Annotated in this window: 109 protein-coding genes, 4 pseudogenes and 3 riboswitches (1 of these 116 only partly in view); of the genes and pseudogenes, 34 read left to right on the forward strand and 79 right to left on the reverse strand. The window is 44.9% G+C overall.

Annotated elements, in window-relative coordinates:
• Positions 1 to 260: 260 nt before the first annotated feature.
• From ACQCVH_RS19425 to ACQCVH_RS19450, 6 genes are all read right to left on the reverse strand, one after another.
• Positions 261 to 1,901: a DUF6119 family protein gene (locus ACQCVH_RS19425; protein ID WP_426837254.1), complete on the reverse strand. Its 1,641-nt coding sequence runs from the start codon at positions 1,899 to 1,901 to the stop codon at positions 261 to 263.
• Between the two features lie 75 nt (positions 1,902 to 1,976).
• Entirely contained in the window at positions 1,977 to 2,489 is a 513-nt protein-coding gene (locus ACQCVH_RS19430) for a hypothetical protein (protein WP_426837255.1), read from the reverse strand.
• Between the two features lie 171 nt (positions 2,490 to 2,660).
• The gene (locus ACQCVH_RS19435; protein ID WP_426837256.1) at positions 2,661 to 5,546 is read right to left on the reverse strand and encodes a DEAD/DEAH box helicase; all 2,886 of its coding nucleotides are present in this window, start codon (positions 5,544 to 5,546) and stop codon (positions 2,661 to 2,663) included.
• Positions 5,547 to 5,659: 113 nt separating this feature from the next.
• Entirely contained in the window at positions 5,660 to 6,055 is a 396-nt protein-coding gene (locus ACQCVH_RS19440) for a (deoxy)nucleoside triphosphate pyrophosphohydrolase (protein ID WP_426837257.1), read from the reverse strand.
• A 105-nt stretch (positions 6,056 to 6,160) separates the two neighbouring features.
• Complete coding sequence (locus ACQCVH_RS19445) at positions 6,161 to 8,584, reverse strand: DEAD/DEAH box helicase family protein (protein WP_426837258.1); 2,424 nt, start codon at positions 8,582 to 8,584, stop codon at positions 6,161 to 6,163.
• Positions 8,577 to 8,903 carry a nucleoside triphosphate pyrophosphohydrolase gene (locus ACQCVH_RS19450; protein ID WP_426837259.1) on the reverse strand — a complete coding sequence of 109 codons (327 nt, stop codon included), beginning with the start codon at positions 8,901 to 8,903 and terminating at the stop codon, positions 8,577 to 8,579. The genes ACQCVH_RS19445 and ACQCVH_RS19450 overlap by 8 nt, the downstream gene beginning before the upstream one ends.
• Before the next feature lie 369 nt (positions 8,904 to 9,272).
• Here ACQCVH_RS19450 and ACQCVH_RS19455 point away from each other — a divergent pair, with 369 nt between their 5' ends.
• The 5 genes from ACQCVH_RS19455 to ACQCVH_RS19475 all read left to right on the forward strand — a co-directional run bounded on the left by ACQCVH_RS19455 (position 9,273) and on the right by ACQCVH_RS19475 (position 13,168).
• The gene (locus ACQCVH_RS19455; RefSeq protein ID WP_426837260.1) at positions 9,273 to 10,193 is read left to right on the forward strand and encodes a DNA/RNA non-specific endonuclease; all 921 of its coding nucleotides are present in this window, start codon (positions 9,273 to 9,275) and stop codon (positions 10,191 to 10,193) included.
• Positions 10,194 to 10,563: 370 nt separating this feature from the next.
• Positions 10,564 to 10,809, forward strand: a complete 246-nt coding sequence (locus ACQCVH_RS19460; protein ID WP_426837261.1) for a helix-turn-helix domain-containing protein — start codon at positions 10,564 to 10,566, stop codon at positions 10,807 to 10,809.
• 36 nt (positions 10,810 to 10,845) lie between these two features.
• On the forward strand, positions 10,846 to 11,151 hold the full coding sequence (locus tag ACQCVH_RS19465) for a hypothetical protein (protein ID WP_426837262.1): 306 nt from the start codon (positions 10,846 to 10,848) through the stop codon (positions 11,149 to 11,151).
• 410 nt (positions 11,152 to 11,561) lie between these two features.
• Complete coding sequence (locus ACQCVH_RS19470) at positions 11,562 to 11,906, forward strand: PadR family transcriptional regulator (RefSeq protein ID WP_426837263.1); 345 nt, start codon at positions 11,562 to 11,564, stop codon at positions 11,904 to 11,906.
• Positions 11,897 to 13,168, forward strand: a complete 1,272-nt coding sequence (locus ACQCVH_RS19475) for an FtsW/RodA/SpoVE family cell cycle protein (RefSeq protein ID WP_426837264.1) — start codon at positions 11,897 to 11,899, stop codon at positions 13,166 to 13,168. The genes ACQCVH_RS19470 and ACQCVH_RS19475 overlap by 10 nt, the downstream gene beginning before the upstream one ends.
• A gap of 141 nt (positions 13,169 to 13,309) precedes the next feature.
• Here the strand turns inward: ACQCVH_RS19475 and ACQCVH_RS19480 are convergent, their stop codons facing one another.
• From ACQCVH_RS19480 to ACQCVH_RS19500, 5 genes are all read right to left on the reverse strand, one after another.
• Positions 13,310 to 13,603: a nucleotide pyrophosphohydrolase gene (locus ACQCVH_RS19480; RefSeq protein ID WP_426837265.1), complete on the reverse strand. Its 294-nt coding sequence runs from the start codon at positions 13,601 to 13,603 to the stop codon at positions 13,310 to 13,312.
• A 9-nt stretch (positions 13,604 to 13,612) separates the two neighbouring features.
• A complete protein-coding gene (locus ACQCVH_RS19485; protein ID WP_426837266.1) occupies positions 13,613 to 15,556 on the reverse strand; it encodes a DNA/RNA helicase domain-containing protein in 1,944 nt (647 codons plus the stop codon).
• A 707-nt stretch (positions 15,557 to 16,263) separates the two neighbouring features.
• Positions 16,264 to 18,150 carry a hypothetical protein gene (locus ACQCVH_RS19490; protein ID WP_426837267.1) on the reverse strand — a complete coding sequence of 629 codons (1,887 nt, stop codon included), beginning with the start codon at positions 18,148 to 18,150 and terminating at the stop codon, positions 16,264 to 16,266.
• Positions 18,134 to 20,203: an McrB family protein gene (locus ACQCVH_RS19495; RefSeq protein WP_426837268.1), complete on the reverse strand. Its 2,070-nt coding sequence runs from the start codon at positions 20,201 to 20,203 to the stop codon at positions 18,134 to 18,136. The genes ACQCVH_RS19490 and ACQCVH_RS19495 overlap by 17 nt, the downstream gene beginning before the upstream one ends.
• The gene (locus ACQCVH_RS19500; RefSeq protein WP_426837269.1) at positions 20,187 to 21,491 is read right to left on the reverse strand and encodes a hypothetical protein; all 1,305 of its coding nucleotides are present in this window, start codon (positions 21,489 to 21,491) and stop codon (positions 20,187 to 20,189) included. The genes ACQCVH_RS19495 and ACQCVH_RS19500 overlap by 17 nt, the downstream gene beginning before the upstream one ends.
• A gap of 1,044 nt (positions 21,492 to 22,535) precedes the next feature.
• Between ACQCVH_RS19500 and ACQCVH_RS19505 the strand changes: the two genes are divergently transcribed.
• Complete coding sequence (locus tag ACQCVH_RS19505) at positions 22,536 to 24,089, forward strand: ABC-F family ATP-binding cassette domain-containing protein (RefSeq protein WP_094769308.1); 1,554 nt, start codon at positions 22,536 to 22,538, stop codon at positions 24,087 to 24,089.
• A gap of 384 nt (positions 24,090 to 24,473) precedes the next feature.
• Positions 24,474 to 25,301 carry a hypothetical protein gene (locus tag ACQCVH_RS19510; protein WP_426837270.1) on the forward strand — a complete coding sequence of 276 codons (828 nt, stop codon included), beginning with the start codon at positions 24,474 to 24,476 and terminating at the stop codon, positions 25,299 to 25,301.
• A 134-nt stretch (positions 25,302 to 25,435) separates the two neighbouring features.
• On the opposite strand, the gene ACQCVH_RS19515 is transcribed toward ACQCVH_RS19510, so the two are convergent.
• The 19 genes and pseudogenes from ACQCVH_RS19515 to ACQCVH_RS19605 all read right to left on the reverse strand — a co-directional run bounded on the left by ACQCVH_RS19515 (position 25,436) and on the right by ACQCVH_RS19605 (position 42,337).
• On the reverse strand, positions 25,436 to 25,831 hold the full coding sequence (locus tag ACQCVH_RS19515; protein WP_426837271.1) for a YhfM domain-containing protein: 396 nt from the start codon (positions 25,829 to 25,831) through the stop codon (positions 25,436 to 25,438).
• Positions 25,832 to 25,995: 164 nt separating this feature from the next.
• Positions 25,996 to 26,175 (reverse strand): annotated as a pseudogene (locus tag ACQCVH_RS19520) (23S rRNA (uracil(1939)-C(5))-methyltransferase RlmD); the annotation flags it as partial.
• Positions 26,176 to 26,243: 68 nt separating this feature from the next.
• On the reverse strand, positions 26,244 to 27,263 hold the full coding sequence (locus ACQCVH_RS19525; protein ID WP_426837272.1) for an ABC transporter permease: 1,020 nt from the start codon (positions 27,261 to 27,263) through the stop codon (positions 26,244 to 26,246).
• Complete coding sequence (locus ACQCVH_RS19530; protein WP_426837273.1) at positions 27,232 to 28,770, reverse strand: sugar ABC transporter ATP-binding protein; 1,539 nt, start codon at positions 28,768 to 28,770, stop codon at positions 27,232 to 27,234. Before ACQCVH_RS19530 ends, ACQCVH_RS19525 begins: the two co-directional genes overlap by 32 nt.
• A 66-nt stretch (positions 28,771 to 28,836) precedes the next feature.
• On the reverse strand, positions 28,837 to 29,919 hold the full coding sequence (locus ACQCVH_RS19535; RefSeq protein WP_426837274.1) for a sugar ABC transporter substrate-binding protein: 1,083 nt from the start codon (positions 29,917 to 29,919) through the stop codon (positions 28,837 to 28,839).
• Positions 29,920 to 30,061: 142 nt separating this feature from the next.
• Positions 30,062 to 30,227: riboswitch (SAM riboswitch) on the reverse strand.
• A 162-nt stretch (positions 30,228 to 30,389) separates the two neighbouring features.
• A pseudogene (locus ACQCVH_RS19540) lies at positions 30,390 to 30,500 on the reverse strand (hypothetical protein); the annotation flags it as partial.
• A gap of 462 nt (positions 30,501 to 30,962) precedes the next feature.
• The gene (locus ACQCVH_RS19545; RefSeq protein ID WP_426837275.1) at positions 30,963 to 31,391 is read right to left on the reverse strand and encodes a hypothetical protein; all 429 of its coding nucleotides are present in this window, start codon (positions 31,389 to 31,391) and stop codon (positions 30,963 to 30,965) included.
• A gap of 91 nt (positions 31,392 to 31,482) precedes the next feature.
• Positions 31,483 to 31,920, reverse strand: a complete 438-nt coding sequence (locus tag ACQCVH_RS19550) for a GIY-YIG nuclease family protein (protein WP_426837276.1) — start codon at positions 31,918 to 31,920, stop codon at positions 31,483 to 31,485.
• 80 nt (positions 31,921 to 32,000) lie between these two features.
• Complete coding sequence (locus tag ACQCVH_RS19555) at positions 32,001 to 32,279, reverse strand: hypothetical protein (protein WP_426837278.1); 279 nt, start codon at positions 32,277 to 32,279, stop codon at positions 32,001 to 32,003.
• 35 nt (positions 32,280 to 32,314) lie between these two features.
• On the reverse strand, positions 32,315 to 32,728 hold the full coding sequence (locus tag ACQCVH_RS19560) for a hypothetical protein (protein ID WP_426837279.1): 414 nt from the start codon (positions 32,726 to 32,728) through the stop codon (positions 32,315 to 32,317).
• 320 nt (positions 32,729 to 33,048) lie between these two features.
• Positions 33,049 to 33,369, reverse strand: a complete 321-nt coding sequence (locus tag ACQCVH_RS19565; protein WP_426837280.1) for a hypothetical protein — start codon at positions 33,367 to 33,369, stop codon at positions 33,049 to 33,051.
• A 438-nt stretch (positions 33,370 to 33,807) separates the two neighbouring features.
• Complete coding sequence (locus ACQCVH_RS19570) at positions 33,808 to 34,599, reverse strand: toll/interleukin-1 receptor domain-containing protein (protein ID WP_426837281.1); 792 nt, start codon at positions 34,597 to 34,599, stop codon at positions 33,808 to 33,810.
• The gene (locus ACQCVH_RS19575) at positions 34,571 to 35,266 is read right to left on the reverse strand and encodes a hypothetical protein (protein WP_426837282.1); all 696 of its coding nucleotides are present in this window, start codon (positions 35,264 to 35,266) and stop codon (positions 34,571 to 34,573) included. The genes ACQCVH_RS19570 and ACQCVH_RS19575 overlap by 29 nt, the downstream gene beginning before the upstream one ends.
• Before the next feature lies 1 nt (position 35,267).
• Positions 35,268 to 36,473, reverse strand: a complete 1,206-nt coding sequence (locus ACQCVH_RS19580; protein WP_426837283.1) for a hypothetical protein — start codon at positions 36,471 to 36,473, stop codon at positions 35,268 to 35,270.
• Positions 36,474 to 36,905: 432 nt separating this feature from the next.
• A complete protein-coding gene (rlmD, locus tag ACQCVH_RS19585; RefSeq protein ID WP_426837284.1) occupies positions 36,906 to 38,300 on the reverse strand; it encodes a 23S rRNA (uracil(1939)-C(5))-methyltransferase RlmD in 1,395 nt (464 codons plus the stop codon).
• 18 nt (positions 38,301 to 38,318) lie between these two features.
• Positions 38,319 to 39,164, reverse strand: a complete 846-nt coding sequence (locus ACQCVH_RS19590; protein ID WP_426837374.1) for a DNA-3-methyladenine glycosylase family protein — start codon at positions 39,162 to 39,164, stop codon at positions 38,319 to 38,321.
• A 113-nt stretch (positions 39,165 to 39,277) separates the two neighbouring features.
• On the reverse strand, positions 39,278 to 40,075 hold the full coding sequence (gene pdaA / locus ACQCVH_RS19595; RefSeq protein ID WP_426837285.1) for a delta-lactam-biosynthetic de-N-acetylase: 798 nt from the start codon (positions 40,073 to 40,075) through the stop codon (positions 39,278 to 39,280).
• 112 nt (positions 40,076 to 40,187) lie between these two features.
• The gene (locus ACQCVH_RS19600) at positions 40,188 to 41,711 is read right to left on the reverse strand and encodes a fumarate hydratase (RefSeq protein WP_426837375.1); all 1,524 of its coding nucleotides are present in this window, start codon (positions 41,709 to 41,711) and stop codon (positions 40,188 to 40,190) included.
• Between the two features lie 440 nt (positions 41,712 to 42,151).
• Positions 42,152 to 42,337 carry an SE1561 family protein gene (locus ACQCVH_RS19605; protein ID WP_224902908.1) on the reverse strand — a complete coding sequence of 62 codons (186 nt, stop codon included), beginning with the start codon at positions 42,335 to 42,337 and terminating at the stop codon, positions 42,152 to 42,154.
• A 179-nt stretch (positions 42,338 to 42,516) separates the two neighbouring features.
• Here ACQCVH_RS19605 and ACQCVH_RS19610 point away from each other — a divergent pair, with 179 nt between their 5' ends.
• Positions 42,517 to 43,026 (forward strand): DUF421 domain-containing protein, encoded by a 510-nt coding sequence (locus ACQCVH_RS19610; RefSeq protein WP_426837376.1) that lies wholly within the window; start codon positions 42,517 to 42,519, stop codon positions 43,024 to 43,026.
• A 39-nt stretch (positions 43,027 to 43,065) separates the two neighbouring features.
• On the opposite strand, the gene ggt is transcribed toward ACQCVH_RS19610, so the two are convergent.
• Both ggt and ACQCVH_RS19620 read right to left on the reverse strand, forming a co-directional pair.
• Entirely contained in the window at positions 43,066 to 44,754 is a 1,689-nt protein-coding gene (gene ggt, locus ACQCVH_RS19615; protein ID WP_426837286.1) for a gamma-glutamyltransferase, read from the reverse strand.
• A 175-nt stretch (positions 44,755 to 44,929) separates the two neighbouring features.
• A complete protein-coding gene (locus ACQCVH_RS19620) occupies positions 44,930 to 45,775 on the reverse strand; it encodes a hypothetical protein (RefSeq protein WP_426837287.1) in 846 nt (281 codons plus the stop codon).
• Positions 45,776 to 45,931: 156 nt separating this feature from the next.
• Between ACQCVH_RS19620 and yfkAB the strand changes: the two genes are divergently transcribed.
• Complete coding sequence (yfkAB, locus tag ACQCVH_RS19625) at positions 45,932 to 47,047, forward strand: radical SAM/CxCxxxxC motif protein YfkAB (RefSeq protein ID WP_426837288.1); 1,116 nt, start codon at positions 45,932 to 45,934, stop codon at positions 47,045 to 47,047.
• 67 nt (positions 47,048 to 47,114) lie between these two features.
• On the forward strand, positions 47,115 to 47,417 hold the full coding sequence (locus tag ACQCVH_RS19630) for a hypothetical protein (RefSeq protein ID WP_426837289.1): 303 nt from the start codon (positions 47,115 to 47,117) through the stop codon (positions 47,415 to 47,417).
• A gap of 50 nt (positions 47,418 to 47,467) precedes the next feature.
• Here the strand turns inward: ACQCVH_RS19630 and ACQCVH_RS19635 are convergent, their stop codons facing one another.
• A complete protein-coding gene (locus ACQCVH_RS19635; protein WP_426837290.1) occupies positions 47,468 to 47,866 on the reverse strand; it encodes a hypothetical protein in 399 nt (132 codons plus the stop codon).
• A 123-nt stretch (positions 47,867 to 47,989) separates the two neighbouring features.
• Complete coding sequence (locus tag ACQCVH_RS19640; RefSeq protein ID WP_426837291.1) at positions 47,990 to 48,742, reverse strand: 2-phosphosulfolactate phosphatase; 753 nt, start codon at positions 48,740 to 48,742, stop codon at positions 47,990 to 47,992.
• 191 nt (positions 48,743 to 48,933) lie between these two features.
• On the opposite strand from ACQCVH_RS19640, the gene ACQCVH_RS19645 reads away from it, so the two are divergent.
• Entirely contained in the window at positions 48,934 to 49,269 is a 336-nt protein-coding gene (locus tag ACQCVH_RS19645) for a hypothetical protein (RefSeq protein ID WP_426837292.1), read from the forward strand.
• 11 nt (positions 49,270 to 49,280) lie between these two features.
• Here the strand turns inward: ACQCVH_RS19645 and ACQCVH_RS19650 are convergent, their stop codons facing one another.
• A complete protein-coding gene (locus ACQCVH_RS19650) occupies positions 49,281 to 49,853 on the reverse strand; it encodes an NUDIX hydrolase (RefSeq protein ID WP_426837293.1) in 573 nt (190 codons plus the stop codon).
• A gap of 42 nt (positions 49,854 to 49,895) precedes the next feature.
• Positions 49,896 to 50,883, reverse strand: a pseudogene (locus ACQCVH_RS19655) (NAD(P)-dependent alcohol dehydrogenase).
• 174 nt (positions 50,884 to 51,057) lie between these two features.
• Here ACQCVH_RS19655 and ACQCVH_RS19660 point away from each other — a divergent pair.
• A complete protein-coding gene (locus tag ACQCVH_RS19660; protein WP_426837294.1) occupies positions 51,058 to 51,513 on the forward strand; it encodes an AraC family transcriptional regulator in 456 nt (151 codons plus the stop codon).
• A 42-nt stretch (positions 51,514 to 51,555) separates the two neighbouring features.
• Here ACQCVH_RS19660 and ACQCVH_RS19665 read toward each other — a convergent pair whose 3' ends face one another.
• The 6 genes from ACQCVH_RS19665 to cax form a co-directional block, all read right to left on the reverse strand.
• The gene (locus tag ACQCVH_RS19665) at positions 51,556 to 52,098 is read right to left on the reverse strand and encodes an HAD-IIIA family hydrolase (RefSeq protein ID WP_426837295.1); all 543 of its coding nucleotides are present in this window, start codon (positions 52,096 to 52,098) and stop codon (positions 51,556 to 51,558) included.
• The gene (locus ACQCVH_RS19670) at positions 52,095 to 52,580 is read right to left on the reverse strand and encodes a GNAT family N-acetyltransferase (RefSeq protein ID WP_426837296.1); all 486 of its coding nucleotides are present in this window, start codon (positions 52,578 to 52,580) and stop codon (positions 52,095 to 52,097) included. The genes ACQCVH_RS19665 and ACQCVH_RS19670 overlap by 4 nt, the downstream gene beginning before the upstream one ends.
• A 162-nt stretch (positions 52,581 to 52,742) precedes the next feature.
• Positions 52,743 to 53,720, reverse strand: coding sequence for a ring-cleaving dioxygenase (locus ACQCVH_RS19675; RefSeq protein ID WP_426837297.1), 978 nt, complete (start codon positions 53,718 to 53,720; stop codon positions 52,743 to 52,745).
• Positions 53,721 to 53,879: 159 nt separating this feature from the next.
• Positions 53,880 to 54,701, reverse strand: coding sequence for a YfkD famly protein (locus ACQCVH_RS19680; protein ID WP_426837298.1), 822 nt, complete (start codon positions 54,699 to 54,701; stop codon positions 53,880 to 53,882).
• A gap of 65 nt (positions 54,702 to 54,766) precedes the next feature.
• Positions 54,767 to 55,378, reverse strand: a complete 612-nt coding sequence (locus ACQCVH_RS19685) for a YczE/YyaS/YitT family protein (RefSeq protein WP_426837299.1) — start codon at positions 55,376 to 55,378, stop codon at positions 54,767 to 54,769.
• 333 nt (positions 55,379 to 55,711) lie between these two features.
• On the reverse strand, positions 55,712 to 56,776 hold the full coding sequence (gene cax, locus ACQCVH_RS19690) for a calcium/proton exchanger (protein WP_224902950.1): 1,065 nt from the start codon (positions 56,774 to 56,776) through the stop codon (positions 55,712 to 55,714).
• 245 nt (positions 56,777 to 57,021) lie between these two features.
• Between cax and ACQCVH_RS19695 the strand changes: the two genes are divergently transcribed.
• Positions 57,022 to 57,438 (forward strand): pyridoxamine 5'-phosphate oxidase family protein, encoded by a 417-nt coding sequence (locus tag ACQCVH_RS19695; protein ID WP_426837300.1) that lies wholly within the window; start codon positions 57,022 to 57,024, stop codon positions 57,436 to 57,438.
• Positions 57,439 to 57,484: 46 nt separating this feature from the next.
• On the opposite strand, the gene ACQCVH_RS19700 is transcribed toward ACQCVH_RS19695, so the two are convergent.
• Complete coding sequence (locus ACQCVH_RS19700) at positions 57,485 to 57,871, reverse strand: OsmC family protein (protein WP_426837301.1); 387 nt, start codon at positions 57,869 to 57,871, stop codon at positions 57,485 to 57,487.
• A gap of 150 nt (positions 57,872 to 58,021) precedes the next feature.
• Here ACQCVH_RS19700 and ACQCVH_RS19705 point away from each other — a divergent pair, with 150 nt between their 5' ends.
• Positions 58,022 to 59,206: an MFS transporter gene (locus ACQCVH_RS19705; RefSeq protein ID WP_426837302.1), complete on the forward strand. Its 1,185-nt coding sequence runs from the start codon at positions 58,022 to 58,024 to the stop codon at positions 59,204 to 59,206.
• Between the two features lie 242 nt (positions 59,207 to 59,448).
• The gene (locus tag ACQCVH_RS19710) at positions 59,449 to 61,368 is read left to right on the forward strand and encodes a heavy metal translocating P-type ATPase (protein ID WP_426837303.1); all 1,920 of its coding nucleotides are present in this window, start codon (positions 59,449 to 59,451) and stop codon (positions 61,366 to 61,368) included.
• A gap of 33 nt (positions 61,369 to 61,401) precedes the next feature.
• On the opposite strand, the gene ACQCVH_RS19715 is transcribed toward ACQCVH_RS19710, so the two are convergent.
• The 4 genes from ACQCVH_RS19715 to ACQCVH_RS19730 all read right to left on the reverse strand — a co-directional run bounded on the left by ACQCVH_RS19715 (position 61,402) and on the right by ACQCVH_RS19730 (position 64,718).
• Positions 61,402 to 62,394, reverse strand: a complete 993-nt coding sequence (locus ACQCVH_RS19715; RefSeq protein WP_426837304.1) for a DUF3231 family protein — start codon at positions 62,392 to 62,394, stop codon at positions 61,402 to 61,404.
• Between the two features lie 617 nt (positions 62,395 to 63,011).
• Positions 63,012 to 63,824 carry a YihY/virulence factor BrkB family protein gene (locus ACQCVH_RS19720; RefSeq protein ID WP_426837305.1) on the reverse strand — a complete coding sequence of 271 codons (813 nt, stop codon included), beginning with the start codon at positions 63,822 to 63,824 and terminating at the stop codon, positions 63,012 to 63,014.
• 17 nt (positions 63,825 to 63,841) lie between these two features.
• On the reverse strand, positions 63,842 to 64,225 hold the full coding sequence (locus tag ACQCVH_RS19725; RefSeq protein ID WP_426837306.1) for a YtxH domain-containing protein: 384 nt from the start codon (positions 64,223 to 64,225) through the stop codon (positions 63,842 to 63,844).
• Between the two features lie 25 nt (positions 64,226 to 64,250).
• Entirely contained in the window at positions 64,251 to 64,718 is a 468-nt protein-coding gene (locus ACQCVH_RS19730) for a low molecular weight protein-tyrosine-phosphatase (RefSeq protein WP_426837307.1), read from the reverse strand.
• A gap of 170 nt (positions 64,719 to 64,888) precedes the next feature.
• On the opposite strand from ACQCVH_RS19730, the gene ACQCVH_RS19735 reads away from it, so the two are divergent.
• Positions 64,889 to 65,113, forward strand: coding sequence for a DUF1128 domain-containing protein (locus ACQCVH_RS19735; RefSeq protein ID WP_224902975.1), 225 nt, complete (start codon positions 64,889 to 64,891; stop codon positions 65,111 to 65,113).
• A gap of 71 nt (positions 65,114 to 65,184) precedes the next feature.
• A complete protein-coding gene (locus ACQCVH_RS19740) occupies positions 65,185 to 66,006 on the forward strand; it encodes an MBL fold metallo-hydrolase (RefSeq protein ID WP_426837308.1) in 822 nt (273 codons plus the stop codon).
• A 263-nt stretch (positions 66,007 to 66,269) separates the two neighbouring features.
• Here ACQCVH_RS19740 and map read toward each other — a convergent pair whose 3' ends face one another.
• From map to treR, 4 genes are all read right to left on the reverse strand, one after another.
• On the reverse strand, positions 66,270 to 67,019 hold the full coding sequence (map, locus tag ACQCVH_RS19745) for a type I methionyl aminopeptidase (protein WP_426837309.1): 750 nt from the start codon (positions 67,017 to 67,019) through the stop codon (positions 66,270 to 66,272).
• Positions 67,020 to 67,400: 381 nt separating this feature from the next.
• Positions 67,401 to 67,925 (reverse strand): type 1 glutamine amidotransferase domain-containing protein, encoded by a 525-nt coding sequence (locus tag ACQCVH_RS19750; RefSeq protein ID WP_426837310.1) that lies wholly within the window; start codon positions 67,923 to 67,925, stop codon positions 67,401 to 67,403.
• A 61-nt stretch (positions 67,926 to 67,986) separates the two neighbouring features.
• A complete protein-coding gene (locus ACQCVH_RS19755; protein ID WP_426837311.1) occupies positions 67,987 to 69,306 on the reverse strand; it encodes a lysine N(6)-hydroxylase/L-ornithine N(5)-oxygenase family protein in 1,320 nt (439 codons plus the stop codon).
• A gap of 108 nt (positions 69,307 to 69,414) precedes the next feature.
• Positions 69,415 to 70,140: a trehalose operon repressor gene (treR, locus tag ACQCVH_RS19760; protein WP_426837312.1), complete on the reverse strand. Its 726-nt coding sequence runs from the start codon at positions 70,138 to 70,140 to the stop codon at positions 69,415 to 69,417.
• 114 nt (positions 70,141 to 70,254) lie between these two features.
• A riboswitch (cyclic di-GMP riboswitch) is annotated at positions 70,255 to 70,337 on the forward strand.
• A gap of 50 nt (positions 70,338 to 70,387) precedes the next feature.
• Here treR and ACQCVH_RS19765 point away from each other — a divergent pair.
• From ACQCVH_RS19765 to ACQCVH_RS19775, 3 genes and pseudogenes are all read left to right on the forward strand, one after another.
• Positions 70,388 to 71,551 carry a PAS domain-containing protein gene (locus ACQCVH_RS19765; RefSeq protein ID WP_426837313.1) on the forward strand — a complete coding sequence of 388 codons (1,164 nt, stop codon included), beginning with the start codon at positions 70,388 to 70,390 and terminating at the stop codon, positions 71,549 to 71,551.
• 24 nt (positions 71,552 to 71,575) lie between these two features.
• Positions 71,576 to 71,929 (forward strand): annotated as a pseudogene (locus tag ACQCVH_RS19770) (PAS domain-containing protein); the annotation flags it as partial.
• A 12-nt stretch (positions 71,930 to 71,941) separates the two neighbouring features.
• On the forward strand, positions 71,942 to 73,684 hold the full coding sequence (locus ACQCVH_RS19775) for an EAL domain-containing protein (RefSeq protein WP_426837377.1): 1,743 nt from the start codon (positions 71,942 to 71,944) through the stop codon (positions 73,682 to 73,684).
• A gap of 50 nt (positions 73,685 to 73,734) precedes the next feature.
• Here the strand turns inward: ACQCVH_RS19775 and ACQCVH_RS19780 are convergent, their stop codons facing one another.
• The 5 genes from ACQCVH_RS19780 to ACQCVH_RS19800 form a co-directional block, all read right to left on the reverse strand.
• Complete coding sequence (locus tag ACQCVH_RS19780) at positions 73,735 to 74,724, reverse strand: class I SAM-dependent methyltransferase (protein WP_426837314.1); 990 nt, start codon at positions 74,722 to 74,724, stop codon at positions 73,735 to 73,737.
• Complete coding sequence (locus tag ACQCVH_RS19785) at positions 74,721 to 76,040, reverse strand: FAD-dependent oxidoreductase (protein ID WP_248138799.1); 1,320 nt, start codon at positions 76,038 to 76,040, stop codon at positions 74,721 to 74,723. Before ACQCVH_RS19785 ends, ACQCVH_RS19780 begins: the two co-directional genes overlap by 4 nt.
• 682 nt (positions 76,041 to 76,722) lie before the next feature.
• Positions 76,723 to 78,396 (reverse strand): acyl-CoA dehydrogenase family protein, encoded by a 1,674-nt coding sequence (locus tag ACQCVH_RS19790; RefSeq protein WP_426837316.1) that lies wholly within the window; start codon positions 78,394 to 78,396, stop codon positions 76,723 to 76,725.
• A gap of 12 nt (positions 78,397 to 78,408) precedes the next feature.
• Positions 78,409 to 79,926, reverse strand: coding sequence for a class I adenylate-forming enzyme family protein (locus ACQCVH_RS19795; protein ID WP_426837317.1), 1,518 nt, complete (start codon positions 79,924 to 79,926; stop codon positions 78,409 to 78,411).
• The gene (locus ACQCVH_RS19800; protein WP_426837318.1) at positions 79,923 to 80,306 is read right to left on the reverse strand and encodes a MerR family transcriptional regulator; all 384 of its coding nucleotides are present in this window, start codon (positions 80,304 to 80,306) and stop codon (positions 79,923 to 79,925) included. The genes ACQCVH_RS19795 and ACQCVH_RS19800 overlap by 4 nt, the downstream gene beginning before the upstream one ends.
• 231 nt (positions 80,307 to 80,537) lie before the next feature.
• On the opposite strand from ACQCVH_RS19800, the gene ACQCVH_RS19805 reads away from it, so the two are divergent.
• On the forward strand, positions 80,538 to 80,861 hold the full coding sequence (locus ACQCVH_RS19805) for a helix-turn-helix domain-containing protein (protein WP_009792142.1): 324 nt from the start codon (positions 80,538 to 80,540) through the stop codon (positions 80,859 to 80,861).
• 140 nt (positions 80,862 to 81,001) lie between these two features.
• Here ACQCVH_RS19805 and ACQCVH_RS19810 read toward each other — a convergent pair whose 3' ends face one another.
• The 5 genes from ACQCVH_RS19810 to sipW form a co-directional block, all read right to left on the reverse strand.
• Positions 81,002 to 81,142, reverse strand: coding sequence for an anti-repressor SinI family protein (locus ACQCVH_RS19810; protein WP_426837319.1), 141 nt, complete (start codon positions 81,140 to 81,142; stop codon positions 81,002 to 81,004).
• Between the two features lie 35 nt (positions 81,143 to 81,177).
• Positions 81,178 to 81,284: riboswitch (cyclic di-GMP riboswitch) on the reverse strand.
• Between the two features lie 243 nt (positions 81,285 to 81,527).
• Positions 81,528 to 81,725 carry a hypothetical protein gene (locus ACQCVH_RS19815; RefSeq protein WP_426837320.1) on the reverse strand — a complete coding sequence of 66 codons (198 nt, stop codon included), beginning with the start codon at positions 81,723 to 81,725 and terminating at the stop codon, positions 81,528 to 81,530.
• 49 nt (positions 81,726 to 81,774) lie between these two features.
• Positions 81,775 to 82,680, reverse strand: a complete 906-nt coding sequence (locus ACQCVH_RS19820) for an LPXTG cell wall anchor domain-containing protein (RefSeq protein WP_426837321.1) — start codon at positions 82,678 to 82,680, stop codon at positions 81,775 to 81,777.
• 73 nt (positions 82,681 to 82,753) lie between these two features.
• Positions 82,754 to 83,347: a CalY family protein gene (locus tag ACQCVH_RS19825; protein WP_318060480.1), complete on the reverse strand. Its 594-nt coding sequence runs from the start codon at positions 83,345 to 83,347 to the stop codon at positions 82,754 to 82,756.
• Positions 83,348 to 83,428: 81 nt separating this feature from the next.
• Positions 83,429 to 84,022, reverse strand: coding sequence for a signal peptidase I SipW (gene sipW / locus ACQCVH_RS19830; protein ID WP_426837322.1), 594 nt, complete (start codon positions 84,020 to 84,022; stop codon positions 83,429 to 83,431).
• Positions 84,023 to 84,293: 271 nt separating this feature from the next.
• Here sipW and ACQCVH_RS19835 point away from each other — a divergent pair, with 271 nt between their 5' ends.
• A complete protein-coding gene (locus ACQCVH_RS19835; RefSeq protein WP_426837323.1) occupies positions 84,294 to 84,641 on the forward strand; it encodes a helix-turn-helix domain-containing protein in 348 nt (115 codons plus the stop codon).
• Positions 84,638 to 85,258, forward strand: a complete 621-nt coding sequence (locus ACQCVH_RS19840) for a class D sortase (RefSeq protein ID WP_426837324.1) — start codon at positions 84,638 to 84,640, stop codon at positions 85,256 to 85,258. The genes ACQCVH_RS19835 and ACQCVH_RS19840 overlap by 4 nt, the downstream gene beginning before the upstream one ends.
• Before the next feature lie 56 nt (positions 85,259 to 85,314).
• On the opposite strand, the gene ACQCVH_RS19845 is transcribed toward ACQCVH_RS19840, so the two are convergent.
• The 3 genes from ACQCVH_RS19845 to ACQCVH_RS19855 all read right to left on the reverse strand — a co-directional run bounded on the left by ACQCVH_RS19845 (position 85,315) and on the right by ACQCVH_RS19855 (position 88,884).
• Positions 85,315 to 86,226, reverse strand: a complete 912-nt coding sequence (locus ACQCVH_RS19845; protein WP_426837325.1) for a pseudouridine-5'-phosphate glycosidase — start codon at positions 86,224 to 86,226, stop codon at positions 85,315 to 85,317.
• 17 nt (positions 86,227 to 86,243) lie between these two features.
• Positions 86,244 to 87,341 (reverse strand): carbohydrate kinase, encoded by a 1,098-nt coding sequence (locus tag ACQCVH_RS19850; RefSeq protein WP_426837326.1) that lies wholly within the window; start codon positions 87,339 to 87,341, stop codon positions 86,244 to 86,246.
• 157 nt (positions 87,342 to 87,498) lie between these two features.
• Positions 87,499 to 88,884 carry an alanine/glycine:cation symporter family protein gene (locus ACQCVH_RS19855; RefSeq protein ID WP_426837327.1) on the reverse strand — a complete coding sequence of 462 codons (1,386 nt, stop codon included), beginning with the start codon at positions 88,882 to 88,884 and terminating at the stop codon, positions 87,499 to 87,501.
• A gap of 155 nt (positions 88,885 to 89,039) precedes the next feature.
• On the opposite strand from ACQCVH_RS19855, the gene ACQCVH_RS19860 reads away from it, so the two are divergent.
• Positions 89,040 to 89,459, forward strand: coding sequence for a MarR family winged helix-turn-helix transcriptional regulator (locus ACQCVH_RS19860; RefSeq protein ID WP_311225038.1), 420 nt, complete (start codon positions 89,040 to 89,042; stop codon positions 89,457 to 89,459).
• Positions 89,460 to 89,536: 77 nt separating this feature from the next.
• Positions 89,537 to 90,739 carry an MFS transporter gene (locus tag ACQCVH_RS19865; RefSeq protein ID WP_426837329.1) on the forward strand — a complete coding sequence of 401 codons (1,203 nt, stop codon included), beginning with the start codon at positions 89,537 to 89,539 and terminating at the stop codon, positions 90,737 to 90,739.
• A 384-nt stretch (positions 90,740 to 91,123) separates the two neighbouring features.
• On the opposite strand, the gene ACQCVH_RS19870 is transcribed toward ACQCVH_RS19865, so the two are convergent.
• From ACQCVH_RS19870 to ACQCVH_RS19885, 4 genes are all read right to left on the reverse strand, one after another.
• Positions 91,124 to 92,341: an MDR family MFS transporter gene (locus tag ACQCVH_RS19870; RefSeq protein ID WP_426837330.1), complete on the reverse strand. Its 1,218-nt coding sequence runs from the start codon at positions 92,339 to 92,341 to the stop codon at positions 91,124 to 91,126.
• 107 nt (positions 92,342 to 92,448) lie between these two features.
• Positions 92,449 to 93,261 carry a flagellar motor protein MotB gene (gene motB, locus ACQCVH_RS19875; protein WP_426837331.1) on the reverse strand — a complete coding sequence of 271 codons (813 nt, stop codon included), beginning with the start codon at positions 93,259 to 93,261 and terminating at the stop codon, positions 92,449 to 92,451.
• The gene (motA, locus tag ACQCVH_RS19880) at positions 93,254 to 94,048 is read right to left on the reverse strand and encodes a flagellar motor stator protein MotA (RefSeq protein ID WP_426837332.1); all 795 of its coding nucleotides are present in this window, start codon (positions 94,046 to 94,048) and stop codon (positions 93,254 to 93,256) included. The genes motB and motA overlap by 8 nt, the downstream gene beginning before the upstream one ends.
• A gap of 212 nt (positions 94,049 to 94,260) precedes the next feature.
• Positions 94,261 to 94,638, reverse strand: coding sequence for a DnaJ family domain-containing protein (locus ACQCVH_RS19885; protein WP_426837333.1), 378 nt, complete (start codon positions 94,636 to 94,638; stop codon positions 94,261 to 94,263).
• Between the two features lie 149 nt (positions 94,639 to 94,787).
• Between ACQCVH_RS19885 and ACQCVH_RS19890 the strand changes: the two genes are divergently transcribed.
• Positions 94,788 to 96,620, forward strand: coding sequence for a solute:sodium symporter family transporter (locus ACQCVH_RS19890; protein WP_426837334.1), 1,833 nt, complete (start codon positions 94,788 to 94,790; stop codon positions 96,618 to 96,620).
• A 109-nt stretch (positions 96,621 to 96,729) separates the two neighbouring features.
• Here ACQCVH_RS19890 and ACQCVH_RS19895 read toward each other — a convergent pair whose 3' ends face one another.
• Complete coding sequence (locus ACQCVH_RS19895; RefSeq protein WP_224951416.1) at positions 96,730 to 97,299, reverse strand: peroxiredoxin; 570 nt, start codon at positions 97,297 to 97,299, stop codon at positions 96,730 to 96,732.
• A gap of 191 nt (positions 97,300 to 97,490) precedes the next feature.
• Here ACQCVH_RS19895 and ACQCVH_RS19900 point away from each other — a divergent pair, with 191 nt between their 5' ends.
• A complete protein-coding gene (locus ACQCVH_RS19900) occupies positions 97,491 to 97,649 on the forward strand; it encodes a hypothetical protein (RefSeq protein ID WP_170939608.1) in 159 nt (52 codons plus the stop codon).
• A gap of 24 nt (positions 97,650 to 97,673) precedes the next feature.
• Here ACQCVH_RS19900 and hutH read toward each other — a convergent pair whose 3' ends face one another.
• The 5 genes from hutH to ACQCVH_RS19925 all read right to left on the reverse strand — a co-directional run bounded on the left by hutH (position 97,674) and on the right by ACQCVH_RS19925 (position 102,045).
• The gene (gene hutH, locus ACQCVH_RS19905; RefSeq protein ID WP_426837335.1) at positions 97,674 to 99,161 is read right to left on the reverse strand and encodes a histidine ammonia-lyase; all 1,488 of its coding nucleotides are present in this window, start codon (positions 99,159 to 99,161) and stop codon (positions 97,674 to 97,676) included.
• A gap of 1,050 nt (positions 99,162 to 100,211) precedes the next feature.
• Positions 100,212 to 100,907 carry a CDP-diacylglycerol--serine O-phosphatidyltransferase gene (pssA, locus tag ACQCVH_RS19910; protein WP_426837336.1) on the reverse strand — a complete coding sequence of 232 codons (696 nt, stop codon included), beginning with the start codon at positions 100,905 to 100,907 and terminating at the stop codon, positions 100,212 to 100,214.
• A 218-nt stretch (positions 100,908 to 101,125) separates the two neighbouring features.
• The gene (locus tag ACQCVH_RS19915; protein ID WP_426837337.1) at positions 101,126 to 101,338 is read right to left on the reverse strand and encodes a hypothetical protein; all 213 of its coding nucleotides are present in this window, start codon (positions 101,336 to 101,338) and stop codon (positions 101,126 to 101,128) included.
• 4 nt (positions 101,339 to 101,342) lie between these two features.
• Positions 101,343 to 101,507, reverse strand: a complete 165-nt coding sequence (locus ACQCVH_RS19920) for a YvrJ family protein (protein ID WP_426837338.1) — start codon at positions 101,505 to 101,507, stop codon at positions 101,343 to 101,345.
• Entirely contained in the window at positions 101,500 to 102,045 is a 546-nt protein-coding gene (locus ACQCVH_RS19925) for a sigma factor-like helix-turn-helix DNA-binding protein (RefSeq protein ID WP_426837339.1), read from the reverse strand. Before ACQCVH_RS19925 ends, ACQCVH_RS19920 begins: the two co-directional genes overlap by 8 nt.
• Positions 102,046 to 102,325: 280 nt before the next feature.
• Here ACQCVH_RS19925 and ACQCVH_RS19930 point away from each other — a divergent pair, with 280 nt between their 5' ends.
• The 4 genes from ACQCVH_RS19930 (at position 102,326) to ACQCVH_RS19945 (ending at position 108,968) form a co-directional block, all read left to right on the forward strand.
• Complete coding sequence (locus ACQCVH_RS19930; RefSeq protein WP_426837340.1) at positions 102,326 to 104,422, forward strand: DNA topoisomerase III; 2,097 nt, start codon at positions 102,326 to 102,328, stop codon at positions 104,420 to 104,422.
• A 419-nt stretch (positions 104,423 to 104,841) separates the two neighbouring features.
• On the forward strand, positions 104,842 to 106,158 hold the full coding sequence (locus tag ACQCVH_RS19935) for a short-chain fatty acid transporter (protein ID WP_426837341.1): 1,317 nt from the start codon (positions 104,842 to 104,844) through the stop codon (positions 106,156 to 106,158).
• 106 nt (positions 106,159 to 106,264) lie between these two features.
• Positions 106,265 to 107,545 carry an MDR family MFS transporter gene (locus ACQCVH_RS19940; protein ID WP_426837342.1) on the forward strand — a complete coding sequence of 427 codons (1,281 nt, stop codon included), beginning with the start codon at positions 106,265 to 106,267 and terminating at the stop codon, positions 107,543 to 107,545.
• Between the two features lie 190 nt (positions 107,546 to 107,735).
• On the forward strand, positions 107,736 to 108,968 hold the full coding sequence (locus ACQCVH_RS19945; RefSeq protein ID WP_101551174.1) for an aminopeptidase: 1,233 nt from the start codon (positions 107,736 to 107,738) through the stop codon (positions 108,966 to 108,968).
• 510 nt (positions 108,969 to 109,478) lie between these two features.
• Here the strand turns inward: ACQCVH_RS19945 and ACQCVH_RS19950 are convergent.
• Positions 109,479 to 110,660 carry a DUF4309 domain-containing protein gene (locus ACQCVH_RS19950; RefSeq protein WP_426837343.1) on the reverse strand — a complete coding sequence of 394 codons (1,182 nt, stop codon included), beginning with the start codon at positions 110,658 to 110,660 and terminating at the stop codon, positions 109,479 to 109,481.
• 352 nt (positions 110,661 to 111,012) lie between these two features.
• Here ACQCVH_RS19950 and ACQCVH_RS19955 point away from each other — a divergent pair, with 352 nt between their 5' ends.
• Complete coding sequence (locus ACQCVH_RS19955; protein ID WP_426837344.1) at positions 111,013 to 111,288, forward strand: acylphosphatase; 276 nt, start codon at positions 111,013 to 111,015, stop codon at positions 111,286 to 111,288.
• 45 nt (positions 111,289 to 111,333) lie between these two features.
• Here the strand turns inward: ACQCVH_RS19955 and panF are convergent, their stop codons facing one another.
• The 4 genes from panF to queF form a co-directional block, all read right to left on the reverse strand.
• Positions 111,334 to 112,782, reverse strand: coding sequence for a sodium/pantothenate symporter (panF, locus tag ACQCVH_RS19960; protein WP_426837345.1), 1,449 nt, complete (start codon positions 112,780 to 112,782; stop codon positions 111,334 to 111,336).
• The gene (locus tag ACQCVH_RS19965; RefSeq protein WP_426837346.1) at positions 112,779 to 113,069 is read right to left on the reverse strand and encodes a YhdT family protein; all 291 of its coding nucleotides are present in this window, start codon (positions 113,067 to 113,069) and stop codon (positions 112,779 to 112,781) included. Before ACQCVH_RS19965 ends, panF begins: the two co-directional genes overlap by 4 nt.
• A gap of 286 nt (positions 113,070 to 113,355) precedes the next feature.
• Positions 113,356 to 113,985, reverse strand: coding sequence for a queuosine precursor transporter (locus ACQCVH_RS19970; RefSeq protein WP_426837347.1), 630 nt, complete (start codon positions 113,983 to 113,985; stop codon positions 113,356 to 113,358).
• A 15-nt stretch (positions 113,986 to 114,000) separates the two neighbouring features.
• Positions 114,001 to 114,498, reverse strand: a complete 498-nt coding sequence (queF, locus tag ACQCVH_RS19975; protein ID WP_426837348.1) for a preQ(1) synthase — start codon at positions 114,496 to 114,498, stop codon at positions 114,001 to 114,003.
• Positions 114,499 to 114,828: 330 nt separating this feature from the next.
• Between queF and mscL the strand changes: the two genes are divergently transcribed.
• Together mscL and ACQCVH_RS19985 are read left to right on the forward strand one after the other, a co-directional pair.
• Entirely contained in the window at positions 114,829 to 115,218 is a 390-nt protein-coding gene (gene mscL, locus ACQCVH_RS19980; RefSeq protein ID WP_224903086.1) for a large conductance mechanosensitive channel protein MscL, read from the forward strand.
• Between the two features lie 61 nt (positions 115,219 to 115,279).
• Positions 115,280 to 115,343: the 5' portion of a Bax inhibitor-1/YccA family protein gene (locus ACQCVH_RS19985; protein WP_426837349.1), read on the forward strand. The gene runs 575 nt beyond the window's last position; only the first 64 of its 639 coding nucleotides appear in the window; it begins with the start codon at positions 115,280 to 115,282; the stop codon falls past the right edge of the window.

A 115,343-nucleotide genomic window follows, 5' to 3' on the forward strand; every position in this document is an offset into this window, starting at 1 on the left:
TTGGTTAATCTGGTGAACTCATAAAGAAACATTTTTAAGGTATTTAGGGAAGTATAAGCTTGTTGAATTTGCGAGGGATATTATTAATATAGAGGAGGTTAGAAGAAGAGTTTTCTGACATTCGGAACTGTAACCATATATTCTGCTTTATAATTCAAATGATGAGACTCTGTCGAATATGAGCAACAGAGACAAGCCCCTCGTCTCACCATCAAAAAGAGCCAAGGTATCCGTCCCCTTGGCTTCACTAAAAATGTTAACTATAACTCTTCACCTTCATTAGTATCCTCTATTTCTCCATGCACTGGTATTTTGTATAAAGCCACTTTTATCCCTAACCTTCTAATAAGGCTAACATGGTGCAAAAGGTTTACTTTACTAAAGAATGGTAAAGTCGCTCTAATGTCTGACGGATTTGCAGAAGAAATTGCATAAACAAGGGTACATTCGCTGTACGGAAAGTTTTCAATTGTGTAATTTTCCTCCGGGAATTTTAGCGTAGCCTGGCTTACCACATACTCCCGATACTCGGACGAGTCCTTTAATAAAACCATTGATACAGAACCCTGGGCAAAGAGATGACTTAAAGTCGCTGACCTAGTTCCTTTTTTCACACAGACAAAATGTTTATCTTTTGACAATAGGTCACAAACTTCAATTTTACTTCTCGAATTTGCCACCTGAAAATTTTGCTTATCTAAGCATAGAAAGTATTCTGAATCCTGTCTTTCGTTATAGCTGCCTTCCGACTCATTAGTTTGAATTACAGTAAGAAAATGATCATCTTCTATTAATGGTATTTCCATCATTTCATTATTAATCCTCGAAATATAGTCGGTATCAATTTGATACCAATTATTAAGCGAAAAAATGAAGGTATCTTGATTATGCTCAGTTTGATAGATCAAAAAGTGATTTAGCGATACTGATGTAGTAACAGGACTATTAGCTTCGTCAAATCCAATAATTTTTATTTTTTCAATATCTTTGGGTGAATCAAATGTAACATTTTCATAATCAAGTAGTGCGTACAAATCTTCTAACGTGATTTCAGAAGTTTCTTTTTGTCTACGCCCACGTTTGATCTGATAGAAGGAACACCTTTCATATTCAATCATATCTGGATAAGCCAATGAGAGGTTATCACATTGACGATTACGAATAGCAGCAAACAAATTCTCATTTAACGCATTAACTATTTCAGGATCTTTGATTATTCTAACGTTATCAATAAATCCAAAATTCTCCTTGTAGTCTTCACTTAAATATAAATTCAATATTTGTAGACATTTCTCTCCTAATCCGGAAAAAGTGATATCGCTATTTAAACTTAATGAAGAAGTAGAACCCCTTACTGATGTACCAAATTCTTGACTTCTTGATTTTCCCGAAACAAGATTTATAAGATCTTGCTCAAAATCTAAATCAAATTCTCCAATTTCACTCCCCTTATTAAAGAGTACTCTTTTCTGTCTCGTTTTCAAATCAATATTCCTCACATCAAAAGCCTTAAGTTCCTTAGTATCAATTGAATTTAAGGCTACCTTCAATCCAAAATTGTTTTCTAAATTGTTTTTATTTATTGCTGTAAACCCAAAGCCCCCAGTAACAGCAAAAAAGTATGGCACGTTATCTTTGTTTACCTTAACTAATATGACAAATGAGTTAACAATATTTTTGATTTCATTCTTATTTGGTATTTGTAAATCCCCTTCAAGAAAGGTAATCCATTTTGGCTCTCTTGATCTATTTCTTTGAATAAAAACTTTAAATTCGAAATCCCTTTCTGCTTCCGTAGGTTGTAATTCAAAGTAGTTATTCTCCTCATTAACTTTATTTGGTAGTATCATCTGATTAAATGTCCTTACATTCTCATTAAATAGATAGTACGATAGCTTCAACAGAAGTCCCCCCTTTTAAAAGGAATATATATTTACACTTTATATAGTAAACATAATCAACCGGACTGAAAGTAGTTATCTATACTTACCAATCCACCCAACCAACCTAGACCTACTATACTCATACCACTGCGAACACAACAAATACTTCTTCCCCAAAACCCTAACAGGCTTAGCATAATACCGGCTCCGCCCAGTATGATCCATCTTAAGTTCATCAATTTTACCCATGTCTGTTACCTCTCTCAGCAAAGGAAAATTCAGGTCAAAGGTATTTTTCGAGTATCTTTTGTCCTTCAAATTCTCTATCACAGATAGTGGAACACGGCCACTTTCCAAAAGGTTTTTCAAGTCTGTCTTGGCGAGAACTCCTATCTTCCTTTCAAAACCACGGACAGGTTCTACTGCTTCCGCTATAGCTACTTCTTTTTCAGCAGCATTGGATTCTTCATACTTTCTGACTTTCCTACTTAACTGCTTCAGCAGCCTTTTCTTTTCCTCTATCTTTTGTTCCAACTCCAACAGTTCTTTCTGCCTTCTACTGATTGTTGTTTCAAGCTTTGAAAGTTCTAAGGATTTATTAAGCATGGAGTCCTCCTCTATACGCAACCACGATTCCGGCTATATCTGTGTTATTATAATTATACCAAATAAACCCATAAATAAGGGTATAATTCCCACGCGTTGCCGCAGCAGGGCCACCGGGACAGGCACCTGGGCCTACAATAAAAAGAGCCAAGGGACCTGTCCCCTTGGCTCTTATTTATCCTCTATCAAATAATGATACAAAGAAGATTCAACTTCATTCTCTAATTTCAAATTCACTCGGACGACAGGTAATTCCCTTCCCTTGTCGTTTATCATTGTTCCTTCTTCTTCACTACCTAGCTCTGGGGTGGCTTTGCCTAAATAATAGAAGTCTGTACCTTCATCATTGTCTTTCTTTATAAAAAGGTGTAGGTCAATCCCCAGCTTTTCAGCGTTAAGAATGGTTTGTACTTCATCAGATTCCAACCTTCGATTACTTCGGGTGGACCATCTAAAAGTCTCTTGGTTAATGAATTCTTCAGTATAGTTAACACTAGATTCAATGTCGTCGTTTTTATGATACGTAACAAAGATTGGACAAGTTCCGTGCTTTGTTTTATAGCCGAAGACCGTTGCACTTTCATCATTCTGCCAGTTTAGTAGTTTACAGACTTCTTTACGTGAGTATTTTTGAAATAGCGTTAACTGTTGTGAACAATCGTAACTCACACTTTTCGCCATTGCCGTTTTTACAATATCTCCTACTAACAGTTGAAAGTAAGCATTGGAAGACAGTTTCTCTTGAAGAGTCTCATTAAAAGTGTAAATGTCATTCTTAGTTTGAACTATTGGCTGATGACCATACTTCTTCACCGAATTTTGCGTGTAAAAAGAAAGATCCAGAACTCTTTCTACAGACTTAATGGTTTCCTCACTAGTAAGACAACCCTGAGTAGCCAACTCTTCAACAAACCTTTCCTTTGTTACTTTTCCGCTCTTTAATAATAGGTCTAAGAGTATGATTTCGTGCTTCCTTTTTCCATTCAACACCTCTTGAGAAAGCATAGTCAATATATCAAATTCATACTTTGATAGTTCAGGTGTTTCTTCTTTAATCTTGTTTAAGAACTTATAATAATTTGTATGTTCCATAACAATAACTGCCGGGTCAATCGAGTTATGCTCTATAAAATCGTATAGATACGGTACCCTACCGATTCTGTTTTTTAATTCCGTGTAAGCATCTCGTAGAATCCTTAAGGCAGTTAAGTTACTATCATTAATGGCCTTAAAGATCTGCTTCTTGGCGATCTCCTCAAAGTTTATGGTAGATACACCTTGAATATAGTGAGTGTCCTTTGTACGTCGGCGTATATTGTCCTTGTTCTGGGAACGATCACCTGACAGTGCGACAGGAATGAGATAATTATTTTTATAATTTCCGATAAAATCAATGATTGTAACGAAGTCTTTTGAATCATGCTTCCTTAGTCCACGGCCAAGCTGTTGGATAAAGACAATACTTGATTGGGTCTGCCTTAACATGACCACCTGATTTACACTTGGTATGTCAACACCCTCATTAAAAATATCAACGGTGATAATATAATCTAAGCTTCCATTTTCAAGTTGGTTAACTCTGAGTAATCTTTCCTCAGGAGAGTGATTTCCTAGAAGAGCAACTGTATGAAGACCATGACTATTGAGTGCTTCAGAGAGTTTTGCTGCTTCTTCTTTACCACTGCAGAACATTAACCCTTTTACCTTTTCTCCCGAATAACTATAGTAGTTTATTTTCTCAAGGATATGCTGCACTCTTTCTTCTGTAACCAGTTTTGTTAACGCAGCTGTTTCATCCAGTAATTGTCCATCATATTCATAATCCGTTACACCAAAATAATGAAATGGACAAAGCATATCTTCCTCAAGTGCTTCTTGTAAACGAATCTCATAAGCAATATTGTAATCAAACAGTTCATAAATATTGAAATCATCCGTACGTTCCGGCGTAGCTGTCATCCCCATTAGAAATTTCGGCTTAAAATAATCTATCACTTTTAAATAGGATTTGGCACCAGCTTTATGAACCTCATCCACTAAGACATAATCAAACTCTGAAGGATCAAACTCATGTAAAACATTATCCTTGGAAAGTGTCTGGATGGTAGCAAACAGATATCTGGCGTTCTGCTGTTTGGAATTCCCCGATAAAATACCATAGTCCCTGTCTGCCCCACCTAATATTTTCTGATAATCCGTTTTCGCTTTTTGTAAAATTTGTTCACGATGGACGATAAATAACATTCTCTTTGGAGCAAAACGTCTAACATCAAAAGCAGAGAGATAAGTCTTCCCCGTTCCCGTTGCGGAGATCACAAGTGCTTTTTCTTTGCCTTGCTCTCTTACCTGTTGGATACTTTGAAGAGCTGCTTCCTGCATCTTGTTCGGCTGTACTTTAAGAGCTTCTTCAAGTGAATTAGTCTGGTATTGACTTGGGAGCTCAATGACTTGGGAACCATAGGAAGGTGGCCCTTGATAGAGCTTTTCGTATTCTTCAACCCATTTAGTTGTTAAAAGTTCAGATTCTTTCCAGACTTCCTCAAATTGTTGAACAAAATGATGAACGATCTCTCCATTTTCATGAGAGTTAAGTTTTACATTCCATTCGTAATTAGCCTTCAATGCCTGAGCTGTAAGGTTAGAGCTACCAACGATTAAAGAATAATGAGTCTCATGCTTAAAGATATATCCCTTCGAATGAAAGCCTTTCAGAGAAGTAACCCTGACTTCCAAGTTGGGAATCTTCATTAACTCCTTAAAGACCTTAGGCTGGTTAAACTGAAGGAAGGTAGATGTTAATATTCTGCCTTTAATCCCTATTTGATTCAGATCCCAAAGATGCGACTTAAGTGTAGCCAAGCCGCTTTCTGTAATAAAAGCAACAGAGAAGAAAAAGTCTTTGCAATGAGTAAGTTCCTCAAGTAGTGATGCTAATACATTCTCTTTATTTTGAGCATTGTTAATCAATAACTTCGGCTTATATTTCGTCGATTTCCCATGGGTTTGATTTATAAAACCTCTATATATCGAGTCTTGTAAGTTCTGAACAAAGTCCATTTCATTATCACCATTCAATTTCCATTTTTATATTAAAATTGTAATGGTCTTTTTATCCCCTGTAAACAGTGACCATAAAAAAAGCCACCCAACCAAAAGTTGGATAGCTTCTTTTATGCGTATACTTTTGCAATTTTTTCAATAGCAGGAATATCAGCTGGTGCCCATTCGAGAGCGGGCAATTCTTCAGGAGCCAACCACTTGATCGCAGCATGCTCTGTAAGAACTGGTTCACCTTCAACTAGCTTACAGTAATATGTAGTCAAGTGAACAATTCCAAAATCATACTCATAAACGGTGTGTTCAATCTGTTCACCTATTTCAATTGTGCAACGCATCTCTTCTTTGATTTCTCGTTTAAGAGCATCCTCAGGCTTTTCGCCTTCTTCAATCTTACCACCAGGGAATTCCCATAATAACGGTAGGGACTTCTCGGTTCCTCTTTGAGCACAAAGGATTTTGCCGTCCTTGAAGATTACGGCTCCTACTACGTGGATATTCTTTTTCATTTGTTTCTCCTTATAATTAAGTCACTATTATAAAGATAGCACACCATTAAGCATAACTTCAATTTAGCAGATGGGATTCAGATACCCTCAAAGCCTTATTATAAATTATTGGACACTCTTCCCATTTCGCTCAAAATGATAATGCAGGCGGTATTCGGTAATCTCCTTTGTCCATTCAAAGAGCTTATCCTCATCCTCTTTCTCTATTTGAAACTCTAACTTAAAGATTCCATTATCAAAACTAATTAACCCTTTTGAACTTCCACTCCATTTGATCATAGGCATCCGGCTGATCAAACTGCTAACTCCTGTTTGATCATAATCCCATAATTTTTTAGAGGCTTTGTCCGAAAAATCAGTTCGTTTCCTATGTTCTTTCTCCATTAAATAGCGATGAAAAAATGGTGCTGCCTCTTCTGGAGTAATAGGATCATACCAGTGATTTGGCCCTCTTTCTAACATTGCCAGCAGTACAACCATTTTATAGCTTTTTGCCATTCCTGTTCTTTCAACCTCTATAAACCAGTCCTTGTAATGACTATAGACTCTTTTCTCACTTTCATCTAATTCATTTGCCCATGCCAAGAACCCAGGGTACGATTTGAACTCCTGTTTATACTGAATTGATTCTGCTGCACCTTGTAAATGCAGCTCCAAGTAATTTGGTCTTCTGCCTAAATCGAGTTTTAATTCCTGGTAATCTTGAAGAAGCTTATCCTTTCTAGGCTGTTTCTTCTTTGACATTTCTTCCAGCAGATCAATAACTTGAACATCTAGATTTATTTCACATAATTCCGGAAGCATAGGTTCCAGCGTTCTGTTTGAACCTTTTTCTGAGGTATCAAATAAACTCAACTTAATATCTGCATTTCTGTAATTACCAATCAAATCTATTACAGCACAATGGCTCTTTGAGTCATGTAATCGTAACCCACGGCCTATTTGCTGGGTAAATACAGTTAATGATTCTGTAGGACGCACAAATAAGAGTGTATCGACAGAGGGAATATCAACTCCTTCATTAAAAAGGTCCACTGTGAAAATAACATCCATTTCTCCATTCGTTAATCCTTGAATGGCATCCTGCCTGCCCATTTCAACTTGTTTAGAGTGGAGAGCAACTGTTTTAAAACCTTTACTATTGAAATAGTTCGAAAGAAAGTTAGCTTGCCTTATAGATGAACAAAACCCAATGGTTCGTGTCTGCTTTTTATCTATCCAGGCTTGTAATATCTTCTCAGCCATTTCATCACGTAATTGAAGCTGCGATAATTCCTCTTCGTCATATCGGTTCCCAAGCCATGTGATACGGCTATAATCCGTATCATCATACACACCAAAATATTTAAACGGAGCCAGCCATTTACGTTGAATGGCATCTAGAAAATCGATCCTAAAAGCTACATTTCCATCACAAATCGCATAAACATCTTTGTTGTCATTTCGATCCGGAGTTGCAGTTATCCCTAACAGAAATGTTGGTCTGAAGTAATTAAGGACCCTTTGATACGAGTCTGCTGCTGCATGATGAAATTCATCTACGATAATAAGGTCAAATTCATCAGGCTGAAAGGCCATTAAGTGTTGCTGCATACTAAGCGTATAAATGGAAGCAAAAATAGTATCGGCATTTCCTTCCTTTTGTTTTCCGTTATAAATGCCGCTTGTTCGTTCAGGCATTATTTGATGGAACGAGTTTTTTGCCTGATGAAGTATTTCTTCCAAATGAGCAACAAATAGGACCCTTTTAAATCTCTGTGCAAAGAAGCCAGCTAAATAGGTCTTGCCCAGTCCTGTTGCTAGGACAACCAGCGCCTTTTTATAATCTTCCTCCAACGTTTTGTTTAGCTCTTCCAATGCATCCAGCTGAGCAAATCGAGGCTTGATCTCTCCATAAGCTTCCTGCTCCTCTCGAACTACCACGATCGGCTGTAATTCTATCTCTTTTTCAGAAGGAAGCATTAAGTCTTTTTCTTCCATCTCAGACCACTTGGATGACAAGTTAGGGTGCTTTTGATGATAGGCTTCATAATTTAACCGATAATTTCCCAGTGTTTCTTTATTTAATGGTACAGTTTGATCAGCATAAAAATGATGCAAAAACTGTTCAAGTGCCTGATTATAATTGTCTGTTTCATTGCTGACGGACAGATTCCACTCAACACCATTACTTAAAGCAGATCTTGAAAGGTTAGAAGAACCCACTATAAAACAATCATGTGATTCATCTTGAAATAAATATGCCTTAGGATGAAAGGAAGTTCCATTGCTCCTCCAAATCCGGATTTCAATATTATTATGGATGTCTAATAAAGCAGCAAGTGCTTCTGGCTGTGTAATATATAAATAATCTCCTGTGCAGATTTTTATATCGGCACCACGCTCAGCAGCTTCTTTCAAGTGTTTTGAAATATAGCTAACCCCTGACTTCATTGAGAAAGATGTCAGAATACAAATAGAAGAAGCAGACTCAATCTGCTTCAACAAATGTGTTCCTAACTGATTGGTAATTAACTGAATGTTACTCATCTTCAACCTCAATTAAAAAAATCTTCTCTTTGAAGCCTCCGCGTTTTTCAGCTTTTCGTTTACGAACTTCTTCTAGCTCTTCAATTGATGAGCCATGGTACTCCGCTAGGGCATGTATGATTTCTAGCACATCTGCCAGTTCTTCAATTGCCTCCTCATTGTTATTAGCTTCCACATACTCTTGCAGCTCTTCGAAGCTTTTTTTCTTTAACTCTTTTATGTATTCTTTATTTTCAAGGATTCTCGTTGAGAATTCTTTACCTGTATTTTCGATAATTTCTGGAATGCGATCACGGATTAGTTTATTATAAGTTGGCATTGTAATTTCCTCCTACAGTCAACAAATAATGTTAATTATATCAGATAAAAGTTAAAAATAAATGATTAGGTCGCGGAACAAGCCAAGGGGACAGGTCCCTTGGCTCTTTTTCATATAAGAAGGTGCCTGCCCCAACACTCAAGCTTTAGCTGGTGTTGGGGCAGGCACCATTTTATGTGCTGGAAAGTATTTAAAGCATTGGGCAGAATGGTTCAATAATCCTCACAAAGTTTCTTGCATAACAAAATCGGAAATATATACCACTCAAAAAGTAATGGAACTTAGTGGTAATATGAATAGGTTAACAATATTAATCTATGTTAACATCCAAAAAATTTTAAGAATTAACTTTCATAGAGGAGTAATCAGATGAAAAAGAAACTGAACTATCTAATTTCACTTTTAACGATCATCTTCATTGCCGGCTGTACCACCGCAGAAGATGCACCCAATACAACTGCAGATAAAGTTCCACAAGAAGAAACTACCGTTACTGTTAAACCAGAAGCAGAGAAAACGGCAAGTGTTCCAGCTGGCAAGGAAACATCCACCCAATCTAATAATGAACTGTTCTCAGGATACAAACTTATAGAGGTTGATGGCGGTGATGTATCTGGTTATCGCGAATCCAAAGTCGTTGTTGACATTGGTTATGGAGACCGGGAATATTGGGCATTTACGAATGAGTACGGGCAACTAGTTCGTGTTATTGCTGACGAAATCATTCTGCAAGATGACAGTACCGAACCTGTATTATCGTCTGGAAGGTACTATTCTGATGAGGCAAAGGTTCCTGGTGTCGAGAGTGACGTTTTGGATGAAGGACATATCATTGCTGATTCTCTTGGCGGAGTATCTAATGCTTATAATATTACTCCACAAGATAGTACGCTCAACCGACATGGCGATCAAGCTTACATGGAAGATGCAATTCGTAAGGCAGGTGGAGCTGCTAACTTTGAAGCCATTATCACATATCCGAATACGGAAACGCAGATTCCTTCAAGTTATCAGTATACCTATACTTTAATGGGTAATGAGATCGTTGATACATTTGACAATGTGAACCCTGATGAAGTAAACGAATCACTCGGTTTAACGAGCGATGAGCCAACTGAAACGACTAGTTCAAACTCAAGTGGTGATATTGCTAGTGTTGATACAAACGGTAATGGACAGGTGACCATTACAGAAGCAAAAGCAGCAGGTTTTAGTATGCCCATAACGAGTGATCATTGGTTATATCCATATATGGACGACCGTGATGGCGACGGTATGGTAGGTGAGTGATTCCCTGGAACTTTAAGGCGGAATAAATGCAAGAAAGAAAATATAAAAATTCTTCACTAAAGGGTGCGTTTCTTCAATAAGAAGATCGCACCCTTTTTATAGAGGGCAATAATGAAGCTTAAACTATTTGCCTAAACTCCATCCTGGTAAAAGACCGACCTCTACTCTTATGTCTTATAACCAAAAGTGATTTAAAACTGGCATCCCATTCCTTCATAAACATGAGGTTACGCCTTCGATATCCGGTTAAAGACAGACCTTCCCGTGCTAAAACCTCCGCTTTATTAAATTTCACATTTTATGTGAACTATCGTTCATAGTGTTTCTCCCTGTGCAGTTATGTAATTACTGTAAAAAGGAGAAATTTCCTTTGGACAAAGAGCAGATCCTTTACATCGGGAGCACAATCAAACAACTAAGAGCCGAGCAGAAACTCAGCCAGGAGGACCTCGCAGGATTAACCGGCTATTCACGCGAGTACATAAGCAAAGTGGAACAAAACCATATTGACCCCAGCCTCGGCGCTGGTACAGCATCAATTGCCAAGGCATTGGGATTGAAGACTTGGGAGTTAGTAAAGATAGCTGAGGAAAATACTCAGCTGGAAGAGAAATAAGGGATGCGGCAAAGTGGAGTGATCGAGGAGTTAATCTTGAAAGGGGACAAATCATTGATAACTGAATATCGAAATTCTCGAGTTATAAGAATAATGAACGAACACGGGGATGAGGTAGAAGTTGAGCTTCTGCATTTCCCTTCTTATTACAAAGTAACAGCAACCATTTGCCAGGATTCTTCGCCTTACAAGGACTGTATAGGGATTGGAGTGGACGATGACAATGAGAGCAGTGCTTTGAGGAAGGCTCTTCGGGAGTTGTACCTGGATGCTTATGGAAGACCCTCTTCACTATTGTTCTCCAGACGGGTTTTGAACAAGCTCCTTTTGATGAAATCATAAAAATCAAGCTATAGAGAAAAGCAGTTAATACTCTCTAAACTAACTGCTTCTGTCCCCTCTTCTCCTCTAGGGAATGCAATTTATTGTCGTTTACCGGCCCACTCATTCAAACACTCTAATACCTCACCGAATGTAATGTAAGAAACCTCCATTTTCAGGATTTTATTATCTCATAACAGTAGTATGCAGTAGAAGGTGCCTGATCCCACACGCTAATGTGGGTCAGGCACCTTTTTTATTAAAAGCGGCTTATGAAAAGAATGCGCTCCAACAATTACTTAATGAATTTTTGTTATATGTAATATGCCGCTTTTCTTGATAGACATATTGACAGGTATTTATTTTTATCATAAATTATACATATAATCTCTATGCATAGATTTACTATGCATTTGAAGGGTGGACTGTTTATGAAGATAAGCAAAGAATTGCTAAAGGGTAGTACCACTACTCTTATTTTGAGTTTGCTTCATTCTAAACCAATGTACGGCTATGAAATTATCAAAGAACTGGAATCGAAGTCTAATGGAATTTTTAGTTTTAAGGAAGGCACGATCTATCCCATCCTTCACAGCCTTGAGGAAAAAGAATTAATTGTATCTTACTGGGGCGAAGGGACCGGAAAGAGAAAGAGGAAATATTACAAGATTAATGACCAGGGCAAAGAATTTATTCAAGAAAAAAAAGAAGAATGGTCCGTTTTCAAGAATGCTGTTGATGAAGTTTTAAGTGGGGAGAAAATCGTATGGGAATAGATAATAAGTTTGACATATATATTAGAGATTTGTGTAAACGGGTAAAAAATAAGGATGTACATGCCCATATTAAACTGGAAATTAACGATCACCTTCATACGCTCAAAGAGGAGGCCATGAGTACAGGACTTTCTGAAGAAGAGGCTATAGATCAAGCATTGGCACGTATGGGAGATGCTGGAGTTCTGGGAAAGCAGCTTAACAAAACACATAAAGCCCCTATGGATGTGAAAACCTTGCTGCCAGTGCTGACAGCTTCTCTATTTGGACTGCTGGTTATGTATTATTTGCAATTCCATTCGGCTTTTACAGAGCTTCAAGAACTGAAAGTTTTCAATAAAAGTCTCAGCTTCTACTCGTTGGGTGTCGTGCTTATGCTAAGCCTATTTATATTTGATTACAGAAGATTGATGAAATACTCCAGGCACCTCTATGCGGCAACAATCCTCATACTTTTATTGACCGTTCTCATTGGCGTTAGAGTCGATGATGTGCCCTTTTTAAATGTAGGCTTTGCCACTATTAATTTCACCGAAATCACTCCATTCCTTTTAGTCATTGCCTTTGCTGGAATGTTTCATTCCTGGGATTGGAATGATAATCGAAAGTCTTGGTTAGCTATAGGTATGATGTTAATACCCATTTTATTAATGGCCACTACAGGAGCCTTCGCAGCTACTATTATTAGCATCGTTGTATGTGCAGCAATCATGCATACGTCAAGGTCCAGCCTTAAGCAAACTATCACATTCGCCGTTGCTGCTTCTATATGGCCCATCTGGAATCTACTGTCCATTTCTCAGAGTTACTCCATGGCAAGTTCCTATACAGATCTTAAAATAGGTGAGGCATATTTTATAGGAAGTGCCCTTCAAGTGACCCCAAGTTTCATTTCTGAGGTCCATACAGATTATATCTTGGCATACATCATCTATTCGTTTGGGTGGCTAGCCGCAATCACGGCTTTAGCTCTGGTTTTATTTTTTATTTACAGAATATCGAATACAGCCAAAAGTGTGAATCCCCCTTATGGAAAATTGCTCATTACAGGATTGGCAGCAGTCTTTTCAGCTCAGTTTATACTAAGCCTGCTGACGAATATCGGATTATCTCCACTGACCGGTGTCCCCATACCATTCATGAGTTTTGGAGGTTCACATTTACTGCTGGAGATGATATCCGCAGGACTGATTTTAAGCGTATTGAGAAGGCGAAAAACCAAGGAGACTGTTTCCAAGACTCACGGTCTGCAAAGTAATTAAAGCAAACCGAAATGGATTCATTGCTGAAAGAAGCCATGACTAAAAATCTCAGACTATTTGCCGGTCTGAGGTTTTTTTATGGATAAAAAAAGTGCCTGAACATGCAACTAAAGGCAAAATATCAGGGCACTAATCACATCATCATTTTACAGGATACTTAACCCCATTCTTCTCAAGCTTCCTATAAACCTCTTCCTCCAAATCCACATCCATCCGATCTGCCAACTGCACTAAGTAAATCAGCACGTCTGCCATCTCTTCCTTAATGTTTTGCCTGGTGTCAGCCACTGCCTCTTCACTTGTTTTCCACTGAAAATTCTCCAATAGTTCACTAGCTTCAAGGACAATAGATATCGCCAGGTCCTTTTCTTTGTGATAATGCTTCCAGCCTCGTTCGTCTCTAAACTTTAATACTTCTTTGATTAGATTCTCCATTTGTTCTCCTTACTTATATTCTTCTTTGTCTTCTGATACTCTCAGCTCAGGTTTAAAGAACTCGTTTTCTTCATATACAGTATTGCTCTGTTCATATCGTTCTCTCAAATAAGTGGCAAGAGCAGAATCCGTGCAGTAAACATAGCAGCCCTTTTGCCCGCGGGTCATCAGAGTTCTATATGTATTCCTGATAATTTCATCCGCCAGCTTTTTGGCTTTCTTAGGATCGTCCTTCATCATTTTCTTCAAGCCTCTTAGTGAAGAATCTGTTTTAGCGCGCTTAGTATGATCTGTAATGACCTGGCCATTTTCATATCTCATGTCATCCCCGATAATGACTCCGACATATTCAAACTCCAGTCCCTGAGATGTATGGATGCACCCTGCCTCATTAACGGACTCCGGATCAATCGCCCAAGTATCAGAATTCCCCAGATTCCAACTCATTTTGAAATCGTGCTCATTCAGCATAATATCATGATAATCAGGATTGCTTTTGCCTTCCTTTTCCCAGTTCCAGCAATAGCCTGCAACCATACGAGCTTTATTGTTAATGTTCCAGCTTTCGATTTCTCTCCTCAGGTCATTCGGATTATCAAAAACTTTAAAGTCATACTGGCTTCCAATATAATCGGAGTTTGCTGTTTCACGTATTTGAAGCACATCATCAAGCCAGGCTAAATAGCCATCTGAACCATTGCAGCGGAACTGTGACTCCAAATTCATAATGGTTAAGTGAGCATGATTTTCTTTTGCATACTGTCCAATTTCGCTTATGCTGCCAGCGTCTTTTAACGTCACCCTCTGCCGTTCATCTATAAAGAAAATAGAGAACTTTGATGCCGCTATTATTTCCTTAGTCTGGTTTTCACCCAGGTTTTGAAACATGCCTGATTTCAAATTAAGTCTGTGTGCTTCATCGACAATCAGCGCATCAAACTCATTTTCAGGGGCATTGATATAACTCCCAGATCCCTTAAACAAGTTATCAATATGACCCTTCTTGAAGTCCTGCTTAAGCTTATTAGCATAAATATTCCGCGGCGCAGCATTCTTCGTCACATATTGGCAAACCATACTTTGGCCAGTCAAATGAACCAATAAATTGATAGCTAACACAGACTTGCCGGTACCAGGCCCGCCTTTTACAATCAACACCTGCTTAGTATTCGTTCTAAGAGCTTCTTTGGCCAAATGAACCGCTTCCTCGTAAACCACCTTCTGGTCATCAATCATCACAAACTCATCATTGCCCTTTAACATCAGATTTAGAGAATCCTGCAATGACTTGGAAGGTCTGATACGGCCATTCTCAATTTTATATAGATTCTCTTTATTATCCCCGAATCGAATGTAACGTTTAATAAAATTCCGGAGCTGCTGAGCCTGTCCCTTCACAAAAACAGGAGCCTGTTCAATATAGTAATCATAAATCGGATCAGTTAAAGGATCATCCGCTCCTTGATTCAAGTAATTATGCAAGTATGCACAAGGATACAAACTCATATCCTCATTCTGGGCATTCTCATTATAATCCCTGATCAAAGAAGCATAAGACCAGGCCTGATATGAAGGATGAATGGTCTCAATAAGCCCCCGGTTCATCGCCGTCTTCACAATCGCTTCTTTACCCCGGATGACCTCCACAGACTCCCACTGTTTCAACTCAACAATAACTATAGAGTCCTTATCAGCATCTCTTCCGGAAATAAGAAAATCAACACGCCTTGAAGTATGAGGAATTTTAAACTCAATCGCTACACCTGCATCACTGGGAATTTCATTATCACTTAAGACCCGGTACATATATTGCATTGAATTATCCCAAGAGCGGACCTCACGTTCATTGATTTTGCCGATTTTGGAGTTGTAGTTATTGCATATATTGTTCACTAGTTCATCGTGGAAAACGTCTTCCAGGAATTCTGATTTTGTTGCTTCGTAGACTATCATGGTTTCAGTCCTTAATTATTATTATCCTATTTATATCAACAACTTTGGAATTTGCCATAGTAAGAGTAAGATTTCTCAGACTCTCCCATACGGTATATACCTTTAATCTATTTCTTTTTATTTGTGGAGTAATAACAGAAACCTTGTCTATAATTTCTACAAAGAAAATGCAGACTCCCACTAACCGGGGAGCTGCACGATCATCTTCTAGATTTTAATATACATCTCATAAACATTACTCATGCTTTTGAGTTTCCCGCCATTCTCTCTAATCTTAATTTCACACCTGCAATATGCTCCGGACGCTTACTCTATACCTTCCTGGCCCTTCTAATTCCCTAGGGATATCATCCCTAACCTATCTTCCAGATAGAAAGCTTTGTTCCTCTGCAGCTCTCGGCATAAGAAAATCTTCTCTCCTCAAACAGCGATAGCCCTTCTCCAATTCTTCTCCAAGCTTTTATAAAAGGTCAATGATCTTATTAGAACCCTTCTGCCATAGTCCAATTGAGTATTCGTACTTACATTTAAACCAATTGTATTACGAATTAGAATACTAATTCCCACTTTATAGCTTTAAAATCTGATCTGCTGATACTATCTCTAAGGACAAAGTGTTGTGATTTTTGTACTCGTTTGGTGGTTAAGATGCCTTTCTTTAAAAGATAGATAGACCAATAACAGAGCAACTTATTCCAAAGCGCCTTTTATTGCATGAGTGGAGAAGGAGTAAAATCTTCTAACCAATAGTGAAGCTCTTCTAGGACTTCCAATTCTCCTTTAGTTTCAATTTCACCATTCTCTTTAATATGTGGAAACAGCTGAATGTATAACAGGGGTTCAACAGTTTTCTTAACCTTTGTTCCTCTTTCACTTCCATATAGACAGATTACTTGTTGTACCACCTGCCCCCTTCTTGACTTCCGATTCTTTCCCAAGTAAAAAAAGTTGTAATAACTTGTTAATTGTTGATAGGTGGTAGTAGCATAATCTTCATTGTGCATATTGGCTAATTTTCTGAACTTGGCATCAATTATCAAACTACTTATAAATAGCAATTCACCATTTTCTTTCTTTTCGTACAAGTCAAGTTTAATATCAGGTCTTTTCTTTTCCTGCCCTGCAAAAAACAGCTCTCCCTTTTGTTCAGCAGAGAATTTATCTCCATGATATTTATCATACCAACAATGAATAATAGCTCTATCGTTCTCTAACTCAAAGAAAGTTTCTGGCGGAATTAGGCTTTGATGATATAACTCTACAAAATTTGGTTCAAACCCTTTATTAATTTGAAAACCTAACTTCTTTAGACTATCTAATACGGAAAATAAACAATAATATTCATATACCTGCCAAAACGGCTTTAAGATTTTTACGAATTGTTTATTTCCTCCTTGCTTCTGATGAAACTGTTTGGATTTTTCATATATTAAATTTAATTGATAGTAATTATTATTTTTTAGCATTGGTTTGTATTTACCACGCTCAACCTCTTGTAAAAAAGAGTTATTCAATAAATAAATCATCCTGCTAAAAATTGACCGTAATTGTTTCATCCAGTTTTCTTGCTGGGTTAATATTTCATCGTGCTTTTGTATCTCTTTTTCTAATATTGAAATTTGGGCCCAAATATCAATTTTAGTAGTTTTTGAGACCTCTCTTTTGGTGTCCAAATAATTCTTTCTCTTGTGCAAATCAACTATTTTATGACGTAAAGAGTATAGTTTCTTTTGAACATCGTTGTGACTTTTCGAAATGGTTTCAATTACATGATGTAATTCTGAACTCCAAGACGATAAGATATTCTTCATCCATTGGTTCGCATTTTGATTATAATCCACCTTTTTAACACGGTTATAATAATAAGTCTCTTCTCCAACTCCACTATTTTTTGCTATCCCACTGTTTGTAGTGCTCCATTTAATCGATCTTCTATTTATTCTACCTGGAAGTAAACTAATTTCATTACTGCTGATCAAGTGAGATAGGGGATATTTTTCTAATGACATTAAAAAATAAAAGATAGATTCCTTTTGGCTCGTGATGTATCTTGCATAATCATAATACCAATTTGTAAGTATTTTTTCTCCTTTGTCCAATATACTTTCACTACTGTAAATCAAATCATAGATTATACCTTCAATTTTCACTTCTAAATAGTTATGAACAGTTTGAACTTGTTCAGTTGAGAGATATAAGGGTTTGACAATAATACCAGTAGTATAAACTTTCCCTTTATAATGAACATGAAGGTGATATGTCCCCATCCTCCATGGGAAGGTATCATGGTCTGAATGTTTATACATCCAATTTAAACTTGGCTCTAAAGATAGTTGATACCTCAGGGTTTCTTGTGTATCCGATGAGTCATAAAGAGATGTTTGAATTTCCACTTTAGCATCATTATCGAAATGCTCAGGAGCATCAGCAAAAAATTTAATTGCAGTGCTTAGTCCCTCGAATAATACAATTTTTGAATCTTGTTTTGTGTAAGCTCCGTAGGGATAAATATTATCAAAAAATTTATCCACTCCATTTTCATGGGTGATTGCTATTGTGATTGGCAAAACCTCTCCATTACAATGTATAGCCATTTCTTATCAACTCTTTCGCCTTTTGCTCAAGATATAGTAAACACTTTTCAAATTTTGGTCCTTCATATTTTGTTAGGATTATACCGAGTTTCCCGTCTTTTTCATTTGGTTTCCCATCGTTATCGACTTTAAAAACAAGACTCTCAATTTGATCACGATAACCACGAATTTTTGGTAGTATTCTTTGTTTAATTTGATAATCAAAAGCTACATCACGTGATAACAACTCATTACCATCCTCATCGAAGGGAACATTAGCGAGGTACTGGGAAATTGATTTAGCTATTCGGAATGATACACCTGTCTGAGAATCATAATTGCTAATTTGTTCGTGAAGTTCATCCAAAATTTTCAACTCTACGTCTTCTAAGGACAATAAGCCAGTAGATTGTTTAATCCAAGAAGTATATAACTGAAAAGCAATATCATGAGGAAGGTCTGCTGAAATTATTTGATCCTCTTCCCGTTCTTTTTGCTCTTCTTCATAAATTTTTGCTTCTAAAAACCCTTTTTTCTCTAAAATCAATACATTGGATCGGTCTAAAAGTCTATTGGAAAACTCCTTACCAGTTTCATCAAAATTAGCAGTACCGACAAATAAAACGTTTTCACCTATTTCAATCCCATTACGATATTCTTCTTGACGGCACATTGCCTTATCACTAAACAGCTTTAGTTTTCTTTGACCAATAGGAGCTTCCAAAATTGAGATAAAGTCACTGAAGTAATGCTCAACTTGACCTAAATTCATCTCATCGAATATAACCATAAACATTTTGTCTTTTTCTTTATTCGCTTTTAAAAGAAAGCTGACTAGGCCAGTATCACTTTCCATGTATATACCTGTTTGTTGATTTAAAAAACCCAAAACATCAGAAGGTTCAGTGAAAGATGGGCTTACTGGGATAAATAATAAATTATCCCCTTGCTTTAAACCAAGGGCATCTGCGTATAACCTTGCAAGTTCAGATTTCCCAGTTCCACTCATTCCACCTAAAATAGTAAATTTACTTGTTTTTAAAGATATGTGTAGGTTCTTCAAGTCATTTTGGTCATATATTAAATCTCTTTCTTCAGCTAATACTTCTAATCTTTCTAAAAATTTATATTCAGGATGTAAAACCTCACCGGTATTTTGAGAAGATGTTTTAAAATCATCTTGCTCTTCTTGGTCATCGGTTATTACTATCGGGCTAACTCCTTGATTTCCTTCTATGGTTTCAGCTTTTTCTAATTGTTTATAAGACTCAGTGATAACTTCTCCAGATAGATCAATCTCATCAATTAATTCCGTTCTGTTATCTGTTGAGATAAAGCATAAGTCCTTATATGCCGCTTTTGCCATTGAAAAGTGCCAGTTTTGCGGTAATGGTATTCTTTTAATTTCTTGAGGTTTTCTACAGATGTAAGTAGTAGTTCTAGCTTTGTACTTGTCAAAAACATCTGGATCTGGTATGTGATAAATAAAATTATCACATATAATAAATTCTGGCATTTCAAAGCTGTGATTATACTGTTCTAGCTCGATTGGTTTTTGATCCATTAGTAATTTTTCAAAGCGCTTATGTGATATACCTTTTTTATAATGAGGAATAGCGACATAATGAGAAGATCCCTCTTCCTCATTATCCACTAGTACAATGTCAAAATTGTAGTGATATCTTTTCTTTTGAGCTTCGTAATTCAACTTTGGTTTAAATAGGATTAGTTTATTTTTGAAATGTTCTCTAATAAATTCAACTTTATCTTCAGCAACCTCATAATTTTCACGTCCTAAATAAAGTTTGTTTCTATTATCAAATGTAATATAGACATCATCAGGACGCTTATCTAACAGCTCTCTTAATATTGGTGGTTCATCTGAATATGCTTTAACATAGAAAACAATACTACCAGCAGCACCAAATATTGAATAACTTACAGCTTTACCAGGTTCGCTACCCAAACCTGGTAAAGTTGTATCATCATCAGCTAATTTACCTAATATATAACATTCTTCGATGTTCCTCTTATCAGTATGTGAAAGTTCTCTTTGTTCAAATTTCGTCAGCATATATTAATACTTCCTTTCTGCTTAAATGTTGTATAATCTCTTGTATATAAAAAGTAATCTCGTATTGACCTAATTCCTCATAACTTATATGATGTTTTTCTAAAAACTGTCTAAATTTGTACCATTCTGTTCCATTTAAAAAAGAAGATCGGGTTACAAATACAATTTGATCCTTATTTGGATTAGAGGAACTCTTCTTTATTTCACTCATAAAATCTGAAGGAGAAATGGCTACGCTTTCAAATGGAGTGCTATTAAAGTACTCAACATCTTTTGTGACTATAATAAAGTCATATTCAGTAATGACACGATAATAAAATAACTGCAGTGGTTCGTTCTTTTGTAGGACGTTTTCTAGTTTCGTGATACTCGTAGTTAACTCATCTATCTTTAGTAAAAGGTTTTTCTCCTTGTGAATATACCTGTCCAAGCGATAAATTAAATCAGAGTTTTGCTCTTCATAGTTATTCTTTTCGAGTAATAGTTTATTAAATTTATTCTCAATCTGCTTTGCCTCCTCTTCCTTTTCTTCTGCGTTTTTAGTCAGGCGCTCAAGCTCAAGACTTTGTATATTTTGAATGGCAGTTTGAAACAGGTCTTTGTAGACTTCCTCTTTATATCTTTCGTTCCTTAATAGGAATATAACCAAAATAAAAAGATGTATATCATTTTCTGATTTTGCAAATGCTCGAAAAGCAGATTCTTCATCATCCAACAAATCTAGCATACCGTTAAATACATTTTCGGATGATTTTAGAAGATCGTCACCAAACTCTTTTAAAATCTTAATGTTCCTTTCTTGTAGGTTATTGACTCCCAATATATTATTAATTTTTTCCAGGGGTGTTTTACTCAGTTCCTCGGATATACCGTAAAAAATGTAACGGCCTTCCTTAGTGTTAGCAACTGCTGCCTCATAGTGTTTTTCAAACTCACTTGGGAATAGTTTATAGGCAATTGAGATAATCTCAAAATCACGCAAATTAAATTCGAATTCTGTACGAACAGCAAATTCAATAAACGTAAGTTCTGAGATATAAGAGTACTTCTCTGTTAAATCCTCAGCGATTTTTGCCAACAATTCCTCAAAAGGCAAATAGTTCTTTTTGTTCCCCTTCTTTTTTAAGTAACCATTATTAATTGCAGTTTTAATTGTACTCCCTAATGTATTAATGGGAGCTTTGCTCAAATTCCGTTGAAATCCTGTCACCGTTAATTTGAATTTTTGACAAATATACGCCATATCTTGTTTTTCAAGAATTGATAAAAACCAATCAACCTCAATCACAAAATCCACTCCTTCTATAAGTCACAATTGCTAGTCTAAACCCTATATATACGGTTTTAAGTACTATCCAGCACATTAATCCCTCCATAATTTTAGGCAATTTAGGTATATTATATCAAATTTGCAAAAATTAACATTCAAAATATTTTTAATATAATATTGTATTCCTGTCTCTTGAGCACTTACTAAATCAAATAAAAAACTATTGAGATGTTAACTATAAAAAACAAGGCTATCCCTTAAGAGATAGCCCTGTTTTCTTTAAGGAGAAATCTGAAAGACAATTGTAAGTTCAGTGATAATTAAAAGTTAGTTTACTCCCCAACACCCACTTCGTAACAACCTCCAAATTCGCCGTCTGCGGAAACAAATCCACCGGCTGCATATACTCCATCCTATACTCCGGATCCAGCACCGCATTATCCTTCGCCAATGTAGACGGGATACAGGACACATAATCACCCATTTTTAGGCTTAACTTTCAAAATCTTTTTCACCAGCGCCTGGTCAAGCCCGGTCCTTGGCGAGTCAGAGGCCAATGGTACCTACGCAGCAGTAGGCGCCTGCGACTTTTTCTTTGCCTGTGAGGCTGGCGCTATTTTGACTTCGTTATAGAGCTTTGACGGTCTACTCGGAGTTGAACTGGAAGAAGGTCCGGGCAGACAGCACGAGGGAGAAATCCCCGAATGTTTCCTGGATGTATTCTTCCCCCTGCATATGGCGCGTTTCTTTTCCGAAGATCAGAAATGTTTATTCATCGTTGATGTTTTGCATGCTTGATTTGACCTGCGGTAGCCTTTTGGTGATTTCTGTGATGAACTGCTCTTTTTTCGGCAGGTCTTTGTTTGATGACGATCTGAAAGAAAGTGCCAGACCCCACAAGCTTAAAAGTATTAGCTAATGGGGGATCAGGCACCTATTCCTTTAAGGTGCGGCCAACTTATTTGGAGCATGCAATTTGCACTTCAAATAACTTCAAGTACAAAATTCAGTCTAAATCAAGTAAAATATCCACTAGAGGCATTTATACATGGGGGTAAAAAAATGAGCGTATTATACGTAAAAGATTTAAGCCACGGCTTTGGTGATCGTGCGATTTTTAATGATGTGTCTTTTCGTCTTTTGAAAGGTGAGCATGTTGGACTTGTTGGGGCAAATGGTGAGGGTAAGTCTACTTTCATGAATATTGTAACTGGCAAGCTGCAGCCCGATGAGGGAAAAGTAGAGTGGTCAAGAAAAGTTCGCGTTGGTTATTTAGATCAGAACTCTGTACTTCAAAAAGGGACGACGATGCGAGAGGCTTTGAGTACTGCCTTTCAATATCTATTTGATGCTGAAGCGGAGATCAATGAACTTTATGGAAAAATGGGTGATGAAGGTGCTGATATCGAGGCACTGCTTGCTGAAGTTGGAGAGCTGCAGGAAACGTTGGATAGTAACGATTTCTATCAGATTAACTCAAAGGTTGAGGAAGTTGCGCGCGGTCTGGGATTAGACGACGTTGGACTGGATCGGGATGTAGATGATCTCAGCGGCGGTCAGCGTACGAAAGTGCTGCTGGCTAAGCTTTTGCTGGAAAAGCCTGAAATCCTCTTGCTGGATGAGCCTACGAACTATTTGGATGAACAGCATATCGAATGGCTGAAGCGCTATTTACAGGAATACGAAAATGCCTTTATCCTGATTTCACATGATATTCCATTCCTGAACAGTGTTGTTAACTTGATCTATCATATGGAAAACCAGGAATTGAATCGCTATGTTGGTGACTATGATAACTTCTTGAATATACATGAAATGAAGAAGCAGCAGCTGGAGTCTGCTTACAAGCGCCAGCAGCAGGAAATTGCTGGTTTAAAGGACTTTGTCGCCCGTAACAAAGCAAATGTCGCGACTCGTAATATGGCGATGTCCCGCCAGAAGAAGCTCGACAAAATGGAAGTGATTGAGTTGGGGAGAGAAAAGCCGAAGCCGGAATTTCATTTCAAAGAAGCCCGTGCAGCCAGCCGCTGGATTTTCACAGCAGAAGATCTTGTGATTGGATACGATGAACCACTGTCCCGCCCGTTGAATTTAAAAATGGAACGCGGACAAAAAATTGCCTTCGTAGGTGCAAACGGTATTGGTAAGTCCACTCTTTTAAAAAGCATTCTTGGGCTGGTTAATCCGATTTCGGGTAAAGTCGAACGCGGTGAATATCAACACCTCGGTTATTTCGAGCAAGAGGTAAAAGAGGCCAACTATAACACTTGCATTGAAGAAATCTGGAGCGAATTCCCAAGCATGAACCAGGCTGAAGTCCGCGCTGCTCTTGCAAAATGCGGATTAACAACCAAGCATATTGAAAGCAAAGTCGAAGTCCTCTCCGGCGGCGAAAAAGCCAAAGTCCGCCTGTGTAAAATTTTAAACACAGAAACGAACTTACTCATTCTAGACGAGCCTACCAACCACCTGGATGTCGACGCAAAAGAAGAACTAAAACGTGCTCTAAAAGCCTACCGCGGAAGTATCTTGATGGTATCCCACGAACCTGACTTCTATCGTGAAATTGCGACCGATATTTGGAATTGTGAGGATTGGACTACGAAGGTGTTTTAATAACTGATGGTACCTAATGAATTTAGATAATTCACTTGGGTACCTCTTTTTTATTGACCCACATTTTCATAAGAGAGGTCCTTTCATTTTTCAATTTAAAAAAGTGCCTTGCCCCACTCACTGTAAAGCATTAGTGAATGTGGGATAAGGCACCTATTTCTATTGTCGTGCTCTATATATTCATACGCTAGGGGAAAATTGGTGATTGTAACCGACCAAATTCAAAGACTTTAATACTTCACAAAATGGGGGGAAAGGCCCCCGGTCTTACTCCTCCTTGACGCAGTCTTCCACTCTATTTATGATAAAAAAATAAACACTATTCAGAAAAGTACGCTGCTCATGTTTCTATTGATACTGACTGGATGCAAGAAGGAGGATACCATGTCCGTTAAATTGAATTATGGAAAATTTGAGATTCCAGAAAGGCTGCAAGAAGTCATTCATTTGCAAAAAGACTTGGATAAGAAGGGGCTGCTGCCATATGGGGATCTATTGGGCCTCTATTATGATTATGAAGGCGTTGATTCCAGATATTTGAATACGCCGCTTGATGTTATATCGTTTGCAAGGCCAGGGATAGACGGAATTCATTTCGGTTTCCTAACAGATTTCGGAAGTGTAAGTGACTTACATAATGCATATATTGTGAGGGTTTCTCCCATGGATTTTGACGACCCGGTAAAGCTCGTGGCCAGAAATCTTGAAGACTTTCTGAGTATTGCTGTCTATACTCCGCATGTACTGGACGCCATTGAACTCTCGTCAAGCCCTGAAGACGTTGAGAAATACATAAAACAGAGCGAAGAATACAGCGACGAAAACCGAAGAACTGTGGTAAAAGCCGTTCAGGAAGCTCTTCAGCTTCAGCCAATTGACTCTCTATCTTATTATCTGCAAAAAGTAAATAATGAGCGTGAAGAATCTGTACAATTTAAGACGGAAGATGGGGTCGGTGTGGTGAGCCATATAGAAAATAACGCTGAAAAGACGCACTCACCTTTTCAATTGGAAAGAGGACAGACATTAGACTTAGCTCGTGTAAGAGACTTTTTCGAACATGCCCCCCTCCCTTTAAAATACGTGTTCCTTAGGGATGCACAGTCAAAAGCATTGCTATACGACCATGAGGAAGTAAAAGCTTATCTTAAAGAAAAGCTTTATGAAATGAACTTGAAAGATGAAGCGGAAAGAATATCCTGGCCGGAATAATGAATTTGAGCTTTCCGCTCTGCAGGGCTGTTAATGTATAGATTTAGTAGCCGGACGGCTTCATCTCCTACATCCAAAGATATTACAGGTGCAAAGAAAGCAGTTGGCAACTAAATTAGACAAAGGATACTCTTTTATGGAGTATCCTTTTTTGATGGTTCTAGTAAGTTTAATAATGAATTTGAAGTTCCTTCATCTAGCTTTGTGTATTTATCATTACCTACTTGAGTCATCTCCACTACATTATTAGTAACCCAAACATTATAGTTCTTTAATTCATTAGCTTTATTCTTAATTTCGACTTTAAAATCAGGCTCTCTAACCATCTGTACTTTTGCCGTTTCCCAATATAATTCACTAATTAATGAAACCACTTGTTCAAGGTTACTTTTTGGAATCTGAATATCAGAACGCTCATTTTCGGTATTTTTAATGATATTGATCTCGTAGTCCGTTGATTGATTATTGTGACAGGCTGTAATTATAAGGCTTAAAACCATTGCGCTCAATAGTAAGCAATAATTTTTCATAAATTATTCCTCCCTTACATGTTGGACGGTATTTTCGGATAGTTTGTTACATAAATGTATGCTTTAAAGCATACACCTTACAGTATCCCAGTCTCTATTGAATACAAGTATTAAAAATCTAATGTATAAAAAACAGGCCCCCTCCTCAGGAACCTGCTCCACTCCTACACTAATTCACATACCACTTCAACATGCGCCGTCTGCGGAAACATATCCACCGGCTGCATATACTCCACTCTATACTCCGGATCCAGCACTGCAATATCCTTCGCCAATGTCGACGGATTGCAGGACACATACACAACCTTCTTTGGCTTCACCTTCAAAATAGTCTTCAACAATGCCTTAAGAAAGTGCCTGACCCCCACACACTTTAAAGTATTAACTAGTGTGGAGTCAGGCACCTATTTCTCTAACTGGCACTCTTCATTTGTATTTTTGAACGTGCTGATTTTTTAGCACTGAGTCGGAAATAGGTGACCGTGAGTGCAAGGACGAGGACTGTGCCTTTTACAATTTCAAATGCGTAGTATGGTAAATTCAGCATTGTCAGCCCGTTGAGGAGCACTCCTATTAAAGCTGCTCCAAAAAACGTGCCCAACGCATTTGGTTTTCCTGCTCCAAGAACAGAGAATCCGACGAAGACAGCGGCTACAGCCTCCATCAGCAAGGAAGCCCCGGAATCTATTTGTCCAGATCCAACCCTGGACGCAAAGAGAATCCCTGCCAGCGATGCAAAGATCCCGGATACTACATAAGCAAGGGTTTTCACTTTATTCACATTGGTTCCTGACAACCGGGCTGCCTCTGCATTCCCTCCGGTCATATACAGGATTCTTCCCCACCGGGTTTTATTCAATACCACGTAAACAGCAGCCACCAATATCAGCATTATGATCACTGGGACAGGAATTCCCCATAGTCTTCCCTGCCCAATCCAAAGGAAATTTGGATAAAACTCTCCAGGTGCCTTTCCTCCCGTTGTCAATTCCATGTGGCTGTAGATAGAATATCCCTCAGTGTATGTGCGGTGCAGGCCTGAAATGATATACATGACCCCTAAGGTTGCCAGCAGATCAGGTATTTTAATTTTTACAATAAGAAGGGAGTTAAACAGCCCCACCGCGGCGCCTGCCAAAATCGGGAGGATCAGGACTGCCCAAAGCGGGAGCTCAAACCATACCATCAAAGAAGCTGTTAAGACCGTCGCAAGGGACATCGTGGATCCTACCGACAAATCAAATCCATCCACAATCAGGGTAAATGTCACTCCTAGAGCCAGCAGGGTGACAATGGAGATGGAACGCAGAATATCTGATATATTACTGTAAGAAAAAAATGCCGGATTAACGATGGTGAAATAAACCAAGATCAGAGCCATCAATAGGATGGCACCATATTTATATACAAACTGAAACACTCTGCTGCTCATCACTTTCCTCCTTTCCCCCGCTCGCATACAGCAGAATTTTTTCCTGTGTGGCCTCTTCCCTTGATAATTCTTTTACAATCATCCCGTCATATATCACTAAGATTCGGTCCGAGACAGTCAGGATTTCTGAAATTTCACTAGTAAGATAGAGAATACCCTTCCCCTGGTCGGCAAGGCCTTGGATAAGGTCGAAGATTTCCTTCTTTGCACCAATGTCCACACCTTTGGTCGGTTCATCGAAAATATAGAGGTCACTGTCTGCTCCTGTCCATTTTCCGATCGCCACCTTCTGCTGGTTTCCTCCGCTTAAATGGAGAACCGGATCAGTTGTCCCGCCTGTTTTAACACCCAGGTTTTTAATAATTTTTTCCGCGTGGCTTTTTTCCGATTTTTTATTCAGGAAAAGAAAAGAGGAAAACGATTTTAGATGAGGGAAAGAAAGATTATGTTCAATCGACTCATTGATAAACAATCCCTCTTTCCTCCTTTCTTCCGGAATTAAAACCACACCGGCACGTATCGCATCCGCCGGGCTTTTAAAGGGACCTATTTCCCCATTCATCGTCATTTCACCTGATTCTGTTTTCGCAAGGCCGAACAAAATTCGCGCCAGTTCTGTTTTTCCTGCTCCAACCAGCCCTGCGACTCCTACTATCTCTCCCCTTGAAACCGAAAGACTGGCATTTTTCACTAACCCGCCATCACTTATCCCATTGACCTCTAACAGTTTCTTCCCGGGTACCGTTTTTTGTTTTTCTGTGATTTGAATCTCTTTGCCAAGCATCGCCTCGACAATTTCCTGATGGGTAGCTTGTGTTGTTTTAAAGGTCTGAATGGTTTCACCGTCTCTCATGACGGTAATCCGGTCACTTATTTCAAATACTTCCGGCAGCCGGTGAGAAATGAAGATGATGCCCATCCCCTGCGCCTTCAGCTTTCTCACAATATTAAAAAGATATTTTGTTTCCTCGATCGACAGCGGGGCAGTCGGTTCATCCAAAATGATGATGCCCGCTTCTTTGACCAGGCCTCTGGCGATCAGTACCATTTGCTTTTGAGCGAGGGTCAGCTCTGAGACATATTGGTCTACAGCTATTTGCTCTTCATTCAGGAGAGCAAGAATTTCTTCTGCTTTTCGCTTCAGCTCCTTTTTTGAGACGAAAAAACGGTTTCCTCCGGCAAAGGAATCAAGCAGAATATTCTCCGCCACTGTCAGCTGCGGCACCAATGCCGTATCCACCTCCTGGTAAACACAGTGGATGCCCAGATCCTTCGCCTCTTTTGGTGAATGGATCGTGACTGGCTTTCCGTTAAGATAAATATCGCCTTCATCATGGCTGTAAGCACCCGCCAGAATTTTGATAAGCGTACTTTTACCCGCACCATTGGCCCCCAATAAAGCATGTACTTCCCCAGAGGCCAAATGCAGTCCAGCTCCCTTCAAAGCCTTTGCTGCACCAAAGCTCTTGGATATATTTCTCATTTCAAGTAGTGTTGCACCCATCATGCTGCCTCCTTTAAAAAAGGAAAACATCAGGCGGCCTTTAACCTAAGGCTGCCTAATGTCCCTCTGTTATTTCCCTTCTTCCAATTCCTTCAGGGTTTCGGTATATCCCTGGTCGCTGTTGCCCCATCCTTCCACGTATTCATTCAGCTCAGTGGTTGTGATTTGCTCTTCCGGGAGGTCATCTTTTGATACGAACACCGGTGTTAATTTAACATTGTCAGGAGTCTCTTCTCCGGATAATTTTTGATAGGCATAGCGAACCTGTATTCTGCCAATATCCTTTGGATCAACAGCTGCAGTTGCCACCCAAGGAGAATTCTTGTCCTGAATCATTTGCAGGTCTTCATCACTCATATCGATTCCGTACACTTTGATATCTGTCCGGCCGGCCTGCTGGATAGCACGCACGGCTCCTTTGGCAAATTCATCCCATGCTGCCCAAACTGCTGTAATCTGCCCTTTCTCCGGATACTGCTTTAAAATGGCTTCCATTTGTGACTGAGTATCCAATGCTGTATTCTGCGTCGCTGCTCCAAATGCCGCGACCTCTTTAATCCCCGGATTCTGTTCAAGGAATTCCTTATAGGCAACTTGTCTTCGCTCCATCGGCGCAAAGCCGGCTACCCATATTTTAACGATATTTGCGTTTCCATCTGAGTCCTCAGCCAGTCTCTCAAGAGTGCTTTTTGCCATCTGCTGGTCACCCTGCTCAAGCACGGTCACATCCGGTTCACTAACCTCGGCGTCAAAGGCAACGACCGGGATTTCTTTCTCGACCGCCTTTTGGACTCCGGCCGCCAATGCTTCTTTCGTGCCATGGTCTATTAAAATAGCATCAAATCCCTGGTTGATCGCTGCGTCCAGGTTTGAAGACATTTTCGCCAGGTCACCATCAGAAGTAAAAACTGTGGTAGTTCCGCCGAATTTCGTAACCTGCTCCTTCACACCGTCAATATATTGAGCAGAAAACGTACCAAGATTTTGCTGCATAATTAATGCGATCTTTTTATCGGCAAGCTGGTTATCACCATTGGTTTTATCGGCCGCCGCCTCTCCCTCGGTGCTGACGCCTGTCTTTGGCTGGCACCCTGCTGTAAGCAGGATAACGACAAAAATACTTAATAGAAAGCTCCATTTTTTATTCTTCATTTTCTCTCTCCATTATTGTTTTTTTTTATGCTTTTGCTTTGACCCCTTTGATGCTGACCTGTAAATCACTCCTTTTATAACATAAAAAAGCCTCTTTCTCCGTAGAGAAAGAGGCTGAAGATTATGTATCGAATCTCCACACCTCTTATCTCCCAGAAAAGAAAAATCTCCTCTGTTGGAATTAGCACCGTGCCTTAAAGGTATTTACATACCGGCGCAAATCTTGCTAGCGCCCCGTTTCACAACGGAATTACGGTCGGTTGCTGGGCTTCATCGGGCCAAATCCCTCCGCCTGCTCTCGATAAGAGTTGAAAGCTTGCTATTAATTTTGATTACCTGTGCTGAATATTAACATCAAAATTAAATGTACGCAATATGTTTTTTAAATTTTATAAATTTTCACGAAAGATGGTGCTTGACCCCACACTCGTTAAAGCATTAGTTAATGTCGGGTCTGGCACCTATTTCTGGTCGGCTAGCCAGAGGCAGATGGTGCCTACGCCGCAGTATGCGTCTGCGACTTTTTCTTTGCCTGTAAGGGCTGCCGCTTTTTTGACTTCGTTATAGAGCTTGACGGTCTGCTAGGAGGTAAGCTGGAAGAAGGTCCAGGCGAAAAAGAAAGTGCCTGACCCCATACACTTTAAAGCATTAGCTAATGTGGGGTCAGGCACCTATTTTTTTGTCTTCCACAAGTGGATAAATGAAGGAAAAGTCGATCGCTGCCTCAATCTTGCGAACCAAATGGTTCACAGGTACAAGTTGATCAAGAGCAATCATTTCAATTTAATCCCGCTGGATTGAATTATTCTTTGTCAGCACAGTAATCACCTCAAGCATTGATATATCTATAAGTGTATAAAAAAATAGACTGTAGGCAAACCCGACTTTCGTCGAGTTTGCCTACAGTCTGAAAGGACTAATTAAAGTCCTTGCTTAGTCTTAATTAAACAATAATATTAATAACTGTTTTAGTTCAGCAAGAACCTATCCTCCCCCTGCTGATAGTTAACTATAGCTGAAACAATCATACATGAAATATTGAATTACTTTTTAACAATAGCTTTAAATATTTTAGGACCAAACTTTACAGCACCGCCCGCTAATACTATGAGTGAAGCTCCAATTGCTCCACCTAAAAACTTTTTATTACTTTCGTCCTGTTGCATAGCATTCGATACCTGTTTGTCAATGTGGCCATAAACGACTGTCCTCTGTTCAAACGTAAGATCATCCCTTTTTAATTCTACTTCATAAACTGAAATTGCTTTTTTTATGATATCAAATACATTTTGCCCAGAGTTACTTGATAACTCAGCTGCTTTTGCGAATATTTCTTTAATATGGGGAGAATATTGCATGAGGTTTTTCAAATCTTCAAGTGATATATCAATATTTTCACTTTGCAATAAATCAGATGCCTCTTCTATTAAGGACAAATCCTTCTTTTGGGAACCATCTTCATTCTGACGCATTTGAATACCCCCTACAATAAAATTTAATTTAAGTTTAATTATCTAGCAATGGATGTAATTAGTAAAGTTTTACTATTATGCCATTTTAAAATTATGCCCATTCTAAATCATTAGTAGATACTTTCCTGTCAATCAAGCCTCTTCTTCCGAGATTAATAACTTCCAACTCCACTCTCCCCCAATAAAATCCTGTTGATGTAGTGTTTTCTCTTGGTAAATGCCACAATATTAACAGCGATTCAACATCAGCCAATTTCTTAACTGAATATCTTCCACCATTAGGAAATTCTAATAACCCTACTCTAATTTTTATTTTTCCTTTTACATTCCAAAGCCAATCTCTTTGATGTTCACTTATCCTTCGCCAAAAAGGTCTGCTAGTTTTTCCTATATAAAGCAAAGTTTCTTTTTCACCATAAACTCTATATATTGCATAAATTCCTGAATACCGTGCTATTTCCCTATTATAAAAATTTTCAAGACCATAAGCCCCATACCATCTTATATGTACAGTTGTCATTACCATCACCATAATTCTTTGTGACTAAAACATTTAGATTTGATTTCTTTGTTGTATCTTCAGAAATATTCTAAAGTAAAAGTTATCAATTAACCCAACTGATTTTTCCTTACGACAAGTTCACGTTTACGTTCCTCTAGGACTTGGTCAACAGTTAATTCTTTTTCTACTAAAGAAAAGCCTTTTTGCTGCTTACGTTTCCTCGTATTGTTAATATCAAATAGTTTATATTCACGCTTTTGTTCAGGATATGATACATAAGCAGCGTGTTCAGAAGTAGTTGTTAAACCCATTCGATTTAGCTTGTTTTGAGTGAATAGATGGTCTGGTACTTCTTCTGGTAGATACCGTTTCATCTCTTGTTTCATCTTGAATGTCTCCCTACTAAAATTGTAAAAATCATTTAAACAGTAACTAATTCAGGCTCTATATCGAACTTCTTATCATTGCCTCTTACTTTTAAATATTTTTCCCAAATATAGAATCTCCACTTCCTATCCTCAGAATAGTTTAACGTCATATCTCGGTTTATTAACTGTCTAAGTTGCTTGAAATCAACATAATAAATTTTATATCCTTCTAGCCGAATGGCCAGTATTGCTAATTCTGCGTCATCCAGTAAATCAACTTGTTTAGTTGTTAGGTCGAACCAACCGTGACCTTGTCGATGTAACCTTGATTCTGGTGTACAAAGGACTAACTTCTTACCGTTGCTTACCCCATGATACATAATTTTCTTTCGTATGATATTGGAAAGTGAACAACTATATCTCTTGCTGACCGAACTGATTATAATGTTCTTATCTGGAATGGACATCTTCCCACCCCCATATAATGTTATTTTCTTCATCATATCATATGGATCCGTAGCCTGTATTTAGCAATTAAGTGGTTAACAACTAGTGTTTAAACGTAGGCGATAAAGTGACAGCTGTAAAGTAAGTGCCTGACCCCACACGCTTTAAAGCATTATAATATGGGGTCAGGCACCTATTTATTGTTTTTTATACGAGTTTTTCTAGTTAACTAACTATTGTCAGATCGCTTTCTTGATAGATTTCAATGTTTACGTTTCTCGATTCAGATTGATATTTTTTTAGTAATTCTAATGTAGATTTACTCCAACTTTCTAACGTGCTAAACACAATTATATGTGCCCTTTTCTGCTAATTTTAAGTACTTTTTTATTACATCTTCATCCGTATTACTCTTATCCTTCAAGTTATTACCTTTCTTACACTCTCCTATAACAATATTTCCGTCCACCACACAACTTATATCTATTTCCATAGTAGGCTTAGAAGAAGCTATATCTTGTCTTGTTTTTATTTCCGGAATATACTGAAAAGTAGAAGATGTTTGTTTTAGTCGTGCGAGAGTAAGTATAGGAACTAAAGAATTATGAGAATATGCTTGATATATCATTTCATTTAATTTGTAAAACCAAATTGGCTGCATCCTCTTAGTTTCTGGTTGTAATTGTAGACTTTGGGAGTTATAGTGTTGAACTTGGTAACACCTTTTCCCAAAACATCATTAAATTATTATTATAAGGTTCATCTTTACTAATCCTAAATAAAAGTGATTATTCTACCGTTGCTACACTTAACAATGTGATCTCATTAATATTAAGCAGACATCTGATCAGGTAAGTATCTGCTCCTTCTTTTAAACCCAATTCCGCAACAAACTCAACATGTGTCACGTACACAATCAAAGGCGACTATAACTACTACTTAAAACAAATAAGCGGTAATTATACCACTTATTAATGATATTACCATCAGTCACTCCCAACTAAAAAACAGCCCTTTGAGAAGACTGTTCTTAGTTTATATAACTAACTTATACTATCTAAAAAAAGTGAAATAGTCTTAAGAGATCAAATCCATACGCCTAATTTTTCCATACTTTATTTCCTGTTTCTATAGGGAGCGCCCTAATAATCTCTCTAAATGCTTCAAGTTGTGAACTTGGTTCTTTATATACATATTTTCTTAACAATCCGGGAATTTCTCCTGTTTTTCCATCTTGATCTTTTAATGCCAATGTGATAATTGCGAATTTGTCACCTTTTTCTTTTTGTTCATCTATGGCATAATCTACTTCGTCCTCTAGATAATCTTCATCTTTAAATGATGGAGTAACAAAAAATATAGCTGCACATGACTCTTTAAAACCTTGGTATATTCCTCTATTCAACTTTGTTCCAGCAGCCATTGCGTCTTCATCCAGCCATGGATCAAACCCTAATTCTTTTAGTAGTTGAAAATACTCTCTAACTAGTGGTTTATCTGCACCTTTATGACTTAAAAAGATTTTCTTTGGGGCATTAACTTCAATTTCCTTTTTTGTTGCTGAGAAATTCACTATAAATTTTGAGTCATCCAATGCTGGTTCATAGTTAGGCTTAAGAGTAATATAGCTCTTCATCCATTTACATTCTGAAAACACATTAAAGTTGCTCTTAATTTTCTCAAGATTAAATATAAAAGTACCATCTTCCACGTTTATCCAATCAAATTCCTTGGATAGACTAGTAACTTTTAATAAATATTCCTTCTCAGGTATATGTTTGAAGTCTAGTATGAAATCTATTGATAATCCATCATATTCATGCCAAGGTTGGTGACCCATTTCTTCTAGTTTATACCCGTCATTAGTAGTTGCTATTGTTATCTTCCTCATATCCTTCTCCTTTATTAAAATATAATAATTTTCTATTTGTTTTATAAATATAAATTGAAAAGCTTTTAATTAAGTTCTGATACATCTTGAAATCAATATAATCACTGAACTGAATTACATTAGGAAACCTAAGTGTGAGAACAGCATTCAATTTAAGAGGTTGGAATTTAAGGTATCTAATGTGAATATCGCTAAAATTAATGATGTTTCTATATTCAAAAGTTTTATTTATAAAACTTCCAGTAAAGGTTTCTGCCTCAAACTCAGAAATGTCCTCACCTTCAATATTTATTTCTAGGAGGTTATTACTAAAATTACTATTAAAGATTGAGTCAACAAAATATTTGTTTGTTACATGTATCTTAGATATATACTTACTTAGTTTTGACTCAACTTTTTTAAGTAAAGGTGCATATTCAAATACATCTTCAACAAACATCCACATCAGATTATTTATGATGTAGATCTGAATATGATCATTATTTTGATCAACCCGAAAAGAATACATACTATTATGTATTTTTTTATCTAAGATGTTTACATTAAAATAAATCCCTTCACTTATCTCAATTTCATCTATAAGTCCTCTAAGCAATATCCAAAAATTTTCCTGATCCTTAAATGCATATAGCATAGCCTCATAAAAGAAATTATCATTTGTTTCCATTTCAGCTAAGTCCTAACAGTTTTTTTATGTTATCCTCATTTCTTAATTGTGACTGACCATAGTTAGATATGAATACGCTAGTAAGCTCACTATATGCATTCTTAATAACATTTCGAATATTGTAATCGCTATTTTTAATGAAAATTCTTAGCGAACTTTTCCTATCATTAATCATTCCTACCGTAACAAGTTGTTTACTAATATCCCCCTCTTTATCCACATGATTATACTCAATAATAAATTCTATATCATAGATAATTCTATTACTTAGTATTAAGTCCTTTACAACTTTATTTTTGAGTAAATCTCCTCCACCATAATTTTGAGAAACTATTTTGGATTTTGCGTCTTTTCGGTTGATAGTATCTTCGTGATCAAGAGTAATATTTACACATTCAAAACCACTAAAAGAAGAACTTGGTGCATCTAATTCTAATAAAATATCGAGTAGTTTAATAGTATTTGGATGAACAGAGTTCTCTTCTGTAGCCGCAGTAAAGTCATCATTAAAAGTAAGACTTAGATTTTTGCTCATCTTTGGAGGTGTTATATTGAGCTTTTCAATATCCAATAGCTCTTGCAGAAATTCTTTAATGATTGTTTTTATTGCATTATAAATAACTGTATTTGTTGTTTGAACATATACAATACTTTTGTCAAAATACACCTCAACTTTAGCTCTTTTTTCATCGTTATATTTTATACTAAACATACTTTCTTGATCAAAAATAAACTTATCAGTATGTTTTGTTACTAAAAATGTAGCACTCTGATTATTCAATTCTAGAAACTCAATCGTTTTATCATCCTTAACCTCATTCCAGTCTTTCAAAAATGTCTCTAGACCTTCTTTGGTAATAGTTGGCACATCAGCTTCAAAAGAGAAAAAGAAGCCATCTGTACTATCGATATCAGGATTAAAAGCCTGACTTCTTAACTCATTGAATAGCCTTTCATTAAACATTCCTTTTTTAAAACCGTAAATTAGATATTGTATTAACTCCATTTTCTTCTTTATAGTGTCACGATCAATAGAAATATTGAAACTTCCTAAAATATTTAAAATCTCAACTTGATTTAATGTATTTAATGAATGGATGATAGTATTCATTTGTTCATCCGTAGGATTAAAGATATTACTAATATTACATTCTCTAACATCTTCTTCTGAATTTACATTTTTTACACTATTGACATCTTTAGCCAAGCTTATCCCCCCAATTCCCAATAGTATAAATATACCATATATTTACCGACCAATCTGACTAAGTGTCTAAATAAAAATTCAGAAATTAATATTGTTGCTTTTATCTTCTGGTAATAATTAATATTTTTTTCTCATGGGTCGGTTTATGTTGTAATTTGTGTACTAGCCTATATATGTATACTAGGAGATCACATCACTAGTTGACACTCACCTGACCCACTACCGAATGAAATAATTATATTCTAATCAATAAATGTAGCCCTTGTTCTCTCTATACCGAATTTTTATAAACTTAGCTTGTACGTCATTACCAACCTATCTCAATTAGAACCTATAAAATAGGTGCCCCTTAATGCATTACCATTTTTTCTTATCTCCATTGAACGGCTCTAAAAATGGAGATGTCTACTTATAAAAAAACAGGCCCCCCAATCAGGAACCTGCTCCACTCCTCAATACCAATTCACTTACCACTTCAACATGCGCCGTCTGCGGAAACATATCCACCGGCTGCATATACTCCACTCTATATTCCGGATCCAGCACCGCAATATCCTTCGCCAATGTAGACGGATTGCATGACACATAAACAACCTTCTTAGGTCTCACCTTCAAAATCGTTTTCAGTAGCGCCTGGTCAAGCCCTGTTCTTGGCGGATCGACCACAATAACGTCCGGTCTCCAGCCCTCTTTCATCCACTTCGGAAGCAGGACTTCGGCTTTGCCTGTTTCGTATTTAGCGTGTTGGATGTTGTTGCGGGCGGCGTTTTTCTTGGCGTCCTGGATGGATTCCGGGATGATGTCCATGCCGCGGATTTCGCCTGCCTGGTCGGCGAGCCAGAGGCCGATGGTGCCTACGCCGCAGTAGGCGTCTGCGACTTTTTCCTTGCCTGTGAGGCTGGCGGCTTTTTTGACTTCGTTATAGAGCTTGACGGTCTGCTCGGGGTTGAGCTGGAAGAAGGTCCGGGCAGACAGCTCGAAGGACAGGTCGCCGAGTGTTTCCTGGATGTATTCTTCCCCGTGCATATGGCGCGTTTCTTTTCCGAAGATCAGGGATGTTTTTTCGCCGTTGATGTTTTGCATGATTGATTTGACCTGTGGCAGCCTTTTGGTGATTTCTGTGATGAGCTGCTCTTTTTTCGGCAGGTCTTTGGTTGATGTGATGATGACGATCTGGAGCTCGCCGCTCTGGATGCCGGTCCGGGCCATGATGGTGCGGACGGTTCCTTTTTTCGTCTTTTCGTTGTAGACAGTGATGCCTATTTTGTTCATGACCTTTTTGACGACCCCGATCGCTTTGTTGGTGTGCGGATGCTGCACAACGCATTGCGGGATGTTGATCAGGTTATGGGAGTTGAGCCCATAGAGGCCGGCGATGATTTTTCCATCCTCCTGGCCCACCTGGAAGGCCGCTTTGTTGCGGTAGTTCCACGGATCCTCCATGCCGATCGTGTCGCGGATGTCGAGCCCGGCAACCGGAAGCTTTGTATGGCGTTCGAGCGCCTGGATGACGATGTCGCGCTTTTCCTGCAGCTGACGGTCATAGCGGAGATGCTGCAGCTGGCAGCCGCCGCAAAGCTCGTAGACCGGGCATGGCGCCTGGACGCGGTACTCGGACTCTTTGCGGATCGTTTTGATTTTGGCTTCGGCGAACTTCGGGCTCACCTTTGTCGCTTCGACGACGACCTCTTCACCAGGCAGCGCGCCTGGTACGAAGACAACCTGCCTTTTAAAATAGCCGACGCCCTCGCCATTGATGCCGAGCCGCTTGATTGTAAGCGGGAAGGTCTGCTTTTCTTGTATTTTCACGGTTTGTTCGTTTTTCATCGTGCTGCTTCACTCCATTTATTCAATGCTTCTCCACAGATACAGGGAAGCATAGGTTAGATAAGGATCCCAGCTTAGCATATATTCGTCCATCTGCTCGTGGGTCGGTTTTGCTTCAAGGTTATATAATTTCTTCAGGGCATTTTGCAGCCCGATATCTGCCTTCGGGAAAAGGTTCTGGCGGCCGAGTCCGAACATCAGGAAGTTCTGGACCGTCCATGGGCCGATGCCGCGGATTTTGATGAGCTTTTTCATGATCATCTCATCACTCTCTCCGGCCAGCTCCTCCAGATTCAGTCTTCCCTCGGTGATTTCTTTTGAGAGACCGATGGCGTACTCGGCCTTCCTGCCGCTGAACTGGAGCTCGCGGAGTTGTTCCACCGTCAGGGCGGCCACTGTTTCGGGACGAGGGTAAAACCAGACGCCGTCTTTTTGGAAGCCGAATGTCTCGACAAACCGCTTCGTCAGTGTGAAGGCAAATGACAGATTGAGCTGCTGGTGGATGATGCATTTCAGCAGGCAGCCGTACGGATCGAAATCGAGCACGACCGGGGTGCCGTAATGCTCGTCAAAAATCGCCTTCAGCTCTGTGCCCTGGAAATGGGTATGGATATCCTCAAGCGGGATATGCCATTGAAAGATCTGCGCCAGTCGCTTCTCCGCCTTTTCTTTATGCTTTCCATCTATGCCGTTTATGATGAATTCGGGATGCTCAGTTGTCCCCGCCGCTGTCACCTCGGCCGCGATCGGTTCATTTTCAATCATCAAAGGAACCTTCACACTCCGCTTTTCCTTGTCGACAGCATGTAGCGGATCAAGCGAAAGCCTGTCCAATACAAGATCAAAGTTATAAGGTCCTTTCATTTGAAAAATAGCCAACTCTCATCCATCCCTTGTGTTTTTTACCTTATTATAACACCGGGAACGATGCTGTTCCTAAGAAACAAGCCCAAATCCTTGGCGATTTGGGCAGGTGTCTAGTACAGCATATCATGTTCGAACGCTTTATTCATCTCCAATTGATCAAGGTTTTTAAACGTGTAGCCCCTTTTCTTCAGATCCTGGATCGCTTTTTCCAGTGCATCGGCATTGTCCTTTGAGACGGTATGCAGCAGGAGGATGCAGCCGGGGTGGATCTGCTTCATGATGTTGTTATAGGAATATTCCCAGCCCTTCTGAGCGTCCCTGTGCCAGTCGACGAAGGCAAGCGACCAGAATACATGGGTATAGCCCTGCTTTTTCGCAAGGTCGAGTGTGCGCTCGCTGAAAACCCCGCGCGGCGGCCTCAGGTACGCCATCTGCTTGACGCCTGTCAGCTCCTCCGTCTTCGCACGGACCATCTCCAGCTCCTTCGCCAGCTTCTCATCGCTGATCTTAGTCATATCCGGGTGGTGCCAGGAGTGGTTGCCGACAATATGGCCTTCCTTCGCCATCCGCTTGACAAGGTCCGGGGCGCTGTTCAAATAATGGCCTGTCACGAAAAAGGCGGCCGGCACCTGTTCCTTTTTCAATACATCGAGAACCTTCTCCGTATAGCCATTTTCATAGCCGTTATCGAATGTCAGGTAAATATCCTTCTTGCTTGTATCGCCTTTATAATAAGACCCGTACCGCTCCAGCAGATCATCGAGCGGCTTGCCTGCCTCGGCCGGCACCTCGTTGCTTGCCTTCTTGAAGCCCCAGTGGATCGGCGAATTGGCGGTCCCTGCATGGGCAGAAGCACTCCCCGCGAAAAAAAGCACAAGGGCCAGCATCAGCTGCTTCCAGTATCTCATCCCATTTCCTCCTTCAAACCTTTTAGGTTTAGTGTTTGTGAAAATGGGCGGGAGCATTCTGTCAAACATTAGAAAAAGCGGGAAGCACCCCGCTCCCCGCTTTCTTTTCTTATTAGTAAACCCGTTCTTTGAATTGGGACAGTTTTTCAAGTGAAGACTGATCCACATCCTGGTGGAGGCTGTTGCCGTGTGAATCCATCGTTACAACAGCTGTGAAGCCTTCAACCTTCAGATGCCACATCGCTTCCGGAATGCCGAATTCCATCAGGTCGACGCCTTCGACTTTTTTAATGCAGTCAGCATAATACTGGGCTGCGCCGCCGATGGCGTTGAGGTAGACGCCGCCATGCTCCTGGAGGGCTGCCAGTGTTTTCGGCCCCATTCCGCCTTTACCGATCACGGCGCGGATGCCGAATTTTTTCATAATATCGCCCTGGTAAGGCTCCTCACGGATGCTTGTCGTCGGGCCTGCCGCTTTGACATGCCATTCGCCAGCCTCATCCTTCATCATAACCGGACCGCAGTGATAGATGACCTGGCCATTGAGGTCGATCGGTGCATCATGGTCCATCAGATGGTGATGGATCGCGTCACGGCCTGTGTACATCATGCCATTGATCTGCACGACGTCGCCGACATTGAGAGCGCGGATCTGCTCTTCCGTGATCGGCGCCTCCAGCGTGACCACATTCTGAGCTGTTTCTTCCACAGTAGCCGCTGTTTCAAGCTCGGCTTCTGTTGGCGCGAAGTCGATCTTCTCGCCTTCCTGGTACATCCATTCATTGATTTCGCCTGTTGCAGGAGAAATGCTGATGCCGAGGCGGCGGAATGCCCAGCAGTTGTACGCGACTGATACGAAGAAGCTGGCCGGGATGCGGTTCATGACACCGATCTTGCAGCCGAGCAGCGTCGTTTCGCCGCCGAAGCCCATGGTGCCGATGCCAAGCTTGTTGGCATTTTCGAGGACATATTCCTCAACCTTCTGCAGGTCTGGATGCGGGTTCACATCATCCACTGAACGGAACAGCTGCTCTTTGGCCAGGTCATAGCCCGAAGAGCGGTCGCCGCCGATGCCGACGCCGATGAAGCCGGCGCTGCAGCCCTGTCCCTGTGCCTGGTACACAGAATGCAGGATGCACTTGCGGATCCCGTCCAAATCGCGGCCCGCACGGCCCAGTCCGTCCAGCTCGCATGGAAGGCTGTACTGGATATTTTTATTTTCACAGCCGCCGCCCTTTAGAATCAGGCGCGCGTCGATATAATCTTTTTCCCATTGCTCAAACTTGATGACCGGCGTGCCGGCGCCAAGATTGTCGCCGCTGTTGTCCCCTGTCAGCGAATCCACAGAGTTCGGGCGCAGCTTCCCGTTTTTCGTCGCAAGGGCGATCGCGTTCTTGATCGCTTCCTTGATTTCGAGCTGGTTCACACCGACCGGCGTCTTGATTTTAAAAGTCGGCAATCCTGTATCCTGGCAGATCGGCGATACATTATCGTCCGCCATCTTAATATTATTCGTAATCGTCCCAAGGCTCATCGCCGAACGCGTGCCGGCACTCTCGCGCTCCTTCGCACTCTTGATCGCGCGGCGCACATCCTTCGGCAGGTTCGTAGAAGTCTCCACAATCAACTGGTACATGCTTTCCTGTAATGTCTCGAAATTCACAGCAAGATCCCCTTCCCTTTCGTTCCCCTCAAAAATCTTCTGTTTCTGTACGAATTTTCACGATTTTATTATACTCCTATCCTTTGGTGATTTAAAGGGTAAGGTGAAATCGGTTACATGGGTGTGTTTGCTGAGCGGCGGGGTACGGCGGGGTGCGGCGGTCTGGGATATTTGCGGGTTTTCGTGGATATTTGCGAGTTTTCGTGGATATTTGCGGGATTTTCGTTTTATTTGCGACTTTCGGCGGATATTTGCGACTTTTCATTTTTATTTGCGGGTTTCGGTTTTTATTTGCGACTACGAAGATTACGCGGCCTTCCAGCATCTATTTGCAGCTTTTCGCGCAAACTGCTCACCTTTTCACAAAGCCCAGCCCTACAAAACAAAAAGAGCCCTCAAACCAGGGCTCCCTCCTACTCTTCACGGTTATTGAATTCGCGGCATTTAGATTCCAGTTCGTCGATCATTTCGATCAGACGGTCAATGTCTTCAAGCTCTGCTTCTTCCGGATCTATCGCATCCAGGACATCCATGAACATATTCAAGCGGTGCTTCAGGAATGTAACCTGCTGGTTTTTATCTTGTATTGGACTGCCCAAAGCAATCTCTCCTTTCATACCGGTGCCTGTCGCAGGCACCCGAAATGCTCTTTTTACTTTACCGGAAATATCGATTTTTCGCAAATGCTGACGAATTTTAGTATAACCCAAACGTCCTGGATGTTTCAGCGGTCTGCACATAGGAAAAAGGCTAAGTAAAGACTGCTGGGAGGTATATGATGTTTTTTAACAGCTGGGATAATATATACAGAACGGTGATCGTCGGGATATGCAGCTATCTTCTGCTCATTCTGGTGCTCCGTATTTCAGGAAAGCGGACTCTGTCCAAGATGAATGCCTTCGACCTGATTGTGACGGTCGCACTCGGTTCGACGCTCGCCACAATCCTCTTGAATAAAAAAGTGGCACTGGCAGAAGGGTTCGTCGCCTTTTGCGTCCTCATCGGGCTTCAATATCTGGTGGCCTGGACCTCTGTCCATAGCAAGACCGTAAGCAAGCTGATCAAATCGAATCCGACACTTTTATACTATAAAGGCAGCTATCTTCACGATGAAATGAAGAAAGAGCGTGTGCTTGAAGTGGAGATCCTCCAGGCGGCAAGGAGCCAGGGCCTTTCCTCGCTTGAAAAAGCAGAGGCTGTTGTCCTTGAGACCGACGGATCGATTTCGGTCATAAAGAAGTCGGATAAAGAAGGATCCTCCACCTTGCAGAACATCGATAAAAAATAACAGAGAACAGGCTGCCCGGAAAGGCAGCCTGTTTCTCTATTACTCCAGCCCGACTGCTTTTCCTTCTCGGCTTGAATCAGCCGCACCGTAAAGCTTGCCTGCTTTTTTATCAATCTTGATGGCCTGGACATTCCCGATCCGGCTTGGCTCGTCGCCAAATTCATAGCCCCGGGATTCCATTTCACCCTTCGCTTCCATACTCATCCCCGGCTCCCATTCAACGAGCGGGCCGGTGGCTGCGAAAATGCGCGGCTCTTCAACGGCATCCTTCAGATCCATACCAAAGTCGATGACATTGACGATCGTCTGGAAGACAGATGCGATAATCGTCGGACCTCCCGGTGATCCGAGTGTAAGGACCGGTTCACCGTCCTTGAAAAGGATGGTTGGGCTTTTGCAGCTGACCGGACGCTTTTCAGGCTCGACTTCATTGATGCCGCCAGGATTGGCATCAAAGTCTGTCAGCTCATTGTTCAGCATAAACCCATGGTCCGGCACGAAGATCCCTGAACCGAATGGATGCTCAACCGTCGAAGTGACTGCGGCAATATTGCCCCACTGATCGCGGACGGTAAAGTGGGTCGTCTCGCTTTTTTCGAGATCATCCGGCTGGCGGACAACTTTGTTCGGCTTGCCTTCGTCATATTTCCACGGATTGCCGAAGTCGACGGCGTCATTTCTTCTTTCGAAATTGATCAGCTTCTGGCGCTCTTTGATATAGTCATCATGCAGAAGGCCCTTGATTGGCATATCCTCGAACTCCGGATCGGTGTTGTAGGCAATTTTATCGGTAAACGCAATCCGCATTGCTTCTGTGAACAAGTAATATTTTTCCCATGATTTCGGATCGTATTGGCTGAGGTCGAATTTTTCAAGAAGCTTCAGGATCTGGATCACTGTCAGTCCGCCGGCACTTGGGGGTGCTGAAGAAGCAATCTTATAGCCGCGGTATTCGCCCCAGATCGGCTCATCGATTATTACGCGGTAATTTTTCAAATCATCCAGGGTCATGAACCCGTCGAGATCATCCAGCGCTTTGATGATAGCTTCAGCAATTTCTCCCTCATAAAAAGCCTCAACACCTTTTTCCTGCAAGGTCCTAAATGTATTGGCCAGCTTCTTTTTCACAAGAATGTCGCCTTCCTTCAGGGCTTTTCCTTCAGGCATAAAGAAATCCTTCGCATGCGGCCCGAGGCGGTAATGGAAATTCTCGAGCGCTTCGGCGAGCACCCAGTTGACCTCGATCCCTTCTTCCGCAATTTCGATCGCCGGCTGGATGAGGTCGGCCAGCTTCATCGTTCCATGTGCTTTGAGGGCCTCGTCCATCGCCTTCAGGATGCCGGGGACACCGACTGCTGTCGCATGTGTGCTTCGTTCACGGAACGGGATGACCTCGCCGTTTTCATCCAGGAACATTTCCGGATGTGCGGCTTTCGGCGCCCTTGTATGGCCGTCATAGATCTTTACATCCTTCTTCTCATTGTCATAGACCATCATAAAGCCGCTGCCGCCGATGCCTGTCATCATCGGCTCCACCACATTCAGGGCAAATTGAATGGCCACAACTGCGTCGACAGCGTTTCCGCCTTGTTTTAAAATCTTCTCGCCGATATCGGCTGCGACATGATGCGGCGCCGCCACCATCGCTTTCGTTCCTTCTGCACTCTCCCTTTCGTGTGAAGTTTTTTCATCCTCCGCTGTCATGTTCTTTCCTTTGCGAAACATCATACCTATTCCTCCAGTTCAATGGTTATCTGCTTGTTGGGTAGTACCAATCAATACCCCTTCTTTTCTAAGCTGAAACGATGGCGGGGGGGGCAAAAGCATTTCCAGCCTGCCCAGATATTGTCTAAACGCACAAAAAGGCAGCACCCGGAATGGATGCCGCCCTTTGTTGGTTATATTAAAGGTTTTTGCTGTTCTTTTGAGTAGATGGAGTCGCAGTTGCTGTGCTCTTGCTGGAATCACTTGAGAATGCAGTAGTTCCATTTGAGCCAGTGCTTGAATTGTTTGACTTGCTGCTGTTAGTGCTGCTGTTTGAAGATGAGCTGTCAGAGCTGTTTGACGAGCTTGAGCTGTCAGATGAGCCTGAACCGCCCACTGGGCTTTCAACCAGTTCAGAGCCGGCATCTTTTACCTTGCTGCCGATGTCCATCAGATCGTCCTTTGCGTCCATGAGACCGCTTTTCGCGTCTTGGAAGTTAGACTTCGCATCACCTGACATGCCCTTAAACTCATTCACTTTTCCGAATACGTCATTATTAACGCGCTCATACAGTTTTTGGGCATCGCTGATCGCTTCTTTTAAAGTCGATGATGCAGACTTGAATTGGCTGATCATATTATCCTTGGCTTCGCCTGGATTTTCCTTGACTTCATTGAACATTTTCATGGAAGAATCCTTCAGGTCAGTCGCAGTGCCCATCACCTTGTTGCGAGTCGTAGTATCAAGCAGGGCAAGGGCGCCGCCGACAATTCCTCCAAGCACGATCCCTTTCAGGAGCTTGCTGTTGTCATTCGTTGAACCATAATGGCTGCTTGAACTTGAATATTCGGATTTCATGGCTGGAGAATCAGGGCTGATGCCTGAAGAATCAGAAGTCATCGTTGTAGAGCCTGTGTTGTAAGTCGAAGTTGTGCCTGTGCTTGTCATTGTGCCTGCGCTTGACCCAGTTCCCGGTACAGATACACCCGCTGTGGTTCCAGTGGTTTCCGAATTCTTATTGGTTTTATCATATTGCTGTGCCATCTTGCATTCCTCCTCTTGATTTATGCTATCATTACTAAGTTATTTCCCATTTTGAGAGATTCATAAACTATGATTTTTCAGAGGGACGTAAAAAATCATTGACACAGGCTTCAAGGCATAGTAATGATTAAGGACATTTTTAGAAGGAGAAACCGCATGATTATTGAAAAAACAAGCATTACACCGAGCCACGATCCATGGGAAGCTTATATGGATATGGAACAATATAACAAGCTGACCTTAACCAATATTGAATTTACGACCACAGTTCTCTGCAATATGAGATGCGAGCATTGCGCCGTCGGCTACACACTTCAGCCCAAGGACCCGAATGCCCTGCCGCTCCCACTGCTTCTCAAGCGGCTTGAGGAAATCCCTGCCCTCCGCTCCATCAGCATCACAGGCGGAGAACCGATGCTTTCAAAAAAATCGGTAGAGAATTATGTGCTGCCTCTTCTCCAATATGCATCCGAGCGCGGCGTCCGCACCCAGATGAACAGCAATCTGACACTTGATATGGACAGATATGAAAAAATCGCCCCTTACCTCGATGTGCTGCATATTTCCCATAACTGGGGAACAGAAGAGGACTTCATCGAAGGCGGATTCGCCATGATGGAGCGGAAGCCGACTAGAGAGCAGCGTGTGCGGCTGTTCCACCGCATGATCGAAAACAGCCGCGCCCTGGTAGATGCAGGTGTGATGGTGTCTGCGGAAACAATGCTCAACAAACGGACCCTGCCTTATCTCGAAAGCATACATAAACAGATCACAGAGGAAATGAAATGCCAGCGCCATGAGATTCACCCTATGTACCCATCAGACTTCGCTTCATCATTGGAAACTTTAAACCTTGATGAAATCAGAGCTGCGATCCACCACCTCCTTGATGTGAGGGACGAAAACACCTGGATGCTGTTCGGCACCCTGCCGTTTTATCCGTGCAGCACGAGCGACGAGGACCTGGAGCTCCTGAAGCGTTTGTATAGCAGCAAAAATGTCACCGTCCGCAATGACCCGGATGGCCGCTCCCGCCTCAACGTCAATATTTTCACAGGCGATGTCATCGTAACCGACTTCGGCGACACCCCTGCGCTTGGCAATATCCAGACGGATGCCCTGCCTGACATCTTCAGCAGCTGGCAGGAAACAAAGCTCGCAGGCGAACTCAACTGCCACTGCCCGGCCGTCAAATGCCTCGGTCCGAATGTTTTGGTGAAAAACAGTTATTATAAGGATGTTGATTTTCAGAAGAACACTTCGCGGATTTAGACGGGTTTGTGAAACTTTTCCAGGAGGCCAACCGTATGAATAGTAAGACATACTTGGGAGGCCTCTTATGGTTGAAGCCTATCTGTTTATTGTATTGATGATTCCTGTATATGCTTTGCTGCTGTGGACTTATTTTAACCCCGAGGAGAGTATGCTTAGGGGTCAGAGATGGATGTATACCGAGGAACCGGAAGTTTCGCGGGCGGCCATCCGCTATGCTAAATTCATGTCACTGTTTATCATGATTGGACTGCCTGTTTTTATATTGCTCATGACCCTGGACATCGGCCCTTTCCGTTTGGGTCTGGTGATTCTTCCAGTTGTATTTGTCATTGGGGTTTTTAGGATTTATACAGATGAGAGAGAGTGAAAAAGCTCAGAGCGCTGTGTTCTGAGCTTTTTTGTTCCTTCCTATTAGAATCAATTCTTCTTTTCGCTGAACTCCACCCTGCAGTTGCCTTTAGTGGCTTTACCAACTAAATTAATGCCGTGAATCCGGCTGGCTGCAACTGCTGTGAAAGTTCCCTGTCCGCTTTCTTTAAGTGTTTGGCTCCAGATGATGTTTCTTCCATCATTCCATTCAATCGTCAGTTCTCCCTCTTCAACTGTCGCCTCATAGGATAGTGTGAGCTCTGCTCCCTTTTTGAATGTGAATATATAAAACTCGGAGCCGGTAAACGTTCTATACGCTATACTCACAGCACGGCCCGACTTTTCGAATGTAAAGCCCCATTTAACCGTTTTTTCAAATTTAATGTATTTTCTCAGTGAAAAGAGAATAATGGAGAGCACAGCAAAAACAATCACTTCCGGTAGCATGATTTCCAGCCCTCTTCTTTTTGGCAGCCGCTGCTGCCGTTCTTTGTGTCTATTTTACCCGAAGCAAATGTCTTGGTCAGGTATCATTTCTTGATAAAGGCCCTGGGCTATGAATCACATAGCTTACCTTGAAGGCAGAAAGCGATTTTCTTTCAAAATCGGGACCGTAGGCATCCTATTCAGCCTGCTGCAATGGACCACATCCTGTTCAAACCCGCGCGCACGCAGCTCCCTGCCGCTGCCGCATTCCCATAAGTATTCTGCCAGCTTAGGCTGAGCCGCCTGAAAAGCTCCTTCGCATACCGCTGCCTCTGGGGACTTTTCTCCGTCCAAATAAGAGAGGATCGCACCAGCTCCCAAATAATCCTCTACTGCTGGCCTGAGAGAATCTTCATGCTCCCCGGCATCAGCCCATTTTTCTCCACACGGGATGATCGTGATTCCGGCGCCAAGCTGTTTTTGCAGTATATTAGCCGCAGCAGCAGCGGCTGATGCATTAAGCAGTGACCCTGCAAGGACGGCCGGCGCCTTAGTACCGATCCAGGTGCAATAGGCGCCATTCTGAGAAATCAGCACATATTTTTTCCCGGCATGCTCTTCACTGAAAGAAACAGGAGACAATGTCGGCTTTCCAAGCTTCGCCGCCTCAGCCCTTCCGAAGATATATTCAGCACCCACGCTCTCCGCATATTTCCGCCCATCCTGATCGGGAGGGAACGGAAAGATCTCTGCACCAGCAGCCGCCGCCGAAACAACAGCCGATGAAAAAGACAGCACATCCACAATCATGATGATATCGCCCCGGGCGGCCGCTTCCCGTGCTCCCCGCCTTCCCCATTCCACCCGGCACTGATAAGGAGATTGATCAAACAGCATAACGTCACCCACTTTTCTTTTTTATAGGATCCTATATGCCTCATTTTAAAGAAGAAAGAAATAAAATATAGACTTATAATTGGAAAAATTTTATAATTATGGTTGAGTTCTGCGTAAAAAATCCCTCTCCTGTTTTGGGGAGGGTTTTCTGTCTAGAGCTGTTATCTTATAGGCTGTCAGGAGTGAATGCTATGTTTATTTCAGTGACAAGACTCCATCTAAGAGGCAAAAGAAAATTGCCAGGTTTTTCTCTGCATACACTCAGATCAACACTGCAATTAAAAAAAGCTCCAGGGTTAAAATTTTCTTCTTTTAACAAAGAAGGCTGGACTACCTTCTGGACCCTGACGGTTTGGGAAAATAAAGAGATGATGAGGAACTACCGCAATGCCGGCCATCATTTAGAAGCTATGAAAGCATCCAGAAAATTAGCAGATGAGCTGGAATATATCCATTGGGAATCAGAAAATGTCCCTGCTTGGGATGAGTGTAAAAGAAAACTGCATGCTGAGTATGGGAGAGTCTAATGCTGCATTCTCTAAAACTTATGTTCATTAAATTCTATACTTTTGGCAAGATAATTCTTCGCCAGCAAATAAGCATGCGCCGTAAACAGCTGCACACGAAGCTCCTGCCTCATCAGCATTTCCCCAAAGTCCTCAAAATCCGCCAAATGCACCTTAATTTCCTCTGTATCATCAAGCTTTTGCTCTAATTGCTTAAACGCATCCACTATCAAATAAGAGATCACCTTATTATTCTGTGTGGCCGGATTGACCATGAATTCGCCAAGGAAAATGGGCTTTTGCATCGACAAATAGCCTGTCTCTTCCCTGACCTCCCGGATCAGGCCTTCTTCATGCGTTTCTCCAGCTTCTCTTTTACCAGCAGGCACCTCCAGAAAAAACTCCCCGCCGGCATAGCGGTATTGTTCCACCAGCACAATTTGCTTTTCCTTGGTGATGACAACCGCGTTGACCCAATCTGAATATTCATTAACAACATAATCATCTATGACCAGCCCATTCGGCAGCTCGCAGCGGTCTTTTCTGATATTGCCGAATGGGCTATGATGCAGATATTCCGACTTTAACGTTTTCCACTTTTCCACAATCAATCTACTCCTGTTCTGCTTTAATCAAAGGAAGAAGCATCAGGCCCTGGGTTTTATTAGATCCCGGCTCACTACCACCGCCACATTCCCCTTCTTATGCCCGCCATCAACATACCGATGGGCATCAACTATTTCACCTAACCTATAGCTTCGGTCAATTTTCACCTTAAGCTTTCCCGCCTCTGCCATTTCTCCCAAATAGTCTAAGGCTTCAGGCGTTTCCGGCGCATTGCGGCTCAGCAGTATTTTCTTGCCGCCCTTCCATTTAGCCCACAGCATTTGCGCGCTGGGGAGCGGCTCTGTGACATTTATATAGGTGCCGCCCTTTTTCAGCCACTTCATGCAATCTTTAAAAGAACTTTTGTTACTGCTTCGAATATGAGATCATAGGCACCGTCCTCCACTGGGAGGTTCCCTGAACGATAATCCAGGACCCTGCCGGCCCCAAGAGATTTTACCCATTCAAGATTCGGACCGCTGCAGACACCATCAACCTCTGCCCCCAAGTGTCTGGCAATCTGTACCGCATAGCTGCCGACACTGCCGGAGGCTCCGTACACCAATACCTTCTGGCCCTTTAGGACATTGGCTCTCTGCAGAAAATATAAAGCTGTCCGTGCGCCAATCGGAATGGCGGCGGCTTCTTCAAACGTGAGGTTGGCAGGTTTGATCGACACAGGTCCGTTCTCCCCGAGGCAAATATATTCAGCATAAGCGCCGAAACCCTCCAGTGAAGCCGCAAAAACCAAATCGCCTGCCTTGAATTTCTGTACATTCCTCCCGACTGCCTCCACTTCCCCGGCAAGCTCCGAACCCAATATCGCTTTCTTCGGCTGCCGGAGTCCAAGGGCAAGGCGCGCGGGCAGCACCACAGAGCGGTAAAGCTCCGCGCCCGGATATCTGCTGCCGTGACCGTTGTGGCCATGATCTTGACCAGGATCTCATGATCTTTTGGGACTGGCTTTTCCATTTCTTTCAGCTGAAGGACTTCTGGAGGGCCGTACTTTTTATATATAATTGCCTTCATATCTCCACCTCGTATTCATTAGTCCATAATATATACGGACTTTCCAGCAAAAATAGTCCTTCCGCCCGGGGCTCCATCCCACTATCAATAGCCTATTTTTTAAAAATAGCTGTGAATATTTTTTTATATCATGCTAGCATCAAAGACAGTACAGGAAAGAGAGGAGAATGTAAGATGGATTTCAAAACTGAAATGGTGCCTGAATACCGAATCGCCTATGTACGTCAGACCGGACCTTATGGACCTGCCAACCAGCATGTGATGGAGGAATTGAAACGGTGGGCAAAAGAAAGAAGCCTGCTGGACGAAGCCGCCATCATACTCGGAATTTCCCATGATCATCCGCAGACAACACCATCTGAAAGCTGCCGGTATGACGCCTGCATTGTCATACCAGAGGAATTTGAAATGGACGCATCAATGGAAGAAGGTGAGTTCCCTGGCGGAGAATACGCTGTATTCCAGGTGCAGCATACAGAAGAAGAGATTCAGAAACTCTGGGCAGAAATCCTTCCATCCCTTCATAACCTCGGATTCCAGCTCGATAACAGGCCGGCTTTTGAAAGGTATACCGGTGCGATGCTATTGAATCATCAGTGCGAGGTATGCCTTCCAGTCAAAGAGCTGTAGCATGGTGCACGAATGGACGGGATTCCTCCCGTCCCGGTTCTTCTATGTAGAAATAGCAGTCCCCTGCTGTTGATACAGCCACTCAACCGCATCCTGCAGATTTTCAGCAATATACTCAATTTCAATTTCTTTCAGTTTGTCACTATGCTCGTTCAGTGCGGCCATCCCGGCTCCCGTTTTCACAAGGATCTTCATGCTTTTTGTCTTGGATGCCGCCGCCATATCGCTCCATCTGTCGCCGATGACCACGCACTTCTCCAGAGTCACATGATGTTTCTCTGCCGCGCTGAGGAGCATGCCTGCCTCTGGCTTCCGGCAGCGGCAGCCGTCATGATGGGCATGAGGGCAAATAAAAACATCATCAAAGCCGAATTCCTGCAGCTCTTCAAAAAAGTCCTCAACTGCCGCTTCCCCCCTGGCAATCCCCGGCTGGTTCGTGAAGGAAAATACTTTGATCCCGCTGCCCTTCAATTCCTCAATGAGCTCCCGGGAATAAGGAAATAATTCAAACTTTCCTGGATAATGAACAGTCTCATCACCGCCGATTGTTCCATCCCGGTCAAGAAACACTGCCTCTACCTTCACTCCCCAGCCCCGGCCTTCTCATACCGCGAATGGCTGTCTGTCACACCCTTCAGCACAAACCCGATTTTTTGATAATATTGGTTCAGCTTCTCATTGTCACCCACACAGTCGAGCCTCAGCGGTGTGCCGCTGTATTTCCTGCAGATCCAGCTCACTGCCTTTTCCCCAAACCCATTTCCCATGCTGTCAGGATGAACGGCAAGCCTGTGCAGATAAATGGCTCCGTCTGCTTCTCCGTCCCAAATATGCCGGTCCCAGCCTGATGGCCCCTCATAGAGGGTGAAGGTCGCCTTCACCTTGCCTTTATCGCATATCACATAGGTTTCACGGTCATGGATCGCCTGCTTGATTTCCCCATCCTCCCCGCCGCCGAGCAGGAAGCTCCATTGACTGATGTCCTGATCTTTCAGCCATTGGGCCGCCCCTTTCAGCACCTCGAACACCTCTTCAGTATCGGCTTTTTCCGCTAATCTGATTTCCATTTTCACCAGCTCCTTTGGTTTGCTTACTATTTCGCTAGGGACCTTTCCTTTTCCTTTTTCAGGAAAGTGTTTTTTCAACAGAAGATGTTGGGAAAAAAATTTCAGAATGTGTACCTGGTACCTAAAAAAAAAGGAGCCTCCCGCCAAGGAAGGCTCCACTTATCATTCTTTTGTAAAATCAATTGTGCTCCTGACCGTGTCGATCGGACGGACAAGCTTCTCAATCTGCTCGCGCTTGTTTTCAAGGAAGGGCGGCAATGACAGCTTTTCGCCCAGCGTTTCATATGGCTCGTCGCCCATGAAGCCTGGTCCGTCTGTGGCAAATTCGAACAGAATCTGCGGTGCGACCCGTGCATAAAGGGACTGGAAGAAAAAGCGGTCCACAAAGCCGGACGTCTGGAAGCCGAATTTCGGCAGGCGCTCGGTCCATTCATCCAGTACAGCCCGGTCCTCGACGCGGAATGCGGCATGGTGGACGGTTCCGAAGCCCTGCATGGCCTGCGGCAGGACCGCATTATGCTCCACAACGACCTGGGCGCCGTTTCCGCCTTCTCCGACCTCAAACAGATGGAAGTCGCCTTCCTGTGCAATTTCCTTGAAAAGCAGGACTTTTTCCATCATCTCTTTGAAATAATCGAAGTTCGCAATCCTGACAAAAATCGGCCCAAGGCCTGTGATCGCATGCTCCAGTGGAATCGGCCCCTTCTGCCAAGGGGTGCCTGAAGCGACACCGGTATTATTTTCATCAGAAATTAATTGATACTGCTGGTCATCAAAGTCTGCGAATGACAGCGTCTTTTTCCCAAATTGCTCTTTGATGCCGGTATGCTTCACATCAAGGCGGTCAAAGCGCTCAACCCAATAATTTAGTGTTGCGTCGTTCGGCACCCGGAAGGATGTTTTGGAGATTTCGTTTGTGCCGTGCCTTCCTTTAGGGATGCCGGGAAAATCAAAGAATGTCATATCTGTTCCCGGGCTGCCTTTGTCGTCGGCAAAAAACAGATGGTAGGTCTGGATATCATCCTGGTTGACGGTTTTCTTGACCAGCCGCATCCCCAGTACAAATGTGAAAAACTCATAATTTTTTTCCGCGCTGCTTGTGATCGCAGTAACATGGTGTATGCCTTTTAAATGGTTCATTATGGACCTCCATATTTAAGACTTTTTTATCTATACCCGCTGAAGGGTTCAATTTATCTCGAATTCAAGATAATTTGATTATAAAGGACTGCCCGCTTTGTATGCAAGGAATGTCTCTTTCTATAGAAAAAGCACCGGCTGCAAGAGCCGGCGCTCAGATTAACGCGGTCGTTCTGATGCCATGAACCCGAAAGAGATATGGTCCTGGACAGGAATCCAGGCGCCGATTCCCTGGGAGGTGACATTCTTGATGACAAGCAATCTTTTGCTTCCCTTCAGCATCAGGTACACCTCACCGTAAGTGACTTTTCCCTTCTCATTGACGGCAGGTGCATAGCCGTATAAATAGCCGAGTCGTTTGGCCGGGATATTGTAGACCTGATCTTTTTTCGTCCCGGCGCCGATCACTGTTTCGAAGGCGAGAGGCAGCTTTGATTTTTCCATCGCCTTCAGGAGCATCATTTTCTGAACATCCTGGGCTTTTGGGATCTTGGCTGTCAGTGCGCCCCTCACGACCTTCTGGGCTTCCTGGACATAGTGGATCTGATAAGGCGCTTTGCCGCCCCTGTTATCAAAATAATTCGTGTTAATCCTCTGGTATTCCCAGTTGGGCGCCGTTTCTGTGCTTTCGTAATTGAGCGGCCACTGCCCAAGATAGATGATGGCCCTGTAGCCGAATGCAAACGGCGTGCTATTGACAGAAGACTCGTTCAGCATCCTGATCAAATCCGGGTTTTCAATCTTGACCTTGGATGTATCAAGCAGCGACTGTGTCAGCTCGCTCGGCTGCAGTGTCGGCTGGTCCTGCACCGGGTTGGGATACGTATTTTCCTTCGTGATATTCAGGACTGAACTGGGAATCGGAATGCTCAGCTGCTGCTTTTGCTCGGTCTTGTCCTGCTTTTTCTCTGCTCCGGCATCGGGCAAAAAAGAAAGCATGGCAAGAAGAGTTATAATCAGAACGGATACATACTTTCTCATGATGTGGAACTCCTTTCAAATGCTTGTATCTGCTCTTAGTTTTTTCGGAGTTCCCCTGATTTATCCTAAGTGCCGGAAAATCTTTTTAGCAGCTGCTCGCAGTAAGGAAAGAATAATTGGATGAACGGCCCGATCAGGACGGCGATGACAATGGTTCCTGCACCGACAGGGCCGTGGAAGACCATGGCCAGAAGCAGCGCCCCTGCTTCCCCGATGGTTTTCGCCATCATCAGGCTCACCCCGAACCGCTCTTTGATGGCCATCATAAAATGGTCGATTGGATTGAGGGGAAACTCTGCCTGCAGGTAAAGAGCTGCCCCCAATCCGATGAGTGCCAGGCCCATGATCAGCGCGGCGATTTGAAAATAGACATTCAGTATGTACGCACCGGAAAAGACCCGCAATATCCAAAAGTCGGCCATAAAGCCGATGAGGCATACGGTCAATAGCGCCAGATAATCCGGCCTGGCTTTTAGGAGCCAGGCATTGACCAACATCAGGATGATGCCGATGATGATGACCCAGCTCCCGATCGTGAGCCCGGCGGTCCTGGCCAGGCCTGCATTCAGCGCATCCCAAGGGCCCGCCCCGAGATTAGAAAGGATTGCCATACAGATGCCCAATGTCAGTATGACCAGGCCCGCCACATAAAAAATAACCCTTACAAGCAGCTTCATATTCACTCCCCCAACTGTTACACAATTGTAAAAATCTGAATATTTACATTTTTATAAAAATAATCTATAATGACCTTAACAACAGCAAAGGAGGGCTGAAGGAATCGCTTCTATCACAGCAAAAGGAGGCTAAACACTCATTATTATCCAGATGTTCATGTACAGCTTGTCCACTAACACATGAAAGCGGGTGATAGATGCAGGTAGAGTTAAGCGATTGATTTCTGTCTTTTACAACATATTCGTCCAAAAGGATACTTATGATAGAAAAAGTACGGCCAATAGAAGCATAAAAAAGGCTCTGCACAAGTGCAGAGCCTTTTCTTGTTATCGCTATAATAGATAAAAGCCGATGCCCACGATGATATAGGCTGCGAGGAGGGTCGCCCCTTCAAACCAGTTCGTTTCCCCGTCATTGGAGATGACGACCATGAGAAGCACGGCGGTGACCATCGTGATCAGCTCCGGCAATGTAAAGACGAGCGGCATCGATGTTGGGAAAAACAGTGACGCAATCACCAGCACCGGTGCGACGAACATCGCTACCTGCAGGGTTGAGCCGATGGCAATTTCAACGGCAATGTCCATTTTGTTCTTGAACGCCATGATGATGGCAGAAGCATGCTCGGCTGCATTCCCGACAATCGCGACGATGACAACCCCGATGAAGAGCTCTGACCAGCCAAATGTCTCGCCGACCGCTTCAAAGGTGTGGACAAGGTTTTCCGATACATAGGCAACCGCTACAGTCGCAATGGCGAGGATCGCGATCGCCTTGCCTTTGCTCCATTCCGGCTCTTCTTCATGATGAGCTGCTGCCGCTTCTTTTTCAGCAGGCTGGTAGACACCGCGGTGTGTGACAAGCTTGAACAAGAGCGCTGCCAGATATAAAGCAATCAGAATGACAGAAATCCCGATGCTGAACGTCATCCGCTCTCCTTCTCCCATTGTCATGGAGAATACCTCGGGTATGACGAATGCAACGACAACGGCAAACATCAGCAAGCCTGAATTATGCCTTGCATCATACACATTGAATTTCTGGCGCTTATATTTGACCCCGCCGATAAAAAAGCTGAGTCCGGCGACCAGCAGCAGATTGCCGAGCACTGATCCTGTGAGTGACGCCAGGACGACCTCGACAAGCCCTTCCCTCAGCGCAAAAATCGAGATGATCAGCTCGACCGCATTCCCGAAGGTAGCGTTCAGCAGTCCGCCGATCCTTGGCCCGGCCACGATCGCAAGGCTTTCTGTCGCCCTGCCCATATAGCTTGCAAGGGCGATGATGGTTAAGCAATAGATAATAAAAAGTGCAACACTCGGCCACCCCAGGAGCGTCCCGATGACAGACAAGGGAACGCCTGCAAAGGTGAGCACCATAAAAATTTTATTGACCATTCTTCCGATTCCCACCTTTCTATTTTTTCACAGCATATTCTTGAAGCCGCGTAAAAAAAACTCCTTATGTACAGCTTTTCCTGCCCCGGCATAAATATCCGGCGCGGCCCTTCAACCTATATACCCGCTTTTTAAATTTGCACTCCTGATGTTTTTTTCGCTCTACACCCGCTTCTATTCAGGATAATAAAACAGGAAAAATGACAGATTATAAAGGGAAGAAAATTGTAAGGAGTGAAATGACAATGGCAGACACAAAGCAGAAAGTGCTTGATATGTTCAAAAAATACAGCGTCGGCACACTGGCATCCATCCGTAATGACAGGCCGTACAGCCGCTTTATGCTGTTTTTCCATGATGACCTGGTTCTTTTTGCCGCTACCGACAAAGATGCCCATAAAGTAGAAGACATTGAGAAGAATCCGAATGTCCATATTCTGCTGGGGGTTGAACAGGGCGGATATGATGGGCCGTACTGCGAAATTGAAGCGAAAGCCTCATTCGAGAATTCCGGCGGGCTGAAGGAGAAGTTCTGGAGCGAAAAGCTGAAGGACTGGATTTCCGGTCCGGATGATCCGGATTATCTGCTCCTGAAAATGGAGCCTTCGCTGATCCGCTATTTTGAAAAAGCGGGCGCGGAGCCTGAAGAGATTTCTCTGTAAAAATAACAGGGGCGGACCATTATACCGGATCCGCCCCCTGCTTTTATTATGCTTCCACTAATGTGAATGTTTCTTCGATTAGAATGCTGTCTTTCACAGACTGGACCATGCTGCAGTTTTTGCGCGTCAGCTCCATGGCCTTTTGGATTTTCTCCTCTTTCAAGCCTTTTCCAGTGATCGTAAAATGGAATGAGATCTTCGATACCCGATTGGCTTCCTCTTCCACTCTTTCTGCCTCTGCACTGATTTTTATATCCTCCACATCGATCCTCTGCTTCTCCAGAATCTTGCGGAGGACGCCGCCGCTGCAGACGGCCACTGAGGAAACAAGGAGCTGATATGGCCTGAAGCCATACTCCTCATCACCGGCTACATCCAGCTTTCCATAGCTCGTTTCCGTGAAAAAGCCTACATCCTTCATTGTAAATTCCATCGTTTCCACTCCCTCTTTTCTCTTGTATGCAGTGATTATACTACTATTTCTGCCATACCTATGAGCCATACGCTCTTTTTTCCTTGCAAAGCCGCCGGGGAGCCGTTACCATCAATTTGGAAAGAACTTTTAGAAATTGAGGCCAACAACATGAATAAAGAAAATATGCGTTTTTGGATTTTAATCAGCATTGTGGCAATCTCAGGATTCAGCCAGGGCATGCTGCTTCCTTTGATTGCAATTATATTTGAAAATGACGGGCTATCCTCAAGCTTGAACGGCCTGAATGCAACCGGCCTTTATGTCGGCATCCTGCTCGTTTCCCCTTTTATGGAGCAGCCGCTCCGGAAGTATGGCTATAAGCCGGTCATCATTTTCGGCGGACTGCTTGTCATCGTGTCGCTCGTGTTATTTCCATTATGGAAGTCATTCTGGTTCTGGTTCGTGCTCAGGCTCCTGATCGGAATCGGCGACCATGCGCTCCATTTCGGGACACAGACCTGGATCACCAGCTTCTCGCCGGAACACAAGCGCGGCCGGAACATCTCCCTGTACGGACTGTTCTTCGGTGTCGGCTTTGCCGTCGGCCCGCTGATGGCGCCGCTCGTCAATGTGCATGAAACCCTGCCGTTCATCCTGTCATCGGTACTCTGCCTGCTGGCATGGGTATTCCTGTTCCTTTTGAAAAATGACTACCCGGAGCAGACAATCGAGGTTAATTCGATGAAAAATACAATGAAGCGCTTCTCGTCTGCCTTCAAGTACGCATGGGTTGCCTTCCTGCCGCCGCTCGGCTATGGATTCCTTGAGTCTTCCCTGAATGGCAGCTTTCCGGTATACGGCCTGCGCATCGGGCTTGAAGTGAGCAGCGTCTCTGTTCTCTTGACCGCCTTTGCAATCGGCGGGATCGTCTTCCAGCTGCCGCTCGGGATCTTAAGTGATAAATGGGGCAGGCAAAGGATCCTGACCATCATCCTTCTGTCAGGCTCCATCTTCTTTTTCCTGGCGAGCTTCCTGGAAGGAGCTGTCTGGGCACTGACGGCCACGCTCTTCCTTGCCGGCATGGCAGTCGGCTCGACTTTTTCACTGGGAATCAGCTATATGACCGATCTGATGCCAAAGGATCTGCTGCCGACCGGCAACCTGCTCTGCGGCATCGCCTTCAGCCTTGGGAGCCTGGCAGGCCCTTATCTGGGCGGCATATTCATTCAATTTTTCAATAATATCTCATTCTTCAATATTATCAGCATCATGCTGCTCGTGATTTTCCTGGCTGTCCTGACCAACCGGGGAGCGGGTCAGACTGCAGAACAGAAGCATTCGCTGAGCCAATAAGGTTTGCCTTCCGGCGGACCGGGTAAAAAGAAATATAGGCCATTTTTATTTTTTCCCCCTAAACCCCTTTTTAAATAAAAATGACTATGATATGATAACGATACTAATCTAGAAACCTATGCGAAAATGCTGTCCCCAAAAGAGGTCAATCCTCCGGCGGGGGCAGCTTTCGTCGTTTTATAGGGGTATTGATGTTGATTATTCTTCTCAATGAGAAACCGATAACCCAGGAGGGAATCCCAATGACGACAGAAGCCAAAGCACTAATAGAACTAAAGCAAGAACAGGAAAGCCTGCTTCAAAGAATACTTCCTCATGCCGAGCTGATCGCCGCCATCCTGAGCGGGGTCCTTATCCTTGCCGGCTGGCTGCTTGCGCGGAATGATATGGGGGCCGCCTCCATCACCGCCTATCTGCTCGCCTTTGTGATCGGCGGCTTTGCCAAAGCAAAGGAAGGCATCGAGGAAACGATTGAAAACAAAGAATTAAATGTGGAAATGCTGATGATCTTCGCCGCCATCGGCTCGGCCATCATCGGCTACTGGACGGAAGGCGCCATCCTGATCTTCATTTTCGCCGTCAGCGGCGCACTGGAAACGTACACGATGAACAAAAGCAATAAAGAAATTTCGTCCTTGATGGAGCTGCAGCCTGAGGAAGCCCTGCTTTTAACAGACGGCGGAGAAGAGCGTGTGCATGTTTCCGAACTGAGCATCGGCGACCATATCCTTGTAAAGCCGGGAGAGCGCGTGCCGTCAGACGGTATGATTCTGAAGGGCACCACCACCCTGGATGAAGCCGCAATCACAGGAGAATCCATCCCTGTCAGCAAGAGCAATACCGACGAAGTCTTCGCCGGGACAGTGAATCTGAACGGTTCCATTACAGTCGAAATCACAAAGCCTGCCAGCGACACCCTGTTCCAGAAGATCATCCAGCTTGTCCAGACCGCGCAGAGCGAAAAGTCGCCATCCCAGCTTTTTATTGAGAAATTTGAAGGCACTTATGTAAAAGTAGTGCTTGCTGCAGTGGCCGCAATGATGGTCCTGCCTCATTACCTTTTAGGCTGGAGCTGGACGGAAACCTTCTACCGGGCGATGATCCTGCTCGTAGTCGCCAGTCCGTGCGCCCTTGTCGCAAGCATCATGCCGGCCACATTATCCGCCATCTCCAACGGCGCGCGCCGCGGAATCCTGTTCAAAGGCGGTGTCCATCTGGAGAATCTCGGCCACCTGAAGGCGATTGCTTTTGATAAAACCGGTACCCTGACGAAGGGCCGTCCTGAAGTGACTGATTATCTGGTCGGCGAGGAAATGGTTGAAGAGGAAATCCTTTTGGCGGCCGCGTCGATTGAAAGCCACTCCAATCACCCCCTCGCAGGCGCCATCGTCAAATATGCGAAGAATGAGCTGAAACAGCCGCTTGTGAGCCCGGAAAGCATTGAAGATATCTCCGGATTCGGCGTCAAGGCGATGCTGCAGGATGAAGAATGGAAGATCGGCAAAGCTGATTTTATCGGCCGTGAAGATGCAGAAAGATTTGCTGATGGAGCAGCCTTGTCACTGGCCGGAGAAGGAAAGACGATTGTTTTTATTAAGAAAGGCTCCAAGATCGCCGGACTGCTGGCGCTGAAGGATGTTGTCCGCGAGGAAACGAAGGCAGCGATCAGCACCCTGAACGCTCAGGGCATCTACACGGTGATGCTGACCGGCGACAGCGAAAAAACCGCCCAGGCGATTGCCGCTGAAAGCACGGTTGATGAATATATCGCGGAGTGCCTGCCGGCCAATAAAGTCGAGCATCTGAAGGATCTGAAGAAACGCTATGAGAATGTGGCCATGGTCGGTGACGGCATCAATGACGCCCCTGCCCTTGCCGCAGCCAATGTCGGCATCGCCATGGGTGAAGGGACAGACGTTGCGCTGGAAACAGCAGATGTCGTCCTGATGAAAAATGAGCTTCCCAAGATTGCCGAAGCCATCACCCTCTCCCAGCGGATGAACAAAATCATCAAGCAAAATGTCATTTTTTCCATCACGGTCATCATGCTTCTGATCGCATCGAACTTCCTGCAGATCCTTGATTTGCCGTTCGGCGTCATCGGGCATGAAGGCAGCACGATTCTCGTTATTTTGAACAGCTTGAGGCTGTTGAAATCATAGTTGCAGCACGCTCGGGGATGCCCGGGCGTTTTTCTATTGCTCCAGCACTTTCCGGTCATCCGCATCAGGCGGCTGCTCGATCCAATTCTTCTCGATCATCAGCTTGCCGAAGCTTCCATACACAAGGAGATCATCCAATATAGCTTTCTCGGAAAGCACAGCGATATCGGCCCGCATACAGGCAACCGCAGCTGCGCCGTAATACGAAATCGCCGCCGCAAAGAAAAAGCCGGAATGAAACAGCATCAGCTTTTCTGAAAAAGGGGCAGTCGTCGAGTTCGTGATCTCCGACTCGAATGGCCTTGGCGAATGGAGTCCTTCTTTTAAAAGCATAGAAGCAAAGCTTGCGATATGCTTGTTTTTATTATTGATGCATTTATCCAGGAACCTTTGCACATCTGAATCCCGGGAAACCTGCTTGAACGCAATAAAGCTGCTTTTGGCGATATAGCTTTTCTGCAGGTTGAAAAAAATATTGCCCGCCTCGATTGTATTGATTTTCCGCTTTTTTCCGAACACATCAGTGACATATTTAAAGTCCGGGACAAACACCGGTTTTTCAGGCGTAGCGTACAGCGGCGGTTTTTCGAGCAGGTTTTTCGCGGAGAGGAGCTCGATTGCCCGGTTGTAGAGATCGTGCGTATCCTGATTGCACCGGCTGTAAAATGTGCGGACGTCCTTCCGGATGGACACGCTTGAAGCCAGGCCATATGCCTGCATCCCGTGCATCGTCATTGTATGCATATATAAGAGGCAATAGGCGTCCGTGAACAATGGCGGCGCGTCCATGTTTACATCTTCCTTGGAAAACCCCTTCGGTATCGGGAACTTCTCTTTTTTGAAAAGCTCAGTGAGCGTGTTGATATGCTGAAATGACAGATCGAGTGCATACTGAAGGAATTCGTTTATCTCCTTATCTTTTATGCCCTTCAGCATGTAATTTGTGATGCAGACCGCCATCGTTTCGCGGATATAATGAGTCCATATATTTGATATTTCAGATGAAGTCAGCCTTTCCTGCTGCATGTAGAACACCTCCGGGACTTAGTTTTGGCTAATTTGGGGGAAATTAACCGGGGGTTGGGGTGTGTTGGGAAGATTTGTGCGGCTGAAGGGGGTAGTTATTTGGGTTATTAGCAACTTTTGGGTTTTATTAGCAACTTTTCTGTTTTATTAGTAACTTTTTCCGTTTATTAGCAACTTTTCATTTTTATTAGCAGCTTTCCCGTTTTATTAGCAACTGCCGCTCGGTCGCTGCCTCAGAACTCCTCGGATTGTAAAAATCTGTTACATATGTAAAATCACTTTAATTTCATGTAGAAAAACCCATTTTTTATGTAGAATCTCCGCAATTTTATGTAGAATCACCAACTTTTTATGTAGAATCACACCAATTCAAGCAGAATCCCCCTCCCAAACCCAAAAAAAGAACGCCCTCCAGCAGGGCGTCCCTCCACTCTAGTGATATCCATTCGATTTATTAGCAGATCCCGATGTTTTCTGCTTCGGGCTGTCTTTGCCTTTTTGCTTGGTTTTGCCTTTTCCCATGTGCTTCCCCTCCTGATGATGATGGTGGTGTGTTCCCCTTTTATAGTGTGAACATCACACCGGCTTTCTAAGAAGGCAATATCAGGTGCAACTCCCTAGCAATCCCCATTCTTCCGCTTGCTGACATAGGCGTTGACCTCGCCGCCGAGGATGATGATGACGCCGGTCAGGTAGAACCAGACCATGAGGACGATGATGGCGCCGATGCTTCCGTAGGCAGCGGTGTAATTGGCAAAATTGCTGACATAATAGGAGAAGGCGAGTGACGCCAGGATCCACCCCGCTGTGGCAAAAATGGCGCCAGGCATCGCGCTGATGCATTTCATTTTTATATTGGGGGCAATCCAGTAGAGCACAAGAAAGACAATGAACAGGATGACGATACTGACAAGCCAGCGCAGGGCGTTCCAGGCAGATAAAAATTCCGACGAAAGATCAAAGGCGGAAAACAGGAAAACGCCGATCTGCTTCCCGAACACCGGCAGCAGAAGGGCAACGACAAATACAAAGATCATGGCGAATGTCAGCAGGATTGCCATCCCGCGCGCCACGATCAGCGGGCGGCTTTCTTTAACCTCATAAGCCAGATTGAAGGCTTTAACAATTGCATGGATCCCGTTGGAAGCCGACCAGATGGTCCCGATAATCCCGACGGACAGAAGTGTCCCGCTCCGGTCTGCGATCTGGTTGAGATTCGATTCGATCAGCGCCATCGTATCGCCAGGCGCATAATCCCTGATGAAGCCAAGGATATCCACCTGGCTGACGGGCAGGTAGGTAATGAGGGTGACGAGGAAAATGAGGAGCGGAAATAGTGAAAGCAGAAAAAAGTAGGCCAGCTGAGCTGCGAGGCCAAAGATATCATCTTCGTGGATTTTTTTCCATAAGTACGGAATTCCCGGCCTCATTGCAGCCCCTCCCCTGCTCATTCTTCTTCTGTACTGGTGCCTGATGTCTTCTTCAATGGCTCCTCATCAGCCAAAGGAGCTTTCTTTCCTTTTGAAAAAGCAGAACGTGTTTCTTCGACAATGTCGATTACCTGAGGAGTCACTTCCCTCAGTTCCTCAACTTTTTCCGTGATAAAGGCCACATCCTCTGTCACCTGTTCAATGGTCGTCCGGATGGAGCTTGCCGTCTGTTTGACCGATTCGGCCGCTTTTGAAGGATTTTTTATGTAATAGGCAGCACTTCCCGCTGTTTTGCGGCTTGTCTCCAGTACGGCCCGGCGTGTTTCCCTATCAAATAATGACAACGCGCCGCCTGCAATCGCACCAAGCAGCATTCCCTGCAATAATTTGGTTTTCCCCATGCTTATCCCTCTTTCCATTTTTACTTTATAAATGATGATTTATTCTCATTTCTTTCAAGAGCCTTGCGCAGCTTTCCTTCAGGAGGCTGTATACTTCCTCGAAGTTGCCGGTATAATACGGGTCGGGCACATCCTTATCTCTAAGGTCGCTGTAGTCAAGGAGCCTGACAATCTTTACTGCGGGACTGCCTTTTTTAAGGCTCAGAATATCTGCCTGGTTTTGACTGTCCATCGCCACAATCCACTGGTATTCATCCAGGTCGGATGCTTTAATCTGCCGGGCGGCCAATCCTGCTGCATCCACCTTGTATTTCTCAAGGATTTTCCTCGTCCCTTCATGGGGAGGCTTGCCGATATGCCAGTCACCTGTCCCGGCAGAATCGACCTCGATGGCTCCTTCCAGACCTTCCTTTTTAACCTGGTCCCTGAACAATGCCTCTGCCATTGGAGAGCGGCAGATATTGCCGAGGCACACAAATAATACACGTATCAAAAGCACATACCCCCTTAGCTACATTTTCTTCTATTTCACTGCTTTCATGCAACTATAAGCAGGAAGGTGTTTCTATAATTTAATTGACATTCCGCTCTTATCATGGAAAGATGAAGAGTAAAGAAGACAGGCAAGGCCTGTCGATATCGTGATGAGAGGATGACGCCCCCATGAACTTATCGGAAAAATCAACTGAAAATGTCGAATATATGATTGAACAGATCAAGGAAAAGCTGAAGGTCCTGAATCTCGGTGCCATTAAACCGTCCCATTTTGACGAGGAAATGTACACAGAGCTGAAGGAAATCTACGAACTTGTCATGAAAAAAGATTCTTTCAGCCCCAATGAAATGCAGGCGCTTGTAGAAGAGCTCGGCAACTTGAGGAAAATGTAATTTTAAGCAGGCCTATGGGGTCTGCTTTTGTTTTATAAATTGGTGCCTGACACCACTAAAGGAGGATTCCCATGCTCATCCATAAAGACCAAAACACAGCGATTTTTCAAAGCAGCTTGTTTAAGACCAACTCTGCCGTCATTCAAACAGAGGATCTGGTCCTCGTCATCGATCCATGCTGGCTTCCGCATGAGATTGAAGAAATCCGCTCCTATGTGTACCGCACAGCCGGGGGCCGCCCGATTTTTGTGCTCTACACCCATTCTGACTATGACCATATTATCGGCCACGGCGCTTTCCCTGATGCAACCATCATCGCCAGCAAAGCCTTGAACGAAAAGGACGGGCAGGAAAGGGAAAAAGTAATCGAGCAGATCCTCGCATGGGATGATTCATATTATATAGACCGGGACTATACACCTTCCTATCCGGCCGCTGACATCGTCATTTCACAGGACGGGCAGACACTGGCTGTCGGCGGGACCGAGCTGACATTTTTCCAGACCCCCGGCCACACTGACTGCGGTATTGCCTGCATCATCCCGTCCCTGGACCTGCTGATTGCCGGCGATTATTTATGTGATACAGAATTCCCTTATGTTTATTTTTCAAGCACCGATTATCTGCTCACTTTGGAAAAATTCGCGGACAGCCTCGCAGACCACAGCTTCCGTCTCATGATGACCGGGCACGGACTGCCGGCTTACAGCAATGAGGAGATTTCATCCCGGATCCAGTCCTCTGCCGGCTATCTTGCAAAACTGAAGGAATACGTGACAGAAGGGAAAGCAGCAGAAAGCTATGTTCTGTTTGAAGACTACAAGTATCCCCGCATCATGAAGGACTTCCATGATGGCAATATTGAATTGATGAAGAAGGAATTTGGCAACTGACGCCCGGCACCTGCCGGGCTTTTTCTGTGGATAAACCATTTTCCGGCAAAATTCCGACAAAATCCCCTGTGGATAAGCGTGACTTTTCAGAAAGATATACACTTTTGTGGATAGTTTGACTGTTTTATGGGGATAAGCCTTTTAATGGTAAGCACCATTCTGCAAGCAAGAAAGTATGGATTTTCGTCATAAAGGCCCTGTGAACATTTCACAGGGCCTCGCTTTTTTAGAAAAAAAGACAGATCCGAAGACCTGTCTTCCGCCTATTCCTGATCTGTTAAAATCAATGTGCCTTCTTTTGTAACGGCAATGGTATGCTCATACTGTGCAGAGAATTTGCCGTCTGCCGTCCTCGCTGTCCAGCCGTTATTGTCCATTTTCGTGTCATACACGCCGACATTGACCATCGGCTCGATGGTGAAGACCATGCCTTCCTTGATGCGCGGCCCTTTACCGGCAAGGCCAAAGTGCGGCACATCCGGTTTTTCATGAATCACATTGCCGATTCCGTGACCGATAAAGTTGCGGACAACAGAGAAGCCTTCACCCTCGACATAGGTCTGGATGGCGTGGCCAATATCCCCGATCCGCTTGCCTGGCACAGCCTGCTCGATTCCCTTATAAAGTGCTTCCTTCGTAACCTCCAGCAGCTTCCGGTGCTGCTCGGAAAGATTGCCGACCCCATACGTCCAGGCGGAATCCGCCAGCGCGCCGTTATATCTCACAACCATATCAATGGTGACAATATCGCCGTCCTTCAATTCTTCCCTGCGCGGAAAACCGTGGCAGATTTCATCATTGATGCTGGCGCATGTCGCATATTTATAGCCTTTATAGCCCTTCTGCTCAGGAGTCGCACCGTGCTCCTTGAGGAATCCCTCTACAAACTCGTCTATTTCCCAAGTCGTCACACCCGGCTTGATTTTTTTCGCAATTTCTTTATGGCAAGCGGCAAGAATTTCGCCCGCTTTTTTCATCGCTTCAATCTCACGCGCTGATTTCAATACAATCATCACTTTACCTGCCTTCCCCGCTCATTTATGTAAGACCTGTATATTTTTCAGATAGCAAAAAGTCCCTTTCTCTATCTTATCGCGACAAAGGAAGAATTTCAAAGGAATGGCGCCTGACGCCCACTATCACTATATGTATGGCGCGCCGGGTATGCTACAAAACAGATTTTGAGGAGGCAGAAAAATAGCCATTCTCCCTGCATTTTGGATTATTCATCCTGATATTTAATTTTTTCTGCCCAAAATATGCTTTATTCTCCCTGCATTCCACGTGATTCTACCCAAAAACAGCCATAATTTTTCCTCTTTACAAAAATACCCAAACACACGCACAAAAAAAGAGCGGGAACGCCCCAACCAAGCGTCCCGCTCCGCTCTTATTTATTTTGAAAGTACATTCAACGATTCTTTAATGAACGCCGGGATGTCATCCGGGTTACGGCTTGTTACCAGCTGGTTCTGGCATACGACAACTTCCTGGTCCTTGAAGTTCACGCCTGCATTTTCCATGTCGACGCGGATGGATTTGAAGCCTGTTGCATTCCTTCCATCAAGCGTTTTTGCCGTGATGAGCAGCTGCGGTCCGTGGCAGATTGCCAGTACCGGCTTGCTGTCGTCCATGAAGGATTTGGCAAACTGGACAAACCGCTCATCGGCACGAAGCTGGTCAGGAGAAAATCCGCCTGGCAGGAATAGGGCATCAAAGTCGGAAGGACTTACATCATCGATCCCTTTATCGATCTTTACAGTTGCGTCTCCCTGCTTGCCTTTGACAGACTTGCCTGCTTCCTTCTCGATTGCCGTGATTTCATGTCCCGCTTCCTTGAAAGCTTTCGCAGGATCTGTATACTCTACGTCTTCAAACATTTCGGTAATTAAGCATGCGATTTTAGCCAATTCTGTCATCTCCTTTAAATTTGATCACATTAATGAGATTTCCCTCCCTGGGCAGTGATAAAACCTTGTTTTACAGTACAACTTCTTCTTCCCTCGGGACAAAGCGGTGAAAGACGTTTTTCTTATTGCTCTTATAGATTTCTTTTTCAGCAAGGGTATTGATGATCCGTCTGTTGCGGTCGACTGACAAGCCGAGATGGGTGGCAGCGGCCCCGTGGGAATGCTCAATATTGGTCAGGGTGAAGATCCTGTTTGAGCGCTTCTTTTTAAAAACAATTTCATATGAGAGAGATACCTTGAATTCGCGCTCTCCCTCCCAGATGATTTCGTCTCCATATTGGCTGAGCAGCCAGTCCGGCAGATGCGGCCGATATCCTGTAGCGAGGACAACCTTGTCCGAGTACAGCTTAAAGGGTGTTTCTGCCTGCTTTTGCTGAAGCTGCAGCACGAAGCCGGATGAGGTGCGTTCCATCCCTTGAAGCTCGGCAAGCGGCTGGATTCTCGCCTTGGCAGACTCGCCGCCGATCGTCTGGTGATAAAGCTCTTTGTAGATATTGTCCAGCAGCCCAGGCTCGATGCCGTTGCGGAGGCCGTTCAATGTATCCAGTGACTGGATCCGTTCCCCGTATGGCAGGCTGTGAAAATAGTTCACATATTCCGGAGAAAAAAACTCCTGGCCGAGCTTTGTGCTTTCCAGCTGCAGGAAGCCGGCAGAGCGGGCCAGCCAGTTGAGCTGAAAATCATGCGTCTTCTGGCATTGAAGCAGATCATAAAAGATTTCCGCGGCACTCTGCCCTGATCCGATCACACTGATGGACCCGCCTTCAATCAGCTTGTCCTTGACCTGCAGATAGCGGCTGGAGTGGATGCAGTCCTCCCCCAGAAAATCCTTCATATGGTCCGGCACCAATGGTTCATTTCCTGTACCGAGAATCAGATTATAGGCAAAATAGGTCTCTTCCGCTCCTTTTTCGATATTGAACACCGTCACCTCGAAAAACTGCTCTCCATTCTTCTCCCTGTCCCGCACATCCGCCACTCCCATGCCGAATCTGCAATTATCAAGGCGTGAAGCAGCCCATTGGCAATAATGATTATATTCCTTCCTTGGGATTTCCAGCCGGTGAAAATAGGAAAATTGGGTCAGCCGGTCATGCTCATGCAGATAATTTAAATACGTATGTGGGCTGGTTGGATCAGCAAGCGTGACAAGATCATCAAGAAACGGCACCTGCATCTCCGAGCCTTCAATCAGCATGCCGGGATGCCAGGAAAATTCCGGCGTCTTGTCAAAAAAGAGCCCAGTAAGGCCGTGTGCCTTCTGCAGCATGACCGCCAGGCTTAAATTGTATGGACCGATGCCAATGCCAATCAGATTATATATGTTCATGCTAATACCCCTTCTCAAGGATTTTTCACAACAAAAAAACTAACAGACTTTCATCTGTTAGTTTTTACCCGGCTTCCTATTTTTTTAAGCCCTATCCAGCACATCCTGTCATCCTGAAGGCGTGTCCATCCGCCTTGCAAAATCGACAAACCGGAACTTGTCCGGCCGGTGGCGGGACTCGGTATATTGGAATAGGGATGCATCATCAAAATAGATATAATTTTTCACCACGACGACCGAATGGTATCCTTCCAGGTCAAGCATCCTCCGGTCTTCCTCTGTCGGACCCTCGACTGTGAATTCCTTTTTCGCAAAACTGATTTTCTGGTTGAGCGTGTTCTCGATATACTCGAATATGGAATTCCGGCAAATCTCCTCAGTCAGCCCGGGCACCAGCTTTTCTACCAGGAAATCTTTATCAAGGATGATCCGCTCGCCCTCAATCTTCCGCACACGGCACACCTTCCAGATCTTTTCATCTTCCTTGATATGAAGCTGCCTCATCAAATCATCATCCGGGAACGCTAGCGCAAATTCCGCCACATCGGTTTCCGCCTTCTGCCCCATTTTTCCTGCCAGCTCCTTAAAGCTGACCAGGCCGGAAATCGGGAACTGCAGCTTTTTCAGATCAAGCACAATCGAACCCTTCCCCCGGATTTTCTGGATGAACCCGTTCTGCGCCAGCAGATTCAGCGCCTTCCGGATCGTTTCCCTTGAAGTCTCAAACATCTCCGTCAATTCATTTTCAGACGGCAGAATGCTTCTTGCAGGATAGTATCCATCCTGGATCTTTGATGCCAAATCTTCGTATATTAGCAGATATTTATTCTTCATTATAATCACCTACGGATATTTTAACGTGTTAGAAGTGGTTTGAGAATGCCCATTATGATACTAATTATATATTAACAAAATAATTGCTGCGATTTCCACATTAGGAATATGTTACTATATTAGTGGCAAATTTTATGAAAATAAAAGTTGCAAAGCTGCGGGCCTAAGGCTCATGCTATGGCAGCCGGGCTGCTTGCTATTTTTTTAGCATGACACTTTGCCATAAAATAGGAAGGTGAAGACATCATTGAAAAGAATAGATCACTCAAAACGGAAAGAGCCAATTGTGCCGCTGGCTGAGAATCACTCTATCTATGAAAGATTATTCCTTAATACATCAGACCTCGCTTACATACTGGATAAAGAGGGACAAATCCTTAAGGTGAACGAAGCAACTGTCAGGGCAACAGGCTTTTCAGCGGAAGAAATCCAGGAAAGAGGATTCTTTCCCTTTGTCTTCAGCGAGGATCTCCCTAAGGCGGAGGAGAGCTTTCAGGCTGTATTGAAAGGCTCTGCACAAACACATATCTTCCGGATCAACCGCAGAGATGGCGGACTGATCCTGTTAAACAGTGTCACCATCCCGATTATTCAGCAAAACGAAACAGTCGGGATCATCGGCATTTCCAAGGATATCACAGCCGAGGAAAACTTAAAGCAAAAGCTCAGCATAAGTGAACAAATGTACAGATCTCTTTTTGACAACCATCCGGATGCTGTCTATTCACTGGATATAAACGGGGATATGACCACTTATAACGAGTCACTGGCCCGTTTGTTTAATTATGACCCTGACAAACATGGAATATCTTTCAGGCAATTTGTTGCCCCGGAATCTATGAGCCTTGTATTGCGCAAGTTCAAGATTGCGCTAAAAGGAAAACCGCAAAACTATAATATGACAGGCATTACCAGATCCGGGAAAAAATTTGACGTGAATTTCACAAATATTCCTATCATTACAGATAATCAGATTACCGGAATATTCGGGATTGCCAAGGATATTACAGAACTGGCTGAGAAGGAGCGCAAGCTGAAGAAGGCGGAGGAAAGGCTGAATCTCGCCCAGAAGACGGCTAACTTTGGATATTGGGACTATTATTTCAAGGAAGACACCGCCTACTGGTCTGAGCATATGTATGAAATGTTTGGTGTATCAAAAGAAGATTTTAACTCTTCCTTTGAATACTATAAAACGTTCATCCACCCTGAGGATCTGCCTTTGTTCCTAAATCGTTACCGCGCTTCACTGGCGGAAAAAGGGCCCGCAAATCTGGAGTACCGGATTATCCGGAAAGACGGCGTTATTCGCCGGCTGCACCATCAGTCCACCTTAATACTGGATGAAGAAGGCAAACCTGAACGGGCGGTCGGCATTTCCCGCGATGTTACGGAACAGCGCGAAATATAGGAAAGACTTGCCGAGAACACCGAGCAATTCAAGAACTTTTATAATAATTCAGATGTGGGTGTATGGTCGCTCGACCCGGCTGGCAAAAAGGTCCTGATCTGTTCCGATGCAATCCTTTCTATCTATGGGTATACAAAAAAAGAACTGTATAGAGATCCCCGTATATGGAATAGATCGATTCATCCGGATGATGTCCGGGAAGTGATGAACAATCAGAATAAAGTATCAGAAGGAAATATTATCAGGCAGCAATACAGGATTATTGCAAAAGACGGAGGCCTTAAATGGATCAGTGACCATCTTATCCCCATCTTTGATGATAAAGGGAAACTTATACGCCTGGATGGCATCGTGGCCGATATCACAGCCCAAAAGCAGGCTGAGGCAAAGATGGAATTTCTCGCCTACCATGACTATATGACAGGCCTGCCGAACAGGCGCATGTTCGACCAGACTCTGAATGGCCTATTTGAGGACAAAGATTCTAAAAGGTTCGCGATCATGTATTTAGATCTTGACCGCTTTAAACATATTAATGACACCCTGGGCCATCCGATCGGCGACCAGCTTCTGAAAGAGGCGGCCGGGCGAATCAAGGCCTCTATCCCGGAGGACCATCTGGCTTTCCGGATGGGCGGGGACGAATTTGCCATTATCGCCCCGGACACTGAAAGCATAGAGGATGGAAGCAGGCTCGCAGCAGACATTAGCCACAGCATTCAAAAGTCCTATTATATTGAAGGCTACGAATTATTCATTACTGCAAGCATCGGGATCAGCCTGTATCCGAACAATGGCAGCACCCCGGAGGAATTGGCGCGCAATGCAGATGCCGCTCTCTACCATGCCAAGCAGATGGGAAAAAACAGCCATCAGGTCTATAACTCATCGATGAATATTGAATCATTCAAAAAGTACTGCCTGGAAAGGGATATGCGGAATGCTCTGAAAGAGGATCAATTCTACGTAGAATTCCAGCCAAAGATCCAGCCAAAGACCCATAAGCTGGCAGGTGCTGAAGCCCTTCTGCGCTGGAACCATCCTGACTGGGGCATCGTTTCCCCGATGGAATTCATTCCTGTTGCAGAAGAGTCAGGACTGATTGTCGAAATCGGCGACTGGGTGATTGAAAATGTGATATCCAGGATGGAGGAATGGCGTTTAAGCGGCCTCACTCTTGTGCCAATCTCCATCAATGTTTCAGGGCAGCGCTTTTACAAAAATAACCTCGCAGAAATGATCAGGGCGCTTTGCCAAAAGCATGGGATCCCGCCCGAGCTGCTGGAGCTGGAGCTGACTGAATCCAGCCTGATCCAATATTCGGACCAGGTGCTGCGGGAGCTAGAAATGCTTGGACATTTAAAAATAAAATTGTCGCTGGATGACTTTGGCACAGGATTTTCATCTCTCACGCACCTTAGAAAATTCAAGTTCAATACGCTGAAAATAGACAAATCTTTCACCAAAAATATTACCTCAAATCTGGAGGACGCCACCATTACCTCAAGCCTGATCGACATGGCCCATGGCCTTAATATGAAGGTCGTCGCTGAAGGAGTCGAGGAGTACGAACAGCTGGATTTTCTCAAAAAGAAGGGCTGCGATGAAATCCAGGGATTCCTGTTTTCCCGGCCTGTTTCCGGCAGCGTGTTCAGAGACTTTTTAAAAGAAGGGTATATTCAGCCGGGTGGCGGTAAAGGCTTGGACAAGCTGAAAAAACAGAGAAAATATTTCCGGATCGACCTTCCCCTTCCTCTCAGTGCTGACCTGACCATCATCAAGCTGAAAGATAAACAGGTCGAGATGGGCAAAAATGAAGTGCTGATCGAAAATATCGGACCTGGCGGCGCCAGATTGTATACCAACATCAAGCTGCCGATCAGACAGGATATCCTCTTCCAGATTCAAACAAAGATTCTTGGAGAAATACTCAGCCTTGATGGGCATATTGTCTGGAAAGAAGAAAAATCGGATCTTGTCACACAATATGGGCTGGAGTTCAGCATAGATGACAAGCGCCGGGAAGAGCTCACCCAGCTTCTGAACGAAATACAGGGTGAAGCAGGTAAAACTGCCAGGCTCCCTGATTCACGGCAGATAGAGGCTGTGTGCCCTGTTGATTATTTCTGCTGATGTGCCATACAACGGCGTAAAAAAGACGGAGCCCCTGCCCCGTCTTTTTTCTATGCACGTCCCAGCTCAACAAAATACCAGCCGCCTTCGGTGATGATCGGCTTGAAGGTTTTCATTTCCATCCCGAGCTTGCCGGCTATTTTCATCATATCCTCTTCCGTTGGAGTGGCATACAGATTTTCGAATGCTGAGAAAAAGCTGTTGAAGACGCTTGAAAACTCCTCGCCCTTTTTGGAATGAAGGATCGGAGTGATGACAGTGATCGTCCCTTTATCTGACAGCCAGCTGCTGATCCGCTCAAACAAGCCTTCCCGCTCTTCAGGTTCAATATAATGAAGAAGATTGTTGATCATGATCAGATCTGCCTTTTTCTCCGGTTCATAATCCTGCATATCTGCGTGGACGATGCTGATATTGGGATTGTCAGCGCAATTGGCTGATGCAGACTCTGCAACATCCTCATTGATCTCAATGCCGGTCATGGTAATCTCCGGATGCTTCTGGCTGATCCGTTTAAGATACCCTCCTTCGCCGCATCCTACATCCAGAATCGATTGTATATCATTATTCTTGATTACCTTGGACATCTTTGGCAGGGCGAGCTGCTCCAAAAGGGACGAGGTCCGCGCCACGGTCGGTCCATGCTCGTCATTGTCAAATGTGTTCCGCTCATTTTTCCGCATCATGTCCGGATACGTCAGCAGTGTCGGGATATGCAGCTCCATCATTTCCTTCAGGATGACACCGGTCGAGCGTGGATTTTTTGGCGATGACGGGAGGCTGAACTTCGAAGCAGTCTTGATTTTTCCATCACGCTTCTTTTTCAGATGCTTAACCGCCAGGCCGACTTCCACCCATCTGGTAAGGAGCTCTTCCTGATAATCATGCGCTGCCGCCACCTCACGGACCGTCTTCGGATCCTTGAACTGGGAGAACAAATCCAGCTCAAACCCCACGTAAGCATGCCAGCTGTACAGGAAGGGCTGGTTCTTCTTCATCCAGTTCCTTGCCTTTAATAGTCTTATATATTCCGAGATCATAGCACGCCTCCTGCCAATTTCGTTTTCCAAGGATAGTCATCCTTTTCTTTGTAAAAATAACTTTCCTTCTCTGCTGGCGAGAGCTTCTTCTCGCGGGCAGGCAGCATCCCGATCTGAATGGCGCGGTCAAGCAGGCTCTCCTGCCAGAATCCGAGCCCTGAGATATTCAGCATCTGTTTGAACTGCAGCTTCTTGTCTCTCTCAATCTGCTTCAGCCCCTTCTGCCTGATCCCTGTCACAAGCTGATAGGGGTAGGAATAGGCAAGTGCTGATAAATGGCTGAACTTGATCATTTTTTCCGCCCGGTGCTTGCGGACTTTCTCATAGCAGCTCAGCCATTTCGGGCTGAGATTGCCTGTCTCATACATGGTCACGAACAGCTCGCCGAGCACATCCGCATCCTGGATCGCCATATTCATGCCTTCGCCGGCCATCGGATGGACCGTATGCGCCGCATCGCCCAGGATGACATGATTCCCGTCCACATATTTGTCCGCATAAAAGGCTGTCGGAATCATCAGCTGGATGTCCTTCCAGCTCTTCAGCTTCGTCACATAGCCGTCAAGCTCTGGGTACAGCTCGATATACTTCTGATGGAAATGCTCAATCCCCTTCTCCTGGAACTCCTTATACGTCCCCTCCGGTATGAGATACACCGAACGGACCTTATTATCCGGAAGCGGGAACAATCCGAGGAACTTGTCCTTCGCCGTAATGATCTGCCCCTCTGTCAGACTGTCCGGCCGCGGGAATGTTACCGTCAGGAAATGATGGTTATAATCAATCTTCTTCGTCTCGCTCTCAATCTTCTTCCTCGTCAGTGAATTGCGGCCCTCCGCCCCGACATAGAAATCCGCCTTCAGCGAAAACTGCTCCTTCCGCTTCCGGACCTCCACAATCAGCCGGTCTTCGCAATACCCTTTGCCAAGCCCGCCTTTTATATATTCGAAATTAGAATAGCTCATCGCGTGCTTCAGGAGGATGCCCTTCAGCGTCTCATGCTCGATCATCAGCGCATAATCAAATTCGCCGGGAAGCACCTGGTAATCCATCGCCAGCTCTTCTTCCTCTTCATCAATCTCGGAAAAATTGATCCTCGAAAACTTATGGCCGTTATACTCGATCTCACTCAGGATTTCCAGCTGCTCAAAAATCTGCAGACTCTTCGGCTGCAGCAGCTCTCCCTTATACACCGGCGACGGACCATCAAGCTTTTCAATCACCGTCACATGCACATCCGCCTGCGCCAGCTTCAGCCCCAGCGTCAGCCCGCCGATTCCGCCGCCCAATATCGCTACCTCTGTCTTAAGAACCATCCAGTCCACCACCTTTTTCTCATCTTATAGCCTGGAATTGGGATTTTGAAACCAGCGGGTGTGCTTTGGAGGTGCCATGCTTTTGGGGGTACCATGCTTTTGGGGTACCATGCTTTTGGGGTGCCAGGTACCTTGGCAGGGGGGATGCAGGATTGGTGCGGTTTTGCAGGGGATGGTGCCTGGCACCGGAATGGCGGGGCAATAGGCGGTTCTATGGGTTGGTGCCAGGTACCTTGGCGGCAGGGATGCAGGACTGGTGCGGTTTTGAGCGGGATGGTACCTGGCACCGGGGGGCAGTGGAGTGCTCTGGCGCCGGAGTTGCTAATAAAACTCGGAAGTTGCTAATAAAATTGAATAGTTGCTAATATATCGCGAAAGTTGCTAATAAGTGGAAAAAGTTGCTAGTAAAACGAAAAAGTTGCTAATATCCCTCCTGCCGCAGCTCCATTCCAGCCAGCCGTCCTCTCAACTTGGCCTGACCCGCTTCCCCCAGTCGCAAATAAAAACGGAATCTCGCAAATAAACCCCGCAAAGTCGCAAATTTATCCCAAAACTCGCAAATATATCAAATATCCCGCAAATATCCGCCCAAACTCGCAAATAACCCCCCGCCGAACCCCAGGCCAACCACCCCCACAACATAAAAAAGCGCCAAATCCCCAGATTCAGCGCCCCACTCCACTCAAACCTCCACTTCCGCCGCTTCCCCCACATGCATCAGCACATCAAAATGCTTCACCGGCAGCATTTCTTCATCCAACACCTCAGTCAGCCTCCAAGTTTCATCCAAAAACACCCGCGCAACTATCTCTTTCCGCTCGCCGCCCAGTGCTGCATCCTTCAAAGCGACCACACTTTCATAGATTTTGCCCATCAGCACAGCTGCCCGCTTACAGTGGTACGTCTGCATGTCCCGGTCCCCGCCGCCTACTGCCGCAAGCAGCTCTTTCAATTTCGAAAGCCCAGCATAAACCGGCGCCGCAAACCTTTGAAGCGCCCTACCCAGCCCTTCAAGCTCCGCCTCCATTTTCCCAATAAACAGCTCATGCACCCGAAACTTCTCTATTAATCTCAGAACCTCCAGCCCAAGAATATTAGCTGTACCTTCCCAAACCGTCAGCACCTGCGCATCCCGCAATAGCCGCGGTGTCACAAAGTCTTCAATATAGCCGTTCCCGCCATGCATCTCAATCGATTCATGCGCAAAATGAATGGCCTGCTCGGCTGTCTCCTTTTTTAGCACTGCTATCAGAAGCCGGTTCATCGCTTCCTCTTCGCGCGAAGCCTCACCAGCCGCCACCCGGTCATACAGGGCAATCAGACTGAACACGGCACTAGTCTCAACCTCCTGCTTGCAGGCAAGCTTGGCAAGTGTCTCTTTTACCATCGGAAAATCAGCAAGTTTGCTGCCAAAGGCATTCCGCATAAAGGCATATTGTTTCGCCTCCAAAAAAGCCCGCTGCATGATGCCGATGCTTGCGACACTATTGCAGATGCGCGATAGATTAAGCGCTTCCATCATATAGTAAATCCCTTTATCCGCATCGCCTACCAGATGGGCTTCTGCACCGTGGAAAATCACTTCCCCTGACGGCACGGCACGTACCCCAAGCTTATCCTTCAGCCGCCTGATCTCAAGTCCGTTCAGTTCGCCGTTATCCTTCCGCCAAGGAACAAGGAACAAGCTCAACCCCTTCGATCCCGAAGGCGCCCCCTCTCTCCTGGCCAAAACCATCGCCACACCGCAGGCACCTGCATTGGAGGCAAAGTATTTTTCCCCATAAATCCGGTACTTCCCGTCCTCCAGAACGGCCTTCACCTCATTGGCTCCCACATCCGAACCGCCCTGCCGCTCCGTCAGGAAGGTAGCCCCTTCAAAAAGCTGGGTCTCCCCCGTGCTGATCACATGAGGCAGATACTTTTCCTTCAGCTCTTCATCCGCATAATGGTCGATCAGATAGGCAGTCGCCATTGTCAATGTGACGGGGCAATAAAACCCAGGCTCCGTCTGCGACAGCAGATATCCCTGCGCACACGAATACACATAATTCCCCTTGCGCCCAAGCTCGGGAATTTCCTTATGGACATAGCCGACAATGCCGGCATTATAAGTCTGCTCCACCGTTTTCCTGTATCCCTCATTCAGCCAGACATGGGAAATGTCATTGCCCATTTTGTCATACTTGATCAGCCGCGGCTGGCCTTCCCTGTCGGTATGGACCGCCCGCTCGTCAATTTCCCCGGCACATAACCCCCCGAATGTTTCAAGCTCCTTTTCAGCCCATGCAAAAAATTCCTCATCCATATACTGCTTCAGCACAAATGCCAGATTCGGATCACTTTGGTAAAAGTTCATTCCTGCCCCTCCTTAAACAGATTGCTCCTGCTGCCTCAATGACTGCTTCAAAATCTTGCCTGTTGCATTGCGCGGCAGCGCCTCTATTTCTTCATATATTTTCGGTATCTTATAATCAGCTATTTTTCCAGACAAAAATGCTTTTAAATCATCCTCTTCCAGACTGCCCTGCTGCTTCAGCACAACATAGGCCTTTACTGTCTCGCCCCACTCCGGATGCGGCACGCCGACAACTGCACTCTCCGCAATGGCAGGATGCGAAGCCAGCAGCTCTTCAATCTCTTTCGCAAAAATATTGACGCCGCCGGAAATGATCATATCCTTCTTCCGGTCGACGACCCAGATGTAGCCGTCCTCATCAAATCTGGCCATATCACCGGAATAGAGCCAGCGGTCCTTAATCGTTTCCGCTGTTTTTTCAGGATCCAGATAGTACCCCTTCATAACGCTTTCGCCCTTCAGGAGGATTTCGCCAATCTCGCCAGGCTCAACCGGATTGCCTTCTTCATCGGCAATCATGATCTCCGTTCCGAGTGCCGCCCTCTTCCCGATGCTGCCTGCCTTCTGTCCATGCTCGCCGGCCAGCAGCAGAGTTCCGCTCGGCCCGGCCTCTGTCAGTCCATACACGCAATACAGGCTGTCCGTTTTCAGCCGCTTCTTCACAAGCCGGACTTCTTTTTCTCCAAGCGGAGCCCCGCCGTACACCCAATACTCCATCGAAGACAAATCATATTGTTCAATATCAGGCTGCTTTGCTGAGAAAAGATAGGCAACAGGCGCACCAAAGAAATGCGTCGCTTTTTCCGAAGAGACAAGCTTTAACAGTACTTCCGGTGTAAAAACCGGCGACATAATATGGCCTGCCCCCACATAGGTGCCTGCGACCAGGAACAGATGGAGCGGCGCCGAGTGGCTCAGCGGCATTAAATGGAGCATGCGGCTTTCCGGCTTCATGGCCATCTCCACCGCCATCATGATCGCTGATGAAAGAATATTGCGATGAGTGAACAGCACCCCCTTCGGACTTCCGGTCGTACCTGACGTGTAAAGGATTGCCGCCTCGTCATCCTCTGTCAAAGGAATTCCCACATCTAAATCCCTGCCGCCCGCCACCAGCTCTTCAAAGCTGGACCATCCAGCCGCTGCTGCACCTGTCTTCACACACTCAAGTCCAGCCCTTTCAATCAGGGTTCCCATCTGCGCAAGCAGCATTTCATGGGCAAATAAGGCTTTCGCTCCGCTATGGTCAAGGATATAGCCCAGCTCAGATGCCGTCAGCCGGCTGTTCACCGGAACAATCAGCGCGCCAATCCTCATCGCCGCAAAATATGTGACCACAAATTCCGGAACATTCGGCATTAAAAGCAGAATCCTATCTCCTTTTGCGCAGCCCCTTGTCCTCAATGCGTCTGCCAGCTTATTGACCCTGCTGTTCAGCTCTTTGTAGGAAAGCCTCTCCTCCCCGAAAATGACAGCCTCCCTGTTGGGAAATTTCCTTCCGTTCCTTGCCAGCAGTTCTGATACGTTCATATATTTTCCCCCTTTTCGTTCAGCCTTTTTTCAAATTGGACCAGCATTTTTTCCATTTCCCCTCTTAAAAAAAGCAGCTCCTCGATGCGGGCGTTCACCTCCTTTACTCTCTCCCTGCCATACTCAACTGTCCGCTCCAGCTGCTTTCGCCCCGACCGGTCCTGGTCAAACAGCACGATCATCTCTTTGATTTCATCCAGCTTGAATCCAAAGCGCTTCCCCCTGAAAATCAGCTTAAGGCGGATATAATCCTTCTTCGCAAAAACTCTTCTCCCATTTTCATTTCGATTAGGGCATAATAAGCCAAGCTCTTCATAATATCTGATGGTCCTTGTGCTGACCTGAAATTCCCCGGCCAGCTCCGAAATGGTATATTCCATGCTATCACCCGAATTCTTTAACTATTCTGACACCAATATATCATTTACGTTAACGTAAAGTTCAAGTCTTCAGCAAATCCAGTTTCTATTAAGAAAAATTTGATTTTTCGCCTGCACCCTTAGGAAAAGAGATTACAATTGTGTTAAAATAAATTATATTGATTGAACAAATCGTTCTTAATAAATAACCCTTCGATCATATAACTTCTGGATAAAAGGTGTGTGGAATCAATGATTGGCGAACGTGTAAAAAGACTGCGTCAGGAGAGAAAAATGTCATTATCAGAGCTCGCTGAACAGGCAGGCGTAGCAAAATCCTACCTAAGCTCCCTGGAAAGAAATCTTCAGACAAATCCTTCCATTCAATTTTTGGAAAAAATTTCTGCTGTTCTTCATGTTCCGGTCGATACGCTGATTCTGGACCAGCCCAATAAAGAAGAATTGGACTCTGAATGGATGAATATTGTAAAAGAAGCAATGGATTCCGGCATCTCAAAGGACCAGTTCCGCGAATTCCTCGAATTCAATAAATGGAGGATAAATCAAAAAAAATAACCCTGCCCGAGGCTGTTATGCAAAAACGGACAACCAGTTATCAAGATTGACAGCCTCCGTAGCCTCCATTCTTCCCGCAAAATAAAAAAGCATTTCTCCTGCAGAGAAACACTTAGCTTTCTATATTCTGTTGTTAGTTTTCAGCCGTTATCCGCTATCAGATCCACTGCCGGCTGGCCGGCAAGAAAGTTAAGTATATCTTCTTTATTCAGGCCAATATTTTTTGCTTCAGCAATTAATGCCACCCATTCCAAGTCCAATTCCTGCAAATTATTTTTCATAACCTCTCTCTTCCCCCTAAAATACATTTCGTATTCCAGGCAATCCAGCCGTCCTGGCGCCTTATCCGACTTTAGTATCGATAGGCGCGGTAGACCTGTGACTTTGCGTCCCCATCTTTCAACAGGTTTGCCTTTTTCTGCTCCCTCATGCTTTTTTCATATCCTCTTAAGACTACTATAAAAGTTTTCCCAACATTTACGTGTTGTATTTTGTCAAATTATTCAAATTATTTTAAGATATTATTCGACAAAAAGAAGGATAATTGGATAGTTTTAGAAATCTTCTGGAAGTACATAAGTCTTATGTCCCGGTTAACTTAAGAGGAAAGTGTTAGATTTTTGTTCATTTAGTCGACAGCTTCTTTGAGGGCCTTATGTCCTCTATCTATTTAATGATTCTCCCCTTATAGCTCTCCATCTTTTTCTTAAATGGCATTACCTTCACAGGCAGACGCTCAAACGTAAACGCATCAAAAAAGGGAAACAGCGTCAAATCATTCCCGCACACCGGGCAGAGCCATTCGCCTATTTCACTGCTGCTGTAGGATGGGCGGTGGCATTTAGTGCAGTTTTTTCGGTACATGGGATTTCCTCCTTAAAGAACAGGCCTTGAATAGCATTCCAAGGCCCTGTTAATGGTCTTTCCTGATTCTGTGGTATCTTACTGCCAATAATATGCCGCCTGCCCCCAGCAAAATGCCTCCGAGAAGCATGAAATTATATGTGTTGGTCGCCGTGTCAGGGAGAATATTTTCTCTGATTTCTGGAGTAACTGTAATACCCTCACCTGGATCGCTGCCTGGATTTCCGCTTGCCGGTTCATCGGGATTATGGCTTGGGTCGTCACTGTCATCACCCGGATCTTCGGATGGATTATCTTCACCTGGGTCCTCAGTCTCCCCATCACCTGGATCCTCGCCATTATCACCGTCGTCTGGGTTGTCTTCGCCTGGAGGGTCTTCATCGCCCGGATTATCTCCTGGATCTTCCTCTCCCGGATCCTCACCATCACCAGGGTCGTCCTCTCCTGGCGGGTCTCCATCATCAGGTGGATCTCCTCCGCCATCAAGCGCTTCCGCTACAAACAGAATCTCCACCTCAGCAGAAGAGTTTTGAAAAGCATTCCCTAGTTCATAAGGCATCGTTACCTGGAAAAATAAAGTTTCTGTTTGGCCTTTTTTAAGAGGCCTTGGTGTAAAGCCTTTGAAATCCTTTAATTTTCCTTCGTAAAGAATGGTGCTATCCTTCTTTACCAGCAGCTCCAATTCTTCAAATAAGCCTTTGACAGATTTCTTTTCGCCGATGATGGAACTGTATTTGAAATCCTGTTTTCCATTATTGATGATGGTAATATCGCGCGGCATCCAGTCACCTGGCTTCAAATCACCTACATGAAAAAAATAGCCGGTCAGGTTTGTATGGATGTCAATTTCCTTATCTTCTGCCAAAGCTTTATAAGTGGGAAATAGAGTAAGAATAAATAGAGTTAGTATCATAAAAATTGCTTTTGGCTTTGCCAGCTTGAGTCGGTTTGTCATGGCATTACCTCACTGAATGGTTATTTAGGAAAAGGCGGGATAGAGAGCCATCCCGCCTTTTTTCTGGTTAAAATTATTTGGCTTCGCCAGCACCTTGCTCAGCATTGAATGTCCATTTAAGCTCTAGAGAGTCGCCTTGGAATTCATTTTGATCCTGGCCATTATCTACAAACTCATATTGGACATACAGCTTATCTGAAGTGCCGGCAGCAAGCTTTCCGCCTCTTTCAGCAAGCCAGCCGCTGAAGATGTTTCCTTCAATCAGGTCAGGAGACATAGATTTCAGTGCTGATAGTGTTGTAGAGTAGATTGGTACATCCACTTTATCTGCATTCAGCAGGAAGTTCACTCGGATGTGTTTACCAAAGTCATCACTGTTGTTGCCGTTTGCATCACCTACAGTGTAATCTGTATCCAGCGTGATAGATGCAATGTCCAGAGTTCCTCCATTTACCAGATCAAACGAACGCAGCATAGTATCGCCTGGCTTGATGTTATCTACATCAATGATTGTTGTTGGATCAGCGCTCAGATCCAAAGTTCCGGCAGCAAAACTTCCTGTGGCTTCAGCAGTATCACTGAAGTATGCAAATGTCCCTCCGCCGACTAAAGATACTCCAAGTGCTGCAGATGCAATCCCCAAACCGAATTTCTTTTTAAAGCTCATGTTCCGTTTCCTCCTCTTACCCTTTGGGTATGTATAATTTTTATATTGAACCCTGTGTTGCCACAGAGATTTCAACCTGGCTTAAGCTGTTTTTTCTGTGGTGTCGCCTTTGTCTTTAGCTCTTGCTTCAAGTTCCCTCATCGCCTGATAGATGGTAAAGGCTGCATAGCCCAGCATCAGGATGCCAGGGCCGATCAATAAGATGGCAGCACCTTTTTGGGATTTAGCAAAGTCTATGAAATAACCTGCATATGGCAGGGTATATCCTGTATAGATAGCAGTCACATTTTCTGAGAGGACGGGGTCCAAATCCTTGGATTGGTTGTTATCCCCTTTAGTTTCATACATGACGTGTTCGCCGCTGTGGGTAATATCAGTAATCCTATGGGTGATCAGTTTTTTGTCCTCATCTATAAAGGTGATGATGTCTCCTTTGTTCAGTTCTTTCTTAGCGCTGCCTTCAAGCGGCTTGACTGCGATGACTGATCCGGTCATGAAGGTCGGCTCCATCGAACCGGAGAGAACAGTTTTTATTTGATAGCCAAATGCCTGAGGTTCACCACCGGAAGCTTTTGACGAGATCACAAGGAATGCCATTAATAGGAGATTAATAAATAATAGCCATGTAATAATGCTGCTGATTATCTTTCTGACGGTTTTCCAGCTGAACTTCAAGCTTCATTCACCTTCCTCTTTTTCTCTATTAATCCAGTCAATTCTTAGTAGTTGTTCTTTTTGTTCTTTTTATCGAACTCACAAGTTGAGTATAGTACATCCTCCCCAACTTTGAAAATTGCCAAATTTAGCCGTTTTTTCTTTTTAACGAACAGTTTTCACGGATTTCCTTCTAATATCTCGATTATTCTTACTTTTTTGTATTTTTTAATGAACTTTACGTTCGTTATAATGAAGTTGTGTCTATACTATAGTTAGAGGGGATATTCTAATGGTAGGTGGGAGGATAAAACGCTTGCGGCTCCTAAGAGGCTTTTCCATAAATGAACTTGCTGAAAAATCAGGGGTTTCCAAATCCTATTTGAGCTATATCGAAAGGGATATCCAGAAGAATCCATCCCTGCAGGTTCTTTCCAAACTGGCGAGAACACTCGGGACATCAGTCGAAGAGCTTCTAGATTATAAAGTAAATCCCGATTTCCAGACGGCAGAACTTGATCCTGAATGGCATGAGCTTGTCCAGGAAGCGATCGACCAGGGAATCACAAAAGAAGATTTTAGTTATTACCTGGATTTTATCCGTTTTAAAAACACTCATGGAGGCAATGACGGCAAGTGAGGCTTAAAAGCTCTATACTATTATGCTCTGCAATTATCTTCATCCTGAGCGGCGGCGGGCTGCTGTTATTCTCTATTAAGGAGGCAGCAGATCAAAGCCGGCAAACAGCAGAAGCTCTTGAAACAGCTAAGAGTTCACTTCCCCCCGAAGAAACTGCTGTTCAAGAGAAAGAACACCCTGCTGAAAAACCAATCAATTCTGTTTTTAAAACAGGAGACATTATCGGCATTTTGGAAATTCCGGAACTTAAGGCAGAGCTTCCTATAATAGAAGGAACTGATGAGGAGGAATTGGAAAAAGGCGTCGGGCACTATGCCGGCACAGTTTTCCCCGGGCAGAAAGATCAGATTCTTCTCTCCGGCCATAGGGATACCGTTTTCCGAAAAATCGGTGAACTAAAGCTGGGGGATGAGCTGATTGTGAGGATGCCTTATGGAGACTTCACATATGAAATCATCGACTCTTTTATAGTTGATGCGGATGATACTACTGTCATTAAGCCGACGGCTCCGGAGGAAATATTGACCCTTTCTACATGCTATCCTTTTTATTTTGTCGGCAGTGCACCGGACCGGTACATTTTGACGGCAAAGAGGATTCACGATTCCGGCACTTGAACAGTGAACGGATTAATGTAAAAAACCGGCCCCCGCCAGGGACCGGCTCTCCACCATTACTTCTGCAGCCCAACGGCAATCTTCGCTCCAACTTCTGCATTGTGCTTAACTAGCGCGATGTTGGCTGTAAGGCTTGTTCCTTCTGTCAGTTCTTTTACTTTGCTCAGGAGGAAAGGTGTTACCAGCTTTCCGGCAATCTGGTTGTCTTTTGCTTCTTGAAGCGCTGTTTCAATGACGTTTGTGATGAAGCTTTCTTCAAGGGCATCCTCTTCCGGGATCGGGTTAGCGATGACCACGCCGCCGTCCAGGCCAAGCTCCCATTTTGTGCGGATCAGGCTGGCTGCATCCTCAGGAGTGTCAACGCGGTGGTTGACGTCAAATGGGCTTGTACGTGTGTAGAATGCCGGCAGCTTGTCTGTTTCATAGCCGACAACCGGCACACCGTGTGTTTCCAGGTATTCAAGGGTCAGGCCGATATCCAGGATGGATTTGGCTCCTGCGCAGACGACCGCTACATTGGTCTGGGCGAGCTCCTGAAGGTCAGCAGAGATATCCATGGTTGTTTCTGCTTCGCGGTGAACGCCGCCGATGCCGCCTGTGACGAATACTTCGATTCCGGCAAGCTCTGCGCAGATCATCGTGGCTGCCACAGTGGTTGCGCCGTTTTTGCCCTGGGCGATCAGATAAGGAAGATCACGGCGGCTGGCTTTTTCAATATCCTTGCTTTGGGCAAGGAATTCCAGCTCGTCCTCAGAGATGCCGATCTTGATTTTTCCATTGATGATGGCAATGGTTGCAGGCACCGCACCATTTTGGCGGATGATATCTTCTACTTCTTTGGCGGTCACGATATTCTGCGGGTATGGCATGCCGTGTGAGATGATCGTTGACTCTAATGCCACAACCGGTTTATTTGCTTTTCGCGCTTCCAATACTTCTTCTGAAAATTCAAGATAGTTTTCTAGCATATTAATATTCTCCTTTATTAGCTGAAATTGTGCTGAAATGTTTCCTGCAGTCTGACATTATTTAAAATTGGACTGACGGTTTCTTCCGATTGCAGTGTCAGCATGCTGCAGGCGATGCCGATTTTGCAGGCGTTTTCTGTATTAAGCCCCTTCAGATGGGCGTAAAGGATACCGGCTACAAGCGAGTCGCCTGCCCCAGTCACATCCTGTACCTTGATCTTCGGCGGAAGCAGCACTCCTGCCTCGCCTTCCTTTGTGTAGAAAATCAGCCCTTTGTCACCTCTTGTAATGACGACCTTCTCCACACCTTTTTTCATGATCTTCTCAGCCGCTTTAAAGAAATCTCCGTCACTATCAATCTTCATTCCTGACAGCGCCTCAGCTTCGTCATGATTGGCAATCAGCCATGTCACACCCATCAGATTTCCGGGCAGCTTCTTCACCTTTGGGGAAGAGACCGGCGTGATGCAAAGCGGAACAGACTCTTCATAGCAGCGGGAAATCGTCTTTTTCAGCACGTCTGCCGGAAAATTGGTATCCAGCAGGACAATCTCTGCCGAGGCAATATAGCCCCATCTTTTTTCGATAAATTCTGAATCTATACGGTCGTATAAGGCCATATCGGCAAAAGCGACTGTCATTTCACCATCATGGTCCAGAATCGCTGTATACGTTCCTGTCGCGGTATTCGGCAAGGTCTGGGACGGGGTGATGTCGACAAAATCTTTAGTATAGCCCAGCAGCCAGTTTCCTTCAGTATCGTCGCCCACAGCTGTCATAAGACTTGCGTCGCAGCCAAGCCGGCCAAGGTTTTCTGCAATATTCCTGGCAACCCCGCCGCAAGACTGGGAGCTGGCCGACGGATTAGAGGTACCGCTTTCAATTTTGCCAATCGCCTGAATCTTCCGGTCGATATTAGCCCCGCCGATGCAGAGAACTTCCTTCTTGTTCGGCAGCATATAAGCCCTTCCAAGGATTTTACCCTGCCTGGCAAGCGAGGAAATATAGCCAGCAGCAGCCGAGCGTGACAACCCCGTCTTCTCTGCAATCTCACTTTGGGAAATGAACGGGTCCTCTTTTATCAAATTCAAAATGGATTGTTCTTTTTCATTCACAGCGTTTCACCGCCTTTATAAACTTTTGTCTAAATTATAAACATTTGTTTACAGAAAGAGCAATGGTTTTCAGGTAAAAATATAGGTCTGACTTATAGGTATGAAGTCAGACCACATAAGGGTTTGCACAAAAAAGACGGGGAAAATCCCCGCCTCTTTATGCCGCATCATCTTTCTTTTTAATATCCTTCAAATAGTATTTCTCCGAGGTAAAAAACTCATTTTTAAGCTCTTTCACCTGCTTGCTCAGCAGAAGGACGGCAATGATGTTTGGAACCAATATTGCAGCCAGCGCCAGGTCAAGGAACTGCCAGATCGTTTGCGCAGCGCCTACCGACCCAAGCACGATAGCTCCGATATAAACAAACTTGATGGCCTGTCCGGCAAAATCGCCAAACAGGAATTCCGCCTGCTTTGATCCGTAGAAAATAACTACAATGATGGTTGATACAACAAAGAATATAAGTGAAATCGTGACGATGAGGCTGCCGGTCTGTCCGAAGTACTGGGAAAAAGCCGCTGTTGTCAGGGATGATGGATCATCCATAGCCCCTTCCCTCTGCCAGACGCCTGAAGACAGCACCACAAAAGCTGTCGCAGAGCAGACAATCAGCGTATCAACGACAATGCCGACGATCGCCCAAAAGCCCTGTCTGACAGGATGGTCAGTCTGTGCAGCCGCATGGGCGATCGGAGCCGTCCCAAGTCCTGCTTCATTGGAATATAATCCTCGTGCAAAGCCCCAGCGGATGACCTCGCCGATGGCTGCACCTGCAAAGCCGCCCATTGCCGCTGCCGGCTGGAATGCGTAAGTGAAGATTAATTCCAATACCTCAGGAACCTTGCCGAAGTTCATAAATAGGATTACAAGTGCTGTTCCCACATAAATCAATGCCATAAACGGAACCAGGATTTCAGTTACCTGCCCGATCCGCTTGATGCCGCCGAATACAATTAATGATACAACTGCTGCAACAGCAATTCCTGTCCACAGCCCATTGATTTCAAATGTTTCTGAAACAGCCGATGATACCGCATTTCCCTGCACCATGATGCTTGGGATCAGCTCGATCATAAGCGCAAAGGCAAACCAGACACCCAGCCATTTCATATTGAGCCCTTTTGTCATATAGTACATCGGCCCGCCGACATATTCGCCGTCTTCATTCTTTTCCCGGTACTTGACCGCCAGGACGCTTTCCGAAAACTTGATGGCCATGCCGATCAAAGCAATTACCCACATCCAGAAGACTGCACCGGGTCCGCCGAACATGATGGCTGCCGGTACACCGACGATATTAGCCGCTCCGATTGTCGAGGACAGTGCAGATGTCAGCGCCTGAAGCGGAGTGACCGTTCCCTCTCCTTTCGGCTTTTTAAACACACTGCCGAAGGTCTGCTTGAAAATATAAACCGGGTATCTGAATTGGAAGAATCCCAGTAAAAAGGTTAAATATATGCCTGTTCCAGCCAGGATGATGATGATCGGCGGCCCCCACAGCCAAGCCGAGATACTTCCCACAAGCTCTAAAAATGAGTCCAATTGAATTTCCCCCTAGTAGATAAATTGCACATTGCTGCTGTTTAACCCATTCCCTTCAAGCCGCTCTTCAAACCTGTTTCCTAAAAACGGACTGGACAAATATGTCTTTTTCCCTTATAGTTAGCTAGGCAACTAATTGAAACGGGTGATAGTATATGAATAAAATGGATCCTTTTTTTCACAGCTTCAACCAATGTACCCGGCAGTTCTCCAAGGGCCTGAACGATGTGCTGACCCCTATGGGACTTTATGCCGCACAATGGCCGATCATCTACAGGCTGAAAACAACAGGCTCCAGCACACAGGTTGAGCTTTCCACCTATCTCAGCGTTGAGGCCCCGACCATGACAAGAGCCCTTCTCCGTCTTGAAAAATCAGGCTGGATCAGCAGGGTGCCGGGGAAAGACAAGCGTGAAAAAAAGATTCTGCTCACAGATGCAGCCCTCACTCAATATCCAGATTGGCTGGCCGCCGTAGAAGGATACGAACAAAAAATGCTTGAGGATATTTCTGAAGAAGAATTAATGGCTGCCATATCAGTCATGCAAAAAATGAAGCAAAATTCCGGACGCTGATCAGCCCCGCAAGGCCTTCCGTTTTTCTTCTCACTACTTCACAGACTCTCAGTAACATGACATCAAGGAGGACAATCATGAAGAAACAACCCCTTTGGACAAAGGACTTTTTAGGCGTTTCTATTACTAGTTTTTTCTTATTTATCGGGTTTTATATATTGCTGACCACTCTTCCCATTTACATTCTCGATGATTTAAAAGGAAGTGAATCACAGGTCGGCCTTATCATTTCGGTATTCCTGATCGCCGCCGTCATCTCCCGTCCTTTTACAGGAAAATGGATTGACGAAATCGGCCGCAAGAAAATCCTGATGATTTCTATGGTTATTTTTACAGTGGCTTCTGCACTTTATTTTACAGCAGACAGCCTGCCAATGCTTTTGGCAGTCCGCTTCCTGCATGGCGCGGGCTTCGGGATGGCCACAACGGCCACTGGTGCCATCGTCGCGGATATCGTACCGGCTGAAAGGCGCGGCGAAGGGCTTGGCTATTATGCCATGTTCATGAACCTTGCCATGGTTATCGGGCCTTTCACAGGGCTGACCATCATTCAATATGCGGCATACAGCTGGATTTTTGTTTTATGTACGGTGCTTGCTGTCCTGGCTCTGGTGCTGTCATCTATCATCAGCATCCCGGAAAACACTGGCGAAAAAACAAAGCAGCCTTCATTCGCTTTTTCAAGCCTGTTTGAAAAAAATGCCGTTCCGGTTTCCATTGCAGCCGGCACGCTCGCGTTTGCCTATTCGGGTGTATTATCCTTCATTTCGGTGTATGCCAAGGAGCTCGGACTCATGCAGGCGGCGTCCTTTTTCTTTGTCGTCTATGCAGCCTTCATCCTGATTTCACGCCCGTTCACAGGCCGCTGGTTTGACCTGTACGGTGAAAACAGGGTCATCTATCCGGCAATCGTCTTATTTGCCGCCGGCCTGTTCCTGCTCAGCCTTGCAGACAACAGCTTCCTGTTCCTGCTTGCCGGCGCCGTGATCGGCCTTGGCTACGGCACCATCGTGCCAAGCATGCAGACAGTGGCCATCAAAAATGCCGATCCGGCAAAAAGAGGGCTGGCCACCTCCACCTTCTTTACGATGTTCGACTCAGGCATCGGCCTTGGCTCCTATGTACTCGGCATCGTCGCCGTCTACACAGGGTTTGCCAAGCTATACATGGTGCTTGTCGTGGTCTCACTGATCGGCCTAGGACTCTACTATATCCTTCACGGGAAAAAAACAGCAGCAGCCAAAGAAGAAATGCAGTCAGAAGTGAATATCTCTATGTAAAGTGAAACAGGACCCCCGGCTGGAGGGTCCTGTTTTTGTATTTGCAGATGAAATTCGGGCGTTTATTTGCGGTTTTTTAGGTTTATGGGCAGCTTCATTTTGCGGTTATTAGCAAGTTTTCGTTTTATTAGCAAGTTCTCACGTTTATTAGCAAGTTTTTCATTTTATTAGCAACTTTTCCATTATATTAGCAACTTCCAGCTTTTATTAGCAACTCTGCAAAAAACAGCCCGCGGCTCTTTTTTGCGACTTTTCAGGTTTATTTGCGAGTTTCCCATTTTATTTGCGACTCTTCAATTTTATTTGCGACTCTCTCAATATATTTGCGACTCCGAGCTTTGCCAGCTGCACCGCTCCCCAGCACCTCAGCCATTACAAAACAGCCTACCCTTCCACACTCCGCACTCCCGCCTTCACTGTCACCAGATTCCCAATTCTGTAAAATATGATACTGCCCAATGACAGCCCCGCGATCATCCAGAAGGCAATCTGCCCTCCGGTCTGGCCAAGCAGGAAGCCGCCGAGGATCGGGCCTGCGAAATGGCCGACTTTCCGGAATTGGCTTGCTCCAAAGTAGGTTCCTCTGTTCGTATCGTCTGCCAGCTGGTCAATCATGATGCTGCTGGAAGGGAAGATCAGGATTTCTCCGATTGTAACGATGAGCATGGCCAGGAATCCAATGATCCAGCCGTTTGTAAAGCTGAAGCATACCAGTCCAAGCGATAGAAGGACAGAGCCGCACATCATCACCTGCAGCGGATGGAATTTTTCAGCAAAAGAGCTGATCGGCAGCTGCAGGATCACCACCATCACAGCATTGATGGAAAGCAGGCTTGAGTATATAACTATGCCATTGGCCAGTTCATTTTCCAGAAATTGCGGGAGGGTTGATTCAATCTGGGCATACCCTAAATTGATCAGGATGCTTCCCAGTATCAGGAAGAGCAGTGCTTTGTCCCGCCTGACCACCCGTATTGATTCCTTGAAGGTCGCCCCCTTCTTGGCGGGATCTGCTGTTTTTTTAATCTTATATCTGGACAAAAATACTGCCAGGAATATTCCATACAGCAGATAGATTGTCCCGGTTATCACAAACGTGCTGTCTGCGGAAACAGAAGCCAGATAGGCGCCAAGCAGCGGACCGGCAGATGCGCCGACATTGATGGCGGTATAACGGAGCGAAAAGGCCTTCATCCGGTATTTCTTGTCTGTCAGGTCTGCTATAAGCGCCTGGGAGGTCGGCTCAAAAAAGGAGCTGCACAAGCCGTTTAAAGCATTCAGTATGACAAATAAGGCCGGTGAATCAGCCAGGGCAAACCCGTAAAAAACGAGGCACCACATTATCAGGGCACTCAGCATGATGGGCTTACGTCCAAATCTGTCAGACAGATAGCCGCCTATAAAGCCGCCTATCGTCCCGGTCAGCGGACTGATTCCAATGGTCAGGCCGATCAAAAGCGGGTGGAGGTCCATCGTACTGGAAAGGTAAATGGCGAGGAAGGGCAGCGTCATAAAGGAAGCGCCTCTTGCCAGTACCGTCCCTCCCAGAAGGACCCAAACCACTGGATGGAACTGCTTAGCATATACCTTCAGTCTGTTCATTTTCATAGCCTTCTTTTAGTCAATTTTGTGATTTCTAAATTTTATCAAAGCAAGAGCAGATACACTATATAAATTTATATAAAAAAACCGAACCATTCCGGCTCGGCTTATGTTCTTGGCAATATTAAAATTTCAACCCGCCTGTTTTTTGCCCGGCCTTCTTTTGTATCATTGGAGGCGGCAGGCTGGAATTCGCCAAATCCTTTTGCACTGAAGGCCCGGGCATCCAGGTCTTTGTTATGCAGAAGGATTTTCATGAAGTTCACGGCTCTCATGACGCTTAATTCCCAGTTGGATTCAAACTCGGAGTTTTTGATCGGCATGTTGTCTGTATGGCCGCTGATGATGATATGGCGCGGCGGGTCCATAACGAGCAGCTCGCCGATCTCATCAGCAATTGATAAATCGCTTGCCCTTATTTCAGCGACTCCAGAAGCGAACAGGACGTTGTCGCGGATAGTGACGAGCAGCCCCTCATCTGTCAATGAAGTCTCAAGCTTGTCTGTCAGCCCATTTTTCTGGATATAAGTCTGCACCTTCTCTTCGACTTCCTTGAGCTCCTGCTTATCGGTAATCTTCTGGACTTTTCCGTCCACCTCTATCTCATTCTGGCCCTCTTCAAAGCCGCCGGCAGCAGCGGAAGTTTTCTCGACTTCCTCTTTATTCTCGGTCTCGGTCTCATCTGCAGACTGCATGGCGCCATCCGGCAACGGGCTAGGGAAATCAAAGAAGCCTGTCCCGCCATTGAATGCCTCGTTGAATGCTTTTGAAAGAGACTGGAATTTCTGGGCATCCACTGAGCTCATGGCAAAAAGGACAATGAAAAGGGCAAGCAGGAGTGTCAGAAGATCAGCATAAGGAATCAGCCAGGACTCATCAACATGTTCTTCATGATGCTCCTTTTTCTTCCGCTTACTCATCTGCCTTCACTTCGCTTTCTTCGAGAAACTGCTTCCTCTCTCCTGCAGGCAGGTAAGATGCCAGCTTCTGCTCGATGACGCGTGGAGCTTCTCCCTCAAGAATCGAAAGGACTCCTTCTATCATCATATATTTCAGTTTTGACTCCTGTTTTGATTTGCGCTTCAGCTTATTGGCAAACGGATGCCAGAGCACATATCCAGTGAAAATCCCAAGAAGCGTTGCTACGAATGCTGCACTGATGGCATGCCCCAGCTTTTCAGTGTCGCTCATATCATTCAAGGCTGCGATAAGTCCTACCACAGCGCCCAAAACACCTAGTGTCGGAGCATATGTACCGGCCTGTGTGAAAATTGCAGCCCCGGATTGATGCCTTTCTTCCATAGCTTCTATTTCTTCCGATAAGACATCTCTGATGTAGTCTGCACTTTGCCCATCTACCGCCAGCGACAGCCCATTTTTAAGAAAAGGATCTTCAATTTCATTCATCTTTCCTTCAAGAGCCAGAAGCCCTTCTTTTCTCGCCAGCTGAGCCCACTCTGAGAACATTTTAATCAGTTCTCCAGGCGCCATCTGTTTTTTCTCCTTAAATAATATGCCAAATAGCTTAGGTGTTTTTTTCAATTCACTGGATGGGAAAGCAATCGTAACCGCCGCGATGGTACCGACAATAATGATCAGGATTGCAGCTGGATTTACCAGAGCAATCGGGCCCACACCCTTCAGCACCATGCCCACACCCACTGCAATGATTGCCAGTATTATACCTATTAATGATGATTTATCCATATACGTCACCTGTCTTAATATAATGTCTATTTCTATTTATTTCGACAGGGACCCTCATTTATTTAGGTAATTCCTAATATTAATCTGCAATTCTTTTACTTTCTAAAAAATAATAGTCTTTAAAATAGGTATATAGAACTAATTCAGGAACTTTCAAAATGTTAATGGGGTGAGTTCCGCCAAAAGAAAAAAACTCCTTTTTCAAGGAGCTTTCAATCAGCCAATTTATGATGAATTTTATCTTCATAGTTTTTAAATATCGAGGAGTTTGTAGCTGTCCGCCTTTTAGACATGATGCTGTTGAATTGCAGCAGCTTCTGGTTCAGCTGCTTCTGAAGATCTTTCTTTTCTGCAGGGTCTTCGCATTTTTTTATAAGATCCTCGATGGTGGACATCTCCTGTTTCAAGCTGCTGTCTTCTTCTGTATAGCCTGCATTTTTCATCATTCTGTAGGCCATGCGCAGGTCGTCCGGGACATGGGAAAGCTCATCATGGGGAAGCGGTTTTCCAAAGCCGGGAAGGTTTTCAAATTCGCCTTCTTTATAGCCTTTCTTGATCCGTTCTTCTGAAATGATTCCAAAAAGGTCCATCTGCGGCCTCCTTTCAATCCTTTCCTCTATTATAATGGCCTCCTCCTTTATTTGAAAGCCGCTGGGATTATATTCCTTTTCAGCAAAAGGTTTGAAATAGGCTGTTTGAGGTTATTTAACGAACTAAAAAGAGAAAAGGAAGTGCACCTATGTTTACTGGGGGAATTGCTTTTACTTTAATATCCTGTGCCTTTTTTATGGCGATCGTTGCCTGGATTTCGTACGTGAAAACGAAAGGGGCAGTCAGCGATTCTACAGGATATTTCCTCGCAGGCAGGGGGCTGACAGGGGGATTCATCGCCGGATCGCTATTGCTGACAAATCTGTCGGCCGAGCAGCTGATCGGCCTGAATGGACAGGCCTACCGCACCAATTTGAGCAATATGGCCTGGGAAGTTACCGCAGCTTTCGCCATCATCTTCATGGCTGTTTATCTGCTGCCAAAGTATTTGGGCGGAAACTTTACCACGCTGCCCGAATTCTTAAGCAAGCGCTTTGATGAAGGGGTAAGGCGCTATACCGTCATCCTGTTCATGCTTGGCTATATTCTTGTTACTATTCCATCCATGCTTTATTCGGGGGCGCTGGCTGTGCTGCAGCTGTTTGATGTGCCGTCCCTTTTAGGTATTACATATGAATCTTCTGTTTGGCTTGTTATTTGGATCATCGGCATCATCGGGGCCATTTACGCCATCTTCGGCGGACTGAAGGCTGTTGCTGTTTCTGATACGTTAAACGGAATCGGCCTCCTGATCATCGGGATCCTGATTCCGGTTCTTGGCTTCTTCGCCCTTGGCGACGGCAATTTCTTCAGCGGTCTGAAAACCATTGCCACTGATCACCCTGAAAAATTGAACAGCATCGGGACGAAAGAAGACTCTGTCCCGTTCGGCACCATTTTTACCGGAATGATTTTTGCCAATCTATTCTACTGGGCTTCTAATCAGTATGTTATCCAGCGTACATTAGGTGCGAAAAATCTGGCTGAAGGCCAAAAGGGTGTCATGATTTCAGGCTTTTATAAGCTGCTTGTCCCTGTTTTCATGATGATTCCCGGCGTCATTGCCTTTCATCTTTATGGCAATTCACTGAAATCAGTCGACCTTGCCTATCCAGCCCTGATTTCAGATGTGATGCCCGGCTATCTGTCCGGATTTTTCCTTGCGGTCCTGCTGGGGGCCGTATTCAGCTCCTTCAATTCATTGCTGAACAGCGCCGCCACCCTTTTTGCCCTGGATATATACAAGCCACGGATCAATCCTAATGTGAGTGACGAAAAGCTGATCAGCATCAGTAAATGGTTCGGGACTTTTCTCGCCATTGTCTCTTTATTCATCTCTCCGATGCTGATGAACGCATCTGACGGACTTTGGGACCTGATTCGAAGGTTCACCGGATTTTTCAACATACCGATCATCGCTATCGTACTCGTCGGCATATTCTCGAAATATATCCCGGCATTGGCGCCAAAAGTGGTTATCATTTTCCATGTGATTGCTTATTATATGCTCGTATGGGGCACTGACCATCTGTTTGGCTATACGGTGCCGATCCATTTTATCCATATCTATGCCATCCTGTTTGCTGTCGAGATCCTGATGATGGTTATTATCGGTAAAATCAAGCCGAGAGCCTCTGCTTATCATTTCCGTGCAGACGCCCTGGTGAATATGGTTCCGTGGAAGGGCGTGCTTCCTGTTTCCATCATTCTCCTCTCTCTCGTTGCTTTTACGTATATCGTCTTTTCAAAAATCGGCCTTGCTTATGAAGCTGCTATTGTTTCCCCAGCTTTCTGGCCAGCCACAGTCGCCATCTTTATCATTGCCAGCATCTTCATCTATCTGTCCATAAAATTCTGGAACAGAAAATACGCTTCCTATCTGGAAGGCCAGAACACGGAAGGCGCCACGCAAGTCAAAGGAACAGGCTCCGGCCTGAATCCGCTGATTGTCAATGCCAAGCAAACTGCGGTTAAAGATTAGGAAACGCAGTTTATATATCAAGCAAAAAGACCCGCTTTATAAAAGGCGGGTCTTTTGTTTATCGGACAGCCACTGTTCCCTGCGGCATCCCTATTACCAGCAGCCGTATTTATATTTTCCCAATCATATTCGGATCGCTCATCATTCCCTGCTGGCCCGGCATCCAGTTGGCAGGTGTGCCTTTGCCTGTCTGTTTTGCATATTGGAGGGCTTGAAGGATGCGGACATGTTCATGGAGATTGCGGCCGATATTACCGGGATAAATCAGTTTTGCCTGGATGATCTGCTCAGGGTTCAAGAACACAGATGCCCGGAATGATGCTCCTGAATTTTCATCAAGAACGCGGTAGGCCTTGCTGATGCTGTGGGTCCGGTCGCTCAGAAGCGGGAAGGTCACATGCTTCAGGGAAGGCGATGTTTCTTTGAACACTTTGTGGGAATAAACGCTGTCCGTGCTGATGGCAAGGACTTCCACATTCATGTTTTTTACATAAGGGTAAATAGCGGCGACCGCCGCCAATTCTGTCGGTCAGACAAAGGTAAAGTCGCTGGGGTAAAAAAACAGCAGCACCCACTGGCCCTGGAAATCCTGCAGGCTGACCTTCTGGATTCCCTGGTCAATCACAGCATCAGCTGTAAACAGCGGGGCAGGATCCCCTTTTGAAGCTGTAAAAGGCATCGGCTGTTTGGCCAGCTCCTCCGCCTGGAACGCTTCCCGCATACGCACCGCTCCTTTCTAATGTGCTATATATCATTATAGATATGCACTTCCTGCAAAAGCTGAACAAGTTTTGGGCACATATCCGGCGGCCGGGGAGGGAAAGCTACGGAAAGAACCTATTTCCACCTATGAAAGGAGACGATCTGCTTATGTCACGAGGAGAACATTTTAATCATAAACGAAAAGGGCATCCCGGAAACTTCCCTGAGGGGACGCTAGTGGAAAGGCACTCTAAGGATGCGATTGAGGATGAAGAATTCATTGTCGTCCAGGAAGCCTTTAAAAACCGGGTCGAAGAAGAAGATTAAGCACAAGGGGAGGCAGTCCTCCCCTTATTTCATTATTCCTTCCTTCAGCCAGGCCGCACATTTTTCAATATCCTTTGAGAATACCCTGTCTTTTGTAATGGATGGGATGATTTCCCTCGCCTTTTCGTAGATCTTTCTTGTTTTCGGCGCCATTTTTTCAACCCCCCGGAACTCGGCTGCCTGCAGGGCGCAAATCAGCTCAATCGCCAGCACCCGGGTCGCATTCTGGATGATCTGCCACGCATGCCGGGATCCGATCGTTCCCATGCTCACATGGTCTTCCTGATTGGCGGAAGACGGGATGGAATCAACACTTGCCGGATGGGCCAGCGTTTTATTTTCCGAAACAAGTGATGCCGCGCTGTATTGCATGATCATGGCTCCTGACTGGAGGCCAGGCTCCGGGCTTAAGAAAGCAGGCAGGTCGCTGAGCTGCGGATTGACGAGCCGCTCGATTCTTCTTTCCGAAATATTGGCCAGCTCCGCCACAGCAATCTTCATAAAATCCATAGCAAAAGCAATCGGCTGCCCATGAAAATTCCCGCCGGAAATGACCCAGTCCCCCTCTTCAAAAATCAGCGGATTATCGGTCGCCGCATTCATCTCAATCTCCAATTTCTCTTTTACATAATCAAGTGCCTGCCAGCTGGCACCGTGAACCTGGGGAATGCACCGGAGAGAATAGGCATCCTGGACACGGAGCTCCCCCTGAACGGTCGTCAATCTGCTTCCGGACAGATAATCTCTCATCCTTGCTGCCGTGTCAATCTGCTGCTGATAGCCGCGGGCCAGATGGATTCTTTCATCAAATGCATCCGTAATGCCGTTCAGGCCTTCCATCGTTATGGCCGCAATCATCTCGCTTTGAAATGCCAGCTGCTCCGCTTCGAGATAAGCGACCGCACCCATGCTGGTCATGGCCTGGGTGCCATTAATGAGGGCAAGCCCCTCCTTCGCCTCCAGATGGAAAGGAGCAAGTCCTGCAGACTCGATAGCCTCTGATGAAGGCTGCCTCTTCCCTTTGTAAAAAACCTCCCCCTCACCAATCAGAGCAAGAGCAAGATGGGACAATGGAGCAAGATCCCCGCTCGCGCCAAGCGATCCCTGCTGCGGGATGACAGGGTGAATTTCTTCATTCAGGAACCCGAGCAGCCTTTCAACCAGCTCCGGCCTCACACCTGAATATCCTTTTAACAGCGCATTTGCCCGGAGCAGCAGCATCGCCCTTGAAACAGATTCAGGAAAAGGCTCCCCCACCCCGCATGCGTGGGAACGGATGAGATTCAGCTGGAGCGCCTTTACATCCTTCTGGTTGATCAGCACATCGCTGAACTTCCCAAAACCAGTGTTAATGCCGTAAATGACCCTTTCTTCTTCTACAATTCTGCGCACAGCCTCATGGCTTTGCTCCACCAGCTCCATGCTTCCGGCGGATGCAGCCGCCTGTTCTTTCTCCAATACAACTGCCCTTACCTGTTCCAATGTTAATGTGTTTCCTGTCAATTCGATCATTCTCTTTCCCCCTCAGCATATTAGCGAAATAAAGAAGAGGCTGCATTCAAACCAGGGTTTGAAATACAGCCTCTTTCGAAAATGTTATAAGTTGATGTGTGTTCCTCTTCATTGCGCATCATCCATTATGATTTATTTATTCTATTCTTCATTGTATGAATAGATTTTTTATGATGTCAACAGGTTTTTACCATATTTTAACATATTAGATTGTTAGATGATTAGCATGGTAGCGGGGTGAAGGGCGGGGTTTGTCAGCTGGTCGCTGGTGCTCTGGCTGGATGGACTTTGGAGAGGGAGCATTTCTTCTGTTTAAATGGGGCGCTCCTCTGGGGTCGATTGGCAGACAAAATGGGAAATGGTAGATTATGTGCTGAAGTTGGTAGATTATCGGTTCAATTGGTAAATTAATCGCTTAATTCGGTAGATTCCACGCTCTTCTGATTTAAATAGCCGCAATCTGGCCGCTACACCCTCACAGATAGACTGGAAAAATCGCTAACTGGCAGCTGCTGCGCTCAAACTGTGCAAATAGGCGAAAAGCTGGGCACTCTGCTGCCTTTTTTATGCAGTTGGTAGATTATCCGCTCAATTGATGAAATTAATCGCGAAGTTGGTAGATTATCGGCTCAATTGGTAAATTAATCGCTTAATTCGGTAGATTCCCCGCTCATCTGATTAAAATAGCTGCAATCTGGCGCTACTCCCTCACAGATAGACTGGAAAAATCGCTAACTCGCAGCTGCTGCGCTCAAACTGTGCAAATAGGCGAAAAGCCGGGCACTCTGCTGCCTTTTATGCAGTTGGTAGATTATCCGCTCAATTGATGAAATTAATCGCGAAATTGGTAGATTATCCGCTCAATTGATGAAATTAATCGCGAAGTTGGTAGATTATCCGCTCAATTGATTAAAATAACCGCATACTCGGCAGATTCCCCACCTCAATCGGTTAATCTCCCTCATCCGCAAACACCGTTAACCACAATACCCTGCCACCCCACCCCAAAGAACTCTGCCCAAATCAAAAAAACCGCTTCTCAGCGGTTTTTCATTCAATATCCCTTTTATTTTTCCCTTTTACAAAGATATAGGCCAGATAGGCGATATACATGGGTGCCGCAATATAAATCAGGTAGGGAAATTGCCCGTATGTCCCTTTGTAGATCAGATACAGAAGGCAGCCAAGAAAGATGGTGACTATCGTTCCGTATTTCGGAAGCGGAACTTCCTTCAGGCTTGGGATCCTGATTTTTGAGACCATTAGAAAGCATAGTGCTGTAAAAATAACGGTCGTGACGATATTCGGGATTTTGTCCCCGAACAGCGTGAGGAGCGCCATGATGCCTCCTGCGGCCGTGATCGGGACGCCGACGAAATAATTCATCGACGATTTTGGGGAACTGATATTGAACCTGGCCAGCCTGAATGCTCCGAACAGCGGGAAAAGGCCGGCGACGGCAAGGCCAAGAATGTCGAATTGATAGAAATATGTATAATACACTAAAAAGGACGGCGCCACCCCGAAAGTGACGATGTCTGCGAGCGAATCGAGCTCTTTTCCAAGCGCGCTGTCAGCCTTCAGCATCCGGGCAAGCCTGCCGTCCATGCTGTCAAGCATCATGCCGATCAGAATGAGGATCGCCGCATTCTTAAATTGGCCGTTCGCTGCAAACCCTATAGAGAGGAAACCGCAGTACAGGTTTCCAAGAGTGACCAGATTGGGGATTGACTTCGTAAATCGCACAGGCTTTCATCACACTCCAGCAACATAATATGTACGCCGGGTGCCAGGCACATTTACTCCGTGCCTGGCACCACGCAGCTATTACAGACATTATACCACTTCAATGCGGCAGGGAAGAAAAAAACTGGGGCAAAAGTTTGTCTTTCCCTTTACCCGCAGTCCTGAACGGCTAATCACAAGGCCAGCCGCAACTGGCCTATAACCGGTATAGGTGCCTGTCACCCTCTCTTCCCCCTCTCCCCTCTCTCCATCATTTCAAAAAATCCCGGCACTTCCTCCAGTTTGTTATCACGGAGCTTGCGGAGGACGGCTTCGCGCAGTTCCTGCTCGAGGTCTTCCCGGTTTTCCTTGCCTGTCTGGTATAAGGATTTCTTGATTTTAGGCTCGATGGCCTTCATAATTTCCTCTATTTCCTGCTGTGACAAATTCATGATTTCACCCTTTGTCTTTTTCAATCTGTGCGATGCCTCGGGAAATGTCCTCCATTTTTGTTTTCAGCTGTTCAAACCGGTTTTCATAGCGGTGCAGCAAATACATGGTAATGGCAATGGGGAATCCGAAATTGCCGATGATCTGCAAAAGATTCAGCTGTTCAAGCATTGTATTTCCTCCTTATGGTTTCAATCGCCTTATTTTTGGTCTTTGATACTGCCTGCGGGCTGATGCCGAGCAATCTGGCTGTCTCAGCATCAGGGAGGCTGCGGACAAATGCGTAAAAGAGAATTTCCTGCTGCCTAAGTGTCAGCGATTTGATGATTTTGGCTAGCCGGGGATCGGCAGAGTAATCTTCCAGCCTTCCGGAGGGGATTTCGATGAAAGGCCGGAGCGCTGACTCGTCTTCGAGGAGCTGTATCAGGGGTTCTGCCCCGCTCTCTGCTTCTGCAGCAGGCACATCCAGTGTGAGCTGATACCTGGCGCGCAATTCGCGTGCCTCCATGTCGAACTTTTTTGACTCATAATAGATGGTCTTATTTAGATAAGAAACGAAGCGGACATGCCTGAAATACCTTTTAAAGGCTGCTTCAAGCCGGTCTTTATTTTTCTCATCGGGATCATCCAGATAATCCTCATACAGCTTTTGGTGCTCTTCCTGCCTCAAAAATTCACGAATCACCATATTTGGCTCCCTGCCTTCCATTTTGACACCTCCTCATTCAGAACATATGTTCTGTTATTGGGTTAAAAAAATGAGAACAAGCTTGCCTGTTCTACTTTATAAAGTATAAAAATCATGAAAAAAAACAACCTGTCCTGCTTTATTTTAACATTGCTGCCCCTTTTTTATAAGGGCCTTTGGTGCCACACTGTTATTTCCTTTATATCCTTTTTACCGGCTTCTCATTCTGTTTGTCCATTACAATTTTTCCTGCGTTTCCGTTATACTTATAGAGGAAGCACAGATTTGAAAGGAGCTTTACATGAAATCACTCGTACTTGCGGAAAAACCGAGTGTGGCCCGGGAGATTGCCCGTGTGCTCGGCTGTACGCAGACTCATAAATCTTATATAGAAGGAAATAAATACATTGTCACTTGGGCGCTCGGCCATCTGGTTGAACTGAAAATGCCCGAGAATTATGATACAAAATTCAAGCACTGGAATCTGGAAGACCTGCCGATCATCCCTGACCGGATGGGCCTTAAGGTCATGAAGCAGACGAGCCACCAGTTCCGGGCCATCGACACGCTTTCCAAGCGGAAAGATATCAATGAAATCATCATCGCGACCGATGCCGGGCGTGAAGGTGAGCTGGTAGCCCGCTGGATTCTTGAAAAAATTTATTGGAAAAAGCCGGTCAAGCGCCTGTGGATCTCCTCTGTCACAGACCGTGCGATTAAAGAAGGCTTCCAAAGCCTGAAGCCCGGGGACCAGTTCCTCGCCCTATACGATTCAGCGGTATGCCGTGCTGAAGCCGACTGGCTGATCGGTTTGAATGTGACACGTGCCTTAACAACGAAATATAATGACCCGCTGTCTGCGGGGCGTGTGCAGACACCGACGCTTGCCCTGATCATGGATAGGGAGAAATTGATCCAATCCTTCACACCGAAGGAATACTGGACGATTTCCGCCCAGGTTGGGCCGTTTAAGGCAGACTGGGAAAAGAACGGCGAGAAAAGGACTTTTTCTAAAGAAACAGCTGAAGCCATCGTTGCAAAAACCGATTCAGCAAAAGCCGTGATCCAGTCTATAAGCCGCAAGGAAAAAAGCGAGCAGCAGCCGCTTCCTTATGATCTGACCGAGCTGCAGCGGGATGCCAATAAGCGCTTCGGTTTTTCGGCGAAAAAGACATCCAATGTCCTGCAGCGATTATATGAGCAATACAAGCTCGTTACCTATCCAAGGACAGATTCCCGCTACCTGACAAAGGATATGGAAGCAACGATGCTGGACCGCCTCCATGGAATCGCCTCAGGCTACAGGGATGAAGTGAAGCCGCTTCTGGCCAAAAAAGGAAAGGTCCTTGCCAAGCGCGTGTTCAATAATGAAAAGGTGACCGATCACCATGCCATCATCCCAACCGAGGAGCGCTTACATCTGAGCGACCTGGACAGTGATGAGCAAAAGCTGTACGACATCATTGTCCGCCGCTTCCTGGCCCTTTTCCATGAGCCGTACAAATATGAGACGATTCAGGCTTCCTTTGATCTGAACGGCGAAACATTCTCAACCAGAGAAACCGCCGTCATCGAAGAAGGCTTCCGGCAGGTGACAGGCAAGGGAGAAGAAAAGGAAATGAAGCTGAACCTTTCTTCCCTCTCAAAAGGCCAGACCCTGACTGTAAAATCAGTCTCTTCCGAGCAAAAACTGACTGAGCCGCCTGCACGCTATACCGAGGCCGATATTTTATCCCAAATGGAGAAATACAGTCTTGGAACACCGGCAACAAGGGCAGAAATCATCGAACGCCTGCTTACGACCGAAGCAGTTGAACGCCAGAACGGCGGACGCCTCCACCCTACAGGCAAGGGCAAGCAGCTGATGGACCTTGTGAACGAGGACCTGAAGTCACCTGAACTGACAGCCAAATGGGAGCAGGAGCTTGAAGCGATCGCGCGCGGCAAGGCAAGCCCGAAGGAATTTTTGAAAAAGATCCGCCAGCAGACCCTGCAGCTGGTATCCGAAATCAAGACAAGCGATAAATCGTACAGAGCCCATAATCTGACCGGCTCAAAATGCCCGGAATGCGGCTCCTTCCTGAAAGAGCGCAACACGAAAGACGGCAAAGTGCTCGTCTGCTCTGACATGGAATGCAGCTACCGGAAGCGCAAAGACCCGAAGCTTTCCAACCGACGCTGCCCGCAGTGCCATAAAAAAATGGAAATCCACAACGGGAAGGCCGGCACCTACTTCCAATGCCGACCGTGCAATGTTGTAGAGAAGGCGCAGGATAAAAAGAAAGCTGTCAACAAGCGGGAAGAACGCAAGCTTGTGCAGAAATACAGCAAAAACGAAGAATCCTTCGGAACCAGCCTCGGCGATCTGCTGAAAGCGGCTATGAAGGACGAAGATTGATAGCAGGACCCCGGCCGGCAGCGGCTGGGGTCCTTCTTTATTGGCTGAAGGCTGCTGGCAGGAACAGGCTCTTTTGGCGCATCTCATGCGACAATTATCATGCACCTTCGAAGCTTTCGGAGGGAGGTTCCGAGAGTGTTACAAATATGCTGACAGGTTCCGAATAGGTTCCGAATACTTCGGAGGGCTTTTGTGTGTACGGCCATTCATTCGTACTAAAGAGTGCCTGGCACCTTCAAAAGACACTTTCCCTCTATTTGTCCATTTGCCGTGCCTGACATACTCCTTTTCACCATCGAATGTTGCCTGATACAACTTTGTAATCTTCCCCGCCTCTCCTTCCCACATTCACCACTTTAAACGGAATATTTCCAACTCTTCGTCCATAGTCATCTACTAATTATGGAAGGAGTGATGAGATGCTGACAAAAATGGCAGACCGATTTTCGAGACTGGTAGAAAGGTATTTGCCGGATGCTTTTGTCATTGCTGTGCTGATGACTTTAGCTGTTTTTGCTGCCGGTTTCCTGATGAAGCCGCAGGAGCCGATGGAGCTTGTTAAGTCTTTCGGAGATGGGTTCTGGGTGTATCTGGCGTTTACGATGCAGATGGTTCTGCTGCTCATGACAGGGATGGCGCTTGCTTCGGTGCCTATTGTGCAGAGACTGCTTGCAGCACTTTCCTCAAAGGCGCAAACAGCAGGCCAGGCTTATATTCTGACTTTCCTTGTGTCTGCGGCTGCTTATTATGTGAACTGGGGGCTGGCGGTTGTTGTAGGTGCCATTATGGCGAGGGAAGTCGGCAGACGAAACCAGAATGCCCATTTTCCTTTGCTTGTTGCGGCTGCCTATGCGCCGACCGTCCTGTATACAGCCGGCCTGTCCAGCTCTATCGGGTTGACTGTAGCGACGAAGGGCCACTTTCTTGAAGACTTGACCGGTGTGATCCCGACGTCAGAAACTATTTTCCATCCTGGCACCATCGCGATTTTTCTTGTGCTGCTGGCAACGATTCCGCTCTTCATATATTTCATGGCCCCTAAGGAGGGGATTCTTCCTTATAAGCCGGCAGACGAGACAAAGACTGAAAAAAGCACGATTGCTCCTGAAGAGAGCACCCCTGCTTCCTCTCTTGAAAAAACAAGAATATTAGGAAGTCTGATTGGAATCATCGGGCTCGGATATCTGGTTTATGAATTTTGGAATGGCCGGGACATTGACTTGAATCTGATCAATATTGCTTTTCTATCGCTCGGGCTCCTTTTCCACGGTTCCCTTGCCAGTTATGCAGCAGCCTTCAAGGATGCTGCGGGGGCGATATCGCCCATTATCCTGCAGTTCCCATTTTATGCAGGCATCATTAGCATGCTCGGCAGTTCCGGAATTGCCGAGTCGATGATTAACGGGATGGCTTCCATTGCAGGCAAGGATACCTTTGATATTTTCACCTACTGGTCAGCTGGCCTTGTGAATATTCTTGCTCCTTCAGGCGGAGGGCAATGGGCGCTTCAGGGTCCACTGCAGGTTCCGGCAGGCCTCCAGCTCGGGGTCGATCCCGCTGTCACGGCAATGGCTGTCGGCTGGGGGGATGCCTGGACTAATCTGATCCAGCCTTTCTGGGCACTTCCTATTTTGAGCGTGGTCGGCCTGCATATCCGCCATATTATGGGCTATTGCATCCTCCTCGCCATCTGGGTTGGAGCTGTTACAACCATCATGATGTTCTTTGTCTATTAATGTCTTCACCCTCTCTTCAAAAGAAAATTCAGCACTCATGCACCTGTCATTTTTTTCAAAAAGGTAGTATGATAGCGATATTGACCAGAGAAGTGAGGATTTCAGCATGAGAATCAGAGATTGGGATTTTAACCTGAAGGTGCGCCTGTTTGGCGAATCTTTGATGAATATTACGTTTTGGATGTTTTTTCCGTTTTTAACGATTTATTTTGCGGAGGCATTCGGCAAGGATAAGGCCGGCCTTCTGCTTATTTTATCGCAGGTGTTTTCTGTTTTGGCGAATCTGATGGGCGGCTATTGCGCGGACCGTTTTGGCAGGAAGATGATGATGGTGCTTTCGGCCTTTGGCCAGGGGATTTGCTTCATCCTGTTTGCGGTTGCCAGCTCCCCTTCCATTGAATCTTATTGGCTCGGCTTTATCTGTTTTACCTTTGTCGGAGTTTTCGGCGCTTTTTACTGGCCGGCAAGCCAGGCGATGGTGGCCGATGTTGTCGAGGAAAAGCACCGCAGCGATGTGTTTGCGATCTTTTATACCTCCATCAATATCGCGGTGGTTGTCGGGCCGATCCTTGGGGCTCTCTTTTATGTGCAGTACCGCTCACAGCTCCTTTTGATCGCCGGCATTGTCTGCATTCTGCTCGCCCTGATTCTGGCGAAATGGACGCGCGAAACGGTTCCTGAGAATACAGCTGTTGCGGGGGAAAATGATAAATGGTACAGCTTCCTTGGGGCCCAGGTAAAGGATTATTCTATCATTTTCAGGGACAGGACCTTCCTGCTTTTCATCATCGCAGGCGTCCTTGCCGCCCAGACATTCATGCAGCTGGACCTGCTGATCCCTGTTTATACGAAGGAAGCCGTCGAGAACCAGTCCCTCTTCAGCATCGGAAGCTGGTCGTTCACTGTCCACGGCGAGCAGGCCTTTGGCGTCCTGCTTTCGGAAAATGGGTTTCTGGTGGCTTTATTCACAGTTGCTGTCACTAGATATGCAGCCAAATTCAAAGAGCGGAATGTGTTTGTCACCTCTTCCCTTTTTTATGCGGCCAGCATCATTATGTTCGGGCAGACGCAATGGATTTGGGGCCTCATCATCGCCATGGCCGTCTTTACTTTAGGAGAGCTGATGGCGGTCGGGCTTCAGCAGAGCTTTGTGTCGCGCATCGCCCCGGAGAATATGAGGGGCCAGTATTTTGCAGCGGCCAGCCTCCGTTTTACCGTCGGAAAGACGATCGCTCCCATTTCCATCCCGCTGACTGTCTGGATCGGCTATGACTGGACCTTTGCCATACTGGCAGCACTGGCAGTGATAAGCGCATTTCTTTATTGGCTCATGTTTGCCTTATATGAAAAGCAGGAAAAGCATCCTGCCAAACAAAACTCGATTTAAGTCCGGCGATAAGCCGGCTTTTTTCATTTTTAAAATAGCCTGATGGGATGGATCCCGGTGCTCCCAGTGCCGGTCCGTATTAGAAGCCTTGCATTTTTCCCCGTAAAAAAGGAATCAGGCCAAACTGTTTCTTTTTCCCGCAGAAACCGATAAAATGTAGAGGAAGATTCTGAAAAAGGAGATACATACTATGAGCCAATTCCAGCAAAATCTCGAAAAATATGCCGAGCTGGCAGTCAAGGTCGGCGTTAACGTCCAGGAGGGCCAGACGCTTGTAATCAATGCAGCACTTGATGCAGCAGAGTTTGTCCGCCTTGCCGTGAAAAAAGCCTATGAAACAGGAGCAGCCAATGTGGTGGTCAACTGGTCTGATGATACAGTGACACGCCTGAAGTATGATCTGGCGCCTGAGGAATCTTTTACAGAGTATCCGGAGTTCCGCGCCAAGGAAATGGAAGACCTTGCAGAAAAGGGCGCTGCGTTCATGTCGATTGTATCTGCAAGCCCTGACCTTCTAAAAGGGGTAAAATCCGAGCGGATCGCCAATTTCCAAAAAGCTGCAGGAAAAGCGCTGAGCAAATACCGCCGCTATGCACAGTCTGATAAGGTGAGCTGGACCGTCATCGCTGTCCCATCTGAAGGCTGGGCAGACAAAGTATTCGCAGACGATCCAAAGGAAAGCCGTGTGGAAAAGCTTTGGGATGCGATTTTTAAAGCAACGCGCGCAGACCTTGAAGATCCTGTGCAGGCATGGAAGGATCATGACGCTTCCCTCCATGAAAAAGTCGATTATCTGAACAGCAAAGGCTTTAAAAAGCTGCATTATACAGCGCCAGGCACTGATTTGACCATCGAGCTTCCTGAGAAGCATCTCTGGGTCGGGGCAGGCAGCGTCAATGAAAAAGGCCATGAGTTCATGGCGAATATGCCGACAGAGGAAGTCTTTACCGTTCCGCTTAAGACCGGTGTCAACGGGCATGTTTCCAGTACAAAGCCCCTCAGCTATGGCGGCAATATCATTGATAATTTCACGATTACCTTTGAAAATGGCCGCATTGTGGACGTAAAGGCCGAAGAAGGCGAAGAGATCCTGAAGCAGCTTGTTGAGACAGATGAAGGCTCCCATTATCTTGGAGAAGTGGCCCTTGTACCGTTCAACTCGCCAATCTCACAATCCAATCTGCTTTTCTACAACACATTGTTTGATGAAAATGCCTCTAACCACCTGGCAATCGGAAGCGCTTATGCATTCTGCATCGAGGGCGGCAAGAAAATGTCCTCTGAAGAGCTTGCTGAAAATGGCCTGAACGAAAGCCTTACCCATGTCGATTTCATGATCGGCTCAGCCGAGATGGATATTGACGGCATCAAGGAAGACGGTCAGTCAGAGCCGGTTTTCCGCAAAGGCGACTGGGCATTTTAATCATTATAACCAAAGGAAGCTGCGGGCCATTATGGCACGCAGCTTTTTATGTTAGCTCTATTCGCATATATCGCTGCTATCTTGCCATCCTTATAAGACGTGAGAAAAAGTATTCTTTCTGGAGAGGTTTTTCCTCCGCCCAGCCATAAAAGAGCGCACCTTTCCGGACCCGAATGAGTTGAAAAATAAGCGGAGAAATTCCCCCTATTTTTAAAAACACTCTAAAAATAGCTCAAATAGACGGAGAAATTCCCCCTATCGATTTAAAAAACAGGAAAATGGACTGCTTCGCTCCGTTTAACCGGAAATTCTCCGCTTATTTACACCCACTTTTGCCATATTCAGCAGCGTAACCGGAGAATCTCCGCTTATTTTAAGACTCAAATTAAAATACCATACTAAAACATAACCTATATGTTTAAATGATCCGTTCTCGAACTATGGCCAACAGTGACCAGTTTAACTGTTCCATTCAATAGGCCATGCACCCGCGGAATTTTTTCTGATCCTTTAAAGCTTCCTCAGCTGGACAGACTTTATTTTTCCTGACTGATCTGCATACACATCAATATTGTATTTTCCGGCAGCATAGATCGCCAGCACCTCTGTTCCTCTCCTGCTCTCCCTGAATGGCTCGCCGAACATTTTCTTGATATCTGCAAGCGTTGACTGCAGGCGGATCCCCGGAATTGAAACGACCGCTACTTCCTGTGTCGCTTCATCATAAAAATACGTTACTTCCGGATATTTCAGGTACGCATATTTGCCTTTTTTCCCTGCTTCAATAGAAGGGGGGCTTGCCTTTTTAACATCATTGATATTTGTGCCGATCGGGTATTGGCTCCCGGCCAGTATGCCTTGGGAGGCTTTATCGATAATGCCCTTTTCAAGCTGGATGTTGTAGAAAGGATGATAGTTCTCTTCGGATGCACTCCAGATTTTAAACCATTTCTCCCCTTCGCTCAGGCCGTCTTTCATGGCAGAATCATCGTAAACCGTCTCGCTGACCTGATTGATCTCAAGCTCTTTCTTGTCAAATGCCCATGTTGAAAAAACCAGGCCCTCATTGCCATCAATGGACTGGACTGTCTGGATATATTCCTGTTTGATTGCTTTGATTTCAGGTCCGAGAATAGATCGGATTCCTTCAGCGGACTGGACCATTTTCAGCTCTCCATGCTGGATGCTGTACAGCTCTGCCGAAAACCGGCTGTCCCCCTCAGGCTGGACGATGGCAAGCAGGGTCTTATCACCAAGCTTAAGCGGATACGCCCCTTTCACCTCTTCATTGAAGACAAGCGGCAGGGATGAAAGAATATCCTGCTTAAAGGCAGACTTCGCCCCTTTTTTTGCCATATAAACTGAATAATTCCCTTCATGGACCGTGTCCTGCTTATCTCCTAAAACGCCTGCTTGTTCAAGCTTAACGGTTGTTTCATTTTCCGCATAAATATAGATTTCATAAGCCAGGCCTTCATCGGCGGCTTCAAAGCTGTAAAGGGACTTTTCCTTGAGCCATGAAGTATCCTTTTTATCCTTGCCTTCTGTCTGGATTGTCAGGACAGCAGAATCGTCTTCCTGCTTCTCGGTTTTATTCGAAATTTCTTCTGCCAGTGATGTGTGGATCTGATTACTGCACGCGGCGGTTAACAATGACAGCAGCATAAGCATTGCATATATAAGTTTATTCATTTTATCTCCCACTCATTTAAGCTTGATTATGATGCCGGCTGACGCTTTTTCCCTGTCATGGCCGGTCACATTTCTAAAGTTTAACAAAAGCGTTTATATTCTACAAATCTGTTTTAATTGCTTTTTAAACAGTTTGTAATCTAATTGTAACATAAAACCGGAAACTTTTTTAACCCCTTCTCTTACATACAGGTATTTCCAGCATCTTTCTTTTTAAAGACTATCTATATTTTTCGTTATTCCGGAAGATTTTATGGGGGCAGTCCTATATTTTTTTCCGTTCTCTTGAATATTGCATTAGCCTGTCTTTTGTGGGACGATGTAGGTAATGATGATGCCGGAGGAGAAGAAGATGATCCATTTGAACATTGTAGTTTCCGGAAAGGTGCAGGGAGTGGGATTCCGCTTTTTTGCGCAAAGAAAAGCTGTTCAATACGGCATCAATGGCTGGGTGCGCAACCTGGATGACGGTTCTGTGGAGATCCGGGCAATGGGTGACAAGAAGAGGATGGATTCCTTTATGAGGGATTTGAAGAGAGGGAACCCTTTCTCGGCGATCGATCATATGCAAGTGGATGAACTGGATGGACAGGGCGAATTGTCTTCTTCCTTTAAAATAAAATATTAGTTCATGCACAAAAAGACGGGACCAGCAAAAGCTGTCCCGTCTTTTTCAGGCTGTCTGCCCCATATCTTTCTGAGCTGTCCCGGCCGTCAGCATGCTGATGAGCATGTAAGCGGCAAATGACAGGATGATCGGCATGATGACTGTGTTCATGCCAAAGGCATTCGGATAGTATGTATAAAAAAGGATATACGAGACTACCCCGGTGATCATGGAGGCAATGGCTCCATGCTTATTTCCCCTGCTCCAGTACAGGCCAAGGACGACCGGCCATATGAAGGCAGCCTCAAGCCCTCCAAAGGAAAACAGATTGAGCCAGATGATCAGATCCGGCGGACTGAGCGCCATCAGGCAGACCAGGATCCCGAGGACCGCTGTAACGCCGAGGCTCAGCTTCTTAACCGTCCCTTCACTTGCATCAGGCTTGATATAATTCAAATACACATCCTTCACGACAGCCGAACTGACCAGGAGGAGCAGGGAATCGACAGTCGACATGATCGCTGCCATCGGGGCGGCCAATACCACCCCTGCCAGCCACGGAGGCAGGACCTCCATGGCAATGAGCGGCATCACCTTGTCCCCCACCTCAATCCCCGGCAGGATCGGACGGGCGAACACGCCGATCAGATGCATGCCAAGCATGATGAACCCGACCACAAAGGTTCCAATGATGATCGCTCTGTGCATGGCCCTGGAGTTTTTGTAGCTCATCGCCCTGACAGTCACCTGCGGCAGGCCGACCACCCCGACGCCGACAAGAATCCAAAAGGAAGACACATAGAGCGGGGACAGTCCGCCATCAAAGCCATACGGCGAAACAAGCCCCGGATTTTCCGTCCTTAGGTCTGTGATGATATTTCCAATTCCTCCGCCCGCAATAATGACCGCGATCAGAAGGATCAGGGTCCCCGCAAACATGATGACCCCCTGGACCGCATCTGTCACAGCCACGGCCCTGAAACCGCCGATGATGACATACACAAGGACCGATGCCGCGAAAATAAACAGGGCAGTCCCATAGGAAAGGCCTGTCAGCGATTCAATCAGACGGGCGCCGCCGACCCACTGGGCCGCCATGGAAGCGAACAGGAAAATGATGATGCTGAGCGCTGACAGCAGCACCACCCATTTGCTCTGATATCTTTCTTTTAAAAAGTCGATCAGCGTGACCGCCTTATACTGCCTGGCGACAATCGCAAATTTTTTCCCGAGCACCATCAGCACGAAATAGCCTGTCACAAGCTGGGACATCGCAAGAAGCACCCAGCCGAGCCCCTGGGTGTAAGCAACACCGGGTCCGCCGATGAAGCTGCTGGCGCTGCCGTAGGTTGCAATCATCGTCATCGCCAGGATGAATCCGCCCAGCTCCCTTCCGCCGAGGAAATATTCCTGCAGAAAAGAATCTGACGAGCGGACATGCCTGCTCGCCCAAAAGCCTACTAGAAAAATGGCGACCAGGAATACGAGAAGCGGGATAATGACACCTATATTCATTCCGCCTTCCCCCCTTCTTCCCCGTCATCGAAAGGAACTTCTTTAAACAGAAACTTCACAGCTGCCCATACGAGGACAAACACAACGGCAAATCCTGTCACACAGCTATAGAAAAACCACGCAGGCAGCCCCATGATATATGTATACTCTTCGACAGGCCCTGATCCCATCCCGTAAGCAAAGCCAAACCACCATAGAAAATTAAAAAGGACAAGACCGATACCGATCCAGGCTTCCCTCTTCGCCACCTTAAAACGGGGATCCCTTCCCCCGGCTTTATTATCCAAGTCCTTTCCCCCCTCATACCATTTATCCTTCACTGAAAAATTAAGAATTATTTCCACCTTGATTGTAAACCAAAAACACCCAGCCAGAAACAAAAACTTGATTTCGATGCCCGTTTCAGTGCCAGGTTTGATGGTACCTGGTACCCTCTATGGACACTTTGGCCACTTTTGTCTTTTCATGGTACCTGGTACCCTTTATGGACACTTCGGCAATGGCACCACACAGAAGGCATCACCAAAAAACAGCCCCCTGCTAGAGGCTGTTTTTATGACGCAGATTCTGCTGTCAGCCTGCGAACTCGGCAGGCTGCTTTTTTTCTTTTCTGGCCATGCCAACCAGCAGGTAAACCAGCGGTGTATCAATCAGCGCGACAAGGAACTTAAAGACATATTGTGTTCCGATCATCGCCAGGAGCGCTCCTGCCGGCATGGTGCCGTAAAAAGCGATCAGAATGAAAACAGAGGTATCGATCAGCTGGCTTGAAACTGTGGACAAATTATTGCGGATCCACAGTTTCTTACTGCCATGCTTTTCCTTCAGCTTATGGAAGACGTACACATCCAGATTTTGACTGACCAAGTAGGATATGAGGCTCGCAATGGTGATGCGGAAGCTTCCGCTTAGGATTGTCTCGAATTCAGACTGCGCCCCGAAGAACGGTGCAGATGGCAGATGGATCGCTGCAAAAATGAAAACGGCTGACAGCAGCTGGGTCACAAATCCTGCCAGCACCGTCTTTCTGGCAGCTTCTTTTCCATAAACCTCACCGATGATATCGGTGATCGGATACGTAAAAACATAGACAATCACAGCCGCCGGCAGAACGGCCCAGGATCCCAGGCTGAACAGCTTGACGGCAAGAATATTGGATAATATAAGCAGGCCGGCAAATGCGGCATTCAAATATAATAACAAAATGTAAGTCTCCTTTTAGCGGTTATCAATGGTTTCAGGATACAGATCATGGTTCATCATCCTGTACTCTGCCATCTTTTCATATTTAGTGCCCGGCTTTCCGTAATTTGTATACGGATCAATGGAAATGCCGCCGCGCGGAGTGAATTTGCCCCACACTTCGATATAGCGCGGGTCCATCAGCTCAATCAGATCATTCATGATGATATTCATGCAGTCTTCATGGAAGTCGCCATGATTGCGGAAGCTGAACAGATACAGCTTCAGTGACTTGCTTTCTACCATTCTCTGATCAGGGATATAGCTGATATAGATGGTTGCAAAATCAGGCTGACCCGTTTTCGGGCACAGGCTTGTAAATTCAGGACAGTTGAATTTAACAAAATAATCGCAGTTCGGGTGCTTATTATCAAAAGCCTCCAGGATGGACGGCGAGTATTCAAATAAATACTGTGTCCCCTGATTGCCAAGCAAAGTTACATCCTTCAATTCTTCATCTTTTCTTCCAGACATAGAAAAAAGCCTCCTTATATGGTACTGCGCATACAAGAGAGGCTCCTCAATATATAAAAATCAGCCCGAAAAAAATAAAAACCATATCCCCGCGGATATGGCTGATCAATTTTATCAGAACCATAGTTTTTTATAGAGGGTTTGTTGCTATGAACCTCTCCTGCATGATGCGGGAATGTCGTATATTTTTTTGTCCTCTGTAACTATAGAGAAAAAGCCGGATTCTGTCAATACCATACGCCGAAGCTTCTCTCTCCTTAACAACCTGCCCTTTTGGAAGTATAATAACTTTTATCGCTATACAGGACAAAAAAGAAAGGAATGACCTATATGCTGAAGGAATTCAAGAAATTTGCCATCAAAGGCAATGTGGTCGATCTGGCAGTCGGTGTCATCATCGGCGGAGCCTTTGGAAAAATCGTCACCTCGCTCGTCAATGATATTGTCATGCCATTTCTCGGACTGCTGACCGGAGGAGTTGATTTTTCCGAGCGTTCTGTAAAAATCGAGGATGCTACCATTAAATATGGTGCATTCATCCAATCTATCATTGATTTTGTCATCATTGCCTTTTCCATCTTCCTCTTTGTCAGGTTTATCAACAGGCTGAAGAGCAGGCACGAACAGGAAAAACATGTAGAGGAAGCACCGACCGTCGATGCGAAGGAAGAACTTCTGAAAGAAATCCGCGACCTATTAAAAGAAGAAAAAATGAATTGAAACCTTATCCAATTTTCTGCGTATAAAAGGTAATCAATTCAATTCATATGAGGTGAAACATATGTATGCACAAACTGCCAACACCGGCTATCTTCCATCTGTTTTAAGAGCCTTTGCCCTGTCAC

It is taken from the genome of Bacillus infantis, from assembly GCF_050107595.1.
GTDB lineage: Bacteria > Bacillota > Bacilli > Bacillales > Cytobacillaceae > Bacillus_AB > Bacillus_AB infantis_C.

Bases quoted from the DNA above. Each gene is read 5' to 3' on its own strand.
- ACQCVH_RS19430 (WP_426837255.1), bottom strand. From the start codon at position 2,489: ATGCTTAATAAATCCTTAGAACTTTCAAAGCTTGAAACAACAATCAGT.
- ACQCVH_RS19435 (WP_426837256.1), bottom strand. From the start codon at position 5,546: ATGGACTTTGTTCAGAACTTACAAGACTCGATATATAGAGGTTTTATA.
- ACQCVH_RS19440 (WP_426837257.1), bottom strand. From the start codon at position 6,055: ATGAAAAAGAATATCCACGTAGTAGGAGCCGTAATCTTCAAGGACGGC.
- ACQCVH_RS19445 (WP_426837258.1), bottom strand. From the start codon at position 8,584: ATGAGTAACATTCAGTTAATTACCAATCAGTTAGGAACACATTTGTTG.
- ACQCVH_RS19450 (WP_426837259.1), bottom strand. From the start codon at position 8,903: ATGCCAACTTATAATAAACTAATCCGTGATCGCATTCCAGAAATTATC.
- ACQCVH_RS19455 (WP_426837260.1), top strand. From the start codon at position 9,273: ATGAAAAAGAAACTGAACTATCTAATTTCACTTTTAACGATCATCTTC.
- ACQCVH_RS19470 (WP_426837263.1), top strand. From the start codon at position 11,562: ATGAAGATAAGCAAAGAATTGCTAAAGGGTAGTACCACTACTCTTATT.
- ACQCVH_RS19475 (WP_426837264.1), top strand. From the start codon at position 11,897: ATGGGAATAGATAATAAGTTTGACATATATATTAGAGATTTGTGTAAA.
- ACQCVH_RS19480 (WP_426837265.1), bottom strand. From the start codon at position 13,603: ATGGAGAATCTAATCAAAGAAGTATTAAAGTTTAGAGACGAACGAGGC.
- ACQCVH_RS19485 (WP_426837266.1), bottom strand. From the start codon at position 15,556: ATGATAGTCTACGAAGCAACAAAATCAGAATTCCTGGAAGACGTTTTC.
- ACQCVH_RS19490 (WP_426837267.1), bottom strand. From the start codon at position 18,150: ATGGCTATACATTGTAATGGAGAGGTTTTGCCAATCACAATAGCAATC.
- ACQCVH_RS19495 (WP_426837268.1), bottom strand. From the start codon at position 20,203: ATGCTGACGAAATTTGAACAAAGAGAACTTTCACATACTGATAAGAGG.
- ACQCVH_RS19505 (WP_094769308.1), top strand. From the start codon at position 22,536: ATGAGCGTATTATACGTAAAAGATTTAAGCCACGGCTTTGGTGATCGT.
- ACQCVH_RS19510 (WP_426837270.1), top strand. From the start codon at position 24,474: ATGTCCGTTAAATTGAATTATGGAAAATTTGAGATTCCAGAAAGGCTG.
- ACQCVH_RS19515 (WP_426837271.1), bottom strand. From the start codon at position 25,831: ATGAAAAATTATTGCTTACTATTGAGCGCAATGGTTTTAAGCCTTATA.
- ACQCVH_RS19525 (WP_426837272.1), bottom strand. From the start codon at position 27,263: ATGAGCAGCAGAGTGTTTCAGTTTGTATATAAATATGGTGCCATCCTA.
- ACQCVH_RS19530 (WP_426837273.1), bottom strand. From the start codon at position 28,770: ATGATGGGTGCAACACTACTTGAAATGAGAAATATATCCAAGAGCTTT.
- ACQCVH_RS19535 (WP_426837274.1), bottom strand. From the start codon at position 29,919: ATGAAGAATAAAAAATGGAGCTTTCTATTAAGTATTTTTGTCGTTATC.
- ACQCVH_RS19545 (WP_426837275.1), bottom strand. From the start codon at position 31,391: ATGCGTCAGAATGAAGATGGTTCCCAAAAGAAGGATTTGTCCTTAATA.
- ACQCVH_RS19555 (WP_426837278.1), bottom strand. From the start codon at position 32,279: ATGAAACAAGAGATGAAACGGTATCTACCAGAAGAAGTACCAGACCAT.
- ACQCVH_RS19560 (WP_426837279.1), bottom strand. From the start codon at position 32,728: ATGTCCATTCCAGATAAGAACATTATAATCAGTTCGGTCAGCAAGAGA.
- ACQCVH_RS19565 (WP_426837280.1), bottom strand. From the start codon at position 33,369: ATGCAGCCAATTTGGTTTTACAAATTAAATGAAATGATATATCAAGCA.
- ACQCVH_RS19570 (WP_426837281.1), bottom strand. From the start codon at position 34,599: ATGAGGAAGATAACAATAGCAACTACTAATGACGGGTATAAACTAGAA.
- ACQCVH_RS19575 (WP_426837282.1), bottom strand. From the start codon at position 35,266: ATGGAAACAAATGATAATTTCTTTTATGAGGCTATGCTATATGCATTT.
- rlmD (WP_426837284.1), bottom strand. From the start codon at position 38,300: ATGAAAAACGAACAAACCGTGAAAATACAAGAAAAGCAGACCTTCCCG.
- ACQCVH_RS19590 (WP_426837374.1), bottom strand. From the start codon at position 39,164: ATGAAAGGACCTTATAACTTTGATCTTGTATTGGACAGGCTTTCGCTT.
- pdaA (WP_426837285.1), bottom strand. From the start codon at position 40,075: ATGAGATACTGGAAGCAGCTGATGCTGGCCCTTGTGCTTTTTTTCGCG.
- ACQCVH_RS19600 (WP_426837375.1), bottom strand. From the start codon at position 41,711: ATGTACCAGTTGATTGTGGAGACTTCTACGAACCTGCCGAAGGATGTG.
- ACQCVH_RS19610 (WP_426837376.1), top strand. From the start codon at position 42,517: ATGTTTTTTAACAGCTGGGATAATATATACAGAACGGTGATCGTCGGG.
- ggt (WP_426837286.1), bottom strand. From the start codon at position 44,754: ATGATGTTTCGCAAAGGAAAGAACATGACAGCGGAGGATGAAAAAACT.
- ACQCVH_RS19620 (WP_426837287.1), bottom strand. From the start codon at position 45,775: ATGGCACAGCAATATGATAAAACCAATAAGAATTCGGAAACCACTGGA.
- yfkAB (WP_426837288.1), top strand. From the start codon at position 45,932: ATGATTATTGAAAAAACAAGCATTACACCGAGCCACGATCCATGGGAA.
- ACQCVH_RS19630 (WP_426837289.1), top strand. From the start codon at position 47,115: ATGGTTGAAGCCTATCTGTTTATTGTATTGATGATTCCTGTATATGCT.
- ACQCVH_RS19635 (WP_426837290.1), bottom strand. From the start codon at position 47,866: ATGCTACCGGAAGTGATTGTTTTTGCTGTGCTCTCCATTATTCTCTTT.
- ACQCVH_RS19640 (WP_426837291.1), bottom strand. From the start codon at position 48,742: ATGCTGTTTGATCAATCTCCTTATCAGTGCCGGGTGGAATGGGGAAGG.
- ACQCVH_RS19645 (WP_426837292.1), top strand. From the start codon at position 48,934: ATGTTTATTTCAGTGACAAGACTCCATCTAAGAGGCAAAAGAAAATTG.
- ACQCVH_RS19660 (WP_426837294.1), top strand. From the start codon at position 51,058: ATGGATTTCAAAACTGAAATGGTGCCTGAATACCGAATCGCCTATGTA.
- ACQCVH_RS19670 (WP_426837296.1), bottom strand. From the start codon at position 52,580: ATGGAAATCAGATTAGCGGAAAAAGCCGATACTGAAGAGGTGTTCGAG.
- ACQCVH_RS19675 (WP_426837297.1), bottom strand. From the start codon at position 53,720: ATGAACCATTTAAAAGGCATACACCATGTTACTGCGATCACAAGCAGC.
- ACQCVH_RS19680 (WP_426837298.1), bottom strand. From the start codon at position 54,701: ATGAGAAAGTATGTATCCGTTCTGATTATAACTCTTCTTGCCATGCTT.
- ACQCVH_RS19685 (WP_426837299.1), bottom strand. From the start codon at position 55,378: ATGAAGCTGCTTGTAAGGGTTATTTTTTATGTGGCGGGCCTGGTCATA.
- cax (WP_224902950.1), bottom strand. From the start codon at position 56,776: ATGGTCAATAAAATTTTTATGGTGCTCACCTTTGCAGGCGTTCCCTTG.
- ACQCVH_RS19695 (WP_426837300.1), top strand. From the start codon at position 57,022: ATGGCAGACACAAAGCAGAAAGTGCTTGATATGTTCAAAAAATACAGC.
- ACQCVH_RS19700 (WP_426837301.1), bottom strand. From the start codon at position 57,871: ATGGAATTTACAATGAAGGATGTAGGCTTTTTCACGGAAACGAGCTAT.
- ACQCVH_RS19705 (WP_426837302.1), top strand. From the start codon at position 58,022: ATGAATAAAGAAAATATGCGTTTTTGGATTTTAATCAGCATTGTGGCA.
- ACQCVH_RS19710 (WP_426837303.1), top strand. From the start codon at position 59,449: ATGACGACAGAAGCCAAAGCACTAATAGAACTAAAGCAAGAACAGGAA.
- ACQCVH_RS19715 (WP_426837304.1), bottom strand. From the start codon at position 62,394: ATGCAGCAGGAAAGGCTGACTTCATCTGAAATATCAAATATATGGACT.
- ACQCVH_RS19720 (WP_426837305.1), bottom strand. From the start codon at position 63,824: ATGAGGCCGGGAATTCCGTACTTATGGAAAAAAATCCACGAAGATGAT.
- ACQCVH_RS19725 (WP_426837306.1), bottom strand. From the start codon at position 64,225: ATGGGGAAAACCAAATTATTGCAGGGAATGCTGCTTGGTGCGATTGCA.
- ACQCVH_RS19735 (WP_224902975.1), top strand. From the start codon at position 64,889: ATGAACTTATCGGAAAAATCAACTGAAAATGTCGAATATATGATTGAA.
- ACQCVH_RS19740 (WP_426837308.1), top strand. From the start codon at position 65,185: ATGCTCATCCATAAAGACCAAAACACAGCGATTTTTCAAAGCAGCTTG.
- map (WP_426837309.1), bottom strand. From the start codon at position 67,019: ATGATTGTATTGAAATCAGCGCGTGAGATTGAAGCGATGAAAAAAGCG.
- ACQCVH_RS19750 (WP_426837310.1), bottom strand. From the start codon at position 67,925: ATGACAGAATTGGCTAAAATCGCATGCTTAATTACCGAAATGTTTGAA.
- ACQCVH_RS19755 (WP_426837311.1), bottom strand. From the start codon at position 69,306: ATGAACATATATAATCTGATTGGCATTGGCATCGGTCCATACAATTTA.
- treR (WP_426837312.1), bottom strand. From the start codon at position 70,140: ATGAAGAATAAATATCTGCTAATATACGAAGATTTGGCATCAAAGATC.
- ACQCVH_RS19775 (WP_426837377.1), top strand. From the start codon at position 71,942: ATGGAATTTCTCGCCTACCATGACTATATGACAGGCCTGCCGAACAGG.
- ACQCVH_RS19780 (WP_426837314.1), bottom strand. From the start codon at position 74,724: ATGATCTCGGAATATATAAGACTATTAAAGGCAAGGAACTGGATGAAG.
- ACQCVH_RS19785 (WP_248138799.1), bottom strand. From the start codon at position 76,040: ATGGTTCTTAAGACAGAGGTAGCGATATTGGGCGGCGGAATCGGCGGG.
- ACQCVH_RS19790 (WP_426837316.1), bottom strand. From the start codon at position 78,396: ATGAACTTTTACCAAAGTGATCCGAATCTGGCATTTGTGCTGAAGCAG.
- ACQCVH_RS19795 (WP_426837317.1), bottom strand. From the start codon at position 79,926: ATGAACGTATCAGAACTGCTGGCAAGGAACGGAAGGAAATTTCCCAAC.
- ACQCVH_RS19800 (WP_426837318.1), bottom strand. From the start codon at position 80,306: ATGGAATATACCATTTCGGAGCTGGCCGGGGAATTTCAGGTCAGCACA.
- ACQCVH_RS19805 (WP_009792142.1), top strand. From the start codon at position 80,538: ATGATTGGCGAACGTGTAAAAAGACTGCGTCAGGAGAGAAAAATGTCA.
- ACQCVH_RS19810 (WP_426837319.1), bottom strand. From the start codon at position 81,142: ATGAAAAATAATTTGCAGGAATTGGACTTGGAATGGGTGGCATTAATT.
- ACQCVH_RS19815 (WP_426837320.1), bottom strand. From the start codon at position 81,725: ATGTACCGAAAAAACTGCACTAAATGCCACCGCCCATCCTACAGCAGC.
- ACQCVH_RS19820 (WP_426837321.1), bottom strand. From the start codon at position 82,680: ATGACAAACCGACTCAAGCTGGCAAAGCCAAAAGCAATTTTTATGATA.
- ACQCVH_RS19825 (WP_318060480.1), bottom strand. From the start codon at position 83,347: ATGAGCTTTAAAAAGAAATTCGGTTTGGGGATTGCATCTGCAGCACTT.
- ACQCVH_RS19835 (WP_426837323.1), top strand. From the start codon at position 84,294: ATGGTAGGTGGGAGGATAAAACGCTTGCGGCTCCTAAGAGGCTTTTCC.
- ACQCVH_RS19845 (WP_426837325.1), bottom strand. From the start codon at position 86,226: ATGCTAGAAAACTATCTTGAATTTTCAGAAGAAGTATTGGAAGCGCGA.
- ACQCVH_RS19860 (WP_311225038.1), top strand. From the start codon at position 89,040: ATGAATAAAATGGATCCTTTTTTTCACAGCTTCAACCAATGTACCCGG.
- ACQCVH_RS19865 (WP_426837329.1), top strand. From the start codon at position 89,537: ATGAAGAAACAACCCCTTTGGACAAAGGACTTTTTAGGCGTTTCTATT.
- ACQCVH_RS19870 (WP_426837330.1), bottom strand. From the start codon at position 92,341: ATGAACAGACTGAAGGTATATGCTAAGCAGTTCCATCCAGTGGTTTGG.
- motB (WP_426837331.1), bottom strand. From the start codon at position 93,261: ATGAGTAAGCGGAAGAAAAAGGAGCATCATGAAGAACATGTTGATGAG.
- motA (WP_426837332.1), bottom strand. From the start codon at position 94,048: ATGGATAAATCATCATTAATAGGTATAATACTGGCAATCATTGCAGTG.
- ACQCVH_RS19885 (WP_426837333.1), bottom strand. From the start codon at position 94,638: ATGGACCTTTTTGGAATCATTTCAGAAGAACGGATCAAGAAAGGCTAT.
- ACQCVH_RS19890 (WP_426837334.1), top strand. From the start codon at position 94,788: ATGTTTACTGGGGGAATTGCTTTTACTTTAATATCCTGTGCCTTTTTT.
- ACQCVH_RS19900 (WP_170939608.1), top strand. From the start codon at position 97,491: ATGTCACGAGGAGAACATTTTAATCATAAACGAAAAGGGCATCCCGGA.
- hutH (WP_426837335.1), bottom strand. From the start codon at position 99,161: ATGATCGAATTGACAGGAAACACATTAACATTGGAACAGGTAAGGGCA.
- ACQCVH_RS19915 (WP_426837337.1), bottom strand. From the start codon at position 101,338: ATGAATTTGTCACAGCAGGAAATAGAGGAAATTATGAAGGCCATCGAG.
- ACQCVH_RS19920 (WP_426837338.1), bottom strand. From the start codon at position 101,507: ATGCTTGAACAGCTGAATCTTTTGCAGATCATCGGCAATTTCGGATTC.
- ACQCVH_RS19925 (WP_426837339.1), bottom strand. From the start codon at position 102,045: ATGGAAGGCAGGGAGCCAAATATGGTGATTCGTGAATTTTTGAGGCAG.
- ACQCVH_RS19930 (WP_426837340.1), top strand. From the start codon at position 102,326: ATGAAATCACTCGTACTTGCGGAAAAACCGAGTGTGGCCCGGGAGATT.
- ACQCVH_RS19935 (WP_426837341.1), top strand. From the start codon at position 104,842: ATGCTGACAAAAATGGCAGACCGATTTTCGAGACTGGTAGAAAGGTAT.
- ACQCVH_RS19940 (WP_426837342.1), top strand. From the start codon at position 106,265: ATGAGAATCAGAGATTGGGATTTTAACCTGAAGGTGCGCCTGTTTGGC.
- ACQCVH_RS19945 (WP_101551174.1), top strand. From the start codon at position 107,736: ATGAGCCAATTCCAGCAAAATCTCGAAAAATATGCCGAGCTGGCAGTC.
- ACQCVH_RS19950 (WP_426837343.1), bottom strand. From the start codon at position 110,660: ATGAATAAACTTATATATGCAATGCTTATGCTGCTGTCATTGTTAACC.
- ACQCVH_RS19955 (WP_426837344.1), top strand. From the start codon at position 111,013: ATGATCCATTTGAACATTGTAGTTTCCGGAAAGGTGCAGGGAGTGGGA.
- panF (WP_426837345.1), bottom strand. From the start codon at position 112,782: ATGAATATAGGTGTCATTATCCCGCTTCTCGTATTCCTGGTCGCCATT.
- queF (WP_426837348.1), bottom strand. From the start codon at position 114,498: ATGTCTGGAAGAAAAGATGAAGAATTGAAGGATGTAACTTTGCTTGGC.
- mscL (WP_224903086.1), top strand. From the start codon at position 114,829: ATGCTGAAGGAATTCAAGAAATTTGCCATCAAAGGCAATGTGGTCGAT.